Origin of the sequence: Novosphingobium sp. 1529 (assembly GCF_040544855.1) — a bacterium.
Taxonomy (GTDB): Bacteria; Pseudomonadota; Alphaproteobacteria; order Sphingomonadales; family Sphingomonadaceae; genus Novosphingobium; species Novosphingobium capsulatum.
Genome location: NZ_JBEPKW010000011.1, coordinates 1 through 112,708 on the forward strand (window position 1 = coordinate 1; position 112,708 = coordinate 112,708).

Here is a 112,708-nt window from a genome sequence, read left to right on the forward strand (position 1 = left end):
CAGCGACAACCTAAACAGGCACTGATCGACGCGCCGCGACAATCACATTCTCATCCTGATTGACGCGCAATCATCATCCAGTTTGTCGCGCTACAGCGAGATCCGCTACAGCCACAACGAGAAGGCCGGCCGCACCTACTACAACACCGAAATTGTCGCCGACGAGATCGCGTTTCTCTGACCAAGCCGGGGCGGCTTACCAGGCCGCCCCGGTCCCGATCGGCAAGGCTCAGCCACACAATTCTTTCTCGTACGTGACGACGTTGCCTGCTCGCGCACGGGCAAGACCGTGAACAATTCCGCGAAAGTATAATACGCGAGCGGCGCGGCCAGCGTCCTGCCGCCGATCTGTTGCTTCTGCCTCTCGCGGCGTAGCGCTGCGTGCGCTGCCTGCGACCTTGGTCAGGTCAAACATCGCCATGCGCCCAATGCTGCGGCTTGTCGCGCCGCTGACCCCGGCGGTGTGACAAAAGCAGCCGGGGCATTTTTGTCACTCCGCCAAGGCACCAAAACCACGCCAGACTTGGGCTCTCTCGACTGCGCTACGCCGCAGCACGTCGGAACATGACGGAGCCTGACAATGAACTCCATTCCTGCCCCGATCTATCCCCGCTATTTGCGCACGCCTGATGCGGCCGTCCATCTCGGGTTGTCGCCGCGCACGCTCGAAAAGCATCGCTGCTATGGCACCGGCCCGGTCTATCACAAGCTTGGCGGTCGGATTGTCTACGCGCTCGCCGACCTCGATGCCTGGGTCTACCCGGGGCAGCGACGCTCGACGCGTGACCCAGGGCGCGGCGTAGTCCATCCGGCTCGCCGCCAGCCCGGCACCGGGCCGGTGCGGCGGTGAGCGCCCTGTCCGCCGCGTCGGCGCGCACCAAGCCGTCAACGCGCGACGAGCCTGACCTGTTCGTGCCCCGGCGTGGCCCGATCGCGCCGCGCGACGCGCAGGATCTCATGGTCTGGCCGTTCTTCAGTCTCGCCAAGAACCACCGCACACGACCGATTGATTTCCGCATGGGTGACGTCGCGATCCGGGTGGAGGCTACCCACGAACACGGCATGGCCACGATCTGGGATGCCGACGTGCTGATCTGGGCAGCGAGCCAGATCGTCGAGGCCCGCGATGCGGGCCACCCGACATCGCGGATGATTGCAGCGCGCCCGCACGACATTCTCACCTTCACGCGGCGGGGCACCGGCAAGGCTAGTTATGCGCGCTTGAAAGCCGCACTCGACCGCCTGCAGTCGACCACGATCGCTACAACCCTGCGCCAGCCAGAGCGCGGCCGCTGCCAATGCTTTTCCTGGATCAACGCGTGGCGCGAATGCAGCGATGCGCGTGGCCGCGCTTGCGGCATCGAACTGATCGTGTCCGACTGGTTCTATCAGGCCATACTCCAGCCGCAGTGGGTGCTGACGATCGATCGCGCCTATTTCGGTCTCACCGGCGGACTCGAGCGCTGGCTCTACCGTCTCGTGCGCAAGCATGGTGGGCGCCAGGTGGGCGGCTGGACGTTCGATCTGCCCCATCTCCACATGCGCTCGGGTCTGCTCTGGCCGCTCAAGCGCTTCGCCTTTGCGCTGCGCGATAACGTCAGCCGCCAGGCCCTGCCGGGCTATACGCTCACGCTGTTTGCCGAACATGGGCGGCACTGGCTGCGCTTCGTGCGCTCACCCGAAGATTGTTACGCCGTGGCCCTGCGGCGGGTCGGGCTGGCGCCTGTGGATAAGTCGTCATGACACACGGACGATCAGGAACCCCGACATTCAGACCATCGGGAACCGCTTTCTCGGACGATCGGGAACCGATTGGCGCGGATCGCCCCGTTATTTCAGAGGCTTATTGGTCACCTAACCGACCTAACCAGGAATCCTCCGGATTCCTGCTAACGCCGTCATGCTGTGGACAATCCGCTGCTGAATGCGGCCGATTGGGTACAACGGCGTGCGCAGGGGCGGCGACCAGCAACCCCTCGGCTAGCGGTGCGACCGATGATCCGCTGACCCATGTCACGCTGTTCTGGCCGCACGGCCACTGCGAGCACTGGCTGCGTTTCGGCAAGCCGGTCGCCACCCGCCGCGGCGAGAGGGGGCGCCGCGTCGAGAGCTATGCGCCAGGCCAGATCTTCGCGCTGGTGCGCTGGGCCGGCCATGACCATGGCACTGCGCTCTCGCACCTTGCCATCGTCCGCGCTCTGCCACGCGGCACTGCCGTTTCGCGCCTCGCATCGGTCGATCCGGGCGGCGAAATCCTCCTTGCCGTCCAAGGCTGGCGCCGCGTAGCCCGCGTCTTTGCCGTAATCGCTGCGATCGAGGCGCTGGGCGTTGCGCCCGAGGAGGTCGCTGCGGATCACTGGCGGCTCATCCACCACCGCCTTGCCGCGCGCCGGACAGCGCGGATCAACGACCCCCGGTGCCAGGCCGCCTGGCTCGCACGGCGGGAGAGACAAGCATGAACCGGCGCACCCTGCTTGCGATGGAACTGGCCGTGGCCGCTCTGGTTGTGCCGACCCTGCTGCCTTCCCGGCCGCGCCTGGTATGGAACGCGTCGTCCAGCGTGCCAACCGGGCTTTACTGGATCGAGCCGGCCACGCAGCTGCTGCCAGGCGAGCGGCTCGCGGTGCGCCTGCCGGCGCCGTGGTCCACGCTGATGGCGCGGCGCGGCTACTTGCCGGCCGGCGTGCCGCTGATCAAGCCCTTGGCAGCGGCAGCAGGCACGCGCGTCTGCCGATTTGGGCCAGAGGTCACGATTGCCGGCCGCCCGGTGGCAGTGGCGCGCGCGCGCGATCGCATTGGCCGCCCGCTGCCGGTTTGGTCAGGTTGCGTCTCCCTCGCTCGTGATCAGTTGTTCCTGCTCGCGCCAGCGCGCGGGGACAGTGTCGACAGCCGCTATTTCGGGCCAGTGCCGCGCAGCGCGGTGTTTGGCGTTGCCCACCCCGTGTGGACCGACGAGCGTGGCACCGGCCAACGTGTGTGGTTCGCTGCTGGCGCATCCCCGCCTCCGCTTTCCCCTTTACCAAGGATGCGGCCATGAGCCCGAGCGATCCACTTCGCATGATGACTGTTGGCGCTTGCCGCCCGGGGCCGAGGTTGCTCTGGTCAGGCGCGCTGCTGTCGGGTTTGCGGGCGGGCGGAGATGGCAAGTGGGCTGGTGAATACCGGCTAGAGGCCATTGTGTCCGGGTTCGCGGCGCAGTGCAGACGGCTATTGCGCGCCAGCGACAGGCCTTATTGTCCGGCACGTTCTGGGCCGGCGTGGCCATTGCTGTGGCGCTGCGCCATGCGACATGTCGCGGCTGTCACGGCAGCAATCTGGGCCTGTGGTCTGGGACTGCCTGCCGTGCCGGCTTGCGCTAAGCCGGTGCCGCGTGTCGCAGCGCCAGACCCCGCCAGCCGATCGCCGTGGGCACCGTTCGTCGCCGAAGCGGCAGCGCGGTTCGCCTTGCCTGAAGCCTGGCTGATGGCGATCCTGGCCGCCGAAAGCGGCGGCAATGCCGCCGCTGTCTCGCCGGTCGGCGCGATGGGCTTGATGCAACTCATGCCGGCTACCTGGCGCGCGCTGTCCCGCGCGCATGGCTTGGGTGACGATCCCTTCGCCCCTCGCGCCAATATTCTTGCTGGCGCGGCCTATCTGCGCAGTTTGCATGATCGCTACGGCAGTCCAGGTTTTCTTGCCGCCTACAATGCCGGACCGGGGCGCTACGAAGCCTATCTCCGCAGCGGGCGCCCCTTGCCCGCCGAGACGATGCGTTATGTGGCACGCCTCGCCCCCAGGTTAGCGTTGCCGGGGAATGTCGCTGCCGCTGACCCCACGATGCCAGAGCCGCATCCGGCATTACCGGACTGGCGTGCTGCCCCGTTGTTTTCCTCACCGCACCAGCCTGCGGCAGCAGCCGCGGCGATGAGCCCGGTCACGGTGGACGCGGATGTCGGGCTGCCCAGCGCGGGGCTGTTTCCTCGGGAACGGGGGAGCCGCCAGCCATGACTGCGCAGCGTGCACCGTTGCGGCCTATTTGGCGGCCAGAGGCATTGCTGCCTGCGGATACCGGCCTGTCGGCATGGAGGCCAGGAGGCGGCGGAAAAGACGCGGCGCTCTCGCCGCGGAGCGCAGCGATTGCCCGTGTTGTGGCTGTGCCGCCGGCATGCGGTTCCTGTCATAGTCAGGCCTGGGACGGGATTAGCATGGTCAGCGGTAGCCGCGGCGCGGCCTCGCATGGGCCTGCCTTGGTCACTGCAGATCGGGCGGCAGGTTCGGGGCTGACCTGCTGCCTGCATCAGGCAGCGCAGCCCGATCCCCATTTGCTCCGCATTTGCCGGCAGGACGTGACCGCCATGGCGATGTTCTCTTGGCGCCTGGGCCACCTTCGCTTCGTCTGTCTTTGGCCAACGGCACACGGTGATCGCCAAGCTGCGCGCCATGGTCGCAAGGCGCTGATCCCGGTGTGGACCGCCGTACAGGAACCAGACTTGTCAACCAATGCGGGGGGAGCGTTTGCGGCCGCGTCGGGTCGCCACGCGGTATCCCGTCCACGCCGTTCATCCCTTACCACAAAGGATGCAAAGATGCCCGATCGTTCCGCGATGCTCGCCGGTGCGAGGGGCTGCGATGCTTCGCATCGAGCCCATGATATTTCGCCACACCTCACGCACGTGCGCATCCTGGTTAGGCGCCAGTTTTCCCGAGCGTTCAGCGGTTTTGCCGACTGGGCTGATGCTCCGAGCAGCGCATTGCGCGATGTTTGCAAGAGTGCTGCAGGCACTCTTGAGGAGGCGGTACGATGAGGCCGGTGCAGTACACCGTGCGCGTGCCAATCAAGGTCGACAAGGCCATTCGGGCTCTGGCCAAGCGCGAAGAGATCAGCGTCTACGCGCTCGTCCAACGCTGTGTGCAGGTTGGTGCGGAGACCCTTGCCGTGCCACCTGGATCTGACACGTCGGTGCAGGAGATCATCACGGAACTGGCATTGGCCAGTACGCGGTTGAGTGATGCCGAGCGGATGCTCGAGCGGGTGCTGTTCACGGCCTGCGCAGCGTATGGTTATGCGCGCGCCGCCGCCTTGGGGCTGGCAGAAAGCGATGAGACAATCACCGCAGAGATTAACGCGGCCCACCGTCGGCAAATGCTGCTGGCGCAGGAGCGCAAGCAATGATCGGCTCGTCGGATCGCCGCATCCATGCTGATGCGCTGTACAAGCAGCACCAGGGGCGAAGTCTGACATACTTCAAGCGGCAAGCGATCGCCTTGCTGGTTTGCGTTGCCCTGGGTGCGATGGCCTTGCCGAGCGTTTTCATAGAACGGAACGTGGTTGGCGCGGCCGAGACCTATCATTGGGCGCGTGTAAAACTCTGGGCCGTCTCGGCCTGGACCGAAGATACCGGGGTCGATGTCAGACGGGGTAACCAGATCGATAAAGACCGGTCGGCGCGCGCGATTATCGCGCATCCCTATTTTGCGCGCAGCGCCCGGCAGGTTCGGACCTACGCCGTGTGGGGGAGTGTGCTGGGCTGCTTAGCCTGGCTCGGTATCCTGCTGGCCAGGCGCGACATGGCGCTGCGCCGCTATGGCCGCTTGCTTGCTGACAGATGGATGGCCGGAACGGCGATTACCACAGAAACGCGTCTCGCGCGGCGGACGGCCAAGGAGGCGGTACGCTTGCCCTTGTCGATCGGCACCGTGCCGATCCCGACGGAGCTGGAAACCCGCCACATGGCAATGATCGGCACGACCGGTTCGGGCAAGACGACTGCCCTGCGCCAGTTGCTCGACGCCATCGAGGCGCGCGGCGAGGCTGCCTTGGTCTACGACACCAGCGGGGAATTCATCGCCCACTATTACTGCCCCGAGCGGGGCGATATCGTCCTCAATCCTTTCGACGCCCGCTGCGCGTTCTGGTCGCCCTTTGCCGAGATCGCCCATCCTGCCGACGCAGACCGCATCGCCCGCCAGCTCATCACCGAGACTGGTACGCATGACAGCGATGTGTGGCTCGAAACCAGCCGTATCCTGGTTGCCAACATGCTTCGCGCCCTCTGGCGCGAGAAGAAATGGACATTGGCCGACTTGCTGGATGCCCTCCAAAACAGGAGCAAAGCCGATCTAAAAGCATGGCTTGCCGCCACCTCGTCAGCGCGGACTTTCGCTGACGATGCCGACCGGGCGACTGGCAGCGTGCTCTTCATGCTCGCCAAAGCCGCCGACCTGATCCAGTTCCTGCGTGTCGAGGACAGCGGGGGCGTGCCCTTTGCTTTCCGCGATTTCATCCATGGGCTCGACAAGCGCGAGGGGGCCCGTCCCTGGATCTTCGTCCCGCGCAAGGAGGATTACTTCGAGGCCTCGAAGCCTTTGCTGGCCTGCTGGTTGGAGTGCGCAGCCAGCGCGGTGCTCGGCCTGGCGCCATCACCGGAGCGGCGCATCTGGTTTGTGTTAGATGAGCTTGCCGATCTGCCCCGGGTCGACAATCTGGCGCGACTGCTGCCCGAGGGCCGCAAGTTCGGCGCTGCCGTCATCCTCACCTTCCAGGCGCTCGGACAGATGCAGCATCGCTATGGGGCGCAGCTCGCCGAATCCATACTGGGGTGCTGCAACACCAAGCTGTTCCTGCAAACCATCGACGGAGAAACCCAGCAATGGGCGAGCCGCACCATAGGCGAGTGCGAGGTCGAGATCCGAACCATGACCGATGCCATGGCTAAGCGCGAGGCAGGTTCGCGTACCACGTTGGGCAGCGTGCGCAAGGTCAACCCTCGCGTCTTGCCGAGTGAACTGCGCCTTCCCAAGTCCGAGGGTTACCTGCTTTTCCCCAATGGCCTGCCGCTGGCCCGAATCAAGCTGACCGCCGATCATATCTCCCAGCGTGGACCTGCCCGCGTGCCGGGCTTCCTGCCCGGTGACCCCAGCCATACGCTATGGGAAAAAGCGACCGCCGCCACTCCACCGACATTGTCTGCACCTGCGCCTGCGCCTGAGTCGTTGCCTGCGCCGACAGCCGCGGCAGCTTCCAGTGCGCCACGACAGCCACCCAAGCGTCAGCAACCCAAAAGCCAGGGCCCTGTGTAATGGTCGCGTCCGTCTTTGCGCTAACCAATCCCGGGCAGGTCGCTAGCTATTACGAGGCTGATGATTTCCGCTCGGAGGGCGAAGTTTCGCCCTCGTATTGGCAAGGCCAGGGGGCTGCGGCACTGAGCCTTTCGGGTGAAGTGGACCGTGAGCAGTTCCGAGCAATGCTCGAAGGCAACGTCGCTGGGCAGCAATTGGGTACCATGCGGGATGGCAACCGCGAACATCGTGCTGGATGGGACATCACATTGAGCGCGCCCAAGTCAGTGTCGATCATGGCCGAGGTCGCAGGCGACCAACGGCTGATTGCCGCGCATCGGGAAGCTGTGCACATTGCCATGACCCACGTCGAGCAGCACATGGCCGCAACGCGTGTCCGGGAGGGCGGCCAAACCGTTCGCGAGACAACCGGCAATCTGGTAATCGCTAGCTTCCAGCATGGTACCAGCCGGGCCCAGGATCCGCAGCTTCATACCCACAATGTGGTGATGAACGCGACACACGACGAAGATGGCAGGTGGCGCAGCCTGGAGCCTCGCGCCATTTATCAACTGCAGAAGCAGATCGGCGCCATCTACGGGCAGGAGCTGGCGCTCAAAGTCCGCGAGCTCGGCTATGAGATCGAAGCAGGCAAGAATTCCCAGTTTGAGATCAAAGGTGTCTCCAGTGAGATCATTGCAACCTTCAGCACCCGCAGTGCTGCCATTGAGGCCAAGCTGGCGGAGCGCGGCACTTCCCGCATCGAGGCCAGCGCGGCCGAAAAGCAGATAGCCACATTGGCCACGCGTCCCGCCAAGGTGGCTGCTGACCCTGCTGCTCTGGTCGAGGAATGGCGCGAGAAGGCGAGCAGGGCCGGATTCGACTCGGCGGCGCGATTAGGCCTGATCGAGCAGGCGCAGAAGAGGGCTGCAAGTTCGGCTTACCAAGGGGAACTGGCGATAGATGCGACCGTGGCCAATCGCGCTGTCGCCCAGGCTGCCGAGAAGCTGGGTGAGCGGCAATCGGTGTTCGCCAGTGCCGCCTTGCATGAGGAAGCGGGACGGATCGGACTGGGCAAGATCGGGTATGCCGAAATCAGTGCAGCCGTGAAAGCGGCCACCAGCGCTGGCAACCTGATCGAGCGGACATTCGTAGATCGTCGCGGCGCGGCGTTTTCCGGTTTCACCACCCGCGAGAACGTTGAGATCGAGACCAGCATGCTCAAGATCGAAGCCAAGGGGCGCGGGGCATTGGCGCCGATCGCCTCTCCACTCTCCGCTGCCAAGGCGGTTGCCAACGCTGCCATGCGGGCCGAGCGGGCAGGAATGGCCTGGAATGCAGAGCAGCGTGCTGCGACGCAGCAGTTACTCACCAGCCGTTGCCGGATTACGGCTTTGCAAGGATATGCCGGCACCGCCAAGACGACTACTGTCTTGGCGACGTTTGCGCGTGAGGCCGAAGCGCAAGGCGCATCGGTCAAGGCACTGGCACCAACGGCAGCGGCGGCTATGGTGCTGGGCGAAGCACTTGGCGCCAGGGGCGAAACGGTCGCTCGCCATTTGCTAACTCCGCAACGCACCAACTCGGGCCAGCCGGCAGTGTGGATCGTTGATGAGGCATCCTTGCTCTCTGCCCGCGACACGGCACGTTTGTTCGCGCAAGCAGAAAAGGACAACGCGCGCGTCATCCTTGTCGGCGACGTCCAGCAGTTGGGATCGGTTGAAGCAGGTGCAGCCTTCGCCCAGTTGCAAGGCGCCGGCATGAACACGGCAAGGCTGCATGACATCGTCCGGCAGACCAACTTGGCGACCAAGGAAGCGGTCCTGGCTTCCATCGAAGGCGATGCAAGACGGGCACTTGCCGCGCTGGACCGGGGTGGCGGGCGCATCGTTGAAAGCGCTGACCGGGCCGAACGCTTTGCCGCCATGGCCACGCACTATGCCGGGCTGGACAAGGCAGTACGCGCGCGCACGCTGGTGATCGAGCCATCACGCGAGGGCCGTGACGCGCTCACTGTCGAGATCCGTGATGCCTTGACCCGAGCAGGCGCATTGTCCGGCCCGGCGGTCAGGATGCGCAGCCTGGCGAACAAAGGACTAACCCGTGTCGATGCGCGTGACCCTTTGGCCTACGACAAGGGTGATATTGTGCGCTTCACGCGCGACTATGTCGACAAAGGCGTGGTCCGGGGTGAAGCCTATCGGGTCGAGTCGATCGACCCTGACAAGGCGGCCATCACGCTCAAATCCGAGGACGGGCGGGAGGTGGATTGGCGTCTGCGGCAATGGGGGGCAACCAACAGCCAGGCGTTCGTGCCGCAGAAGTTGGACTTGAAGGTTGGCGACCGTATCCAGTTCACCCGCAATGACCGTGAGGCAGGGCGCATCAACGGCGACCGCGGCGAGGTGATCGCCGTGGACGAGCAATCACGCAGCGCGACTATCCGAACGGCGCGGGGTAAGAAGGAGACGCTGCAGCTTGATTCAGCACGCGATCAGCACATCCGGCATGCCTATGTGGACACGGCCTTTGCAGCCCAGGGCCGCACCGCCGACCATGTCCTGATCCATGCCGATAGCAAGGCAACCAACCTGGTCGATCAAAAGAGCTTCTACGTCGGGTTATCCCGGGCCAGGGCAACTGCGACGGTCTTCACCAATGATCGTGACCGCCTGATTGCGGCAATCAGCGAGCGGGCTGGGCAGGTGCAGACGGCTGTGGCGCACGTTGCCAGCGCGATGCCGGCGCCCTCTGCGGCCAAGACGCTAGGCGCTGGGTTGGGCTGAAAGACAAAGAGGGTAGATACCTACCGTTGCCCGGAAATCTGCCATGAGATTTTGGTAGTCTTCCGAGTGTTCAGGTCGCGCCATCTGCGTAGACATCCGCTGAGCGGCGCCTTGCCGGTTGGATGATATGTCGGTTTTGAGGTTGCATTCATTTGCGAACTTACCGCCCGGGTCAACGACGCCAATCCGCTCACCTGGTTCACCAACGTCCTCGCCAGAATTGCGGACATCCGCCAGACCCGACTTCACGAACTCCTTCCATGGCACTGCAGGGTTGCTCAGCAGCGACACATACAAGGAAATTGCTGCCTGAATTCCGCCGGCTCCGCGCCAGCTAGCCGATGGGCATTCATCAAATCACGCCGGATCCCTACAAGGCCCTAGCCGATTAGCGCAAGCACTGCGCGGCACCGCGCTGCTTTCGCCCGCGCGGTGAGTGTGTCGCCGTCCGGATCCCGGAGATAGGCAGCGAAAGCACCGTTGGGACGTTCACACGGTGGAGTTTCGATGGAGGTGCCGCCATGCGCAGACATGGTCCGCGCTACGGGCGGCAATGCCGATAGTTCCGCCATTGGCCGCGGTCGCCGGGTGGCCGTCAATCGGTCGGGTGATCATCAATCTCCTCTTATCGTGATCGTAGATGAGCCGGCCGCTCGCGTCCGTCTCGCCCGGCTTGCCGCCACGCGCGTCAGACCATCGACCTGTTTTCCCAAGCAATGGCAGCAATCTCGGCGGGCACCTTAACCACAACATGGAAGTACCCAACAGCGGACCTTCGCCGCGTGCCGCCACCATATTCGCGGTGGAACCCGCGGCTTCTTCTAGATTTTGCGTTCTGTGGGATTGGGCAGGAAGACGGCCAATAACCCGATCGCGGGAAGGAATGCGCAAACCGCGTAGACCATGTCGATGCCCGATCGGTCAGCGACTTCGCCCAGGACTGCCGCACCTATGCCGCCCATTCCGAATGAGAAACCGAAGAACAATCCCGAAATCATCCCTATTTTCCCCGGCACCAGTTCCTGTGCGAAGACGACGATCGCGGGAAAGGCTGATGCCAGGATAAGGCCGATCATGACCGTCAGCGGCCCCGTCCAGAACAGGCTGGCATGTGGCAACAGCAGCGTGAACGGCAGCGCGCCCAGGATCGAGAACCAGATCACATGTTTCCGACCGAACCTGTCTCCCAGCGGTCCACCTGCGATGGTTCCGACCGCGACCGCTCCCAGAAAGACAAACAGGTGCAACTGGGCCACCTGCACGCTCACCGCGAAACGATGGATCAGGTAGAACGTGAAGTAGCTGGTGAGGCTGGCCAGATAGACATATTTCGAGAAGATCAGGGCAAGCAGGATCGCAATCCCGCCGAGAGCCTTTTTCCTAGGCAGAGGTGGCGCAGCCCGCTTGCCGGCGACACTGAGCGAGAGACGTGCCAGGCCTTGATGCCTGTACCATTGGCCGACGTTCCACAAGATTGCACAGGACAGTAGCGCAAGCATTGCGAAGAACGCGAGGCTCGACTGGCCCCAGTGCATCACCACGATCGCGGCAGCCAGCGGGCCCAGCGCAGAGCCAGCATTTCCGCCCACCTGGAACATGGACTGGGCCAGACCATGGCGGCCACCTGCGGCCATTCGCGCGACGCGAGACGACTCAGGATGAAATACCGAGGAGCCCATGCCCAGCAGGGCCGCGCCGACCAACAAGAGCCCGTAGCTGTGCGCAGCGGAAAGCAAGAGAAGCCCGGCCAATGAGAACAAGGTACCGCCGGGCAAAGCATTGGGGGTCGGGTGCTTGTCCGCGTAGAGTCCCACCAGGGGCTGCAGAATCGATGCCGTCATTTGGTAAACGAGGGTGACAAGGCCGATCTGGCTGAACGATAGGCCGAGCTCCGTCTTGAGATTGGGATAGATAGCCGGGAGCAGCGACTGCATCATGTCGTTGAGCAAATGACAGAAGCTGATCGCCACGATCACGCCATACACGGTAGTATCGGCTGATTGCGCGGCGGCTTTCGTAGCGTTCATGGCTGGCTCTCGTTGGTGGTGGTCGCGCCATTCCTTAGAGCGTTACAAGCTGTCCCGCATTCCGGTATGGGCCATTCACTTCTTCATGTGGGACATCCAAATGCCTTGGTCCGATCCAGCTTTGGTTGAGCATATCGACCGCCCCATTGTCGCTATCAGCAACGAATACCCTCCTGCATTCGAGCTCGATTGGCATCAGCATCGCCGCGGCCAGTTGCTTTATGCGGCTCGAGGTGTGGTAGTCGTCAGCACGCCACACGGCGCTTGGGTCGCTCCGCCCGAACGCGCCATCTGGACGCCTGGCGGTGTCAGCCATGCTGTGCGGATGGTCGGTGAAGTGAGCACGCGCAGCGTTCTAATCGAACCGGATGTGCCCGGCTCGCTGGGAAATGCCAACAAGGTCATCCCAGTCTCGCCGCTACTCCGCCACCTGCTGGAAGCCGCATGCGACATACCTCCCGAATATGATGTCGACGGGCGCGATGGTTTGGTCATGTCGCTTCTGCTCGCTGAACTTGCCCGAGCACCGACAATGCCGTTGGCCGTCCCCTTTCCCCAGCATGTCGAAATCGCGCGAAAATGCCGAACTTTCCTGGAAGCGCCCAGTGCCCACGATACGATCGACCAGTGGAGTTCCGATTTGGGGATGGGACGCCGCGCATTCACGCGTGCATTTCGACGTGAAACCGGGCTTAGCTTCGGTGCCTGGCGACAGCAAGCCTGCCTGCTCATCGCGCTGCCGCGCTTGGCTGCTGGAGATGCCGTGACAACCATTGCTTTTGACCTGGGCTATGAAAGCCCGGCTGCCTTTACGACAATGTTCAAACGCCTGATCGGGGTGGCGCCGAGTCATTACCGATCGAATAGCTAACGCCACCCCGGGCCGCGACTGGTCAGGCTTGCGGTGAACCAAGGACAGCTTTTGGCCGGTGGCAAAAGCAGCTGAACGGCAGAAATTTTGGATGGATTATGCTCCTCCTGTCATTCTGGCAAAGCGGGCCAGTGGGATGCGGAAGGCGTTTGCGGAAAGCGCTATCGAACGCGTCTGCTGTTTCATAACCGATATCGTCGGCGATCCGGTCCAGCGATTCGCCGCCGCGCTCAGCGCATCCTTGGCGATCGCCCTGCACCAACAGGTGAGACAGTTCATCGGCGCGCGGTCAACGGCTAGGCCGAACCGCGCCGAAAAGGCTGGCGTTCAAGCGTGATGCGCGGTTCCAGCAGCGCGCGCATTGGATGATCAGGCTGGCTGGCAGGCACCAGCCTGAATCTGGGCACATGGTCCGGGGCGTTCGCAAGGCCCCCGGACCATGGTGCATCTGCAGGCCTCTTCTGCCCGGCAGTTCGCCCGGGATGGCCATGGGCGGTGATGGCTATTGTACGCGGCCCCATCTCATTCAGAATCGACCTTCGAACGACAGGCCGATGATGCGGGGGTCGTTCACGACACCGCGGAGGTGACCGTCGAGATCAACGAAGCTCTGGGTCGGCTTCTGGACGTTGAAGATATTGCTGACAACGACGAACGCCCCGAAATGGTCGCCCTGCCAGCCCAGCTTGGTGTTTACCAGCGTGCGGCCGCGGATATCCTGCTCGGGCGGGATCGCAGGCTGATTGACGATGTCCTGGAAATAGCCGCTGCGATAGTTTGCGTTGACGTTGGCGAAGAGCCCCGTGGGATGCTGCCAGGTTGCGCTGCCTGATACCGTCCAGTGGGGTGCCCTGCTGAACTGGTTGCCAGGCACGAACTGGAAGAGTGTCCCGGTCGAGGATGCGGCATTCTCGAAGCGGGTATTGCTGTAACCCGCGCCCAGGAAGAGATTGAGTTCCGGTGTGGGCCGCCCGCTGATTTCGAGTTCGGCACCATAGAGACGTGACTTGCCGGCGTTGACGACCTGCGTATCGAACACCGACCCCGGCGTCAGTTGCACAGAGACCTGCTGGTCCTTCCAGTCGATATAATAGACGTTGGCGTTGACCGTCAGCTTGCGGTCGAACCATTGCGAGCGCACGGCGAACTCATAGTTCCATGTGTATTCCGGGTTGTATTCATAATACTGCCCGCGCTGCTGGTTGAGGCCGGACCCGCCCGCGCGATAGCCGCGCTGCGCCGTCAGGCTAAGCGACACGTCGCGGGTCAGGTCATAGGTGATGCCCGCTTTGGGGAGCCAGGCCTGGTAAGTGACTGTGCGCTGGGGAAGAATGCTGGTGGCGTTCGCGGCGGTCGCCTGCAACAGGGCGTTCAACTGGGTGACGATCGGCGCCAGTGCGGGAGATAATGCCGTCGGATCTGGCAATGCGCCGGTGATGGCAACGGTCTGGACAGAGCCGCGATTCTGGCTTTCGTGATCGTAGCGCAGCCCGGCGATCAGGCGCAGCTTGTTGGTGAGGGGGAACGTCAGGTCGGCAAAGGCGGCCCGGTTCTTGGTGAGGCGTGGCTGGGTAAGTGTGTTGGCGATCGGCACCGTGCCGCCATACAGATTGATGACCGTATCGACCGTTGCCTGCGGCATCCCCATCCCCAGCAATGTCCGGTCGATGCCAAGGCGGCGTAATCCCAGATTTTGCGTGGCGCGGAAGAGATAATCGCGATTGTCGTCGCGCAGGTAATAGGCACCGACCAGGCCCTGGACCCAGCTTTTCTGGACGTTCAGGCGCAGTTCCTGCTGAAACGTCTTGCTCGGATCACGGATCATGCCGACCTGGCCCGGTGTGGCGCTGCGATCCTGATCGTAGGTATTGAGGCTGCGAATATTGCTGTAATTGGTGACCGAAGTGAGCTTGAAGCCCCCGCCAAGGTCATAGTCGGCCTCAAGTGTCGCGATGTCGCTCTTGACGGTGAGGATGTCGGGCACGTCTTCGGTCGCAACGCGCTGCGTGAGCGTATAGGGTGCATCAAATTGCGTCCAATCTGTGCCGCGTTGGTGGCGGTCATGCAGATAGGTCGCGACAATGCGCAGTCCGGGCAATGCCGCGGGGGTGAGCAGCAGCTTGCCGCGGATGGTCTCGGATTCGCGTCGGTCGCCATCGGTGTGCAATGTGACGTTTTGGACGAGGCCATCGGCGCGGGCAATCTCGCCAGCAATCCGGAACGCGAGTTGCCCATCGATAAGCGGACCGCCGATCGCTGCGCCCGCACGGCGTTGGCCGTCCTTGTCGGTCATGAGCAGCCGCGCCTTGCCGCTCCATTCATAGGTCGGATCGGTCGTCCGAATGATGACGGCCCCGGCTAACGCGTTACGCCCCTGCACGGTCGATTGCGGCCCACGGAACACCTCGACCTGCGCGATATCATAAAGATCGAGTGGCCCGACACTGAGCGCGACCTGCGGGAGAACGGCGCCATCCAGATATACGCTTGCCAGTGCGCCGTCGCCGCTGCCCGATACGTTGGACGCGTCAATGCCGCGGATCGAAAAGGTGGTGCGATTGCCGCTGATCGACAGGTTGGGGGTGCGCTCGAGGACGTCATAGACGCTCAGCAAATTCTGGCTGGCGATCGCCTGATTGGTCGTCACCGCGACGCTCGCCGGTGTGTCCTGCAGCGTCCGGTTCGATTTCTGCCCGGTAACGATGATTTCTGCCGCGCCTTGCTGACCAGCAGACTGATCTGCCGGGCTATTCGCTGGAACCATCTCCGGTGTGGCACCATGGGCCGTTCCCGCGGCTGTCAGAAGCAATGCAAGCGCGCCGAAGCGCGTGCCGATATTGGACATGGCTATTCCCCCGAGTTGGCTGCGCATCGACTATTAACGTTGCTCTTGAGAGTCAATTGCATTAATTGACTCTCGAAAAGATCGAGATGGGGCGACAATGAGCTTGTTTGGAGATACATTCGCGCCGGTTGGCGGCACTGGCATCAACCAGGCATACGCTGGGTGGCGAGGGGCCTGGTGATTCCGTTTTTGACGTCCGCCCTGTTCGTGGGTGCAGGTATTGGCGGAAGCTGGTTCCTGCGATGCGCTTGGACAGACCGGGAGCGGGAGCGCCCTGACTTCAGGCTTACCGGCTGGGGCATATTGGTCGGTGCTCTGCTCGCATCAGCGGTCTGGATCGGGCCGATGCTCGGTCTCGCCTACGCCCTGACGCTGTTGCCTGTGGGCAGTCTGCTGGTTGTGGTGCACGGCGCAACCAGACGCGCGGCGCGCGAGTCCCGGCGAGCACGGCTTGCCCCTGCGCCGCTGGACGGCAAGTCGCGCGCATGGCGTGGCTGGCTCAAGGCCCTTCTGGCCGGGCCCCTCGGGATGCTCGCGGCGATGGCACTAGCATTCTGCTATGCTGCCTGGGCGCCCGGTGCGATTCAAACCCGCCTGTTAATCGCCGCCCTGCTAGTCCCGGCGCTCTGGGGGCTGGCCATGACTTGGACTCTCGCTGACCAGCGGATTATCCGGGCGACGGCCGTGCTGGGGGGCACAACCATCCTCGGTTTTGGCCTCGCCTTTCTGGGAGGCATCGCATGAGCCGTCCTGCCGAACGCCCACGTGGCGGCCTTTGGCGTAGCGAGATCGTGCGCGCCGTGCTGAACGGCCATTCTGTGCTGGGCATCGCCTTTGCCGCCGTGATCTACATCGTCTGCCTGAGTGGCACGCTCAGCGTCTTCGTGCGTGATTTTCAGCGGTGGGAGCAACCGGCCGCCCCGACCTTCCCGGTCGCCAGCGATGCGGCGATCGGACGCGCTGTCGTCGAGATGGGAAGCGGGGTAGGGACCGACAAGAATTTCTACGTTCTGCTGCCAAGTGACGACTTCCCGCGTCTTCTGCTCTCGTCGGGCAATGACGCGGATGACGAGGCTTGGTACGCCGATGCCAATGGCCATCTCGCCATGCGCGCGAAATCGCCCTGGACTGACTTTCTGGTCGATCTGCACACGCGGTTGCACCTGCCGCAGACCTTGGGTCGCTTTCTGGTCGGCCTGACGGGAGTTGCGCTCCTTTCGTCGCTGATTTCCGGTATTCTTGCCCATCCCCGTATCTTCCGGGACGCCTTTCACTTGCGGCTTGGCGGGTCGCTGCGGCTGGAGCAGGCGGATTTGCACAACCGTCTCGGTGTCTGGCCGCTGCCTTTTCATATCATCGTCTCACTCACCGGCGCACTCTTGGGACTGAGCACCGTGATCGTCGGCATTCTTGCGCTCCTGTTGTTTCGTGGCGACAGTCAGCAGATCTATGCGTTGCTGGCACCGCCGCAGGCGAAGGAAGACGCCCGGCCAGCACCCATGCCCGATGTAGCGACGCTGATTGCCGTAGCGCGCGACCGTGCGCCCGGTGCGCAACTGCGCCAGATCGAGGTCAGCCACTGGAGCCGCCGCGATATGCGGCTGGAACTGTCGGCATCGCGGCGCCGGTTGATCGCGCAGCAGGACAACATCACCTTTGATGCCACCGGCAGGATAGTTGCCGAAAAGCATCCCGCGGGCCTGACCGTCGGTGAACGGATACTTGGCGCGCTGGGCCCGCTGCATTTTGGCTGGTTCGGTGGGATGGCCGTTCGCATCGCCTATGGGTTGTTGGGTCTGGCGCTCTGCGTCGTCACTGCATCGGGGATCACCATTTGGCTGGCGCGGCGGCGTGACAAAGGGCGAGCGGCACCAGGATGGGAGCGGCAGTGGGCGGCGATCAGTTGGGGACAACCGGTCGCAATAGCCACGACGGTGCTGCTTGCGCTGCTGCTCCATGGCCGGATGCCGGACGGGACCTTGGTAGCGGTCTGGGCAACGGTCACGCTTCTCTCAGCGATCATCGCGTCGGCGCTAACGGCGAGCTCCGCAGCCGACCTGGCCAGTGCGGGACGCATTGCCACCGGTGTGCTGCTGCTGGCCTCAGCGGGAATACATGCGACGCAGTTCATGCACGGTGCGACAGACTTCGCGGGTTTTGTTGTAGATGGCGTCATCGTCATCACTGCAATTGGGCTGCTGCGATCAAGCTGGCCGCGTGGGCTGCCCTGAGGGTCAAATCATTGGAATGGGTCGCGGCAGCCTTTGCGCCCAATTGCAGGAAAGAATTCTGGTGCGCCGGAGGGTCAAGCATACACCTTCGGCGCAGTCCAACCGGTCATTCGCTGGACTACGGCGCCATAACAACCATCCTCCTGCATCAAATGAGCAGGGTCTTGCAGGTAAAAACCTACTCACTTCATGCTGTGGGCGGTACTATTATCGGCGGTTATACGCTGTTCCTGCTGTTGGCGGCTATCCTGTGCCCGAATGCGTGACCGGTGCTTTGGCTTCAGGCGATGGTGCAAAAAACATTGCGGAATTTGCAGCATCTGCCGCGTTCGTCACTTCGGAAACGTTGCCGCCAGATGGTCGATCAGCGCGCGCACCGCAGGGGTCACCGGTGGCACCTCGGGCATCGGCCTTGCCACCGCGCGGTCGTTCGCCGCAGCGGGAGCCTCGGTGTTCATCACCGGACGCCGCCAGGACGCACTGGATGCGGCGGTGAAAGTGATCGGCGGCCGGTTAACCGCCGTGCGTAGCGATATGTCGAAGCTTGCCGATATCGACTGCCTCTACGATGCGGTTCAGCAGCGCCATAGCCAGATCGATGTGATCTTCGCCAATGCGGGTGGTGGCGGCTTTGCCCCGTTGGGCGCCATCAGCGAGGAACACTATCAGCAGACGTTCGACACCAATGTGAAGGGCGTTCTGTTCACCGTGCAAAAGGCTTTGCCACTGCTGCGCGATGGCGCCTCGGTGGTGCTCACCAGCTCGGTCACCGCGATCACCGGCGCGGCGGCCTTCAGCGTCTATTCGGCCACCAAGGCGGCGGTGCGCAATTTCGCCCGCAGCTGAATCCTTGACCTCAAGGACCACAAAATCCGCGTCAACACGGTCAGCCCGGGGCCGATCGAGACGGCGGGCCTGGTTGAACTGGCGGGCCCTGACGCCGCAGCCCAGCAGGGCCTACTCGATTTCATGGCTGGGCAGGTGCCGCTCGGCCGCGTGGGCCAGCCCGAAGAAGTCGCCAAGGCAGTGCTGTTTCTGGCCTCCGACCAGTCGAGCTATGTCAATGGCATCGAACTGTTCGCTGATGGGGGCATGGCCCAGATCTGATCCGGACAGGACGGCGCCGCCCAGCTTAGCCGGAAGCGCCGCCCCTCCTTGTCGCTGGACCATCATGATACAGGCGCCCGGTTGCGTCGGGTGGGGCAGCGCAAGGTGCGCGCGCAAACTTGGGCAAGTCTTCGGCTATGGTGACGATACGCGCCTTCGCAGGGCCGTTGCCGGACCTTAAGCGAAATTAGCGTGCTTGAGACATCGCCCGGCATTGCCGGGCCAGCGCCGTAAGCACATTTGGTGCGGATCGCAGCCTGACCGATCAAAGCTAGGCGTGCTCCCCTGATTTGACCCCAATCGTCTCTCTGTGTGGCGAAATCGGCCAACTCAGCGTCATCTGCTCCGTTGCTGCAGCTTGGTCAGCGCCTCATCAAGCGCGGAGAGAAAGCGTGAGCGATCGGCCTTGCTGAACGGGGCGGGGCCGCCCAACTGCTCGCCACCGGCGCGCAGATCGGACATGATTGCCCGCATGGCGATGGCGCTACCGATTGAGGCGCTCGTGAAGGGTTTGCCAGTTGGTGCGATGACCGTGGCGCCCAATTTCAGGCAACGATCGGCCAGCAGAATGTCGGCGGTGACTACCAACGTGTCGGCGAGGGTGTTCTCGACGATCCAATCGTCGGCCGCGTCGAATGCGTCGCTCACGACCTTGCGCGATATGAGCGCGTCGTGCGGCACCCGAATCGGGCTGTTGCTGACGACAACCACAGGAACCTTGTAGCGGAGCGCTACCTTGTAGGTTTCCTCTTTCACCGGGCAGGCATCGGCGTCGATCAGTATCTGCATCATGACCTACCGTAGAGCATCGCACGAAAGAGGGGGAACCGGTTTTTTGCCAAAAATGCTGCGACACCATCATCCTGGGCCCTGCGGTATGGTTGCCAAGCGCGCTGCTAACGCTGCCGCGCAATGGCCGCCGGCGCTCGCCAGCAGTGGCGCAGCGATCGCAGGGCGGTGCCGCGGCAAGCCCCCGACATTGCCGCATCAGACCGCGCACCGCGCCGTTGAGGTCGGTCTCAAAGCGCCGGTTCGAACACCGCATTGAGATAGGCCGCGATCCGCACCCCGGCGCGCTTGAGGCGGTCCTCGATCTCGGGACGGTGCTGGTAGGCGTAGCTCCACGACAGTGCCGGGTCGGTGGGGTAGATGGTCTTGCGCAGGGCCACGCTCTCGCGGATCCAGACGTGCGGATCGCGCTGGTTCCAGGCCACCACCTGGGCCGGGGTGATCGCGCGGGCGAGCCAGCCGGCATATTCGGAATAGGACAGGCCCTGCTGCTCGATCAGGGCCGAGTCCCACACGCTGTGGAGGTTTGTCGGCTTGCCGAACCAGGTGACCTGGACGGTATTGCCGCCGCGATCGGTGCCGGCGCCGGCGTGCAGCGGCTGGTGCAGATCGCCGATAATATGGACGATGAAGCGCAGGGCCATGCGCCGCTGTTCGATCGGCGCTGACGGGTCGCGCAAGGTTGCGGTAAACCGGGCGAGGGCTGTCATCGCATCGCCTTCGGGCGGGGCGTCACTGGCGACATAGTCGTCTCCCTTGACCGTGACATAGTGCCACGGGCTGGCCTGCTTCTGCCAGAACGGGTCGGGATCGGATTTCATCTCGTCGGGCCAGGTTGCCGCCTGGGCCAGGTCTTCCGAGCCGAGCAGGAGGTGGACTTGCGCGCGCGCTAGGCCACTGAGGTTGGCATCGGCGATCGCGCCGGTGATGCGATGGCCTTCGGGACCCCAGGCGTGAGCGGGCGAAGCCAGCGCCAGCGAGAGAACAACCATCAAGGATCGGCGCATGCGTCTGTTCTCCAAGGAGATTGCGATCGGGCGTCGTTAGCGGGGCGCCGCGATGCGGACAACGGCGCTGCGACAGGACGCAGCGCAACGGGCTTGGTCGCTCGTCGCATGGACCGCAGTGAGGCGACTCATGCGACTGCTGCTGGGTAGGTCAACCTCGTCGTCACAGAAGAGCGTGCGGCAGAGAATCTGCGCTAGACTGGCCGATTGTACGCCAGCCTGCGAGAGCGGCAAGTAGCTGTTGCCTTTGGTGAATTTGCTGCCCTCTTAAGAGGCCTTGCCGCGCTGGCATCGGGCCGCGCGGATTGAGCAAGGCGCGTGATGTCCAGTCCCTCTTCCCTTTCCCGCAGCGCGTCGCCCGAGCATGCTCCTGGTGCATCGCGTGGTACGCGCATGCTGCGCACTGCATTCGGGCCGCGCATTTGCGCCTGGCTCGATGACCCCGCGGTGGTTGAAGTCATGCTTAACCCTGATGGCCGGCTGTGGCTCGACCAGCTTGGTGAGGGACTGGTGGCAACGACCGAAACCCTTTCAGGCGAGGATGCCGAGCGCATCGTCCGGCTTGTGGCGCACCATGTCGGTGCTGAAGTTCATGGCCGGGCTCCGCGTATCTCGGCGGAGTTGCCGGAAAGCGGAGCCCGTTTCGAAGGCCTGCTGCCGCCGGTGGTGGCCGCGCCGAGCTTTGCCATTCGCAAGCCCGCCAGCGCGGTCTTTACGCTGGGCGATTATGTCGCGGCCGGCATTTGTCGCCCCGACCAGGCCGAGGCGCTGCGCAACGCGGTGGCATCACGTGCCAACATTCTCGTGGCGGGTGGGACTTCGAGCGGCAAGACCACGCTGGTCAATGCCCTGCTCGCCGAAGTGGCGCGCTTGCCCGACCGGGTCGTGTTGATCGAGGACACCCGCGAGCTGCAATGCACCGCGCCCAATCTCGTCGCCCTGCGCACGGGCGATGGTATCGCCACGCTGTCCGAATTGGTCCGTTCGGCGCTACGGCTGCGGCCAGATCGCATTCCCATCGGCGAAGTCCGCGGCGGCGAAGCGCTCGATCTCGTCAAGGCCTGGGGCACCGGTCATCCCGGTGGCATCAGCACGATCCATGCCGGATCCGCGCTCGCGGCTTTGCGCCGCCTCGAACAGCTCATCCAGGAACGCGTCGTGACGGTGCCGCGCGCCCTGATTGCCGAAACCATCGATGTCATCGCGGTGCTGGTTCGCGACGGGCCGGCCCGCCGCCTTGCCGACCTCGTCGCAGTCACCGGCCTTGCTGCCAACGGCGATTACCAGTTCGCCCCGCTCGCTGCGTCCGCGGGGCATGCCCCTTCCATCCTACCTGAAGGAACCCTGCCATGAATGCGCGTTGCCATCTTTTCCGCCGGCGCTGCCTCGTTCCGCTGCTCCTCCCTGCCGTGTTGACGGTATCGGCGGGCACGGCTCATGCTTCAGGTGCCTCGATGCCTTGGGAGGCGCCGCTGCAGTCGATCCTGGAATCGATCCAAGGGCCGGTTGCCAAGATCATTGCCGTGATCATCATCATCGCTGCCGGGCTCTCGCTGGCGTTCGGCGATACCTCGGGCGGCTTCCGGCGCCTGATCCAGATCGTCTTCGGTCTCTCGATCGCCTTTGCCGCCTCGTCTTTCTTCCTCTCATTCTTCTCATTCGGCGGTGGGGCAGTGCTGTGAGCGAGGATGCTCCCGATCCCGCCATCGTTCCCGGCTTTGCCGTGCCGGTGCACCGCGCCCTGGTCGAGCCGATCCTGCTTGCCGGCGCGCCGCGCAGCTTGGCGATCATCAATGCCACGCTTGCTGGCGCGGTTGGGCTGGGCTTGCGGTTGTGGCTGGTCGGCTTGGCCCTGCTTGCCGTGGGCCATGGGCTTGGCGTCTGGGCCGGGCGCCGCGATCCCCAATTCGTAGAAGTCGCGCGGCGACATCTGCGCTTCCCGGCCTATTTTGCGGTGTGAGGGTGTCATGATGTCGCTGCGCGAATATCGCTCGGGTGCCAGCCGCCTTGCCGACTTCCTGCCTTGGGCAGCGCTGGTTGCGCCGGGTATCGTGCTCAACAAGGACGGCAGTTTCCAGCGCACAGCGCGCTTCCGCGGTCCCGATCTCGATTCTGCCACCCCGGCCGAACTTGTCGCTGTCACGGCCCGGCTCAATGCCGCGCTGCGCCGCCTCGGGTCGGGCTGGGCGATCTTTGTCGAGGCTGCCCGCGATCCGGCGCGTGGCTATCCCGACGATGCCTTTCCCGATCCCGTCTCCGCGCTGGTCGAGCGCGAGCGAGCGGCCCAGTTTGCCGAGCATGGCGCCCATTTTGAAAGCCGCTATTACCTGACGCTCACCTGGCTGCCGCCGGCCGAGGACGCCGCGCGCGCTGAAAGCTGGCTGTTCGAAGGCCGCGTAGGGCAAAGCGGCAATGCCGGTGACTGGCTGCAGGGTTTTGCTGATCGCACTGAGCGCCTGCTGCGTCTGGTCGAGGGGTTCCTCCCCGAAGTCGCCTGGCTCGATGACGCGGCAACGCTGCGCTACCTCCATGCCTGCGTTTCGACTCGTCGCCACGCCGTCCGCGTCCCCGAGATCCCGGTCTATCTCGACGCGCTGCTCGCCGACGAGCCGCTGGTCGGTGGCCTCGCGCCGCGCCTGGGCGCAGCGCACTTGCGTTCATTAAGCGTAATCGGATTTCCGTCGGCGACCTTTCCCGGCATTCTCGACGAGCTCAATCGCCTGGCGTTTGCCTACCGCTGGGTGACCCGCGCGATCATGCTCGACAAGACCGATGCGACGCGCCTGCTCACCCGCATTCGCCGCCAGTGGTTTGCCAAGCGCAAGTCGCTGGGCGCGATCATCAAGGAAGTCATGACCAACGAAGCGGCTGTCCTGGTCGATAACGATGCTGCCAACAAGGCGCTCGATGCCGACCTGGCGCTACAGGAACTCGGAGCCGATCATGCCGGCGCCGCCTATGTCACAGCGACGGTCACGGTGTGGGACGAGGATCCGACCCTAGCCACCGAGAAGCTGCGGCAGGTCGAGAAAGTGCTGCAGGGCCGCGATTTCACGGTGATCAGCGAGACAATGAATGCGCTAGAGGCGTGGCTCGGCACGCTGCCCGGCCAGGTCTATGCCAATGTCCGCCAGCCGCCGGTCTCGACGCTCAATCTCGCCCACATGATCCCGTTGTCGGCGGTCTGGGCCGGGCCCGACGAAGATCCGCACTGGCACGCTCCGCCACTGTTCCATGCCCGGACCGAGGGCACGACGCCATTTCGCTTCGCGCTCCATGTCGGCGATGTCGGCCATTGCCTGGTGATCGGCCCGACCGGTGCGGGCAAGTCGGTGCTGCTGGCGTTTATGGCCCTGCAGTTTCGCCGTTATCCCGAGGCGCGGATCTTTGCGTTCGATTTTGGCGGAGCGATCCGTGCAACCACCCTGGCGTGCGGCGGCACCTGGCAGGACCTGGGCCAGACCATCATGGGCCAAGCCCCAGCCAGCACCAAAAGCATGGAGCCTCCCGAGCGTCTTGGCCTCGCGCTGCAGCCGCTGGCGCGGATCGACGATGCAGCCGAACGGGCCTGGGCGCTCGATTGGCTGCTGGCCATCCTCGGCGGCGAAGGCATTGTCGTCGATCCTGCCATCAAGGCCCATGTCTGGAGCGCGCTGGTCTCGCTGGCCTCGGCCCCGCCGGTGGAACGCACGCTCACCGGGCTGACCATTCTGCTCCAGCGCCAGGACATCAAGCAGGCGCTCGCGCCCTGGTGCCTGGGCGGGGCGTTTGGCTCCCTGCTCGATGGAGAGCACGAAGACCTTGGCGAAGCGACGTTCCAGTCTTTCGAGACCGAGGGGCTCGCCGGTTCGCCGGCAGCACCGGTGGTTCTGGCCTATCTCTTCCACTGCATCGATCGCCGGCTCGACGGTGCGCCGACGCTGATCATCATCGACGAAGGCTGGCTGGCGCTCGACAGTCCGGCCTTTGCCGCCCAGCTGCGCGCCTGGCTCAAGACCTTGCGCAAGAAGAATGCCTGCGTGGTTTTTGCCACGCAGAGCCTTGCCGATATCGCCGGATCGACCATCGCGCCGGCTATTATCGAAAGCTGCCCGACGCGGCTGTTCCTGCCCAATGCCCGGGCCCGCGAGCCCCAGATCCTCGGGCTCTACCGCCGTTTCGGCCTCAACGATCGCCAGATCGCGATCCTCAGCGAAGCTACGCCCAAGCGCGACTACTACTGCCAGTCGCGGAGCGGCAACCGCCTGTTCGAACTCGGGCTGGGCGAGATTGCCCTGGCCTTTGCCGCAGCCGGCGGGCCGCGCGATCAGCAGGCGATCACCGCATTGGCCGAGGCCGGGGCAGGCACGCCTTTTGCGCTCGCCTGGCTGCGCGCCCGCGGCCTCGACTGGGCCGCGGAACTGCTCCCTGAAATTCTGCCACCTGCTGCGGAGAACCTGCTGCGATGAGTGTTCATCTGGGGCGCGCGCCGCGCGCTGTCACCGCATGGCTGGGAGCCAGCCTGCTGGCCGCCTTGCCTGGGCCAGCCCAGGCCCAGTTCAGCGGCATCGTCTATGACCCGTCCAACTACGCGCAGAACGTGCTCACGGCCGCGCGTGCCTTGCAGCAGGTTAACAACCAGTTGCGCCAGATCGAGAACCAGACCCAGTCGCTGCTCAACGAGGCGCGCAATCTCGCCAGCCTGCCGCTCTCGCTGGTCGCGCCGATCCAGCAGCAGCTCGACCAGACCCGGCAACTGCTGCGCCAGGCGCAGCGACTGAGCTACAATGTCGATACGGTTCAGTCGGGCTTTTCCGCCCGCTATCGCGCGATCGACCTGTCGGCGTCCGACCAGGCGCTGGTCACTGGTGCGCAAAGCCGCTGGCAAGACAGTGTTGCGGCATTCGAGGATGCGCTCAAGACCCAGGCTTTGACGGTCGGTCATCTCGATACCACGCGTCAGTCGCTGACCAGTCTCATGCAGGCGAGCCACGATGCGACGGGCGCGCTCCAGGCCATCGAAGCGGGCAACCAGATCCTGGCGGTGCAGTCGCAGCAGCTTGCCGACCTTGCCGCGACCTTGGTCGCCCAGGGGCGCGCCCAGACTCTCGACGCGGCGGCGGCAGCTGCGGCCAAGGCCCAGGCGCGCGAGCAGTTGCGTCGCTTCCTGGCTCCCGGCCGCGGCTATGTCGCTGAGCCGGTCACGCTGTTTCACGAGTAACGGCCATGGTGCACCCCCGTATCCATCGCATCCTGCTGCTCGGCTTGCTTGGCCTCGCCGCGGTGATGGCGCTGACTGCGGCGCTTTTGCCGGCACCGCGCAGCGACGAACCGGGCGCTTTGCCCGATCCGCGACCCGTTGTCGTAGCGCCGCCGTTCGGCGCTCCCTCCGAGCGGCGTTGCACCACGATCGCGCCGAACGACCCGGCCATGGCATCCTGCGCGGCGTTGTGGGACGCAGGCCGTCGCCGCTTTTTTGGTCTGCCCACGCGCCAGTCCGCCGGGGCAGGGTCGGCTGCCGCTCCGTCGCCGGCGAAGGAGGCCTGGTGACATGAACGGCACCGGCATCATCGACCGCTTTCTCGCGGTCTTCTCGCGCTACATCGACAGCGGCTTTGGCCTACTCCATGGCGATGTAGCATTCATTGCCAGCACGCTGGTCGCGATCGACATCACGCTCGCTGCGTTGTTCTGGGCCTGGGGCGAGCACGAAGACATTCTTGCCCGTCTGGTGCGCAAGACATTGTTCGTCGGCATGTTTGCCTGGCTCATCGGCAATTGGAATCATCTTGCCAGCGTGGTCTTCGCCAGCTTTGCCGGACTGGGCCTCAAGGCCAGCGGCACAGCCACGACCACCGCGCAACTGCTCCAGCCCGGCCGCATCGCCCAGGTCGGGCTCGATGCCGGCCGCCCGCTGCTCCAGGCGATTTCCGACCTCATGGGCTATGTCAGCTTCTTCGAGAACTTTGTGCAGATCGTCGTCCTGCTCGGTTGCTGGGTCTTGGTAGTGCTCGCTTTCTTCGTCCTCGCCATCCAGCTGTTCGTGACGCTTGTCGAATTCAAGCTCAGCACACTGGCCGGCTTCGTGCTCGTACCGTTCGGGCTGTTCGGCAAGACTGCATTCCTGGCGGAACGCGTGCTCGGTAACGTCGTGGCTTCCGGGATCAAGGTCCTGGTCATGGCCGTCATCGTCGGGATCGGATCGACGATCTTCGGTGAGTTTACCGCCGCCATCTCGGGCACGCCAACGCTCGAGGACGCGATGACGCTGGTGTTGGCCAGCCTGACGCTCCTGGCGCTCGCGGTCTTCGGCCCAGGCATTGCCAGCGGGCTGGTGTCGGGTGGCCCGCAGCTCGGCGCCGGTGCGGCGGCAGCCACTGTGCTAGGTGCCGGCGGGCTTGCTGCGGGTGGCGCTGCTGCCGTTGGCCTTGCCGGCGGCGCGGCAGCCGCCGCGACCATGGGCACGCTGCGCGGCGTCAGCGCGGCCGGGACCGCCTACCGCGAAGGCGCGGCTGGGCATGCCGGGCTTTCTGGCGTCGCACACGGGCTTGGCCAGATTGGCAGCACGGCTGCGCGCGGGGCCACGGCACCGCTGCGCAAGGCCGGCGTCGGATCAGGCGAGGGTGGGCGGAGTGAACCTGCTCTGGCCAAGGGCGCGGGCGCATCTGCCGAACCGGCCAGTCCACCGGCCTGGGCGCGCGCGCTGCGCCGACGCCAGGCGCTGGGGCAGGGCGCGATGATGGCCGCCCACACGCTGCGCAGCGGCGACAGCCAGGGCGCCGGTGCCAGCATCGACACTTCGCAGAAGGAGGATTGATCCATGTTTCGGCGTTCCTCGATCCGCTATGCCACGACCCCAGAGCCGGTCACGCCCTACCAGCGCGCCGCGCAGGTCTGGGACGAACGGCTCGGCTCGGCCCGCGTGCAGGCGCGCAATTGGCGCTACGCCTGTCTGACCGCGCTTGGCCTGTCCGGTCTGCTTGCCGCAGGCCTTGTCTGGCAGAGTTCCCGTGGCACGATCGTGCCATGGGTTGTCGAAGTGGACCGGCTCGGCGAAATCCGCGCGGTGGCGCCCGCCCAGGCCGGGTACCGGCCGACCGATCCTCAGATTGCCTACCAGCTTGCCCGTTTCATCGAGGATGTGCGCAGCCTCCCGGCCGACCCGGTGGTCGTTCGGCAGAACTGGCTGCGGGCCTATGATTTCGTGAGCGACAGCGGCGGCCAGGCGCTTGGCGCCGATGCGCGCAGTAACGATCCCTTCGCGCGGATCGGCAAGGAGCAGGTCGCCGTCGACGTGACCAGCGTGGTGCGCGCGTCCCCCAACAGCTTTCGCGTCGCCTGGCGTGAGCGCCATTATCGCGATGGCGGCCTTGCCGACACCGAGCAATGGAGCGCGATCCTGACCGTCACGCTCCAGCCGCCGCGTTCGGCCGATGCGCTACGCAAGAACCCGCTCGGGCTGTTCATCACCGCTATCAACTGGTCGAGGGAGCTTACGCCATGACCTGTCTGCATGACTTTGCCTGGTCTGCCCTTTCCGCGCGTCTGCGCCGCTTTATGATCACGCCTCTGGTGTCGCTACTGGCCATCGCGCCGTTTGGCGCCGTGAGCCAGGCAGCGCGTGTTGTCGCAGCCCATCATGGCGTTGCGGCGCGGCCGGCAGCATCCGTGCACGTGGCCGAGGCCACTGGCGCGGCGCGCGTCGAGCCCGACCCGCAGGGTTTTGCCAATGCCATCCAGCGCTATGCATTTGCCACCGGTGCGCTGTACCAGGTCTATGCCAGCCCCGGCCATGTGACCGATATTGCCCTGCAGGATGGTGAGCACCTGGTGGGCAGTGGGCCGGTTGCGGCCGGCGACACGGTGCGCTGGCTCATCGGCGATACCACCAGTGGCGCCGGGGTGGCCCAACGGGTGCACATTCTGGTCAAGCCAACCCGCAACGATATCGCTACCAACCTGGTCATCAATACCGATCGGCGCACCTACTATCTCGAGTTGCGCGCGACACCCTCGACCTGGCTCGCTGCGGTGTCGTGGACTTATCCCGAGGACGAGCTCGTTGCCCTGCGCGCCCGTGCCCAGGCCGCGCAGCAGTCCGCGCCCATTGCAGCGGGTATCGATCCGGGTGCACTCGATTTCCGCTACAGGATCGGCGGGGATAAGCCGCGCTGGCGGCCTGATCGGGTCTTCGACGATGGCCACCGGGTCTACATCGCCTTCCCCGCAGACATTGCCGCGGGCGACATGCCGCCGCTGTTTGTCACCGGGGCTGGGGGCCAGGTCGAACTGGTCAATTACCGCGTGGCTGGTCGTTTTCTGGTGGTCGATCGCCTGTTCGATCGCGCCGAACTGCGGCTGGGGGACCGCAAGTCGGCGCAGCGCGTGACGATCACCGCCCTTGCCAGGAAGGCACGGTCATGACCGCTCGGGAGCGATCGCAACGCGCTGTTGCAGATCATGGCGCCACGGCGCCCGACGGCGAGTCCGCCGGCGAACCCGATGGCGAAAGCCCCGCTGCACAGAACCAGCAGGCGTCCGACGGCGCCGCGCCCCATGATCGGCGCGGTGGTATACAAGCGGCGGCCGCAGCCATGGTCCGCCTGCGTCCCGCTTGGCCTGTCGTCGAGCGCCTGTCGTCCAAGGCGGTCCTCGCTCTGACGGCGACGGGCGCCGCTCTTGTTGCTCTGGCTTTTGCCTTCGGGCTGCAAGGCGGGCGTGCATCGTCAGAGGCGGACGCGCCACCGGTCGCGTCTGCCCAGCCTGGCAATGTGTTGGCCAAGGCACCGCGCGATTACACCGAGGTTCCCCGGCTTGCTTCCGTCCTGCCCGGTGATCAGGCGCAAGCTGGTGACCAGTCGGACCCGCGCAGCGGTTCGACCAGGCCCCATGAGCAGCCCATGGCGGAAAAGCAGGGAAGCGGGCCAGCCGCACCGCCGGCTGGACCGAGCGGTGATAGCCTTGCCGCGGCACGGCAGCGCCGCCAGGCCGAGCGTGATGCCGCGCGCCAGAGCCGCCTGTTTGCCAGCGAAGCGGTCCATCACGGCGACAACTTGGCAGAGACGGGTGGCGTCAGCAGCCAACCCGCTGCCGGTGTGATACTCCCTGCCGCTCAGCCGGGTTCCGCGCCGCCATCGGTGACGGACGCGCGCCAGGCCTTCCTGGATCGCCCGGGCTCGGCGTCGACCATCTCGGCCGCGCGCCTCGTGCCGCCGGGTGGCCAGGCGGTGCTGCAGGCCGGCAGTGTCATTCCGGCTGCGCTGATCACCGGGCTGCGCTCCGACCTGCCCGGCCAGATCACCGCGCAAGTGACTCAGAACGTTTATGACAGCCTGTCCGGCACGCAACTGCTCGTTCCGCAAGGCGCGCGTCTGATCGGCGAATACGACGCCGCCATTGCAGCCGGACAGCGCCGCGCCTTGCTGGTCTGGACGCGCCTGATCCTGCCCGATGGTCGCTCGCTCGACCTTGCCCGGTTGCCCGGCACGGATCCGGCCGGGCAGCCCGGCCTTGAGGATCGCACGGATTTTCACTGGGGTGGCATCATGCGCGCGGCTGCGGTCTCGACGCTCCTCGCAGTCGGGGCAGAATGGGGCAGCGATAGCGATAATGCGCTGGTCCGCGCTCTGCGCCAGGGCGGACAGGACAGCGTCAACCGCGCCGGCACGCAGATCGTGGCGCGGGCGCTCGACGTGCCGCCCACCTTGACGATCCGCCCCGGCTATCCGGTGCGCGTCCTGGTGACGCGTGATCTCGTGTTCGAGGCCAGCGGAGCGACGCCGTGAGGCGCCGGGTCCTGGCTGCCATTGCCAACGGACAATGGTATCATCTGTGCCTGACGCTTGTGCAACGTCAGGCGTACCGGCGGCGGCGCCATGCCCAATTGCCAAAACGGATTGGATCTTTGCCGACGAGTATCGTTGCCCCTGGCAAGCCACTGGAGACATTGCGCCTCAGCCCTTGTTGGATGTGGCATGCAACAGCTGCCGATAGCCGCCGGCAACCAGGGCTTCGGCGGTGCTCAGCAAGCGATGAACCTGACGACGCTCCGCGCTCGTTGTCCAGTCAATCGCGCGATCGAAGCGCCCACCGGGGAATACCACGGCTTCGGCGAGCTCGCGCATGCTGGTGGCGGGCTGCGCCCGGCGGGCATCGAGCAGGCGCAGCAACAGATCGAGGCGATGACGCTGGTACGCGCTAGGCCTGTCAATCGTATCCCAGCCAGCAGTGCGTCCGTCATTGAGTAGGTTGTGGAGGCGTCCCAGTGCGCAGCGGCGCAGTCGCCAATGGCGATCGGGCGTGGCAAAGCATGTCAAGTGCAGCCAATCGTCGCTTTCCGGCAAAAGTAAGCGCAACCAGCCATTGCCGGCGCGTACGGCCATATGATGGGGCCAACTGGTCGGCGCTGGCGATGCTGCATAAAGGCTGGCGCTGAGCGCAGCGCGTGACAGGCCGGGCGTGCCGGGCGGCGCCGCGACCAGGACCAGTGTGGCGGGATGCCATGTCGGTTGCCAGAGTGCCGGCATGGCGTGGACTGTAGCATCGGGATTGAACGGAAAACGCCAGGCCCCATGCTTGGGCCCACCCCCTTCTTCGCGCGCGATTGTGGCGCTGCATGCCCAGCCAGGCCGCGCGATAGGCTTCGTTCCTGCGCAGGAATTCCTGGGCATAGCTGGCAAAGTCACAGGCTGGATCGGGCACGACCATTGTGGCGCTCCTTGTCTCGGAGACGCAGCATGGTCATCGCTATCGTGCGCAGCCATTCCCCGGGCGAGGAGGGGGGCTCCCCTGTTCTTGGTATAGACAGGGCATGCCCACGAGGGTCGCGGATCGGCGAAAAGACAAGCCGTTCAATTCGCACGGCAAAATCGCAAAGGTCTGGTATCGTGCGCGCGGTCGCTTGCCGTATAGTCGATAATCAGCCGGGTGGTCGGCGCGCATGTCCAGGCGTGATGCTAAAGGTGCCGACAAGACGTCCCAAGAACGCTCTTCCACCGCCCGGCTGTCTTGCCGCTTCGTCGTACGGCAGCGAGATTGGAGATGTTGCCGTCTTTTTTGCCAGGCTGATAAGCTCATCCTGATCCGAGCGCGGACCGAAATGACGGCACGAGAAAGCGCTCCTTTCGCGCAACGGCGGGCTGCTGCCTGGATTTGAGGCGAATATCGTGATCGTGGACCTTGAGCGCGAAAACGTGCTGAATTCGACCGATCTGCAATCTAAAGGTAATTCCGCCCTCTTCCAGGGCTGCGTGGCGCAGGGCGCGCCAATCTAAACCTTGGTGCGCGGCCGACTTCGTGTTGCGAGACCAGCAGTTTTGCAGCGACGCCAAGGGTCATGGCCGCAATTTCGGTCGCAGGCATCTGCTGGACGCGGTTTTGACCCTTGTTGACATTTGCAAGCTCGCGGTCCTGCCAAAATCGAGTATCTATCGCATTTGGGGTGCAAACTAGGAGTGTCTTCATGCGCAAGCTTGCAATCGCTTTGACCGCAGCCATGGCTATGGCTGCTACGCCGCTCACTGCCTACGCAGCCCCCTGCAAGGACGCCAAGGGGCGCTTCGTCAAGTGTCCGGCTGCCAAGCCAGCCCCCAAGAAGCCGTGCAGGGATGCCAAGGGCAAATTCACCAAATGCCCGCGTTAACTAACATGGCCCCGGCGCGCTAGGTCGCGCCGGGGTGGCCGACGTGTCGGTTGCGTCATTCATGCTCTGTGAATGGCCAGCTTTCGCGGCGTGCTTCTGACTGAAAATAAACCGATTATAAAATGGTTATCCGAGGTTGGGCCTCGCATCCTGTCCGGGCGACACAAGGAGTCGCACCAACCGGAAAGGACTGAACCATGAATGACCGTGACCAGACCGACACCGCCCTGATCGACCTCGGCGATGTCGCCACCGTGACCCGCGGCCAAGCGGTGGGTCGGCAGGATACCAGCATCGGCCAGCTGAATTTCATGCTCGGTATCGTCGAAGACTGATCCTCCCACTTGGGCGCGGGCCGGAACCTGACCGGCTCGCGCCCTCATGCCCGGAGGATCGTGCAATGGCACCATCACTCTTGCGGCCGGGCCTGCACTTCTGCCTTGTCGGCGACGACCCCATATTTCTCGATCTCGTCAGCGGCCGCTATTTTCGACTTCCCGATCACCAGGCCAAGGCATTCTGTGCGCTTGTCGCGTCAGGAATGGTCGATCGCATCGCGCTGCAGGCTGCGGGCCTTGGCGATCTGGCTGGCGTCGCTGATAAGCCGCTGGCGTTGGAACCCTGCCGCTGGGCCTTGCCCGATCAGGCCTGTGACGCCTTGAACCATGGCGGGTTGCCGTTGGCAGAGACCGCCCGGGCGTTGCGCCAGCAACGGAGCTACGAGCGGGCTCTGGCGCGCCGCGGTCTCGCTCCGCTCTGCGATGAACTCGCGGTCTTGACGGTGAAGGCGACACCACGCCCGATCGGCATCGATGATGCCGCCGGGCGGCTGGTCCGCGGGTTTCAGTTTGCCTGCTTTTTGCGAACGGCGGCCGATCGCTGCCTGCCGCGTTCCCTCGCGCTGGTCGACCTGCTCGCCCGGCGCGGCTGGCGCGCCCATGCCGTGCTGGGTGTCCGGCAGGGCCCTTTTGCCGCCCATTGCTGGGTCCAGGCCGGACGCATGGTGCTCAACGACACGCCTGAGGCCGTGGCATGCTTCACCCCGATTCTGGCGCTGTGAAGCCCCTCGACGCAGCACTGGCCTTACCGCTGCACGGCGGGCTTGGCGAGGGGCTTGTGCCGCTGCGCCAGTTGCGCGACCTGCGCGCGGCACGCAGCGGCCTATGGCTGGGGGAGGGCTGGTCCGTCCGTTCCCTGGGAGCCTGGGGCTGGCTGGTGGGGTGCAGTTTCGATCGGGACGGCAATGTCTTGGTGGATCCCCTGGCCGGCGCTCCGGCCCTGGCCGACCGATTGGCCGTGGCGCACTGGTTGGTGCGCCACACCTGGGGCGCCTGGTTCGCTGTCCTGGTCGATCCGCGAAGTGAGTCGGTGGCGATCCTGCGCGATCCTTCCGGCCTGCTGCCGCTCTATCGGCGTATCGACGCTGGTCGCTGTCTGCTGGCAACGGCCCCAGCATTGTTCGCGCAGGCGGGCATGGCGATGAGTGTCTCCTGGCCTCACGTGCGGCAGTTTCTGCAGGATCCCGAGCGCCGGCAGCGTGCGACATGCTTGGTTGGTGTCGACGAACTGTCGCCCGGCGTGCTTTACCCCCTCGAGCAGGGAGCGCATCAGGTGGCAATCTGGCAACCGGCGCTCCATGTGCCGGCATCGGGCGACGTCACGCTGGCGGTCGCAGCGCAGCGTGTGCGGGACTGTGCGCGCATGGTCATGCGCGCCTGGTCGGGACATTTCGGGCAGGTTGTCGTCGCGGCGTCCGGTGGCGTCGATTCCTCGCTGGTCTGCGCGGCCCTGGCCGTCGAAGGGCGGCCGTTCGCCTGCGCCACTGTTTCCACCCGCGATCCCAGCGGCGACGAAACCGCCTATGTCGCCCCTCTTGCGGCGCGACTGGACGTCTCGTGGCGTGCGGCCCAATACGAAATCGCCGCGATCGATCCGGGTGCGGCAAGTTTTGCGCGCAGTGCGCGGCCCGTGGGCAAGATGTTCGTCGGCGAGTTGCGGCGTCAGCTCGGGGAAGCCTGTGCCGCAGTCGGCGCGGCGCGCGTGTTCGACGGCAATGGCGGTGACAATGTGTTCTGCTTCCTCCACTCGGCAGCGCCGTTTCTTGATGCGTGGCGCGCGCTGGGGCCGTCGCGCCAGTTGGCAGAGGTCTTTGTCGACCTGTGCCGACTGACCGGCGCCGACGCCCCGACCCTGGTGCGCGCCATTCTGCGGCAATGGTGGCGGCGCCAGCTTTCTGCGAGACGCCCACCGAACCTTGCTCTTCTGGCTGGCCCGGGCGAGACTGCCGCCTCGCTGCCGCTGACGGACTGGGAGGCGCAGGTGCCGATGACGGCGACAGGGGCGTGGGCGCACTTGCGCTTGATCGAGGCGGCCCAGCATCACGTCCATGGCCTGGACGATCCCTTGCGCTTTTCGCCCTTGTTCAGCCAGCCGCTGGTCGAGACCTGCCTGGGCATTCCGACCTGGGTTTGGTGTCAGGGCGGCATCAACCGCGCGCCGGCGCGTGCGGCGTTCGCCGCTGAGCTGCCGGCCGCAATCACAGGGCGGGTCGCCAAGGCCGGACCGGACACGGTCATGCGGGCGGTCTTCGCGCGGGACCGCGTCCGGTTGCGGGCGATGCTGCGCGATGGCCTGCTGGCCGGGCAGGGGCTGCTCGACCTTGCTGCCATCGATGCGGCACTGGCGCTCGATCCCCAGGCGGACGACGACCGGATCTATCGCTTGCTCGATCTGGTCGAAGCCGAGGCCTGGGCGCGCTCATGGTCGTGATGGCAGGCAGGTGACCTCGTCTTTGCTGGGCGCGCCAGGCATGGCCAGCCAGCGTTGGTACTGTGTGCCCTTGTTCGGGTCGCAATCGCGCTGGCGCTGCAACCAGAAGCTGAACCAGTCCATCGTGCGTTCGTACATCGCCAGGCGATGCGCCGGTTGCCACTTGAAATGCGGTTCGCCGGGCATGACCCACATTTCGATCGGTTTGCCGTGAAGGCGGAACTGCGCGACGACATCGAGCGCATTGGTATATTCGCTGTCGTCCGACTGGATCAGGATCGGCGCCGTGATCCGCTCGGCGTTGGCGGCAAGGTCCATCGGCTTCCACACCTGTTCCGATTGGGGCTCGAACCAGGCCGTGCCCAGCTGGCGCCCGAGCCGCTCGAACACCGGCCCAGCGACCAGGGGGTAGATGGTCGGGCCTTCGCAGCACACGCCCAGTTCGGCGGCCTTGAACAGCTTGCTGTTGAGCAGCGCCCACTGCGTCATCGACGTGCCTTCGCTCATCCCGGTGATGCCCATGCGCGCGGGATCAATCGCGCCGGTGGCCACGGCCTGGCGGAGCGCTTCTTCCAGCGCGGACTGGACGCTGCGGCGATCGAGCCAGTCGACGTGCTCGCGGCGCATCAGTTCGGTTTCATCGGGCGCGTCGCGCACGCTCGGTACTGCGCCGGGACGGGCAAAACTGAGCACCGCGAAGCCGCGCGCAGCCAGCGGCTGGATCGGATTTTCGTCGCCGGTGCCACCGCGCAGGAAGCCTTCGCTGAGATATTGCACGACGACCAGGGGATGGTGCTCGCCGGGGCGATGGTCGGGCGGCAAGACAAGGTCGGCATGGCTTTCGACGCCGTAGGCATTGCGCACCTTGAGCCGCTGGATCGTGCCGAGCCGGAACTGGGCCCATTGCGGATTGGGATCGAACACGGTGCGCGATGCCCCGCTGCGCCAGTCGATACGCACCAGTACGCGTGGATGCGCGCTGCTTTCCCGGGCGCAGTAGAGCGCATCGGGTCTGGGGACGCACCCGACCAGCACGTCGTCGGTGGTGAGCACGGCTTCCGGGCGCGGCGCGCCGCTGCGCCAGCGCAGCAGTCGGGTCTGGCTGCGGCCCCAGCCGGTGCGCTGCAGGAGGTAGAGCGTGGCGCCGTCGCGCGACCACCAGAGATGCATGGTGCCGTCGCACAGTGCCTCGGGGCACAGCCATCGGCGCGGCGGCCCCCGTCGTGCCGGCGCTTCGATCACCACCTGGCGCGCGCTGACCACCCATGCGGGATGGACCGGCTCGATCCAGGCCCAGCGACCATTGGCACTGCGCGCCGCGCCGCTGGCCTGCGGGGGTTGGCCTGGTGCTGGTGGCGGCACCAGGATTGCCTGTTCGGCCGACGTTGCCGGCTGGATCGTGCCGCTGGCGATGTCGACACGGCTGTAGACCAGGGGCATCGGTGCCGAGGGAATGGGATGGTCGGCCAGTTCGGGCGCAAAGCGATCGTCGTAGAGATAGCCTTCGCCCGCTGTCGCGGCGATTGCTTCGCTCTGCTGACGCAGGGCAGGGCGGGTCGCAATGATCACGGCGCTGCCCTCGGCGTTCCAGGCGAGGTTCTCGACCGCGTCGGGCAGCGCGGTCAGGGCCCGCGCCGGGCCACCGTCGCGGGGCACCAGCCAGGCCTGGGGTGGCCCGGCAGTCTGCTTGATATAGGCAATCGTCCGGCCATCGGGCGACCAGTGCGGCGTGATCACCTGGCCATAGCCGGCCCGCAGCGCCGGAAACGTGCGCAACGGGTAGGTCGCCCGAATGAACGCGCCGCCGCGGTCGATTTCTCTGGGTGCTACCGGCGGTCCACCCGACGGCACGGCGGGGACCAGTACCAGGCGTTGGCAGTAGGCGTTGTGGGCCGGATCGGCTTCGCGCAAGATCACCGCGATGGTCTTGCCATCCGGTGACAGGCCGAACGGCGGCGGCGCATCATAGGGATCGGATCGTCCGATATCGATCAGCCGGGCCAGATCCTGGGCCGTGACCAGACGCGATGCTGGTGGAGCCGAGGCCGGGGGAGCCGGTGGATCGCAGCGATCGGCTACCGGCGCTGGACTAACGGGCCAGGCAATGGTGGCTTCGGCCAAGAGGAGGGCAAGCGCGAGCGCCATTACCAGCGCCTCGCCAGGCCAAGCGCGATGAAGCGACCGATGGCTGAGTAATTGGTCGAATCGAATGGGGTGTCGGTCGGTCCGGTCTGACCGATCGCTGGCGGCTGCGCGTCGAATAGGTTGTTGACCGTCAGCGACACGACCAGGCCCGGATCCTCGCCCGACCGGCGGGCTGGCAGTAGCGTATAACGCAACGCAAGATCGGCCGTGGCCTGCGGCGACAAGCGCGCGGGCGTGGCAAAGCGTTGGTCGCGCAGGGCACCGATGTAATTGACATGCACGGCGCCGCTGAACCGGGTGTCTTCATAGCTGACACCGCCTCGTGCCCGCAGATTGGCGGGCTGGAAAATCACGCCGGCAAGGCGGGTCTGCGGCTGACCGGCCGAAAGGATCTGGTCGCTGTCCAGCCAGGCCCCGGCGAGGTCGAAAGCCAATGTGCGCCGATCGTCCAGCGGCTTTTTCCAGGTCGCGCGCAAGTCGATCCCGCGGATGGCCTGGCGCGCGATATTGACGTAGCGATCGTCGACCAGCACCGCGACGCCCGCGGGATCGAACGCCGCACCGGTGTAGTTGACCAGGGCCGGGCGCGAACCAGCGACCAGCGTGGTCAATGCTGGTGCGGAGGGCGAAAAGGTGACCAGCCCGGCGTTGCCAGGATTGCTCAACGCATTGGCAATGCTGCCGGGAAAAGGTTCGGCGACCCGGTCGCGGTACTGGACATCGAAATAGCTGGCTTCAACGCGCAGGCCCGGCACGGCGGCCGGCTCGACCGTTACCCCGGCCTGCCAGGTCCGTGCCCGCTCGGGGGTGAGGCGGGTATTGCCGCCGCTGACCAGCAGCAGGTTGCCGCTCGGCAAACCATACCAGCTGCCGGGCAGCAGATAGGTCTGGTAGCCCATGTATTGCTGGTAGAGGTTTGGCGCCTTGAACGAGCGCCCCCATGAGGCCTTGATGGTGATGGCGCGAGCCGGCGCATAGATCAGGCCCAGGCGCGGCGTCGTCATGCGCGCCATGCCAGGATAATCCTCGTACCGCAGTGCCGCCGAAAGGTTGAGACGCGTGACACCGGGGACGGCGTTGCCCGGAGCAATGATTGGCAGGTTCAGTTCACCGAAGGCATAGCGGCTCGAGCGGGCGACATTGTAATCCTGCGTTGTCACGCCATTGCTCACGACTGAATAGGCAAAGCCATTGCGCCGCACGCCGCCGCCGAGCGCCAGGCGCGCGGTGCCGCCGGGGGTCCGGAACAGCGGACCCTCGACATTAGTTTCGGCCGACCAGGCGCGGTTGCAGACGCACCCGCTGTTGATCGAGGGATTGCTGCTGGTGATATCGAAGTCCGAGCTGAGCCGGGTACGGTCCTGGCCCCAGGTGCCGAGGATACGTGCGGTCCAGTCGCGGCCCAGCGCCGCGGTCAACTCGGGGGCGAGCGACAGCATCGTCACGCGCGGGCGGAAGAGGATGCGCGAGGCATCGGTGCCGCCGGCGGTCTGCGAGGCGCGCGTACTATAAGACCCGTCGAGGCGCAGCGTCAGCCCTGGCGCGAGATCCTCGTGCAACGTGGCGGTGACGGCGTGGCGCTGTTGTTCGCCGTAGAGCGTGTTGTCTGCTGACAAGGTCCCGGCAAAGTCGCGCTGGCGGGCCACAATCGCCGAATTGTGAGCAAAATCATAGGCGAGCATCATGCCGCCGGAGGCCCACCGCGCACCCGTGACCAGATCGGCCTGCTGCTGGAAATCGCCACCCTGGGTGCTCGTGCCGATCTGGGTCGACGTGGCGAGCCCGACATAGTCGGGGCGCAGCACGACATTGACCACGCCGGCCACGGCATCCGAGCCGTAGAGGGCCGAGGAACCGTCGGCGACGACATCGATCCGCTCGACCGCGGCCACCGGGAACGCGGATATATCTACGCCGCCGTTCGAGGAATCGTAAGGCAGGCGATGGCCGTTGAGCAGGGTCAGCGTGGCATCGGCGCCGAGGCCACGCAAGTTGACGCTGCTCGCCATGTTGACATTCTCATTGGCGCTGCCGGCGCCGGCACCCACGCCCGGGTTCTGGCCGCCGCCGAAGTTCTGCGGCAGCGCGCGCAGCGCCTGGCCCAGATCGGTCTGGCCTGCAGCGACGATATCGGCGCGCGAGACCTGAATCACCGGTGCGGCCACCGCCGCACCGCGAATGCGGGTGCCGGTGACTACGATCGGCGCATCGCTCGTGGCCTGTGTTGCCGCATCGGCTGTGCCCGCGGCCCGGATCGTCACGGTCTGGCCGGAAAAGTGCGCCACCAGACCGCTGCCGGCGAGCAGGGTGTCGACCGCTTCGGGCAGCGACATCGTGCCATGCAGCGGCGGCGCCATACGGCCATTCACCGCTTGCGCGGGCGCATAGATCTGCCAGCCGGCGCGCGCGGCGGCCGCGCGCAGCGCCTCGCCCAGATCCTGCGCTGGCAGATCGAAACTGTAGCGCGGCGCCGGGGCTGCGAGAGCCACGGCAGGCTGGATCAGCAGCAGCGCTGCGCTTGCCAGCAGGAAGGACTGGGGTCCAAGGCGTCTCGACATCGTTGTATTCCCTCATCGTTGGCCACGCTTGATGCGTGTGCGATGCAGGGTTCGACGCCGGCGACAGCGGACACCTTAGGGGGCGAGCAAAATTATTTTCGTGCGGCGAGATGAATGCCGTCTGCGCGTCGCATGATCACGAGATTGAACACGTCGGCCAAGCGCTGTGCCACGGCATCCGGATCGGTCAGGCGGAAGCGGCCGGAGACAAGCGCGCTGGCGACAGCGGGATCGTCGATCCGCAACGGGGTGTTGCCATAGCTGTTGACGACTTCGGCGAGCGTACCGAGCGGCAGCGCACGATATTCGGCCCATCCGCTCGGCCAGTCGCGGCTGCCAACCGCATCACGCGGGGATACCTGGTGTCCGGCGTGGGGGCCAAGGGCGCGTGCGGTTGACGCTCGCAGGGGGGCAGCATCGGACCGCAGTGCCGCGTCATGCCAGAGTGGCCTGGCCTGGGCTGCGCCACGCCACAGCACGGCCTGGCCTGCTTCGCCGCTGGTCTCGACATCGAGCAGCGCTGTGTCCCCGGCAATTTCTTCCTGCGCTGCGGTAACGATGAACGGGCGGCCGTCCTTGACCAGATCGAGACGCGCACGACCGTTGACCAGCGCGAAGCGCCGCTGGCTGCCGCTCAGGTGGACATCCACGCGGCTGGCCGCATCGAGGGTAATGGTCGAGCCGTCAGCCAGATGGATGCTGCGGATCGCGCCGTTGTCGCTGGCGAGCACTTGTGCTGGGGAGGATGGCTGCTCGCTCCCGGACCATGCATGCAGGAGCAAACCGAGGCCTGCAACGGCGACAGCCACCAGCCCGGCAATGAGCAGGCCGTGCCGGTGCCGGGATTGCGCCACGGCGATCGTCGGTTCGTGGCGGTCGGCGCCATAGCGATCCGACGCCTGCAGGATGGCGGCATCGTGATACAGGCGCTCGATGCGCGCGTAGCTTGCGGCATGGGCGGCGCTGCGCGCAATCCAGCCTTCGAATTCTTCCTGCCGGGTGAATCCTTCGGCATCCTGGCGCACCACGAACCAGGCGATCGCCTCTTCCTCGATCAGGTCGATCTCGGGGCCGGTTGGCGGCACAGTGGTCATCGCGCCGGTTCCACGGCCCGGGCAATTGCAGCAAGGGCTTTCATCATGTGATATTCGACCGTTGCCACGGAAATGCCAAGCGCTTCATGGATTTCGCGATACGTCTGGCCATCGACCCGGTGCATCAGGAAAACTTCGCGGGTGCGTGGTGAAAGCGCTTGTACGGCGGCCTCGTACAAGGCGAGCAGTTCGGCAGCTTCGAGCGCCAGTCCCTGCTCTGGTGCAACGGCGGGTTCCTCGGTTTCTGCCAGAGCCAGCGGGGCAGGGTGGCGCGCTGCGCGGCGGGCCCGGTCGATCAGCAGATTGCCCGCAACCTTGCGCAGGAATGCTGCGGGGTTGGCCAGGCGATCCGCGTCGGCGCTACCCAGCGCGCGCACGAAGACATCGTGGAGCAGGTCGGTTGCCAGATCGGGATCGACCTTGCGGCGCAGGAAACGCAGCAATCCGGGCCGCTCCGCGCGATAGGCGCGGCCAAGCAGGGTTTCGGTCGGAGCGGGGCGCCCCGAGGATGAAGACACGGCCGTTTCCGTGCCGGCACACCGAACGACGCGCCGGAAGGCACGTCGCTTGGTTCAGGACTGTGCTGCCAAGGCACCGCAGGGAAGCCGTTCCCGTTGGTGCGGCAGCCGCCGGACCGCTTGGTCAGGCGTGCATGATGTCTGGCGGGAGCCATTCCCAGGTTGCCGCGCCAGCGATCGGCAACCAGTGCCATCATGGCGAAGCATGCCAGGACTGACAAGCGCCTAGCCGGCAAGGCGGACGAGCAGAGCGCTTGCTGCAGCAATGCGTCGCTGCGCAAAGCTGCCCAGCAGCGGAATCAGCGACGCCAGTGGCGCGCCGCCGTCTCGGGCCCGCGACCAGGTCTCCTCCAGGCTGTCCAGTTCGGCTGCTACATCCTCCAGCACCTCTGCTTCGTGATGAAGCACCGGGGCAAGGCAATCGTCGATCTGCTGCGCAAGATCGCCCCAGGCCCGGTTGCGGCAGGCCTGCGCAAGATCGGCGATCAACGCGCGCCGACGCGTTGTCAGTTGCGTGTCGGCCATGTTGTCCGCAGGCGCAACGCTGTGGTCCAGCCCGCCGGGCGTTGCGTCTTCAAGCGCGTGCAGCAGCATATGGTGTTGGCAGGCGAGAAGATCGCGCACATCCTGTTCGAGCAGGCGCGGCACGAGAAACCCCAGACCGGGATGCAGCACGACCAGCCCTTCGCCAAGGAGGCGGTTGAGGCTGTCGCGCACCGGCGTGGCGCTGACCATCAATTGGGCGGCCAGGCGGGCACTCTCCAGCCGCGTGCCCGGTGGCCAGGTGGCCGTCAGCAAGCGCTCGCGCAAGGCGCGATAGGTCGGCTCGAAGACATGGGCCGGGCTCAAGCGTCATGCCTTGCAAATGCAGTCAGCATGCTCGCCTGGTCGGGGCGCAGCGCATCGACGGCGCCGAGCCCTGCCGGAACAGTGTCCTCGAGCAGCAGCGACGGGCATTGCCCTTCGAAATTGCCGAGGTTGGGGCGGTGCTGAACATAGCCGAGGAGTTCGGTCAGTGGACGCGGAAACTGCCGCGCTATGGCCGGCGGGTAGGCGAGGAACGGGTTTTCATAAGGCTTGAGCCAGCCCAGGCTGTAACCGACAACGATACCACGGCGCGGTCTAGTCGTGATGTTGGCGCCGCCACCATGGACGGTAGACCCGAGGAAGCAGATCGCCGCTCCGGGTTGGCAGGCCGCGACCACCGGGGCGGGCAAATCATCGAGCGCTTGTGGCGGACGGCGATGGGTGCCGGGATAGAGCCGCGTCGCACCATTGTTTGCGGTGAACGTGGTGAGCGGCCACATGACATTGAGCAGGAATTCGTGGGTGCCTTTGACGCCGCCCCACATGTCCTGGTCGGCATGGGGAAATTGCGCGCGCTCGCCAGGATGGATCGCGATGGCCTGGGCAACATTGAGCTGGATGCGCTCGCAGGCTGTGCCCAGCACGGCTTCGGCCAATGCCAGGATATGCGGACAGAGCACCAGGTCCTGCACCCGATCGGCGCGGGTCAGCAGCCGCCCGAAGCGCTTGGTCCTGTGGCCGTAGAAGTCACCTCTGGCATAAGGTGTTGCCGCGAAATCATCGGCCAGTTCGCGATCCAGTGCTCGGATCCAGGCGCGCGGCACGGCATCGTGGACGATCACGAAGCCGTCGCGATCCAGCACGGCGAGATCGGCTGCGAGCCGCGTGCTGGTCATGCCAGGTCTCCTGCACGATGCAGGACACGGGCAGCCCGGTCGTAGACGCCGCCAGCGATCAGGCCGGGCAGCGTCTGGTCGTCAATCGTGATGTGCAGCGCGACGAGATCGCTGGCGCGCAGGTTGCCGGCGGGCCCGAGCTTGCGGCAAACCCAACCGAACCGGGCAATCTGCTCGAACCAGGCGTAGGTGGCGATGCCGGTATAGGCGGCAATGCCGTGGGCCAGCGCGTGTTCGGCGAGCGCCGTAACCAGCTGGTTGCGGGTCTTGCGTCGTGCGACGGCGCCCAGAGCGGGATCCAGACAAAAACGCGTAATCTCGCGGATACCCGGCCCGCAGGGAACGCCAGCGGGGCACAGGTGGGCATAGAGGTCACCCAGCAGGTGCGGACCATCGCTGCGCAGCAGCCGCGCCGAGCCACAATGGGTTCCGTCCGTGTCGGCCAGAACCAGGTATTCGGCGCACGGATTGTCGAACTGATCGACTTCGAATCGACCGGCGAGAACCGGCAGATCCCACCCCAGCAGATCGACGAAGACGCGCTTGCGGGCGGCAAACATCGCGCGCAGGGCTTTGGTCTCAACATCCACCGGCGCCGGGGCGCTTGGCTGTGGGCGGGCCCGCGACAGCATCGGGTTGGGTAGCATGGTGGTCATCCCCGTTGTGGCATGACCAGATCCCATCATGTCGCAGCGCAGCCGACCATACCAAGGAATGGGGATGCTGCAGCCGGTTCTTCGGTCAGCCCGATCGTTGACCCGCACGCCACCACCACGGGAAAATGTCCTGGTAGCCGATGAAGCCACAGAGCAGGGCGAAGGTCGTCAGCTCATGGCGCGAATGCAGGGCACTGCGTTCGCGCGCCATCTTGAGATGCTGGATGACCGTTTCCTCGCTGATCCCGAGAATGATGCTGGTTTCGTAGGCTGTCTTGCCGCGCGCTGCCCACAGCACGCACTCGCGCTGGCGATCGGTGAACTGGACCTGCGGCGGCGTGGTTGGTCCGACGGTCAGGCGGCGTGCCGCGGCGAGGGCGATCGCGCCGATCAGTTCGGCAACCATCAGCATGCCCTGTGGCAAGCTTCGTTCGGCACGCATGACGAAACTGCAGGAGCCGCTCGATTCGCCAGGAAGATGCCTGCCAATAGTATAGCCATCGGCAAGACCGACCTCACGGCCAATGTCCAGCATCTGGCGATCGCCTTTGGTCATGGGGATGAGACGGGACAAGTCTCGCCAGGCAAAACCGGTCAGGCTCTTGTCGCACGCCCGCCTGACAGGATCCCGGCCGGCAAGGTCGAACGCCACATAGACCTTCGCCCAGGCGTCGGGATAGTCGTGCAGAAGCACACCATCGGGCGATGCGCCGTGATGATGCAAATCGAAATTGAGCGCAAAATGGTCGAAGCCCATGCGTCTGCTGGCGCGCTGCAGAGCCCTATGCAAGTTCGACAGATCAAACGCTTGGGCGATGTCGTGTGACAATTCCTCGGTGAGATACAAAGGCATGGCAAGGCCGTGCGATGGCACGGATCGGCTACCCAAGCTCCAATCGTGATCGCCTTAAGGTGGGTGTCGTCGGCTAAGTTCCACACTGCCACGGCGCCCAGTTGAGCTATATGTCGTTCCGCCTTCAATTTGGCGTCTTACGGTGGGCGAACACTTTGGCGCAGCACTGGGGTGGTCCTTCGAAATATGCAGACGTGCGCGTATCATTATGTCGTACAAACGAAGGCTTGCAATGGCAGGATATCTTGAAGCGGCTGGTTGTTGTTCGACGACGGCCCTTGCCGCCATTCAATTTTCCTTCTGACTCACCGCCCCACCTTACAGTCAGATTCAGGATGGTACGTTGGGCGCACCGCTTTCGGTAATTTTGACGCTCCAGCTGCCGATCGCAGCTGCGTCGCGCGCGCCCCCGCTCCCGCTATGACTCGCGGGTAAGCCTGAACAGCCCATCGTACAAGGCGTGCAAAAACCTGCCACCCACTGGACACAGAACCACGTCCGCGTTGTTCAGACCGAGAAAGTGCGGCGCCAGCAACCCGTCGCGGAAGCCCTCGTTGAAGCAAGTAGGATGTTGTCTCGATGCCCCGGCGCGTCATCAATTCGCTCGGCTAATCGAGCGTCACAGCGTTGCAAAGGAGGCTCGAACCGCCGACGCTCGGTTAGACTGGAATTTGATAGCCCGGTGGCTCAGTGCACAACGGCAGAGGCGGTCATAACGTCGGGGCTCAGCATTATTGTTGGTCCATCCCACTGACTAAAGCCGGCGCAGGCCATTAAGCTAGCCTGACGGCAAGGCCCCATTTGGTTTCCGGTCAGGTTGCGAGGCTAAAAGGCCCGGTCGTGTACGAGCACGGTGAACGTGGCGAACATGATCTGCACGTCGCGCCAGATAGTCCAGCCGTCCAAGTATTCGAGATCAGCCTGGAGGCGGCCAGACAGGTCCGCCTCTGTATCGGTAGCGCCGCGGAAGCCGCGAACCTGAGCCAGCCCGGTCAGGCCTGGCTTGAGCGAATGGCGCTGATTGTAGCGCGGATCGACTTCCCAGAAGCGCTTGGTCCCAGCAAGCGAACCCAAGGCATGCGGGCGTGGGCCCACAATGCTCATGTCGCCGCGCAATACGTTGAGCAACTGGGGTAATTCATCGATACTGGTGCGGCGGATCAGGCGGCCGATGCGGGTGATACGGTCGTCATCCTTACTGGCTGAGCGGGCACCAGCTGAATCAAGCTGCGCCACGCGCATAGAGCGGAACTTGTAGATCCAGAACAGCCGGTTATTGCGACCCTGGCGCTGTTGCTTGAAGAAGACCGGGCCGCGATCTTCCAGATAGATCAGTAAGGCAATGGTCAGCAGCAGGGGCGTTAAGAACAAGACGGCCGGTCCGGCAATAGCCAGATCCATCGCACGTTTGGCTGCGCGACCGCGCATGCCCAGCGGCCCTGCCGATACTACTAGAGAGCCAGTGTCATCAACGCGGCGTGCACCGAGTACGCCCATGGCCACTACCGTTTCGTCGATTAGCTCACCGGTAATGTTGGCGCCCTTGAGCACCATGGCCCATTCCATCTGCCGTTCTGGCGGGCAGCTCACCAGCACGCGGTCCATATTGGTCATGAACATGGCCAGACGATCGAGCATGTGCGGATCGTTGCGATTAGGAACTAAGCGGTGCTGGCGAGCGTCAACATGCCACGCATGAGGAACGCGGACGGGCAATCCACCATCATCGAGAATGAGGACGTTTTGCGCAGTGGGCCCGCACATCTTGCGAATGAGCGGTTGCATCGCAGTGCGTCCCAGGATGAGCGCGAATGCGCAGGCGAGAAAACTGATGCCGGTGGATACGCGAGAGATCTGATCGGAGACCTTGGCGAAAAAGGCAATGAAGATCAGCATTGTAAACGCTGCAAGCAGCGAGAAAAACGCACGGTGACGGCTGAAGCGCGACGAGGTAAGTGCGGACAGCGAATAAGCGTCGAAAGCCAACCCCGCGATAGCATAGAAAGGCAACAAAAGGCCAAGTTGCCGCACTTCGAAGGCCGGCGTCATGCCATATTTTGCTTCGCTGGCGCCCAGCATCGCGGCCACGATCATCAGCGCGTCGAGCAGGATGAGCATCAAATAGCACTGTAGGCGCCGATGCTCGAGTGAGGCAGCAAGCGGCAGCTTGATGCGTGCCGGATTGGTAGAACGCTGCTCGCTATAACTGGCTTGCGCCGTCTGGGCCGGGAGATCTAGCGTGGTCATTGCCGGTCTCACTGTCCTTTGATGCCGCTGCCGCCATGAAGCAGCCGTCGTTTATGGGCGCAGGTAAGGCCATTACGCCCTAACCGGCCGAATCGTGGCCGACACTGCGTCCGAAAAGGTCTTTGTTGCGCTGCAATATCTACAGGCTTACCCCACAATGGCAAGTATTTATGCTTAGCACGGTTCTCCAGCGGCACCTATAGCGACGATCCGACCAGTTCAGCGCGCTGCAGCCCGCGCAATTTCCGCCAGGGCCTGCCAAAGCGCCAGATCCGCGTTGCGACTGTCAGCTAGAAGGCTGCGATGCAAGGAAATCAGCCGTTCCAGCAGGCGTTCCAGGCGGCGCCCCCGCCAGCGCTTGAGCTGATTTGCCAGATCGGGTTTGTCCCGAAAGAAAACTCGCCGCGCGGCCATTTCCTGTTCCAGGAAACTATTGATATCGCTGCAGCTTCCCATGCGCCCGCAAAGTTGCGCCAGTTGTGCGGCCCGTCGTTCGAACGCAAGCAGCAAACCGACGGGGTTAATTCCCATTTCCCGCGCGCGCGCCAGTTCGGAGCCGACTCGACGGCTGTCGCCAGACAGCACCGCATTGACCACCGGCATCATGCCATCGTCTTCGGTCGATGCGCCGATGGCATCAAGCGCGGCGGCGTCGGCCGTGCGCGGCGATTGCGGGCTGGCATCGAGATAGAGCGCCAGCTTTTCCACCTCGCTGCGCGCCATCCGGGTATCGAGCGCGGTGGCGCGGGCGATGCGCTCGGCGAGGTCTCCGGTCATGCGCAAGCCGGCCGCGCCGGCCATGTCGCGCACGGCATCGACGACCGAACGCAGATCGGGCGGATGGAACATGCCGACCAGGGTATCACCGCGATCGCCCAGCAACTTGGCTACGCGTGACTTGTCGGTGGCCGCGCTGGCAACGATCAGCACCGGCCAGCCGTCTACCGGGCTAGCCAGCAGGGTTTCGACGGCATCGAACACTTCATCGCCGGCGGTGCGCACGTGGATCTGGCGGCGGTCACCAAACAGGGAAACCGAGCGCGCTTCGTCGGCCAGGCGTACAGGATCGCGGCGCAGTTCCGCCCCGGCCAGTTCCACCCGCTCCGCCTCGCCCAGGAGGCCGGCGATGCGAGCGGCGGCATCGGCTGCCCCGGCTTCGTCGGGGCCGCAGAAATAGAAGATCCGGCAATCCTGCGCGGCGCGGGCAGCCGCGCCGGCAAAGGTCTTTTGCGTAACCTTCACGGCGATCGGCCTATTGGCCGGGGGCAGGAGAGGGCGAAGGCGCGGGGGCGGCAGGCACGGCGACAGGCGCAGTGCCCTGGGTCTTTTCGCGCAGCCGGGTGGCGACGCGGGTGATGATCTGGTCGGCAATCTCGCGCGAGAGGTTTTCCTGCGCGGTCTGTTCTGCCGCGATCACGGAATACTCGCTCGATACCACGTCAAGCCCGGCGTCGGCCGATGCCGTGGCATCGAGCACGACTGCCCCGTTGCCCAGATCGACCAGCTGATAGCGCGCACGCATGGTGCGCCGTTCGCGCGTGATGGTGTCGTCCGACAGCTGGCCCAAGCCCTGAAGCTTTTCGTCAAGGCGCACGTCGAGGCGGTACTGCGGCTGCTTGCCCCCGCTGCCCAGCCGGTCGGTGAGGGCGTGGCGCACCAGCCAGCCAGACTTGCCGGCGATCGGTGCCACGTCCACCGCAGACACCGCCCGCGCCACGGCGCCCGATCCGCCGCCGGCATACATCGGCTGCAACCCGCAGCCGGCCAGCGGCAGGCAGAACAAGGCCATACAGAGCGTGATGCGGGACTTAGACAACAAGGTTCACCAATCGATCGGGCACCACGATCACCTTCTTCACAGCTGCCCCGTCGAGTGCACGCTGCACCTTGTCGGATGCCAGCGCAAGGGCTTCCAGTTCCTCGCGCGCGGTGCCCTTGGCGACGGTTAGCGTATCACGCAGCTTGCCCTTGACCTGAACGGCGACGGTCACTTCGTCGTCGACCAGCAGGGCCGGATCGACCGTCGGCCAGGCGGCGTCGGCCACCAGGCCGCTGCCGTGCGTGGCAAAGGCTTCTTCGGCCAGATGCGGCATCATCGGCGCCACGAGCAGCAGCAGCGTGCGGATCGCCTGGGTGCGGCTGGCCGAGGGCGCAGCTTTTTCGGTGGCGCCGGTCAGCTCATAGATGCGCGCAACGGCCTTGTTGAAGCCGAGTGCCTCGATATCCAGCGCGACGGCATGCACCGTCTGGTGGACCTTGCGATCGAGCGCCTTGTCCTCGCCCGTGGCGCTGGCATCGGCCTGGGCAAACAGGCGCCACAACCGCTGCACGAAGCGCGCGCAGCCCTCGATTCCGGCTTCCGACCAAGGCAGGTCACGCTCGGGCGGGCTGTCTGACAGCATGAACCAGCGGATCGCGTCGGCGCCATAGCGGGCCACGATATCGTCGGGGTCCACCACGTTCTTCTTGGACTTCGACATCTTGATGACGCGGCCGATTTCCACCGGCTGGCCATCGGCCTTGAGCGTTGCCCCGTCGCCGGTGCGCTCCACCTCGCCCGGTGCGTGCCAGATCGGCTGGCCATTGGCGGGATCGACGCGCGAATAGGTCTCGTGCGTGACCATGCCCTGGGTGAACAGGCTGCCGAACGGCTCGGTCACTTCGATCTTGCCGATGCGGGCGAGGGCGCGCGTCCAGAACCGGGCATAGAGCAGGTGCAGAATCGCATGCTCGATGCCGCCGATATATTGTTCCACCGGCAGCCACTGCTTGATCACGTCGGGATCGAACGGGCGATCGGCCGGCTGGCTGGCAAAGCGCAGGAAATACCACGAGCTGTCGACGAAGGTGTCGAGCGTGTCGGTCTCGCGCCGCGCCGCGTGGCCGCACTGCGGGCAGGGCACATGCTTCCAGGTGGGATGGCGGTCGAGCGGATTGCCCGGCACCGAGAAATCCACGTCGTCGGGCAGGGTCACCGGCAACTGCTTCTTGGGCACCGGCACCACGCCGCACACTTCGCAGTGCACGAAGGGGATCGGCGTGCCCCAATAGCGCTGGCGGCTCACGCCCCAATCACGCAGGCGCCATACGGTCTGGCCCTGGCCCCAGCCTTCGCCCTGGGCGCGGTCGATCACGGCCTTCTTGGCCTGCGCCACGCTCATCCCGTCGAGGAACTGCGAGTTGACCAGCACGCCATCGCCGGCCTCGGCTTCGGCGCCAAACGGCTTGTCGGCGTCGGCGGGATCGGTGGCGACCACGCGCAGGATCGGCAGGCCATACTTGGTGGCGAAATCGAAGTCGCGCTGGTCGTGTCCGGGCACGGCCATGATCGCGCCGGTGCCATAATCCATCAGCACGAAGTTGGCGATGTAGACCGGCAGCGCCGCCCCGGTGAGCGGATGGCGCGCGGTGATGCCGGTGTCAAAGCCCAGCTTTTCCGCCGTTTCCAGCTCGGCCGCAGTGGTGCCGCCCTGCTTGCACAGGGCGATGAAATCCTGCGCAGCAGGATTGCCGGCGGCCACGCCCTGCGCCACCGGATGATCGGCGGCCACGGCGACGAAGCTGGCGCCAAAGATCGTGTCGGGGCGGGTGGTATAGACCTCCAGGCTGTCCCCGTTCGACAGGTCGAACGCGAATTGCAGGCCCTGGCTCTTGCCGATCCAGTTTTCCTGCATCAGCCGCACCTTTTCCGGCCACTTGTCGAGGGTGGACAGCCCCTCGAGCAGTTCGTCGGCGAAGTCCGTAATCTTCAGGAACCACTGGTTCAGCTTGCGCTTTTCGACCAGCGCGCCGCTGCGCCAGCCGCGCCCGTCGATCACCTGCTCGTTGGCGAGCACGGTGTGGTCGATCGGGTCCCAGTTGACCGCCGATTCCTTGCGATAGACCAGGCCTGCCGCATAGAGATCGAGGAACAGGGCCTGTTCATGCCCGTAATATTCCGGCTCGCACGTGGCGATTTCGCGGCTCCAGTCGAGCGCAAAGCCCAGGCGCTTCAATTGCGCCTTCATGTTGGCGATGTTTTCGCGCGTCCAGCCGCCCGGATGCACGCCCTTTTCCATGGCGGCGTTTTCCGCCGGCATGCCGAACGCGTCCCAGCCCATGGGATGCAAGACTTCGTGCCCGATCATGCGCTTGTAGCGCGCCAGCACGTCACCCATGGTATAGTTGCGCACGTGGCCGATGTGGATGCGCCCCGACGGATAGGGGAACATCTCGAGCACATAGCTGCGCGGCTTCGCGCTCGTATCGTCGGCGCGGAAGGACTGGGCATCGTCCCACGCCTTCTGCCAGCGCAGATCGGCGGTTGCGGAATCGAAACGGGTGGGTTCTGAAGACGGGGCGGAAGTCATGGCGCGCTCTTTAGGAAGCGGCACGCCTTATCGCAAGCGCGTGCCGCTGCCGGGCGTGCCACCGTTTCGGTCGATACGGGTGGGGTCGGTCAGTTGATGCCCGAAGGCAGCGCCTGGCGGCGCAGGTCGCGCGCCTTGGTCAGGATGACGTCTTCCAGCTTCTGGACGGTGGCGGCCTGGACCGGCGCATCGACCCACACACCGTTCTGGGAGACCTGGCGGCTCGCTGCGACGCGCAGAGCGTCGGCGCGCAGATCCTGGTCGAGGATCGACACGGTCACCTTGATGCGTTCGCCCGGGTTGCGCGGGCTGGTGTACCAGTCGGTGACGATCACGCCGCCGTTGCTGTCGGTCTGCAGCAGCGGCATGAACGACAGCGAATCGAGGGTGGCGCGCCACAGGTAGGCATTCACGCCGATCGTGGTCACTTTGCTCGACGCCATGTCAGTGCGCATGCGCTCGAGCTTGCCGAGCTTCTTGTGGCCATGGCTTGCGCAGCCGGCAATCGCCACGGCCAGGATGCCGACGGCAAGCGCGCGGCCGATCGTCCGGCTGGCGCCACGGATCTGGCCGGCGGCATCAGCCGGTGCAGTGTCAGAGGCCGCGGTGGTGTTGTGGCGGGCGATGGCGCTGATCGTCACGTCAATCCTGTCCTGTCTGGCGCAGCGGCGGTCATCCCCGCGGCGATGATAAAACCGTGCTGGCGCACGGCAGAGAAAAATTTTCCGTGGCCTCGCACGGTTGCTTTGGCCACGCCTCTATCACCCTGGTACGCTGCCCGGCAAGCCGCGTTGCCAGGACACGCGCATTGTTTCATCTGAGCTGGCAAATCCCCGGCGTACAAGGGCGTGGAGCACTGACGGTTGAAGCGGTTGCGGCGGTGAACGCGTGGTGAATGACCGGGCAACCAAAACCGATTGCAGCAAGCGTGGGTGGATGCACTTTGGCCCGCAATCCGTGGTGTTTGGGCAGGTGGTCCGGCATTGGTGTCACCACTTGGCCACAGCGCGGGAAATCCTTGGCGGTTCCGACGTTTCCAATCTGGAAATCACCGGGGCGAAGGAGTACATCGAAGTGGAGTGTCATGCCTTCGTCATGTTAGCGTCGTTTTACCGGCCACATCGATCGCATGATGCATAATGTGATTCGCAACGACCAAAGACAGGAAGCAGGCAGGAACATGAGCGGCAGGGGCAGCAAAAAGGCGAACGCGCAGGGCTTGCGCCGTTCCGTGCTGCCGCGCGCGCTGCGGGCGCCGCTGCTCGCCGCCACCTGCATTGCCGCTGGCCTGGTCATCGCCCCCACGGTCAGCAGTGCCGTCACCGGCTCGTTCAAGCCGCTTGCCCAGGTCAGCCTGGCGGCGCGCGGCGGCATCGGTTCGTTCACCCCGGCTTCGGGCGATCCCAAGCTGGCTGCCGCGATCACCGTGCGTGGCCTTGGCAACAGCCATATGTTCCGCTTCACCCCGGCCGGCGCAGATTCGCGTGCGGACCGCGCCATCACCGTGGCGGTGCGGGTCAACCCGGAAGTTGCCCGGGCGATCTCGGTGCGTGGCGTGCTCGGCAACATTGGCGGCGCTGCCGGCAACGGCACCCCGCTGCGCATCGTGCCCAATGCCTTCAACCTGGGCATGGCGCGCGGCTACCAAAGCTTTGCCGTGACCAGCGGTCTTGGCACCGGCGACGGCTTCGACCGTGATACGCAGCGCCTCGACATGCCCGATCTCAATCACTTTGCCGTGGCCACGCCGTCGGCCGCTGCCACCACGGGCAGCACTGGCCGTCTCGCGCCGCGCATCGCGCTGGACGAGAAGGAGCGCGCCGGCCGCGCCCCGCGCACGCTGGAAACCCAGGGCGATTACCAGGTCGATTTCGGCGGCAGCTATCGCCTGACCCGCAATCTCGATGTGACTGCGGGTGTTCGCTACTCCTCGGACCGCGATCGCCTGCATCCGCTGACCGATGCGCGCCAGGACAGCCAAGCGGTTTACCTCGGAACGCAGTTCCGCTTCTGATCGCCGCATTGCCCCCGCGATCTTCTCCATTTCGGTGGAACAACAGGCTCGCTTCGGCGGGCCTTTTTGTTGCAAGCTGGGCCAGCACCATCCTGCGCGTGGCCGCGGTCCGCATGGGGCGAGCAGGCGCATTTGCTGCGTTTGCCGGCCGCAGCATCACTGCCTCAATCCTGCGCCATTGCTTATCGATATTCGTCGAAGAAATTTATCGGTTTGGACGCAAGCCGGCTTGTCGCGCGGGTGTCATCACCCTAGCCTAGCCGCTCTCCAAGCTGGTGAAGTACGGGAGTACAAGAATGACGCGAGTGGCCATCGTAACGGGCGGAACCCGGGGTATCGGCGAAGCGATCTGCCTTGCCTTGCAGGAACAGGGACGAACCGTCGTTGCGAATTATGCGGGCAACGAGGAAAAGGCCAAGGCCTTTACCGAACGGACCGGAATCAAGGCCTACCGTTGGGACGTGGGCGATCACGAAGCGACGATGGAAGGCTGCGCCCGCGTGGCGGCCGAAGTGGGCGCGATCGACATCGTGGTCAACAACGCCGGCATCACCCGCGATGGCGTGCTGCACAAGATGAGCTTCGATGACTGGAACGAGGTCATGCGCATCAACCTGGGCGGTTGCTTCAACATGGCCAAGGCCACGTTCCAGGGCATGCGCGATCGTGGTTGGGGCCGTATCGTCAACATCGGCTCGATCAATGGCCAGGCCGGCCAGTATGGCCAGGTCAACTATGCCGCAGCCAAATCCGGCATTCATGGCTTTACCAAGGCCCTGGCCCAGGAAGGCGCCAAGTATGGTGTGACGGTTAATGCCATCGCGCCGGGCTATATCGATACCGACATGGTCGCGGCGGTGCCGCCCGCTGTGCTGGAAAAGATCGTTGCCCGCATTCCCACCGGCCGCCTTGGCCAGGCCAGCGAAATTGCGCGTGGCGTTGCCTTCCTGACTTCGGAAGAGGGCGGCTTCGTTACCGGATCGACGATGTCGATCAATGGTGGCCAGCACATGTACTGATGTTTGGCGGGCGGCACCGCGCGTGCCGCCCGTCACCTGCGGCATGACCAGTCCCTATCATCCCCCGGTCAAGCGCTCGGTCGAAATCGCCGGGCACAAGACCTCGATCAGCCTGGAACCGCTGTTCTGGGATTGGCTGCGCCGCGCGGCAGAGGCTGAAGGCCTGCCGCTCAATGCGCTGGTCGCGCGAATCGATGCCGAACGCATCGCCAGCCCGACGCCGCCCGGCCTCGCCGGGGCGATTCGCCTGTGGCTGGCGGCGCAAGCCGTGGCAGCTGCGCGCAGCGATTGAGCGCGCGCAGCTTCACTACGTTTCCGGTCAGCCGGCCGAGTTTTCGCCGCGAATCTCGGTCAGCTTGCGTTCCCAGGCAATGGCATGGGCAATGATGGTGTCGAGATCGGCATAACGCGGCACCCAGGGCAGCGTCGCCTTGATGCGGCTGTTGTCGGAAATCAGCGAGTCGGGATCGCCGGCGCGGCGGCCCTGCAGCACGCGGTTGATCTTGCGGTTGGTCACCCGGTCCACCGCGTCGAGCACCTCCAGCACCGAGAAGCCCCGGCCATAGCCGCAGTTCATGGTAAGCGAGCGGGCCGGATCGGCGATCAGCGCATCGAGCGCCAGGACATGCGCATTGGCAAGGTCGGAGACGTGGATGTAATCGCGCACGCCGGTGCCATCGGGCGTGGCAAAGTCGGTGCCGAATACGCCAACGCTCTCACGCTTGCCCAGGGCCGCTTCCACCGCCACCTTGATGAGATGCGTGGCCCCGGCGGTCGACTGGCCGGTGCGCGCCTGCGGATCGGCGCCGGCAACGTTGAAATAGCGCAGCACGCAGAAGTTGAGCGGATGCGCGCGCGCCGTGTCGGCCAGCATGATCTCGCTCATCAGCTTGGACATGCCATAGGGATTGATCGGCTGCTTGGCGCTGTCCTCGGTCACCGGCGACACTTCGGGCACGCCATAGGTGGCGGCGGTGGAGGAGAAGATGAAATGCTTCACGCCGCCGGTCACCGCCGCCTCGATCAGGCTGCGGGTCTTGGCCGTGTTGTTGTGGTAGTACTTGAGCGGATCGCTGACGGATTCCGGCACGATGATCGAGCCGGCAAAGTGCATGATCGCGCCGATGTTCTGTTCGGCGATGATGCGGGCCAGCAGGTCCTGATCGGCAATGTCGCCCTGGTAGAACGCCACGCCATCGGGAATGGCAAAGCGAAATCCGGTTACCAGATTGTCGATCACCGTAACCGGCCAGCCGGCATCCTTGAGGGCCAGCACGGCGTGGCTGCCGATATAGCCTGCACCGCCGGTAACAAGGACTGGAACTTTCGACATGATGCGAACCTTTTCTGGCGCTGCAGCCCCGCTGCCGAGGCCATGAAAGAGGAATATGCAAAAGTTGTGGGCGTGCGGCCGCCCTAATCGATCCGGGCGCCGCCTTTCCACAGCGCCAGCACGCGCCCTTCGACCGGGCGGCGGTCGAACGGGGTGTTGCCAGCACTTGCGGCCATCTTGTCGGAATTGACCACCCAGGGCCGGGTGGGATGGATCACCGCCAGATCGGCCTCTGCGCCCACCGCCAGGCGCCCGGCGTTGACGCCGAGCAGCGCGGCGGGATTGCCGGCCAGCAGGGCAAAGGCGCGGGCCATGTCGATCACGCCGTCGCGCACCAGGGTCAGCGTCAGCGGCAGCAGGGTTTCTGCGCCTGCCATGCCCGGCTCGGCATCGGTAAAGGGCAGGCGCTTGTCTTCCGGCCCGCGCGGGTCGTGGCCCGAGGCGATCACGTCGATCGTGCCATCGCCGATGGCCGCGATCACGGCCTTGCGATCGGCATCGGCACGCAGCGGTGGAGAAAAACGGCAAAACGTGCGGAAATCGACCAGTTCGAGGTCCGACAACATGAAGTGGGCCGGGGTAACGCCCGCCGTCACCTGCACGCCGCGCAGCTTGGCGGCGCGCACCAGATCGAGCGCCTTGGCGGTGGTCACCTGGCGGATGTGCAGGCGCGCGCCGGTCATTTCGGCCAGCGCGATATCGCGCGCCACAGCCAGGCTTTCCGCCTCGGCCGGGGCAGAGGGCAGGCCCAGCCGCGTCGCCACTTCGCCGGCGGTGGCCACGGCATGGCCGGTGATGCCATCGTCCTCGGCATGGGTCACCACGACAAGGTCGAGCATCGCGCAGTAGGACAGGAGCCGCAGCATCACGCCCGAATCGGCGATCCAGCGGCGACCGGTGCTGACCGCGCGCGCCCCGGCATCACGCATCAGCGCCAGTTCGGCAAGTTCGGCACCTTCAAGCCCGCGGGTCGCGGCGGCGAGGGGGTGGACCCAGAAATCGGGCTTGCCCGATTGCGCGGCAAACCGCACCCGCGCCGGGTGATCGAGCGGCGGGCCCTGATCCGGCATCAGCGCGGCGCGGGTAATTCCGCCAAAATGAAACGCCGGCTTGTCGATCGCGAACACGCCCAGATCGACCAGGCCCGGCGCAACCAGCGCGCCGCGCGCATCGAACACGGCATCGCCATCCTGGGCCACGGCCTCGGCACCGAGCGCCACGATGCGCCCGCCCTGGCAGCGCAGGTCGGCGGCCACCGGCTCTCCGGTGGGCAGGACCAGGCGCCCATTGGTGATGACAAGCGATTGCGGCGTCATGCGTTTTCTCCGCCCAGCGGTTCCCAGCCGGGCAATTGCCGGGCGCGCCGTGTGAGCACTTCCAGACAGGCCATGCGGATCGCCACGCCGCTTTCCACCTGGCGGGTGATCAGGCTGCGTTCGACATGATCGGCCACCTGGCTGTCGATTTCGATCCCCCGGTTCATCGGTCCGGGATGCATGACCAGCGCGCCCGCCTCGGCCTGGGCCAGGCGATCGAGCGACAGACCATAGAGGTGGCGATATTCGCGCGGGGAGGGGATGAACTGGCCCTGCATGCGCTCCATCTGCAGGCGCAGCATCATCACCACTTGCGCGCCTTTGAGCGCAGCGTCGAAATCGTGGAATACCTTGACGCCCATCACCTCGATTTCGGCCGGCATCAGCGCGGGCGGGGCGCAAACGCTGACCTCGCAACCCAGCGCGGTCAGCGAGAGGATGTTGGACCGCGCCACCCGGCTGTGCAGGATATCGCCGCAGATCGTCACGCGCAGACCGTTGAGATCGCTGCCTTTGGGCAGGCCCAGCGCATGGCGGATGGTCAGCGCATCGAGCAGCGCCTGTGTAGGATGCTCGTGCTGGCCATCACCCGCATTGAGCACCGGGCAATCGACCTTTTCGGCAATCAGCCGCACCGCGCCCGAGCTGGCATGTCGGATGACGATGGCGTCTGCCCGCATGGCGTTGAGCGTCATCGCCGTGTCGATCAGCGTTTCGCCCTTCTTCACGCTGGACGTGGCCGCGTGCATGTTGACCACGTCGGCGCCCAGCCGCTTGCCGGCGATTTCGAACGACAGCAGCGTGCGCGTGCTGTTTTCGAAAAAGGCGTTGATGATGGTCAGGCCCGAAAGCAGGTCGGCCCGCTTTTGCGACTGCCGGTTGAGTTCCACCCACTGCTCCGCCTCGTCCAGCAGGTAGAGGATCTCGTGCCGGGCAAGCTGGCCGATTCCGGTCAGATCGCGGTGGGGAAAGGCAAGGCCGCCCGCAGGATAGCTGCGCGCCGGGCTGGCTGACGAGGGGGATTGGCTCGATGGGTGCATCGAAGACCACGCCCTAGACCTGCGCGGCCTTCCCGACAAGTGTTTCGACTGGCGCGGGCCGCGCCGGCTGGCTAGATATCCCCCATGAAATTTGCCCGCTCGGTCTGGAAAGTCCTCGTCGCGATCAAGGATGGCCTTGTCCTCCTGTTCCTCCTGCTGTTCTTCTGGGCGCTCTATGCCGCGCTGACGCTGCGGCCCACGCCCGGCCAGGTCCGCGATGGCGCCCTGACCATCACGCTGGACGGCAGCGTGGTGGAAGAACGCAGCGCGCTGGCACCGGCGCAGCTGCTGCTGTCGGGAGAGGCGCCCGCCCACGAATTCCAGGCTCGCGACGTGGCCCGCGCAATCGAGACGGCGGCCGATGACAGCCGCATCAAGGCCGTGGTGATCGATCTGGAGCAGTTCACCGGCGGCCGTCAGGTGCACATGAGCCGAATCGGCGCGGCGATGGACAAGGTGCGCGCCGCGCATAAGCCGGTGCTGGTGCGCGCGCTGCTCTATACCGACGATGCGGTGCAGCTGGCGGCCCACGCCAGCGAGGCATGGGTCGATCCGATCGGCGGGGCAGTGGTCACCGGGCCAGGCGGTTCGCAACTCTATTACAAGGCCTTGATGGACCGCTTCAAGGTCAAGGCGCACATCTTCAAGGTGGGCACCTACAAGTCTGCGGTGGAACCCTATGCCCGCAGCGATGCCTCACCCGAGGCCAAGGAGAACCTCTCCGCGATCTATGGCGCGCTGTGGTCGGCTTGGAAGGCGGAAGTGACCAAGGCGCGGCCCAAGGCCAATATCGACTTGGTCACGCGTGATCCGGCGCAATGGCTGGCGCAGAGCGGTGGCGACATGGCCCAGGCCGCGGTCAAGGCCGGGCTGGTCGACAAGGTGGGTGACAAGATCGCCTTCGGCAAGCGCGTGGGCGACCTGGTCGGCCATGATCCGGCGGCGGGCGAGGGCGGCTACAAGGGCTCTACCCTGGCGCAATATCTCGCCGACAAGCCCGCCCCGACGACTGGCAAGGCGATTGCCGTGGTCACCGTGGCCGGCACGATCGTCGATGGCGATGCCGGGCCGGGCTCGGCTGGCGGCACGCGCATTGCCAACCTGATCGACCAGGCCGTGGCCAGCGGCAACTACGCCGCGCTGGTGGTGCGGGTGGATTCGCCCGGCGGCTCGGTCACGGCAGCAGAGCGCATCCGTGCGGCGATTGCCCGGGCCCGCGCCAAGGGGCTGCCGGTCGCGGTCTCGATGGCCAACCTTGCGGCAAGCGGGGGCTATTGGGTCTCCACCCCGGCGCAGCGGGTGTTTGCCGAACCGGCGACGATCACTGGTTCGATCGGCGTATTTGCCGTTATCCCGAGCTTTGAGGACACGCTGGCGAGCTATGGCGTGACCGCGGACGGTGTGCGCACCACGCCGCTCTCGGGCCAGCCCGATGTGGTTGGCGGCCTCAGCCCGCAGTTCGAGGCGCTCTCGCAGGCTTCGGTAGAAAGCTATTACGCGCGGTTCCTGCGCCTGGTGGCCGATGCCCGGCACAAGAGCCCGCAGGACATCGACAAGATCGCGCAGGGCCGGGTGTGGGATGGTGGCACCGCGCGCCAGATCGGCCTGGTCGATCAATTCGGTGAACTGGAAGATGCCGTGGCCTGGGCGGCCAAGGCCGCCAAGGCGGAAAGCTGGCACGCCGAATTTTTGGGCAGCAATCCCGGGGGCTGGCAAGGCTTCCTGTCGGGCCTGATGGGCGATGATGGCAGCACCGATAGCCGCGCGGCGGGCGATGTCACCGGGCTGCTCGCCCAGCGGCAGCAGGCACTGGGTTGGCGCGTGCTGGCCGATCTGGGCCGGCTCAACAGCACCGCAGGTGCGCAAGTCTATTGCCTGGAATGCGGCGGCACCGCGGCCATGGCGCCGCCGCCCGCAGCCCAGGGCCTGGTGGCGCAGGCGTCATGGCTGGCCTTGCTGGGCAAGCTGCTCTGAACGCCTGCTGGAAAGCCGGTCAGTCGGGCGCGGGGAATTCGTCCGGGCTGATCGGGTCGATCCGGTCGGGTGTTACCGGCGGGGTTTCGCTGGGCGCCGGTTCGGGGGTTTCCTGCGGGGTGATCGCCGGCGGAACGTCGGGCGGCGATTGCGGGTCGATGCGATCGGGCGGGGGTGTGCTGGCCATGGCAGATGCTCCTTGCGACCGGTCTGTTTTGCCGGACCTTTGCCACGCGAAAATCGCGCGGGCATGAACGGGCAACCGCGCGCCAGGGTGCTTGTTCCCCGCGTGGGCGCGCTTGTTCCAGGGGGAAAGCGCGCCGGGCTTGTGCTTTTCACCCGGCTGCGATAGGGGCACCGCTCGCTTTTTGCCGGATGCGGGCGTGGCGGAACTGGTAGACGCGCTGGATTTAGGTTCCAGTATCGCAAGATGTGGGGGTTCGAGTCCCTTCGCCCGCACCAGGGTTCACCCCCCGGCTTTGCACGGATTTTGAGGCGCCTGTCACGGCGTCAGTCGAGAAAGTTGGATCAGGATGCAGATCGTCGAAACCAGCAACGAGGGCCTGAAGCGCGCCTACGTCGTGACCATTCCGGCGGCGGACATTGCCGCGCGCGTGGAAGGTGAAATCAAGAAGATCGCCCCCCAGGTGCGCATGCCGGGCTTCCGCCCGGGCAAGGTGCCGGCCAACCTGGTCAAGAAGATGCACGGCCCGGCCCTGCACCAGGAAGCCCTGCAGACCACGATTCGCGAAGCGATGGACAAGCTGGTGGCCGACCACCAGCTGCGTCCCGCGATGCAGCCGGACGTGTCGCTGGGCGAAGGCTATGAAGAAGGCCAGGACGCAAAGCTGACCGTCAGCCTCGAAGTGCTGCCCAAGGTCGAAGCGCCCGCGCTCGATGGGCTCAAGCTCGACAAGCTGGTCGTGCCCGTGACCGAAGACCAGGTGGACGAAGCGGTGAACCGCATCGCCGCCGGCCAGAAGAAGTTCAGCGACGCTGCCGAAGGCGCGGAAGCCAAGGACGGCGACCAGCTGATCATCGACTTCCTCGGCAAGCTGGACGGCGAACCCTTCGAAGGTGGCGCGGCTGAAGACCAGGCGCTGGAAATCGGCGCTGGCCGCTTCATCCCCGGTTTCGAGGAACAGCTCGTTGGCGCCAAGGCCGGCGACGAAAAGGTCATTACCGTGACCTTCCCCGAGGACTATCCCGCCGCCAACCTGGCCGGCAAGGAAACCACCTTTGACATCACGGTCAAGGCGGTGAAGAATCCGGGTGAATTCGTTGCTGACGACGATTTCGCCAAGGCGCTGGGCCTGGAAAGCCTGGAACAGCTGCGTGGCCTGCTCAAGGGCCAGCTGGAGCAGGAAACTGCCGGCCTGACCCGCACCCAGATGAAGCGCGCCCTGCTCGACCAGCTGGCTGCCGGCCATGACTTCGACGTGCCGCCCTCGATGGTGGAAGCCGAATTCGAGCAGATCTGGCAGCAGCTGACCCAGGAAGCGCAGAACGAGGAAAACCCCGAGGAAGCGCTCAAGGAAATCGAAGCCGAGAAGGACGATTACCGCAAGATCGCCGAGCGTCGCGTGCGTCTGGGCCTGCTCCTGTCGGAAATCGGCCAGGCCAACGGTGTGGTGGTCACTGCGCAGGAAATGGAAATGCTGATCCGCCAGGCGGCCCAGCAGTACCGCGAACAGGATCGTCAGCGCTTCATCGACTATGTGCGCTCCGAGCCCCTGGCCGCTGCCCAGCTGCGCGCCCCGCTCTATGAAGACAAGGTCGTCGACTTCCTGTTCGACAAGGCCGAAGTCAGCGAGCGCGAAGTGACCCGCGAAGAGCTCCAGGCCGCGATTGAAGCCGAGGAAGGCGCCGCTGCCGCTCCGGCCGAAGCCAAGCCCGCCAAGAAGAAGGCGGCCAAGAAGGCCGAAGCCGAAACCGAAGCGGCTGGCGAAGCCGAAGAGGCCAAGCCCGCCAAGAAGGCTCCGGCCAAGAAGAAGGCTGCGGCCGACGCCGAGGCGGAACCCGCCGCTGAAGGCGAAGCCAAGCCCGCCAAGAAGAAGGCCGCCAAGAAGGCGACCGCCGAAGGCGAAGACGCCTGATCCAGCGCCACACGGCCTGATCAAGAAACAAAAATGGGGCGCTGCCGGCAACGGTGGCGCCCCGTTTGCTTTTAGGTGTTTGCCCTCAGGCATCATGCGGATTGGCGCGGTGATTCCTGGCATGAGAGAATCGGTCACATCGGAACCCGGGGGGATCTGCCGATGCATACCGTGCGCAATCGCAAGGGCGCTCGATCCGGCCAGCGTGTGCCGGCCAAGGCGCCAGTTTCATCTGCCGTTCCGCCAACTGCCGGTCCGCCAGCAGTCAGTCCGCCTGCCGCCAAGGCCGCCAGCAAGCGGGCCAAGGCCGATTTTACCCGGCCATTCCTGCTGGCCCAGGCTGCCACGCCGGCCTTTCCGTCCGATCTCATCCTGCCGCCCCATCGTGGCGCGATCATCACCACGGCGGCCTGGCCGGCGGGGATGATTCCGCCCGCACTGCCCGCCACGCCGCCGCTGCGCGCGCCGTTCATCGCGCCGCGCGGGCCGGCCACCATACCGCAAGGGCAGCCCGATCGTGATCGGCCAGGTCACGATTCGCGTCGCCAAGAGCCGCCGCGCAAGGCGCCGCATCGCGATCTGCCGCCCCGTCCGGGCACCCGCACCGCGCGCAAGGCGCAGCGCCGCGCGATGATCGCCGCCGAACACGCGCGCCGTTCCGCGGCTACCACACGTGAAGTCGCGGCCGCTTGTGCGCCGCCGGCCGAGATGCATGCCGCGCCGCCACTGCTGCAGCCTTCGCCGCCTGGCGTGCACTGGGTTGCGCCCGATGATCGCAGCCCCCTGCCGCGCCACCGCGCGCCGGTCGTGCCGCGCCAGGGCCTGCTCGATGCCATGGCCGCCAGTCTGGGCGACGCGGGTCGATTCCTGGCACGGCTGCTGCCAGGTAGCAGGCGCAGCCGCGAGTTGCGCGAGCGGGTGGCCCGAACCGAGGCCCGCCTGCGGGCGATGGAAGCGCAACTGGCTGCACTCGAAGCCCTGCGGGCGCGGGTGCAGGTCTGACCACGCGGCGAAAGGCGCCCGAATCTGGTCCAATATCCACGCATTCCCGCGCATTCGCGGTTAATGCCCTTGAACATCCTTTGCTGGCACGCGACATAGGCCATCGCAACCAGATGAGGATTCCCATGCTCGACGTGTTCGGCAGCAGCTCTGCCCAAGGAAAGTTCCACGCTGATCCGGTGACTGGCGCGCTCGTCCCGGTCGTCGTCGAGCAGACCAGCCGTGGCGAACGCAGCTTCGACATTTTCAGCCGCCTGCTGCGCGAACGCATCGTCTTCGTGACCGGCCAGGTGGAAGACCACATGGCGTCGCTGATCGTCGCCCAGCTTCTGTTCCTCGAGTCGGAAAATCCCTCGAAGGACATCTCGATGTACATCAACTCGCCCGGTGGCGTGGTGACGGCGGGCATGGCGATCCATGATACCATGCAGTACATCCGCCCGCGCGTGTCGACCGTGTGCATCGGCCAGGCCTGCTCGATGGGCAGCTTCCTGCTCGCCGCGGGCGAACCGGGCATGCGCATCGCGCTGCCGCATGCGCGAATCATGATCCACCAGCCTTCGGGCGGGGCGCAGGGCATGGCTTCGGATATCGAGATCCAGGCCCGTGAAATCCTGCGCATCAAGAAGCGCATGAACGACCTCTATGTGAAGTACACCGGCAAGAGCCTGGAAGAGGTCGAGAAGGCGATGGACCGCGATACCTTCCTCGAAGCGGACGAGGCTCTGGCCTTCGGTCTGGTCGACAAGGTGTTCGAATCGCGTCCCCAATCTGAACAGGTCGGCGTCGAAAGCGGCACCGGCGGGGCGCCTTCGGCCTGATTTTCTCTTCTGCCCCGGCTCCTTAAGCGTTGCGAAAGGAGCCGCGTGGCAGATACCATCACCTCGTTTCGTGTCCGGTTGATTAATACCCTTGGGGTAGTAGGATAGCCGGGCCCGCCCCTCGTGGAGGGGCGCCTGGGATTGAAGAATGACAAAGCTTTCCGGATCGGACTCTAAAAGCACGCTCTACTGCAGCTTCTGCGGCAAATCGCAGCATGAGGTGCGCAAGCTCATTGCCGGGCCGACGGTCTTTATCTGCGATGAGTGTGTCGAGCTGTGCAACGACATCATCCGGGAAGAGACCAAGCAGGGCATCGCCGGCAAGAAGGACGGTGGCGTTCCCACGCCGCGCGATATCTTCGAGACGCTCAATGATTATGTGATCGGCCAGGACCGCGCCAAGCGCGTGCTCTCGGTGGCGGTGCACAATCACTACAAGCGCCTGAAGCACAGCGGCAAGGGTGGCGACATCGAGCTGTCGAAGTCCAACATCCTGCTCGTTGGCCCCACCGGCTCGGGCAAGACGCTGCTGGCCCAGACGCTCGCCAAGACGTTCGACGTGCCGTTCACCATGGCCGACGCCACCACGCTGACCGAAGCGGGTTATGTGGGCGAGGACGTGGAGAACATCATCCTCAAGCTGCTGCAGGCCAGCGACTACAATGTCGAGAAGGCCCAGCACGGCATCGTCTACATCGACGAGATCGACAAGATCAGCCGCAAGGCCGAGAACCCGTCGATCACGCGCGACGTGTCGGGCGAAGGCGTGCAGCAGGCGCTGCTCAAGCTGATGGAAGGCACCACGGCTTCGGTGCCGCCGCAGGGTGGGCGCAAGCATCCGCAGCAGGAATTCCTGCAGGTGGACACGACCAACATCCTGTTCATCTGCGGCGGCGCCTTTGCCGGCCTGGAAAAGATCATCGCCGATCGCCTGCAGAAGCGTTCGATCGGTTTCGGCGCCCATGTCGCCGATCCCGACAAGCGCCGCGTGGGCGAACTGCTGCAGAAGGCAGAGCCGGAAGATCTTCAGAAGTTCGGCCTCATCCCCGAATTCATCGGCCGTCTGCCGGTCATCGCCACGCTCAACGATCTTGATGTGGCGGCCCTGGTGCAGATCCTGCGCGAACCCAAGAACGCGCTGGTCAAGCAGTACGCCAAGCTGTTTGAACTCGAAGACGTGACGCTGACCTTCACCGACGAGGCACTGGAAGCGATTGCCAAGAAGGCCATCGAGCGCAAGACCGGCGCGCGTGGCCTGCGCTCGATCGTCGAAGGCCTGCTGCTCGATACCATGTTCGATCTGCCCACGCTCGACGGCGTGACCGAAGTGGTGGTGGACAAGGACGTGGTCGATGGCCGCAAGGAGCCGGTCCAGGTCCTCAAGGGCAAGGAACAGGCTGCCTGAGGCTTTCCGTCTCGGAGCTATGAAAAACCCCCGCTGGCGACAGCGGGGGTTTTTGTTTGGGGCAAGCCTGGCAGGCTTGTTGCGCTTGCGCCCGAACACGCGAGGAAAGGGGAGCCAAACCCAAAACACCTCGCCCGTTCGCCCTGAGCTTGTCGAAGGGCGCCAGCACGACGCGCCCTGCCAGAGGGCTGCGCCAAGCTCAGCCCGAACGGGATCTGATGGACTGAGTTCATCTACGGCTTTGGTTTTAGCCCTCGATGCCCAGTTCGGTCAGCAGGAACGCGAATTCCTCGGCCGCTTCCTTGAGGCTTTCAAAGCGGCCGGATTTGCCGCCGTGGCCCGCGCCCATGTTGGTCTTGAAGATCAGCGGATTGCTGTCGGTCTTCAGCTCGCGCAGGCGCGCGACCCACTTGGCCGGCTCCCAATAGGTCACGCGTGGATCGTTGAGGCCGGCGGTGACCATCAGTGGCGGATAGGCCTGCGGCTTGACCTGGTCATAGGGCGAATAGGACCGGATCAGGTGAAAGGCGGCCGCATCGTCGATAGGGTTGCCCCATTCCGGCCATTCGCCCGGCGTGAGCGGCAGGCTTTCGTCGAGCATCGTGGCGAGCACGTCGACAAACGGCACATCGGCCACGACCGCGCCAAACAGGTCGGGCGCCTGGTTGATCACCGCGCCCATCAGCTCGCCGCCGGCGGAACCGCCCGAGGCCGAAATCCGCCCCGCCGTGGTAAAGTCATGGTCGATCAGGCCGCGCGCCACGTCGATGAAGTCGTTGAACGTGTTGGTGCGCGCGTCCAGCTTGCCGGCCTTGTACCAGCCCCGGCCCAGATCATCGCCGCCGCGAATGTGGGCAATGGCATAGGCCATGCCGCGATCGAGCAGCGAGAGGCGCGTGGTGGAAAAGCCCGGCCCGATGGCAATGCCATAGGCGCCATAGCCATAGAGATGCAGCGGCCCGCCGGCCGGACGGTCCTTGCGCCACACCACCGAGACCGGCACCAGCGTGCCATCGCGGGCAGGGATATCGAGCCGTGCCGTCTCATAGCGGCTGGCGTCATAGCCCGACGGGATTTCCTGGACCTTGAGCCGGGTCAGCGTGCGGCTGGGCACGTCATAGTCAAAGACCGAAGACGGGCTGACCATCGATTCATAGCCCACGCGCAGCGTCTGCGTGGCCCATTCCGGGTTGTCGCCCAGGCTCGCTTCATAGCTCGCCTCGGGAAAGGCGATCGGCTCGATCCGCGCCGGATCGTCGTAATAGCGCACCTCGATGCGATCGAGCCCGCGCACGCGGCCTTCGACGACATAGAAATCGCGGAACAGTTCAAACCCGGTGAGATAGAAATCGTCGCTGCCGGCGATCAGCGTGGTCCAGCTGGCAGGGTCGGCCAGCGGCGCGGTGGCGAGGCGGAAATTCTCGTGGGTGTCGTTGGTGTGGACGAACAGCGTCTCCCCGTGCAGGTCCACATCGTATTCCACGCCCTTTTCGCGCGGACGCACCAGGATCGGCGCCTGGAGCGGATCATCGGCCGGGATAAGGCGCACTTCGTTGGTTTCATGGTCGCCGGTCGATACGATCAGCCACTTCTCGTTGGCGGAAAGCGCGGCGCCGGCGCGAAAGCCTTCGTCATCCTCATGGTAGAGTTCCACGTCCTGGTCGAGCGGTTGGCCCAGCCAGTGCAGGCGCACATTGTCGGTGCGCCAGTTCTCGTTGGCGAGGCTATAGACCAGCCCCGTATCGCCCTTGACCCAGATCAGGCCTGAATTGGTGCCGGGGATTTCGTCGGGCAGGATTTCTCCGCTGGCGATCACCTTGATCCGCGCGGTGAAGCGTTCCGAGCCGCTATCGTCCACCGACCAGGCCAGCAGGCGCCCATCGTTGGACACCGAGATGGCACCCAGGCGGAAATAGTCATGGCCCTGCGCCAGGGCCACTTCGTCGAGAAGCAACTCGTCGGCACTGCCGTCGTCGGCCGCGTCGACCGGCCGGCGCCACCACTTCTTGTATTCCGCGCCCTCCTCGTACTCGATCCAATAGACCCAGTTGCCGTCCTTCTGCGGCACGGACTTGTCCGCTTCCTTGATGCGTCCGCGCATTTCGGCAAAGAGCTGGTCGATCAGCGGCTGGCGCGGGGCCATATGCGCCTGGAACCAGGCGTTCTCAGCCTCGAGGTGCGCGAGGATTTCGGGATCCTTGACCTCGGGATAGCCGGGATCGCGCAACCAGGCGTAATCGTCGGTGATCGTCACGCCATGATGGCTGATGCTGTGCGGCTTTTTTGCGGCAACGGGGGGCTGGGCGGCGATAGGGGTGGCTGCGGTCATCTCCGCCATCTATGGTGCCTGTGCCCGGCCTGCAAGGCGCGCCTCTGGCGTCTGCCGCATCAGGTGGTTACAATGCCAACCAGTTACCTGCCCATTACGCCCAAGGACGCCCCGCCATGTTGATGCAAACCCACGAAGCCCGCCTGGAAGCACTGCGCGCCGAGCTGGGACGACGCGGGCTGGATGGCTTCGTCATCCCGATTTCCGACGAGCACATGAGCGAATATGTCGGCGGCTATGCGCAGCGGCTCGGCTGGCTCACCGGGTTTGGCGGATCGGCCGGCACGGCGGTGGTGCTCAAGGATCGCGCGGCGATCTTCGTCGATGGGCGCTATACCATCCAGGTGCGCGAGCAGGTGGACGGGCGGCTCTATGAATACCAGTCCGTGCCGCAGACCAGCCCGGCAGCCTGGCTGGGCGAGCATGCGGCGCGCGGCGCGCGGATCGGCTATGATGCCTGGCTGCATGCCAAGCCCTGGGCCGATGGCGTGGCCAAGGCGCTGGAAGCCAAGGGCGCCAGCCTGGTGGCCGTGGACAGCAATCCCATCGACGCTGTGTGGCAGGACCGGCCCGCGCCCTCGGCGGCGCTGGCCGTGCCCCATGCCGACGCCCACGCCGGGCAAAGCGTCGCTGAAAAGCGCGCCATGCTGGCACAGTGGCTGACGGACAACGGCGCCGACGCGGCAGTGGTCACCGCGCTCGATGGCGTGGCCTGGTTGCTCAACATGCGCGGCGCCGATGTCGATCGCACGCCGGTGGCGCTCTCGTTCGTGGTGGCCCATGCCGATGGCACAGTCGATCTGTTCATTGCGCCCGAAAAGGTTGATGCCGCGCTCGTGGCGCACCTGGGCAATGCCGTGCGCGTACAGGATCGCGCGGCATTCGTGCCGGCACTGACGGCGCTGGCGGGCAAGACCGTGGCGGTCGACCCGGAACGCGCGGTCGCGGCCGTGTTCCGCGCGCTGGAAGGGGCGGAAGCGCGGGTTCTCACGCTCACCGATCCCACCGTGCTGCCCAAGGCGCGCAAGAACCCGGTGGAACAGGCCGGTCACCGCGCCGCCCAGGCGCGTGATGGCGCGGCGGTAAGCCGGTTCCTGCACTGGCTGTCGGTGACCGCGCCCAAGGGCGGTGAAACCGAACTTTCCGCTGCCGCGCGCCTCCATGCCGAGCGGGAGAAGACCGGCCTGCTCAAGGACCTGTCGTTCGACACCATTTCGGGCGCCGGCCCCAATGCGGCGATCCCGCACTATCACGTGGACGAACAGTCCAACCGCGCGATCGCGCCGGGCAGCGTCTATCTGGTCGATTCGGGCGGGCAGTACCTTGATGGCACTACCGATATCACCCGCACGGTGTGGATCGGGCCGGGCGAGGCGCCGGCCGAGGTCAAGGACCGCTTTACCCGCGTGCTCAAGGGCCATATCGCGCTGGACCAGGCGGTGTTTCCGCAGGGCACGCCTGGTGGCGCGCTCGACAGCTTTGCCCGCCAGTTCCTGTGGGCGGCCGGCCTCGATTATGCCCATGGCACCGGCCATGGCGTGGGCAGCTTCCTGGCGGTGCATGAAGGGCCGCAGCGCATTGCCAAGGCATCGGGCGCGCAGGCCGGCACCGGGCAGGGCCTGCTGCCCGGCATGATCCTGTCCAACGAGCCGGGCTATTACAAGGCGGGCGAATACGGCATCCGCATCGAGAACCTGATCCTGGTGGAAGAGCGCATGATCGCCGGTGCGGAAGGCGCGTTCTGCGGGTTCGAAACGCTTACCTTCGTCCCGATCGACCGCGCACTGGTGGATGTTGCCCTGCTGACCCCGGCCGAGCGGGCGTGGTGGAACGACTATCACGCGCGCACCCAGGCGCTGCTGGCGCCGCTGCTCGAGGGTGAAGACCGCGCCTGGCTGGAGGCTGCCTGCGCGCCCATCTGATCTTGCGATCGGCTGTGTTCATGATACGTTCTAGTGGTGGCGACTCGCTGCAAGGAGAGCGATGATGATCGGTTATGTCACCCTGGGAACCAACGATCTGGAGCGGGCGGCACCGTTCTACGACGCGCTTGCGGCCGAACTGGGCACGGGGCGCATGTTCGAATGGCCCGGGGCGATTGCCTGGGGTACGGCCGGTGGCGCCGCCGGGGTGGCGCTGATGAAGCCGTTCGATGGGCAGCCGGCCACCGTGGGCAATGGCGTCATGGTCGCGTTCGAAGCCAAGGAGCCAGCGCAGGTCGATCGGCTGCACGCCCTGGCCCTGGCAAATGGCGGCAGCTGTGAAGGCGCTCCTGGCCCGCGCGGTGATGGCGGGTTCTATGCTGCCTATTTTCGTGATCCCGATGGCAACAAGCTCAATGCCTTCGTGATGGGCACGTCCTGAGCCGCACAACCCGGCACAGCGGCGCGGGCGGGGAAGGGGGCTTCGCGCCGTTTGCCGTGAATGTATCGGTCTTATTTCACGGCCTGGACAATCACCCGCCACAATTGCCGGAGATGCAGCGGCTTTGGCGGTTTTCACCGAGCATTTAACTATTTCAAGTTATTGGTTTGGATAGATAGTTGGGTCAGGCGGGAAGCGTGGTCCCCTGCCGAAATGATGCGACAATTGGCGACAAAATACCCCCTGTCCCGACATAATCGCGCGACATCCACGGCCTATACAATGAGCCATGGAAGCTGCGGTGCCCGCCACTTCAGTCCCCACGGCCGGAAGGGGTGTCCCTCCCCCTTAGTCCCTAGCCTCTTTCGGCATGGCGGCGCCGCAGCTTCCTCATCCCCCAGGTCTTTTGCGGTGCCGATACCGTCATCAATGGCGATCGGTGCCCTTGTCTGTCCGGAGTTTGCCCAGATGAAGAAAAGCGTCCTTGGCCTTGGTGGGGCCCTTGCCGCCCTCGCGGGGGCTGGCGCGCTCTATGCCGCCGCAGCCTCCGCGCCGGCACAGGCCGATCCCGCTGCGCCTGGCCGCGCTATGGGCGATGGTGGCATCACCTGGGCGCAGGCCCAGGCGCAAGCCGATGCCCTGTGGCAGAGGATGGACGTGAACAAGGACGGCAAGATCGACCAGGCCGACCGCGATGCGCGCCTCGCGCAGCGGTTCGATGCGATCGACACCAACCACGATGGTGTGATCAGCCGCGCCGAATTCATGGCGCAGCATCACATGATGAAGCCGGGCATGCCCCCCATGGCTGGCCGTGATGGCGACATGCCGCCGCCACCACCACCGGGCGGCATGGCCCCCGAAGGCGGGCGCCACGGCTGGCACGGCATGCGCATGGGCGGGTTTGGCGCGGTTTTGCACGCTGCCCTGCGTGACAAGGATGGCGCGGTGACCCGCGCTGCGTATGATGCGGCGGTCAAATCGCAATTCGACAGGGCCGATACCAACCATGATGGCAAGCTTACCCGCGAAGAAATCCGCGCCGCATTTGGCCGTGAGGGCCACCGCTGGGGCGGGAAAGGCGGCCCTGGCGGTCCGCGCTGGCGCGATGGCGAGCGCATGGACGGCCCGCCGCCGCCCCCGCCAGCCGGCAACTGATCACCGGGCAGCGCAGGTATGAGCGAGGCAGCGGTAACCCGCATCCTTCTGGTCGACGACGAAGCAGCCCTGCGCGAAGTGCTGGCGGACTATCTGGTTCGCCAGGGCTTTGCCGTGGTCCAGGCGGGCAACGCGGCGGAAGCCCGCGCGCGGATCGCGGGAGAAACGTTCGACCTCGTGCTGCTCGACATCATGATGCCGGGCGAGGATGGCCTGTCGCTGTGTCGGCACCTGGCCGAAGGCCGGGCGCTTCCAGTGATCTTCATCACCGCCAAGGGTGAATCCACCGACCGCATCGTCGGCCTCGAGATTGGTGCTGACGACTACGTGGTCAAGCCGTTCGACCCGCGCGAACTGGTGGCGCGGATACGCTCGGTCCTGCGGCGCAGCGCGCGCGTGGCCGTCGATGCCCCCGAAGCGCTGGTCTATGAATTCGAAGGCTGGACGCTCGATCCGCTCAAGCGCCGGCTGACCGATCGCGAAGGCGCGGTCGTCGCCATTTCCTCGGCCGAATTTCGCCTGCTCATGGCGTTTCTGGATCATCCTCGCCAGGTGCTCGATCGCGATCGCCTGCTCGACATGGTCCAGGGCCGCGAGGCGCATCTGTTCGATCGCGCGGTGGACAACCAGATCAGCCGCCTGCGCCGCAAGATCGAGGAAGACAGCCGCAATCCGCAACTGATCCAGACCGTGTGGGGCGGCGGCTACATGCTCGCGACCGAAGTGCGCAAGGTGGCAGGCCGCGACTGATGCTGCGCTGGCCTGCCTGGACCATATCGCGCGCACCGCGCAGCCTGCAGGGGCAGATGCTCCTGGCGATCGCGCTGGCGCTGCTGGTGGCGCAGGGGCTTTCGGCCGCGCTGATCTGGCGCGAACAGAACGAGCGGCGCGTGCAACTGACCGTGAACGAGGCGGCATTTCGCCTGATCGGCCAGCCACCACGCGAAAACCGCCCGCCTGACGGCCGCCCGCACGGGCCGCCGCCTGACGATATCTGGCGCCTGCCGCGCCCTTTGCGCGTGCGCGTCGATGCCACTTCGCCAGAGCGGCCGGGCGACCGCCAGCGCAGCGACGTGGCGAGCGCGTTGCATGATGTGCTGGAAACCCAGGGGCTGGTGCATCGCCAGGTCTTGGTGGTGGAGCGCGATCCCGAGGCCGATGCGATTGTCGGCGCGTGGTTTGGCGATGTCAGCAAGCGGCTGGAAAGCTTTGGCGATCATCGGCCGCAGGCCCGCCTGATCATCGCCTCCATCCAGCGGCCTGATGGCACCTGGCTCACCGCGCGTATCCTCGCCCCGGCCAATGAGCGCCAGGTGATCCTCTCGCTGCTGATGCAGACGGTGCTGCTCTATTTCGTGCTGGTGGGAGCGGTGGCGCTGATCCTGCGGCGCATTGCGCGGCCGCTCAAGGCCTTGACCGGGCGGGTGGAAGCTTTTGCCCGCGAACGCAATGCCGATGGGCAGCTCGAACCCGAGGGGCCTGACGATATCCGCCGCCTGATCGTGGCCCACAATGCCATGGAAGCGCGCATTGTTGGCCTGCTCGATGAAAAGGACGTGATGCTGGGCGCGATCGGCCACGATCTGAAAACGCCGCTGGCCGCGCTGCGCGTGCGGATCGAGGCGGTGGAGGACGAGAACGAGCGCGCGCGCATGGCCGCGACGATCGAGGATATCAACCGCTCGCTCGACGACATTCTCTCGCTCGCCCGCGTCGGCCGCCCCTCTGACCCGTTGGAGACGACCGAGCTTTCGGCCCTCGTCACCGACGTGATGGGCGAATACGAGGATATGGGCGAGGATGTGACGCTGGAAGACACCGTGCGCATCGTTCTGCCGCTGCGCGCCACCTGGCTGCGCCGGGCCATGCGCAACCTCGTGTCCAACGCGCTGCGCTATGGCCAGCGTGCCCGTGTCTCGCTGGAACGGGAAGACGGTGAGGCGGTGCTGCGCATCGAGGACGATGGCCCGGGCATTCCCGAAGGCGATATCCTGCGCATGATGGAGCCGTTCACCCGGCTGGAGGCCTCGCGCAATACCGCTACGGGCGGCACGGGGCTGGGCCTGACGTTGGCGCGCGCCATCGCCGACCAGCACGGCGGCTCGCTCGTCCTCGCCAACCGTTGGCACGCCGGCCAGGTGGTGGGCCTGGTGGCCACGCTGCGCCTGCCGCTGGCAGCCTGACCGCTTCGGCGCGGTTTTGCCTCATTCCTCGTCGGGATAGGGGCCCTTGCCACCCTCGGCAATGAAGCGATCGATCCGGGCATGCAGTACGGGCAGCGGCACCGAGCCCAGCTCGAGCACGGCATCGTGGAAGGCGCGGATATTGAATTTGTCGCCCAGCGCCTTTTCCGCGCGGGCGCGTTCCTCCACGATGGCCATTTCGCCCAGATAATAGCTCAGCGCCTGGCCCGGCCAGGCGATATAGCGATCGGTCTCGGTCTCGATCTCGTGATCCGACAGCGCGGTATTGTCGTGCAGGAAGGCCAGCGCCTGCTCGCGCGTCCAGCCCTTGGCGTGAATGCCGGTATCGACCACCAGTCGCGCCGCACGCCACATCTGGTATGACAGCATGCCAAAACGTTCGTAGGGCGTGGTGTAGATGCCCATCTCCACCCCCAGCTTTTCGCAATAGAGCGCCCAGCCTTCGCCATAGGCCGAGATGTAGGTGCGCTGGCGCCAGGCCGGCAGGCCCTTGTTTTCCGATGCCAATGACATCTGGAACGCATGGCCCGGCGCGCTTTCGTGCAGGGTGAGGGCGGGCAGCGAATAGAGCTGACGCGCCGGCAGGTTCCAGGTGTTGACCAGATAGACCCCCGGCCCGCCGCGCCCGGCGGTATAGAACGGGGCAATATCGGCGGGCACCGGGCGAATGGCAAAGCGCTTGCGCGGCAGGCGGCCAAACCAGTCGGCTGCCTTGCCGTCGAACGTCTTGGCGATCCATGCCGCACGGTTGAGCAAATCTTGCGGGCTGCTCGCCACAAACTGCGGATCGCTGCGCAGCTTGGCCAGGAATGCAGGCAGGTCACCGGTAAAGCCGACCTGCGTCATGATCTCCTGCATTTGCGCACGGATCCTGGCCACCTCGGCCAGGCCGATCTGGTGGATCGCATCGGGCGTCAGGTCGGTGGTGGTATATTCGCGGATCTGCGCCTGGTAATAGTCTTTCCCTTGGGGCAGGCCCTGCGCGGCAAGGGCGGTGCGGGCATGGGGCAGATAATCGCTGCGCAGATAGGCGAGCAGGGCGCGGTGTGCCGGCACGACTTCGCTGGTGATCGCCGTGCGCGCCTCGTCGGTCAGGACCTTGGCCGTGGCGGGCGGAATACTGGCGGGCAGGGCCTTGAACGGCTCGAAGAACGGGTTGGCATCGGCGGTCTTGGCGTCCGTTATCGGCAGCAGCGACAGATCGCGGCCCTTGAGCGTGACCTGCGGCGCGGTGAATCCGCGTGCCAGCCCCGCCTTCATGTTGGCCATCTGCTGCGCGAAATAGCGCGGAACGGCATGCAGCATGGCGATATAGGCGCGCGCTTCGCTTTCGTTGCGGAACGGCGTGCGTGCGGTATCGGCCAGGTTGCCCCAGAACGTGGTGTCTGAATTGAGCGGCTTTTCCCACTCGTGAAAGCGCTGCGCCGAAAGCAGCGTTTCGATCTGGTAGCGATAGATCGCATAGTTGACGCGCGCGGCCGGCGAAAGCGCGCCCTGGTCGATGGCGTCGAGTGCTTTCAGCGTTTGCGCCCAGCGCGCCTCGCGCGCGGCCTGGGCGGCAGCGCTCACATCGGGCAGGCGATAGCTGGGGCGATCGTCGTTCTCGTCATCGCCAAACTGCGCCTGGCGCCAGGTCCATTCGGCATCGGCCAGAGCATAGAACGCGGCGTCCGCGGAAGCACTGGCAGCAACCGCGGGGACAGGCGCCTGCGCAAGGGCTGGCTGGGCCACGCCAAGCAGGAGGGCGGCCAGCAGCGGGAGACGATGAACGGTCACGGCGGCACGATACTCCTGTTGCAGATGCAACCGGGTAGCGTGGGAAATGGCCCATGTGCAAGCTGGACCGGGTCGGGCGCGGGCGCTATCCCGATGATCATGAGTGAAAACAGCGGGAGCAGCAGATCGGCCACCGGGCCAGGCTGGTGGCAGGTGGCGCGCCATGGCACGTGCCCGGCTTGCAATACGCCCGGCATGGTCTGGGCCGGCCGGGTGTGGGAGCCGCCCAAGCTCAATGACCACTGCCGCGCCTGTGGCGAGCCGCTGGCCGCGCACGAGGCAAGCGGGCGCGCGCTCTATCCAGTGGTCATCCCGCTGGTGGCGTTGCTGGTGTTTTCCGCGCTGCGGGTCGATGATATCTGGCGCCTGCCCTTATGGGTCTATCCGCTGGTCTGGGGCCCGGCGAGCGCGCTGATCGTGGGCCTTGCGGTGCGTGCGGTGCGTGCCGCGGTGCTGGCCGCGCGCGTGGCACCGCGAGGGCAGGGCTGATGCGGCGCGTTCCCGTGCTGCCCACCTGCATCGTGCTGCTGGCCGTGGCCGTGATGATCGGCCTGGGTTTCTGGCAATTGCAGCGCAAGGTGCAGAAAGAGGCGCTGCTGGCGCGCTTTGCCGCCGCGCTGGTCAATCCTGCGCCTGTTGGGTTCCCCGTGGCAGGCGATGGCAAGGCCGTGCTCTATCGCCGTGCCACGTTCGATTGCCGGGTCCAGCCGGGCCTGTGGGATTCGGTGGGCGGCCGCAATGCTGCCGGTGAAAGCGGCTATGTGCACATTGCCCACTGCCAGGCGCCGGGTGGCATGCCCGCGCTGGTGCAACTGGGCTGGTCGCGCGATCCGCATCCGCCGCAATGGGATGGTGGGCGGGTCACGGGCCGAATCGCCCCGTTCCACAAGATCACCCGCCTGGTTGCCGATCCGCCGCTTGCCGGCCTGGGCGCCAATGGCGCGCCTGATCCGTCAGACATTCCCAACAACCACCTGGCCTATGCGGTGCAGTGGTTCCTGTTCGCCGCGGTAGCGCTGGTGATCTATGCCTTGGCCCTGCGCCGGCGCGCGAAAGGCGCGGCGGTGGTTGTCACGATGCCCCCGGGGCGCTAGGCGCCGCGCTGACGACAACGCGCGCGATGGCGTGCCGGTGATGATTGGGCGCTGCCCTTGCGGTGGGCGCGGCACACGGGGATTGGCGATGAAGTATGTCAGCACGCGGGGCCAGGCCGCCTCGCTCGATTTCGAAGGCGTCACGCTGGCGGGCCTCGCGTCCGACGGTGGCCTCTACGTGCCCGAAGCCTGGCCGCAGTTCAGCCATGATGAGATCGCCGCCATGGCCGGCCTGCCCTATGCCGAACTGGCCGCGCGGATCATGGCGCCTTTCGTGGGCGACAGCCTTTCGCCCGAACGCCTGCGCGAATTGACCGGCCAGGCCTATGGCCGCTTTGCCCATGCCGCCGTCACCCCGCTTAAGCAGCTCGACGAGCGGCAGTGGGTGCTCGAGCTGTTCCACGGCCCGACCCTGGCATTCAAGGACGTGGCCTTGCAGATGCTGGGCCTGCTGTTCGAGGAATTCCTGGCCCGGCGCGAGGATCACCTGACCATCGTGGGCGCCACCTCGGGCGATACCGGCTCTGCCGCGATCGACGCCGTGGCCGGCCGCGCCAAGGTCGATATCTTCATGCTGCACCCCCACGGCCGCGTGTCTGATGTTCAGCGCCGGCAGATGACCACGGTGATCGCGCCCAACGTCTATAACATCGCCATCGACGGCAGCTTTGACGATGCCCAGGCAATGGTGAAGCGCATGTTCAACGATGCCGCGATCACTGGCACTTATGGCATTGCCGCGGTCAATTCGATCAACTGGGCGCGGCTGATGTCGCAGGTGGTCTATTATTTCGCCGCCGCGCTGCAACTGGGCGCGCCGCACCGCAAGGTGGCGTTCTCGGTGCCGACCGGCAATTTCGGCGACGTGTTCGCCGGCTATGTCGCGGCGCAGATGGGCCTGCCGATGGAGCGGCTGATCGTCGCCACCAACATCAACGACATTCTCCACCGCGCGCTGTCGGCCGGGGACTATTCGGCCAGCACGGTTACGCCCACGGCGGCGCCGTCGATGGATATCCAGGTCTCGTCCAATTTCGAACGCCTGCTGTTCGATGCCTGCGGGCGCGATGCTGCGGTCCTCGCTGCGCAGATGCAGCAATTCGATGCCACCAAGGCGCTGCAACTGACCAATGCCCAGCGTGCAGCCATCGGCGGCCTGTTCACCAGCGCGCGCTGCGATCCCGTACAGATGGCCCAGGCCATGCGCTGGGCCTATGAGGCAGCCGGCGAAGTGCTCGATCCGCATACCGCGATCGGCCTGCATGCCGCGCGCGTGGCCGAAGGGCTGCCGGCCGATGTCCCGGTGGTGACCCTGGCCACCGCCCATCCGGCCAAGTTCGTCGATGCGGTGGAACGCGCCACCGGCGTGCGCCCGCCGCTGCCCGCGCGGGTGGGCGATCTGTTCGAACGGCAGGAACGTTGCGACCATCTGCCTGGCACGTACGAGGCCGTGGCAGCCTATGTGACCGAGCGCGCCACACCCAAGATCGGGCCCAAGATCGGCGGGACGGACGCCTGATGGCCGCGCTTACGCTCCAGCCGCAGTTGATGGTGGGATCGCCCTGGGGGGATTTCGCCCTCATCGATTCGGGTCATGGCCGCAAGCTTGAGCGCTATGGCCCGCATCGCTTCATCCGCCCTGAACCCCAGGCGATGTGGGCGCCGGCGCTTGATGACTGGCAGGCAGACGGCGAATTCGTGCCGGGCTCCGACGAGGATGGCGGCGGGCGCTGGCTGTTGGACGGCCCGGTGCCGCGCGAAGGCTGGCCGCTGGCGTGGAACGCGGTGCAGTTCACCGCCAGCTGCACGCCGTTCCGTCACCTGGGCTTTTTCCCCGACATGGCGCCGGTGTGGGACTGGATGGGCGAACGCCTGGCCGGGCGCGACGATGCCGCCACGCTCAACCTGTTCGGCTATACCGGTGTCGGCACGCTGTCGCTGTCGCGCTTTGGCCCGGTTACCCATGTCGACGCCTCGAAAAAGTCGGTCGCCCAGGCCCGCGCCAATGCGGCGCTTTCGGGCATGGATGGCCGCCCGGTGCGCTGGATTGTCGACGATGCGGCCAAGTTCACCGCGCGCGAAGTGCGCCGGGGCAAGCGCTATGATGGCATCATCCTCGATCCGCCCAAGTTCGGTCGTGGCCCGGAAGGCGAAGTGTGGCGCCTGGAAGAAAGCCTGCCCGGCCTGATCGCCGATTGTGCGCGCCTGCTCGATGCCAACAGCAGCTTCCTGTTCCTGACGGTCTATGCCGTGCGCATGTCCTCGCTCGCCATTGGCGGCTTGCTGGCCGAGGCTTTGGCGCACTTGCCCGGCACGATCGAACATGGCGATCTGGCCCTGGCCGAGGAAGGACCGGGCGGGCGAATCCTGCCCACGGCGATTTTCGCACGGTGGAACCGCGCGGCATAAGCGCGGCTGATGCTGGACATTCGCGCGGCCAAGTGCCAATGGCGCGCGCGTGTCTGACAGCCTGATCCTCGAAGTCGCCAATGTCGAAACCGATGTCCTGACCGGGATCTATTCGGAAGAGACCGGCCGTCCGCAGCCCCTGCGGATTTCCATCCGTGCCTGGCTGCGTCCCCAGGACCGCTACACGGCCGATTGCCCGCTGACCGCGAGCAAGAACTACATGGACCTCAAGCACGCCGCGAGCGACGGATTGCCCAAAGATGTGCATTTCCAACTGATCGAATCGGTTGCAGACCACATCTGTGAGACGTTGTTCGTACAGGATGCGCGGGTGACCCAGGTGGAAGTGAAAATCGTGAAGCTCGCCATCAGCGAGGCTGGAGAAGATATCGGCATGACGCTTACCCGCGCCCGCCGCGGATGAGCGTGCCCCGCCCGCTGGCGCTGGTCACTGGCGGATGGCGCCGAATCGGGGCCGCGATTGCCCGCAAGCTGGCGCAGGAGGGTTGGGACCTGGCGCTGCACGCGCACCACGCGCACACCTTCGATCCCGAATTCACCGCCCAGCTGCAGTGGCTGGGCGCGACAGTGCATCCCCTGGCAGGCGATCTGGGCGATAGCGCCTTTCCGGCCGCGATGCTGGCCGATGTCATCGCCCGCGCTGGCCAGGCACCGCGCCTTCTGGTCAACTGCGCGTCGCTGTTTCAGGACGACACGATCGCCAGCCTCGCACCCGAGGCGCTGGATCAGCATTTCGGCGTCAATCTGTTTGCGCCACTGCTGCTGACCCGTGCCTTTGCCGAGGCGCTGGGTGAGGACGAAGGCGCTGTGGTCAATATCCTCGACCAGCGCGTGCAGAACCCGGTGCCCGACCAGTTGAGCTACACCCTGTCCAAGCAGGCGCTGCATGCCGCGGTGCGCACCCTGGCGCGCGCGCTGGCGCCGCGGGTGCGGGTCAACGGCGTGGCGCCCGGCCTGATCCTGCCGACGCAGGATTATGACGCCGACCAGTGGCACCGCCTGGAAGAGATCATGCCCTTGAAGCGCCTGCCTGGGGCCGATGAAATCGCCGATGCCGTGCACTATCTGGCGACGGCGCGCGCGGTGACCGGACAAACTCTTTTCGTCGATGCCGGCGCAAGCCTTGAATCCTACCCTCGGGACTTCGTATATCTCGAGCGATGACAGCGCCCGCGCCTCTGGTTGACCGCTTTGCGCGGGCCATAACCTATCTTCGCCTGTCGGTGACAGACCGCTGCGACCTGCGCTGCACCTATTGCATGCCCGAACGCATGACGTTCCTGCCGCGTGCCGAGGTGTTGAGCCTGGAAGAGCTGTACAAGGTGTCGCGTGCGTTCATCGATCGCGGTGTCACCAAGTTGCGGCTGACGGGTGGTGAGCCACTGGTGCGGCGCGACATGGTCGATCTGGTCCGCGCGCTGGGCCGCCACTTGGGTGATGGTGGGCTCCAGGAACTGACGCTGACGACCAATGGCACCCGGCTGGCCGAATTTGCCGACGATTTGGTGGCAGCCGGCGTGCGCCGCATCAACGTGTCGCTTGATACGCTCGACCGCAGCCGCTTTGCCGCGCTGGCTCGGCGCGATAGCCTGCCCCAGGTGCTAGAAGGCCTGGCGGCCGCGCGGGCGGCTGGCCTCAAGGTCAAGCTCAACGCCGTGGCGCTCAAGGGCGTGAACCAGGACGAATTGCCCGATCTGATCGCCTGGGCCCATGGCCAGGGTCATGACGTGACGCTGATTGAAGTGATGCCGCTGGGCGATGTCGAGGAAGATCGCCTCGATCATTACCTCCCGCTCGATGCCGTGCGCCGCGATCTGGAACAGCGCTGGACGCTGGTGCCCAACGCAGTGAGCACGGGTGGGCCGGCGCGCTATGTCGATATTGCCGAAACCGGCGGTCGGCTGGGTTTCATCACGCCTTTGACGGGCAATTTCTGTGCCACCTGCAACCGCGTACGGGTTACGGCCACGGGCCAGCTCTACATGTGCCTGGGCGGGGAAGGGCGTGTCGACCTGCGCGCCGCGCTGCGCTCTGACGATCCCGATGCCGCGCTGACCGATGCCTTTGCCCGCGCCATGGGCGAAAAGCAGGAACGCCACGCCTTTGCCATCGACCGCGCTGGTGCTGCCCCAGCGGTTTCGCGCCATATGTCGACGACCGGGGGCTGATCGCCATGGCCAAGCTCGTGTTTCTCGGCCGCCTGGAAGACCGCGCCGGCTGTGCGGAAATGGCTGTCACGCCTGGCCCGCTTGCCGATATCCTCGCCGGGCTCGACCCTGCGCTGGCGCTCGACTTGTTGGGCGAGCGGGTGCGCTGGGCGCTCAATGGCAAGCTGGTGGGCGAAAGCGAAGCGATGGTGCTGGGCGAGGATGACGAAATTGCGTTCCTGCCACCGGTGAGCGGCGGCTGAGGCGGCGGGGGCTTTGGGGGCTTCGACAAGCTCAGCCCGAACGGACTTCCGGCTGGTTGGCTTACCCCCCGTTCGCCCTGAGCCTGTCGAAGGGCGCCAAGCGCAACGCCACCCACTTTAGACCCTGAAAGCTATTTTCGCAGGGCAGGTTTTTGACAGCGCGCCCCGGCATCCGTATGGGAACGGCGCTTGCCGGGCCAGCTTGCCCGGCCCCATGGCCTGATCCCATCGCGGGTGCGGGGCCGATTGCCAAGGAAAGCCATTTCGATGTCTCAGCCCCAGGTGGAAGTCGCCACGCTCGAACCCACGGCCGCAGCCACGGTGGAAACCGTGCTCACGGTCAAGCACTGGGACGAGCGTCTGTTCAGCTTCACCGTGACCCGTCCGGCCTCGTTCCGCTTCCGCTCGGGCGAATTCGTGATGATCGGCCTGCAGGGCGACAACGGCCGCCCCCTGCTGCGCGCCTATTCGGTGGCCAGCCCGGCCTGGGCCGAGGAACTGGAATTCCTCTCGATCAAGGTGCCCGATGGTCCGCTGACCTCGCGCCTGCAGAAGATTCAGCCGGGCGACCAGATCTATCTTGGCAAGAAGCCGACCGGCACCCTGGTGACCGATGCTCTGCTGCCGGGCAAGCGCCTGTTCATGCTGTCGACCGGCACCGGCCTGGCGCCGTTCCTGTCGCTGGCGCGCGATCCCGATGTCTATGAATACTATGAACAGGTCGTCGTGGTGCATTCGGTGCGCAAGGTCAGCGAGCTGGCGTTCAACGAAGAGCTGTCGAGCGGCTTTGCGGAAGACCCGCTGGTGGGCGAACAGGCCGCGCAGCAGCTGCACTATGTGCCCACCGTCACACGCGAGCCGTTCAAGAACAACGTGCGCATCGACAAGCTGATCGAAAGCGGCGCGCTGTTCGAGGGCATTCCCGGCGAGGCGCGCCTCGATCCCGCCACCGACCGCGTCATGCTGTGCGGCTCGATGGACATGATCAAGGACTTCGCCGCGCTGCTCGAAGGCATGGGCTTTGTCGAAGGTTCCAACGCCAAGCCGGGCGATTTCGTGATCGAACGCGCGTTCGTCGGCTGATCGGCATGACGGCAGACGTCCGTCTCACCGATGCGGCGTTTGACCCCGCCGCGCTGCTTGCTGCCTTTACCGGGCGGTTTGGCGGCGCTGGCGGGGTTGTCAGTTTTCTGGGCCAGGTGCGCGATGGCGATGGGGATGGTGTGGAGGCGCTGGAGTTGCGCCACTATGCCCCGCTTACCCTGCCGGGGATGGAAGCGCTGGCGGCCACGGTCCTGGCGCGCTGGAGCCTGGAAGGGTTGCTGGTGATCCACCGCCATGGCGTGATGCTGCCGGGCGATCCGATCGTAATGGTTGCCGCCGCCGCCCGCCACCGGCGCGAGGCGTTTGCCGCCACCGATTTCGTGATGGACCACCTCAAGAGCGACAGCTGGTTCTGGAAGCGGGAAAAGACCGCGTCCGGCTGGCGCTGGATCGAACCGCGCACCCAGGATTTGGCCGACCGCGCGCGCTGGTAGGGCGTCAGCCCTTCAACTGCGCCAGCACGCTATCCTGCTGCGCCACGCGCGCGGCAACCGAATCGCGGGTATTGATCACATGCGCCGCATCGGGGCCGGGATGGTCGACAGCGGCGATTTCAGCTTCCGTCGCCATCTGATCGAGATCAGCCAGAGCGATCGCGGTGTCGCTACGCGCCGATTCGAGGCGGGCCAGCGCCACTTGGGCCAGGTTCCAGGTCTCACTGCCATTGGCGGCATTGTGCGCACGCGCGGCAGCGCGGGTGGCTTCGGGCACCAGGGCGATGAATCGGGCATCCGCCTCGCGTGCACGCTCTTCCAGTGCGGCCAGGCGCTGGGGCAGCGTGGCATCGGCGGGAATCGGTGCCGGCGCTGCTGCCGCCGCATCGGCTGGCGCGGCCTTGGCCTGGCCAAACGCGCGTTCCGCAGGGCGAATCGCCAGCGAGGGAAAACGCCCGCGATCGGGCGAGCAGCCGCCCAGGACCAGGGCAGGGGCGGCGATCAGGCCAACAAGGCAAAGCCGTTGCAGGGCGAGGAAGCGAGTGGACAGGCAAGCCATGGCGGTGCCATAGCACGTGGGCGGCCAATGGCCAGCGGTAGGGGCCCTGCTTCGCGCATTTCCCACTTCCCCGGCGTTGACATGCCGGCCCGCTTGGACTATCCGCGCCGCTCTTTCCGGGGCTTCGCATGATTGCGGGGAACCGGCACATTGCCCGCTGTCCGCGATTCGGAATTGGCCGATCGGGGTGCTTGGTGGGTCAGGCATTTGAAACGGATAGCAGAACCATGTTCGCAATTGTGCGCACGGGCGGCAAGCAGTATCGGGTGGCCGCCGGAGATAAGATCGCGGTGGAAAAGCTGGCTGGCGAAGCCGGTGAAACCATCACCCTCGGTGACGTCCTGCTGGCTGGCAAGGATGGCGAACTGGCCGACGCTTCGGCCATTACCGTTTCGGCGGAAATCATCGCCCAGGCCAAGTCGGAAAAGGTCGTGGTGTTCAAGAAGCGCCGCCGTCACAACTATCGCCGCAAGAACGGCCACCGCCAGCAGATGACTCTGCTGCGCATCGTGTCGGTCGCCTGAGCGCCAGTTCGGAGTAAGCAGAGATGGCACATAAGAAAGCAGGCGGCTCGTCGCGCAACGGTCGCGACTCGCAGTCCAAGCGCCTTGGCGTGAAGAAGTTCGGCGGCCAGGACGTGGTCGGCGGCAACATCATCATCCGTCAGCGCGGCACCCGCGTGTACCCCGGCGCTAATGTTGGCCTCGGCAAGGACCACACCCTGTTTGCGCTTGCCAACGGCCGCGTGCGTTTCCACGCCGGCAAGCTTGGCCGCAAGTACGTGTCGGTCGACGTTATGGCCGAAGCCGCCGAATAAGCGGATGGTCATGCCAAGGGCCATCCTGATGGGATGGCCCCGTCGGTTTCGCGCCGGCTGAACGAGGGAGAGGGGCCTTGCCCCATCTCCCTTTTTCTTTGTCTCCCTCATCCGCAACGGCGCCATTTGCCTCGAAAACCGAAGCACTTGGCGCAGCACGCAATATCCCTGTCATCGGAAAGTGCATAAGCATCCGGCGAAAGGGAGCGGTTGACTGGAGATTACCGATGTTCATTCGCAGCGAGCGGCTGTTCCTGCGGCCGGGTTGGCCCGAGGATTGGGCCGAACTCTATGCCCTGATTGATGACGAGGCGGTGGTGCGCCATCTGGCGCGGGCGCCCTGGCCCTATCGTGCCGATGATGCGCGGGCCTTTGCTGCCCTGGCGCAGGACGGCCGCTATCCGCATTTCTTCGTTACCCTGCCAGGCCCCGAAGGCGCGCAACTGATTGGCAGCGTGGGCCTGATGCCCGATGAGCACGGCCCGCCCGGCGCGGCGCCGCTGCTCGGTTATTGGGTGGCCCGTGCCCATTGGGGGCGTGGCTTTGCCACCGAGGCGGCGCGGGCAGTGCTGACGCTGGCGGCCACGCTGGGCCATCGCCGTGTGGCGGCGCGTCACTTCCTCGACAATCCCGCCTCGGGCCGGGTCCTGGCCAAGCTGGGCTTCCGCTCCACCGGCGAGATTCGCCCTGGCGCCAGCCGGGCCCGCGACGGTGTGGCGCCCACGCTCGGCTATGCCCTGGATCTCGATCCGCCTGGCAATAGTGATGGGGATCGTCGCCTGGCCGCCTGACGAAAAAGGAAAAGCCCCTTCTGCCATGGGCCGAAGGGGCTTTTTCGTTGCAGCGCATGCCACCAGCCGCGTGAGAGTGATCAGCCAGGCGGAGCAGCCTCTGGCTCGGGAGTCTTTTCCGCCGCGCGGGCCTGTTCAAACTTGAGGCAATCGAGAATCTTTGCCCCGGCCATGAACACCGCGCAGGTCGTGGCCAGGAACAGCAGCTTACCACCAAAGCCGGGAAAGCGCGTGAGATAAGCCTGCCCCCGTTCTACCGCGCCCAGGGCCAACGCATAAATCACCGCAAACGCCTCGAAGCGATTCTTGATCAGGAAGAGGCGGCCAATCTTGCGGAGCATGCGTTGTCCCTTGTCTCCATGCTGGGTTGGCGATCCGCCGGACTTCTCGCCACCCCGATCAGCAACCTTCGTGCCAATCCAATGAATACGGGCGCATTAAAGCTTAACGCGCCCTTCATTGTAAAGGGGGGCGACAATTCCATAGGCAGCAGCACAACGCCTGTCGGTTCCGTGAAGTTCCACTCAGTGCAGTTCGGCCAGGTCCAAGGCATCAAGCAGGGCCACGCGGGCGGCGATCACGGTGTTAGTCAAGGCCTGCTGGCCCAGGTCCGTAGCATCGATCTGCTCCGGCCAGTGTGTAGCAACCACCTGTTCCAGCTGGTTGATTCGTCCGTTGTCTAGCAGGAAGCGCGGATCGACCGTGGTGGGATCGGCCACCACGCGCAGCCGCAGGCATGCCGGGCCGCCGCCATTGGCCATGGATTGGCGCACGTCCACCGGCAAGACTTGGCGAATCGGCCCATTGCCGGCCAGCATCGTATCTAGCCAGCCGCGCACTGATGGTGTTTCCCAGGCTTCCAGAGGGATCACCAGCGCCATTTCCCCGCCCGGTAGGGTCAGCAGCTGGGCATTGAACAGGTAGGATTTGATGGCATCGGCAAGGCTTACCGCGCTGGCCGGCACGACGACGATTTCGGCCTCGGGCAGGCGGTGGCGAATCGCGGCATAGGTGCCCTCGGGATCGGCGAAGGCTTGTTCGTGGGTGAACAGCACGCGCTCGTTGGCGACGGCCACGACATCGTTGTGGAAAGCCCCGGCGGCGATCGCCTCTGGCGCTTGTTCCACGAACAGGCAGCGCGCCGGATCGAGCCCATGGACGCGGGCGATCGCGCGGCTGGCCTGTTCATGCTGCCGTGCCGGAAAGGCGCCGCCCGGGCGGCCATAAACAAAGATTTCCAGGCCCGCGGCGCCATGGCTGGTGGCCATGCGCATGTGGTTGGCTGCGCCTTCATCGCCAAAGCAGGGCGGCACGGCATCGTGCACGGCAAAGTGCGCGGCATCGCCAAAGGCCAGGCGCAACTGGCGCACCGTGTCGGGCCATTCCTGCGCGCGGTGGGGCATGGTCACCAGGTTGGCCGCAGACAGATGGCAGCGCCCGTCGGCGGTATCGGGCGCGGGGCTGACAGTGGCGGCATTGGCCGTCCACATCGCGCTGGCCGACCAGGCCGCCGCGCGCAGGCGGCGTTCGGCCTCGTCCGCCGGCTCTTGTCCGGCAAGACCCAGCGCCGCCAGGAGCCCCGGATTGGGGCGCGGCAACGGCGCAAACAGGCCCTGGACCAAGCCAAGATCAAGGTTGTGGCGCATCTTGGCCAGCCCCTGCAGCGCAGCAGCGCGGGGATAGGACACCTGGCCAGCATGGTTGGCCGATGCCAGGTTGCCCAGGCTGAGCCCGGCGTAGTTGTGGCTGGGGCCGACCAGCCCGTCGAAGTTGATTTCCAGCAGTGCCATCTTGTTCGTTCCGTTCTTCAGCGGTCCACATGCCACACAGTGTCACCCGGCCGCACGTCCAGCGCGGCGGCGGCGACAGGATCGATCACCAGGCCATCGGCGCCTTGCGTCACTTCGCCCAGCGTGCAGCGGAACGTAGCGAGGCGCCCGGTGGCGGCCAGCACGCGGCGCACCGGGCCATGGCCTTCGGGCGCGGCGATGTGGGCCACGGTCTGCGCCGTGGCGCCGGCGATGGAGCGCACCTGATCGGTGCGGGCCGTCATCGTCGGGCCGCCGTCGAAAATGTCGACATAACCTTCATAGGCGAATCCTTCGGACTCCAGCATCCGCATGGCCGGCCGGCCGTTGAGATGCGGCATGCCGATGGCCGTGCGCGCGCTTTCCGGCAGCATCGCCACATAAACCGGATGCTTGGGCATCAGGTCGGCGATGAACTGGTTACCGTTCAACGCATTGAAATGATCGGCTTCCTGAAAGCCCATGCCAAAGAACTTGCCGCCCACCGCGTCCCAGAACGCCGAACCGCCGCGCTCGTCGATCACGCCGCGCAGTTCGGCCAGGATACGCGGGGCAAAGCGAGCACGGTGCATGGCGATGAACAGATAGCGGCTGCGCGCCAGCAGCATGCCCAGCCCGCCCGCGCGCTCTGCCGGATGGAGGAACAGCCCACCCACTTCGCTCGATCCTTCGAGGTCGGTGGCAAGATGCAGCATCTCGGCGCGGAACGTGCGGTTCAGTTCCTTCGAGTGCTGGGTCAGCGTGGTGAGGCGATAGGAATAGAATGGCCCACTGCGCCCGACGCAGGCAAAGATCTGCGCCGTGCCGCGCAATTCACCGGTCGCCACGTTTTCCAGCACCACCACGAACAGTTCATCGCCCGGCCCGTCGGGCAGGCTTTCGCGCGGGTCGGCCAGGCAGGCGGCGGCGCGATCGAGCTTGGCGCGCAAGGTGGCGCGATCGGCTGGCAGGTTGGTAAAGCCACTGCCGCCGAGCTTGGCCATCTCGTACATGGCTTCCACATCGGTGGGGCGGGCGGCGCGGATACGAAATGTCATGGCGCGCTATTCTCCCCCGGAAAGCCGATGCAGTACCAGTGCCGACAGCGCCGCGCGCTCCGCCAGCGAGGGCACGATCAGGAATTCTTGCGGCGAATGGATCGATCCGCCACGCACCCCCATCGTATCCACCACCGGCACGCCCAGTGCGGCGATGTTGTTGCCATCGCAGACGCCGCCGGTGTCCTTCCAGGCGATCGGCTGCCCCAGCGCCGCGCCGCAGTCGCGCACCAGGGTGAACAGCGCCAGCGCCGGTTCTGTCAATTGCTTGGGTGGGCGGCTGATCCCGCCGTGCACGTGGATCGTCACATCGTGTGTGCGCTCCACCTCTGTCACTGCCGCGCCCAGCGCCACGGCAAAGCCTTGTGCATCGGCCTCGGCCGCAGGGCGGATGTTCCAGCGCAGCACGGCCTTGTCGGGCACCACGTTGTTGGCGCTGCCGCCATCGATCCGCGCCGGGTTCACCGACAGGCCGGGGCGGTGCAGGGCCTTGAGCCGCAGCGCCAGGTCTGCCGCCGCGACGATGGCGTTGCGCCCGTCATCGGGGTTGCGCCCGGCATGGGCGGATCGGCCGGTGATTACCGCGGCATAGTTGCCGCTGCCTGCCCGCGCGCCCGCCAGCGTGCCATCGGGCAGGGCCGATGGTTCATAGGTCAGTGCCGCCGCCTTGCCGGCGGCAACCTGGGCGATCAGCGGCGCGGATGACAGGCTGCCGGTTTCCTCGTCGGAATTGATCAGCACGTCATAGCCGACCTGGTTCGCCACCGCACTGCGCTCGAACGCGGTCAGGGCGGCGAGCAGCACGGCGATGCCGCCTTTCATGTCGGCCACGCCCGGTCCGCCCAGCGTGGTGTCGTCGAGCCAAGTCGTGGTCTGGAACGGATCGCCTGGCGGGAACACGGTGTCCATGTGCCCGGTCAGCAGATAGCGCCGGGGCGCATCGGGCCGTACCCGCACCAGCAGGTGGGCGCCGTGGTCAAGCTGGCCCACGGTGCCATCGGCGGCCACGGTTTCCACGGGGGCCGGCGCCACCAGTTCGACCGTGCCGGGCAGCGCGGCAAAGGCATCGGCCAGGAGCGCGGCCTGGCGGGCAAGGCCGGCAAGATGGCGCGTGCCGGTGTTGATCGCGCTCCATGCCAGAACCTGGTCGAGCAGGGGGGCGCCGTCGATCGGGGCGAGCAGGGCCTGCTCGGTGGCGGAAAGCTGTTGCATCGGAAACCACACCTAGCCGTTCGCGCAGGCGGGGTGAACCCCTGTTGCCAAGCTGGCGCGAATCGGGCAGAACAAGGGGGTTCCTCCCCAGGTTCAATAGGCAGGTCGGCACAGATCCGGTATCCGATAGGGATGCGGTTCGATGGCCGGCATTGCCATGCCCGTTTTGATGACAAAGGCAGATGACCATGGGTGAGTTTACCGAAATTGCCGACCTGCGCCCCCGCACCACGCGGGACGGGTTGCAGGTGGATGCCGCGCTGGCCGCATTCCTGGAAAACGACGTGCTGGCGCCGCTGGGGCTGGATGCCTCGGCGTTCTGGGCGGGTTTTGCCGGGTTGGTGGCGCGTTTCACCCCGGTAAACCGCGCGCTTCTGGAAACGCGTGACACGATCCAGGCCGCGATTGACGCTTGGCACGTGGCGCGCCGGGGCCAGCCGCATGATCCCGCTGCCTATCGCGCCTTTCTGGAAGAGATCGGCTATATCGTGCCCGAACCTGCGCCCTTTGCCGTGGGCACGCAGGACGTCGATCCTGAGATCGCCGCCATGGCTGGGCCGCAACTCGTCGTTCCCGTGCTCAACGATCGCTTCCTGCTCAACGCCGCCAACGCGCGCTGGGGCAGCCTGTATGATGCCTGGTATGGCACGGACGCATTGGATGCCGCGCCCGCCCGGCCGGGTGGCTATGACGCGGCGCGCGGCGCGGCGGTGATCGCGGCGGGGCGCGCTTTTCTGGACGCCACCCTGCCGCTGGCGCAGGGGTCGTGGGCCGATTGGGATGGGCAGGGCGTGCCCGCCTTGGCTGATCCGGCGCAATGGGTCGGGCACAAGCCGGGCGGCCTGCTGTTCCGCCACAACGGCCTGCACATCGAACTGGTGCTCAACCGCGCCCATCCGGTCGGCGCCAGCGATGCGGCGGGCCTTGCCGATATCGTGCTGGAAGCGGCGCTGACCACGATTGTCGATCTGGAGGATTCGATCGCGGCGGTCGACGCGGAAGACAAGCTGGTGGCCTATCGCCATTGGCTCGGCCTGATGCGCGGCGATCTGACCGCGCGATTCGCCAAGGGCGGCCAGACCATGCACCGCGCGCTGGAACCCGATCGCGATTGGACTGCGCCGGATGGCACCGCCTTTGCCCTGCCGGGGCGCAGTCTTTTGTTCGTGCGCAACGTTGGCCATCTGATGACCAACCCTGCCATCCTGCTGCCCGATGGATCGGAAATTCCCGAGGGCATCATGGATGCGGTGATCACCAGCGCCATTGCCATGCACGATGTGATGCGCCTGGGCCAGCACCGCAACAGCCGCCAGGGCGCGATCTATATCGTCAAGCCCAAGATGCACGGGCCTGACGAAGTGGCCTTTGCCAATGACCTGTTTGATGCCGTGGAAGATCTGCTCAGCCTGCCGCGCCATACCGTGAAAGTTGGCGTGATGGACGAGGAGCGCCGCACCAGCGCCAACCTGGCGGCCTGCATCGCCGCCGTGAAGGATCGCGTGGTGTTCATCAACACCGGCTTCCTCGATCGCACGGGGGATGAAATCCACACCGCGATGCAGGCCGGCCCGATGATCCGCAAGGGCGCGATGAAGCAGGCCGGCTGGATCGCCGCCTATGAAGCGCGCAACGTTGGCATTGGGCTTGCCTGCGGCCTGTCTGGTAAGGCGCAGATCGGCAAGGGCATGTGGGCTGCGCCCGATCGCATGCGCGCCATGGTTGTCGAAAAAATCGCCCATCCGCGCACCGGTGCCAACACCGCCTGGGTACCTTCGCCCACGGCCGCCACGCTGCACGCCACGCATTACCACCAGGTGGACGTGTTCGGCCTGCGCCCCGAGATCGCCGCGCGGCCCATTCCGGCGCTCGATGCCTTGCTGGCGATCCCACTGGCCGATGGCGCCAACTGGTCGGAAGACGAAATCCGCGCCGAGCTGGACAACAACGCGCAAGGGTTGCTCGGCTATGTCGTGCGCTGGATCGACCAGGGCGTGGGCTGTTCCAAGGTGCCCGACATCGACGATGTCGGCCTGATGGAAGACCGCGCCACTTTGCGCATTTCCAGCCAGCACCTGGCCAACTGGCTGCTGCACGGGGTCTGCACGCAAGAGCAGGTGATGGATGCGCTGCAGCGCATGGCGGCCAAGGTCGATGCCCAGAACGCCGGGGATCCGGCCTATGAGCCGATGGCGGGCAACTGGGACACGAGCTTTGCCTTCCGCGCCGCATGCGACCTGGTGTTCCAGGGCGTGGTCCAGCCCAGCGGCTATACCGAGCCGCTGCTCCACGCCTGGCGCCGTCGCAAGAAGGCGGCGGTTCTGGTGGCCGAGCCGGCCTGAACCGGACGGGCGGGGGGCAGCATGACGCACACTGCCCCCGCTTGCTCCCCGGCGCGCTTGTTGCCATGGCGGTTCCATTCGCTTTGCTGACATGGAACTTTAGACGATGCTGCAACTGATCGAGGCCAACTGGCAACTGGTGGCAGGCGCGGTAGCGCTGCTGCTAGTGGTGGCGTTCCTCCTGCTGCGCCGGGGTGGCAAGGCACCCGAACGCCGCGAATTCAACGATGTCCTGTCCGAAGGCGCGGCGCCTGCGCAGCGCAATACGGCGCTGATCGATACGCCGCCCGCCGCCGCCATCCCCGTGCCGCCGCCATCCACAGCGCCGCCGGCCGAAGCTGTGGCGGCTGCCGGTGGCGATGACCTCACTCGCATCAAGGGCCTGGGGCCCAAGCTCAAGACGCTGCTGGCCAGCCTGGGTGTGACGCAGTTTGCGCAGATTGCCGCCTGGACCGACGAGGACGTGGCCCGCATCGATGCGCAGCTTGGCGCTTTTGCCGGCCGCCCCACGCGCGACAATTGGGTGGAGCAGGCCAAGCTGCTGAGCAGCGGCGATACCGCTGCCTATGAGGACAAGTTCGGGAAGCTCTAAAGCTTCATTCCTGGGCCTGGGGCGCGGCCGGTGTCGCCCCCGTGGCCGGGCGCGCGCCGCAGCGGCGGATCAGCGCGCGCACCAGATCGCTGCCCGGCACGCTGATCTTGCCGGCATCGGGCAGGGTGCCGGTAAACGGTCCATCGAAAACCTCGGCCGCCGGATCGCCTGCAGGCAGGCTCCCTTGCCACAGATAGCCCGGCAAACCTGGCACCGAGGTGGCATCCACTGCCAGGCGCACGATGCGCTTGCGTCCCTGCAGGGCAAACAGCGCCTGCGCGCCCACTTCAGCCGGGACATGCCGGGTTACCACCAGAACCCCCTGGCGGCACGATAGCGAAAGATCTGGCCCCGCGCCCGGCGCGCCGAAACGCACGCTGTCCCCACCCGGGGCCCCGGCCCAGACCGGCTTGTCGTTACCCGCCGGGGCCGCCGGCAAAGGCTGGCTTTCCGGCAAAGGTACACGCACGGCGTTGAGCGGGGTGCCGCTGTCCTGCGAGGCTGGGGCTTGCTGCGAGCAGGCGGCGAGGATGGACAGGGCGAGCGGGCAAACGGTTTTACGCGATATCATGGCGCAGTTGCTATCGTGGACAAGCGTGGCAGGCAACCATCCCCCCCTCCGACGGCCTGCGGCCGCCACCTCCCCCCGCTGTGCGGAGGGAGGATTTAGCCCCTCCCGCTTGCGGGAGGGGTTGGGGAGGGCGTGTTAGCAGCCGCTCACTTGCCCCATTTCTTCTGCGTCTTGCCGTAACGCATCTTGCGGGTGCCGGGCTTGCCTTCGTTGCTGCGGCCCACCACGGGTGCTTTGCGATCGCCTTCGGGCAGGCCAAGTTCGGTCGATTCCAGGCGGCGGATTTCGTCGCGCAGGCGGCCGGCTTCTTCGAATTCCAGGTCGGCGGCGGCATTGCGCATGCGCTTTTCCAGGTCTTCGATGTGGCTGCGCAGGTTGTGGCCCACGAGGTTGTTGGTGCTGTCGTCGTCCAGGTCCACCAGCACGCCGTCGCGGCTGGCAGTATCGGCGATGATATCGGCGATCTGGCGCTTGATCGTGGCCGGGGTGATCCCGTGCAACTCGTTATAGGCGTTCTGCTTTTCGCGGCGACGATCGGTTTCAGCGATCGCGCGCTCCATGCTCCCGGTCATGCGGTCGGCATAGAGGATCACGCGCCCATCGACGTTGCGCGCGGCCCGGCCGATAGTCTGGATCAGCGAGGTTTCCGAACGCAGGAAGCCTTCCTTGTCAGCATCGAGAATGCACACCAGCCCGCATTCGGGAATATCGAGCCCTTCGCGCAGCAGGTTGATGCCCACCAGCACGTCATAAACGCCCAGACGCAGGTCGCGGATCAGCTCAATGCGCTCCAGCGTCTCGACGTCGGAATGCATGTAGCGCACGCGCAGGCCGGCCTCGTGCATGAACTCGGTCAGGTCTTCGGCCATGCGCTTGGTCAGCGTGGTCACCAGCGTGCGATAGCCGTTCTGCGCTGTGAGGCGGCATTCGTTGATGCAATCCTGCACCTGGTCTTCCACCGGGCGGATGAGCACCGGCGGATCGATCAGCCCGGTCGGGCGGATGACCTGCTCGGCAAACACGCCGCCGGCCTGTTCCATCTCCCAATTGCCGGGCGTTGCCGAAACGGCGAAGGTCTGCGGGCGCATCGCCTCCCATTCGTTGAAGCGCAGGGGGCGGTTGTCGATGCAACTGGGCAGGCGAAAGCCGTATTCGGCCAGAGTCATCTTGCGGCGATGGTCCCCGCGCGCCATCGCGCCGATCTGCGGCACGGTCTGGTGGCTTTCGTCCACGAACAGCAGCGCGTTGTCGGGCAGGTATTCGAACAGGGTTGGCGGCGGCTCGCCCGGCAGGCGGCCGGTGAGGAAGCGGGAATAGTTCTCGATCCCCGCGCACGAACCGGTGGCGGCCATCATTTCCAGGTCGAAATGGGTGCGCTGTTCCAGACGCTGTGCTTCGAGCAGCTTGCCTTCGGCATGAAGCTCCTTGAGCCGTTCGGCCAGTTCGAACTTGATCGCCTCGCGCGCCTGCATCAGCGTGGGGCCGGGCGTGACGTGGTGCGAATTGGCATAGACCCGCACCTGGGAAAGACGCGTGTCGGCCTTGCCGGTAAGGGGGTCGAACTCGGCAATCTCCTCGATCTCGTCGCCAAAGAACGTCACGCGCCAGGCGGTGTCTTCGTAGTGCGAGGGGAAGATTTCGAGGTTGTCACCGCGCACGCGGAACGTGCCGCGCTGAAACGCATGGTCGTTGCGCTTGTATTGCAGGGCGACCAGCTTGCGCACGATCTCGCCCTGGTCGACGCTTTCGCCCTTCTTGAGGTCGAACACCATGGCCGAATAGGTTTCGACCGAGCCGATGCCATAGAGGCACGAGACCGAGGCGACGATGATCACGTCGTCGCGTTCGAGCAAGGCGCGCGTGGCCGAGTGGCGCATGCGATCGATCGCCTCGTTCACCGAGCTTTCCTTCTCGATGTAGGTGTCGGAGCGCGGCACATAGGCTTCGGGCTGATAATAATCGTAGTACGAGACGAAATATTCCACCGCGTTTTCGGGGAAAAAGCTCTTCATCTCGCCATAAAGCTGCGCCGCCAAAATCTTGTTGGGCGCCAGGATCAGGGCGGGGCGCTGCAATTCCTCAATCACCTTGGCCATGGTGAACGTCTTGCCCGAGCCGGTCACGCCCAGCAGCACCTGCGTGCGCTCGCCCTCGCGCGCGCTGGCGACCAGGTCGGCAATCGCGGTGGGCTGGTCGCCAGCCGGCTGATACTCCGACACCACCTTGAATGGGCGGCCCGGCTCCAGCTTTGCAGGCCGCTGCGGCTTGTGCGGGACAAAGTTGCCAGACGTATCGGGCTCTTCCAGCCCCCTGCGGATGATGATTTCGGCCATGGGCAACATATGGGGAACACCAGGCCCAGATGCAATCGGCCCCAAAGCGCCCGATCGCGCCATGGCCATGGCCCGGTGAGCGTGATAGCGTCATGTCCCCAAACGGGAGAGTGACGATGATTGCCAAGACCCCATCCGCCTTGCTCGGACCTGTCCTGCTGACCCTGGCTGTTCTGCTGCCGGGCTGCAAGAAAGAGCCGGCCGTAGTAGCCAAGGATGCCGATGCCGGTGAAGTGGCGGCCAAAGTGGCGGGCGCGGGAGTGAAGTTTCAGCCTGGCGCCTGGAGCACCCAGGTCAAGGCGATCGATATCGACATGCCCGGCATGCCGCCGGAAATGGTGGCGGGAATGAAGGACGCGATGGGCCACGCCCGCGCCGAGCGGTCATGCCTGACCAAGGAAAAGGCCGCACGCCCCGATGGCGATTTCTTCGGCCAGGCCGACAAGTCGTGCCGCTACAAGACCTTCACCATGGCCGATGGCAAGATCGACGGTGTGCTCAACTGCGGCCACAACGGCAGCACGCAGACGATCACGCTCAAAGGCACCTATGGCAGCGATCACTTCACCATGGACATGGACATGACCGGCAGCGGCCCGGGCGGCAAGCAGATGCGCATGCACGTGGCCACCCAGTCCAACCGCGTGGGTGAATGCACCCCGCAGGAAAAAACCCAGGCCGACGCCGATGAAAAGGCGGCGGCGATCTAGGGAAGGGGGATTTCGGGTGTAACCCGCCTCCTGTCGTAATCGCGTTCCAACCAAGCCTTGCTGGTTCGCACACGAAGCCACGAAGCCCAGGCACTTACTTCTTCGTGTCTTCGTGGCTTCGTGTGCATTTCAGGCGAAACACGGCCGGCCGCATTCAATCGTAGGCGTAAGGCCCGCCCACTTCGATCGCGCGGCGATAGGCGGGGAGGGCCTGGATCTTGTCCAGCCAGGCGATCGTGTGGGGCCGCGTTTGGTCAAGGCCGGCACGGGCGCGGGCGGCCTCGATCGGGAAGCTCATCATGACGTCGGCCGCGGTCATGGCGGGACCGGCAAACCAGGGGCGGCTGGCCAGTTCGCGCTCGACGAAATCGAGATGCACATCGATCATCGGCTGGATGCGCTTCAAGGCGATCTTGCCCATGATCGGCACGTGCGACAGCACCAGCTTGAGCAGGAGCGGCGGCATCAACGACCCTTCGGCATAGTGCAGGAACATGCGATAGCGCAGCGCATCCTGCTCATCGGTAGGGGCGCCCAGCTGCCCGCCGGCCTTGTCCACCAGGTATTCCACGATCGCGCCGCTTTCGGCCAGGATGCGGCCCTCGTCTTCGATCACCGGGGACTTGCCGAGCGGGTGGACCGCGCGCAGTTCGGGCGGCGCCAGCATCGTCTTGGCGTCGCGCTCATAGCGCTTCACCGTGTAGGGAAAGCCCAGTTTCCTCCAGCAGCCAAAGCACACGTTGCGAGCGCGAATTGTTGAGGTGGTGGACGGTGATCATGGGGCCTCCTTGAACGGCGCGCGCCGGGCTGGCGAAGCTGGCTGCCACTTTAGCCTATCGGGCGAATGTGACATGAATTTGAAACAATTCCGTCTTTCTGGCGTTCCTTCCCGGCGTCCGATAGCTGTTTGCCGGTGATTCCCATGGCCACGCAACCTTCCTCTCCGCCACGCAGCGCGTGGGCACACCTCGAAACGCTGGGTGCTGCCCTGGCGCGGCGGCGTGCGTTGGCATTTGCGCCCCGGCCCGAGGGCGTGCGCGGCCCAGCCTGGCCGCAGCTGATCGGCGAACTGGCCACCCCGATTGACCATTGGCAGGCCGCGCGCGGCGCGCCGCTGCCCTCCTATCCACCCGCGCGCCATGCCCGGCCGGTGATGCTGCTGCCCGGGTTCGGCACCCATCCAGTGCGCATGAAGCCGCTGGCCACGGCACTGGAAAGCGCGGGCCATCGCGTGAGCGACTGGGGCCTGGGCTTCAATTTCGGATCGAGCGAGGACCGCTTTGAACGACTGGCCGAGCGGGTGGAGACAATGGCCCGGCGCGAGGGCGAGCCATTGGTTCTAATAGGCTGGAGCCTGGGCGGACTGTTCGCGCGCCAACTGGCCAAGACCTGTCCGGACCATGTCGGCCTGGTGATCACCATGGGCACACCCTTTTCGGGTGACCGCCGCGCCAACAATGCCTGGCGCGCCTATCAGGTCGTCGCCGGCCACAGCGTGGACGACGCGCCAATGGCCCAGGATCTGGCCACCAAACCGCCGGTGCCGACGATCGCACTGTGGAGCCCGCGCGACGGGATCATCGCACCGCGCAGCGCGGCCGGCTGGCCAGGTGAGCGCGATTTGGCCGTGCCGCTGCGCGTAACGCATTTGGGCTTTGCCGCCCATCCGCAGGTGGCCCGCACGCTCGTCGATCTTGTCGCGCGCTACTGAGTCTGTAGGGGCAGATTTCGCCGTTCCGGGCGGTCTGATCGATTTTCCTGCCAGTAAACGCACGAAAACTGGCGCGAACCGACGCGGCGCGGATGCTGCCACGCCACATCGCCCTGTGCAAGGGCCCGCGCCACGATGGATTCAATTGTTTCGCACGCGCAGCATCGGCGCTTGCGGCGGGCCGAATCGTGTGCAAGCAATGGGCCAGACGGGAGGTTCTGCATGACCAAATCCTCGCTCTCGTCCTATGACGAGATGCTTGAAGCCGATGGCTCCACACGCCCTGCCTACAGCGGGTATTGCGAGTGGCTGAAAGAGCAGCCACCAGAATTGCTGCGGCGAAAATCGGGCGAAGCCGAAGCCTTTTTCCGCAAGACTGGGATTACCTTCAACGTTTACGGCAACGAGGACGCCGAAGAGCGCCTCATCCCCTTCGACATGGTCCCCCGGATCATCAACGCCGCGCAGTGGCGCCGCCTGTCGAAGGGCATCGAGCAGCGGGTGCGCGCGCTGAACGCTTTCCTCCACGATCTCTATCATCGCCAGGAAATCGTCCGATCCGGGCGCCTGCCCGAACGCGTTCTCAAGGGTAACAAGGCCTTTCTGCCGCAGATGGCCGGCTTTACCCCGCCGGGCGGCGTCTATACTCACATCGTCGGCATCGACCTTGTCCGCACCGGCGAGGACGATTTCATGGTGCTGGAAGACAATGCCCGCACACCATCGGGCGTGTCCTACATGCTCGAAAACCGCGAAACCATGATGGCCATGTTCCCCGAACTGTTCACCAAGGTGCGGGTGCGCGAGGTTTCCGATTATCCCCGCCGCCTGGCGCGCAGCCTGGCTGCCTGCGCCCCGCCGGCGGCAAGCGGGCACAAGCCGGTGGTGGCGGTGCTGACGCCGGGCACGTTCAACAGCGCCTATTACGAGCACGCCTTCCTGGCGGACCAGATGGGTGCCGAACTGGTCGAAGGCAGCGACCTCAAGGTGGAGAACGGCCGCGTTGCCATGCGCACCACGCGCGGCTGGCAGGCGATCGACGTGCTCTATCGCCGGGTCGACGACGATTACCTCGATCCGCTGTCGTTCAAGCCTGAAAGCGTGCTGGGCGTTTCGGGGATCATGGATGTCTATCGCGCTGGCGGCATCACCATCGCCAATGCGCCGGGCACCGGGATCGCCGATGACAAGGCGATCTACAGCTTCATGCCCGACATCGTCGAATTCTATACCGGGGAAAAGCCGATCCTGGCCAACGTGCCGACCTGGCGCTGTGCAGAGGCCGATTCGCTGGCCTATGTGCTCGACAACCTGGAAGACCTGGTGGTCAAGGAAGTGCATGGCTCGGGCGGCTATGGCATGCTGATCGGGCCGACCTCGTCGCGCCGGGAAATCGCGATGTTTGCCGAAAAGCTGCGCGCCAATCCCGATAATTACATCGCCCAGCCAACGCTTTCGCTCTCTACTGTGCCGATCTTCACCAAGGCCGGCCTGGCGCCGCGCCATGTCGACCTGCGCCCGTTCGTGCTGGTCTCGCCGCAGGGGATCGACATCACGCCTGGTGGCTTGACGCGGGTGGCGCTCAAGAAAGGATCGCTGGTGGTCAATTCGTCGCAAGGGGGCGGCACCAAGGACAGCTGGGTGCTGGACGATTGAGGCGGAAGGGAAAACGATAAAATGCTTGGACGTTCCGCTAACGGCATCTTCTGGCTGTTCCGCTATCTCGAACGCGCGGAAAACACCGCGCGGCTGGTAGAGGCCGGCTTTCGCATGGCGCTGACCCGCGACGCCGCCGATGCCAGCGACGAATGGCGCTCGGTCATCGTCACGCTGGGATTGCAGGGGGCCTATCAGGCCAAGTTCGGCAGCGACTATGCTGGCAGCAACGTGTTCAACTTCATCCTGCGCGATCGCGACAACCCCGGCAACGTGCTGAGCATGGTCGAGCAGGCGCGCCACAACGCGCGCATGGTTCGCACCGGCATCACGCGCGAGGTGTGGGAGGCGGTCAATGAAAGCTGGATGATCCTCAAGCAGGAGCTGGCCCGCACTGTCACCGAAACGCGCCTGGGCGGCGTGCTCGATCTGATTCGCCGCCAGTCCACCCTGGTGCGCGGGGCGATGGAAGGCACGATGCTGCGCAACGACATCTATTACTTCGCCCGCGCCGGCAGCTTTATCGAGCGGGCAGACAACACCGCGCGCCTGCTCGATGTGAAGTATTATGTGCTGCTGCCTTCGGTGTCCTATGTCGGCTCCAGTCTGGACAACGTGCAGTGGGACAACGTGCTGCGCGCCGTGGCCGGGGACCGTGCCTATCGCTGGCTCAACGCCGGGCGGATGGAGGCACGCGGCATTGCCGAGTTCCTCATGCTCGACGGGCGTTTTCCGCGCAGCCTGGCGTTCTGCTATGCCCAGTTGCGCGACTATCTCGATCGGCTGGCGGCCGAGTATGGCGATCGGCTGGAAACGCACGAGATTGCCGCGCGCACGCACGAGCAGCTCAAGAGCCAGACCATCGATGGCGTGTTCGAGCACGGGCTCCACCAGGTGATCGGCCAGTTCATCGCCGCCAACAACCACCTCGCGCAGCAGATCCAGCGCGACTATCGCTTTACCGAATAAGGAAAGGGGAAGGCCGCCCATGCGCCTCGCGATCAGCCACACCACGCGCTACACCTTTTCCACGCCGGTGGCCCACGGGCTGCAACGCCTGCGCCTCACCCCGCTGGCCTGCCGCGGGCAAAGCGCGGAGTTCTGGGAGATCGAGCTGGAGGGCGCGCGGCCCGAGGTGTCCTATGACGACGAAAACGGCAACCGCGTCACGCTGATCTCGTTCGTGCCCGGCGCGCGCGAGGTGGTGATTCGCAGCCAGGGCGTGGTACAGACAGCCGACAATGCCGGGGTGATGGGCAAGCAGCCCGGCCATCTGCCGCTGTGGCATTTTACCGAGCAGACCGCATTGACGAGGGGCGGCGCGCGCGTGCGCGCGCTGGTCGATGCCCTGCCCCAAGAGGCGGAAGACGTGCTGGCCCGGCTCCATGCGCTCAGTGCCTTGGTGCGCGAGGCGGTGGCCTATGAAAGCGGGCACACCGATGTTGCCACCTCGGCCGAGCAGGTGCTCGCCGCCGGGCGCGGGGTGTGCCAGGACCAGGCCCACGTGTTCATCGCCGCCGCGCGCCTGCTGGGTGTTCCCGCGCGCTATGCCAGCGGCTACCTGATGATGGACGATCGGGTGGAACAGGATGCCGGCCATGCCTGGGCACAGGCCCATGTGCCGGGGCTGGGCTGGGTCGGCTTCGATATCGCCAACGCGATCTGCCCCGATGCGCGCTATGTCCACCTGGCGACTGGCTGTGATTACACGGCCTGCGCGCCGATCACCGGCATCCGCTATGGCGCGCGTGACGAAGCGATGCATGTCAGCCTGGCCGTTGAACAACAGCGCATGGAACAATAAGACCCTGCGTGAAGGCCACGGTGCCGCCAAGGGCATTGCGGCAGGCATCGCAGGTGTAGGATAGTGGGGAACCGGCCGGCGCGCGCCGGCCGGACGGGGACGGACAATGACCTATTGCGTGGGGATGATGCTCGACAAGGGGCTCGTCCTGATGAGCGACACCCGCACCAATTCGGGCGTCGACAACATTTCGGTATTCCGCAAGAGCTTTACCTGGTCGGTGCCGGGCGAGCGGGTCATCACGATCATGACGGCGGGCAACCTCGCGACGACTCAGGCAGTGATCAGCCAGCTTGAGGAGCGCAACAAGGCGCCCAGCGAGCGGCGCCCGTCGATCCTCGAAGAACCCACCATGTTCCAGGTTGCAACCCATGTCGGCAACCTGTTGCGCGGCGTGATCGAGGGGCGCCAATCCGGCCCGGTGCAGGGCGAGGGCGCGCGCTTTACCGCGACGATGATCGTGGCAGGCCAGATCAGGGACATGGAGCCGCGCCTGTTCATGATCTATCCCGAAGGCAACTTCATCGAGGCGAGCTTCGATACGCCGTTTTTCCAGATCGGTGAAACCAAGTATGGCCGGCCGATCCTGCTGCGCGGCTATGACAAGGGCATGGATTTCGAACAGGCGGTCAAGCTGCTGATGGTCTCGTTCGATTCGACCGTTGCGGCCAATCTCTCGGTGGGCTTGCCGTTCGATCTGACGGTCATCGCGCGCGACCAGTTCGAGCCATTGCACCAGCGCCGCATCCGCGCCGACGATCCCTATTTCAACGCGATTTCGTCCAGCTGGAGCGAGGCGCTGCGCAACGCGTTCCATCAGCTGCCAGACTATAGGTTCGATTAATCGGATAATGTGCCACTCTGGATCATTACCACCGCGTTAATGACGAAAATTCACGTTTCGAAACGCAATATGTCATTAACAAACCTCGGGAAACGCCACAGCTTGGGGTGCGGCGGACACTTAGGGGCAGGTCAACAAAGTTGTCATATCTCGGCGATCTTCAGCCAAATAGTTGGCTCCGCTTCGGAGCCGAATTCCCTAAGGAATATGGGCAGCTAACCGGTCTTGAGTCCGACGGAAGCGTTCAGTTCGAAGCATTCATGCGTGGCGTGGAAGCAGCCCGTAGTGGTTACTTCGGAACCATGGTCGAACGTGTCACACTCCACATCCTCGATAGCGACTCTGCCCGCCGGGCACAGCTTGCTCGTCTCGCCTTTGCCGCCGGACATCATGCCGAAATTTACGGCAGTACGGACGAGTTGCTGGCGCACGCACCTAGTACCGGGCTGCTCTTGGCGCATGACGATCCGCCCGGAGAGGCAGTGCCGGCGCTGATAGCGGCGATGATGCGTGCCGGGCACTGGCTGCCAGTTATCGCCATTGGCAATGCCCCGGAAACCTGGGCGGTGGTGCGCACGATCAAGGCGGGGGCCCTCGATTACCTGGCGATTCCCAACCAGATTGGTCCGCTCAACGAGGCGATCAGCCGCGCCGCGCACGAAGCCGAATCGCACCGCGTGCAACGCGCCCGCGCCGCGGAGGCACGCCAGCGCATCGCCCGCCTCTCGCTGCGCGAACGCGAGGTGCTCGACCGTCTGGCGGAAGGCTGCAGCAACAAGGCCATCGCGCGTGACCTGGATATCAGCCCGCGCACCGTAGAAATCCATCGCATGAAGATGATGGGCAAACTCGGCGCCCGCCACGCCGCCGAGGCGGTGCGCCTGCGGATCGAAGCGACCGGCCTGGGCGACGCAGCCTGAAGCCAGAAAGCACACGCGACATCGGCCTTGAGGGGGGGGGGGCTTCAGGAAGGCGGGAAGCGTGATCTCCCGCCTTTCTCGATTCTGGCAGGCCATCAAGATCCCCCCACACCGTGGGGGAGGTGACAGCCCGCCGGGATGTCGGAGGGGGCATGTTCGCCCAAACGCGTCACGAAAATGCCGTGCCGGGCGCTGCGACGTCACGCGCCGTCAGGCAATGAAGAGAATACAACAAAAGCTTTGACGCGCAGAGGCGCGGAGATCAGTGAGTCTCTGCGCCTCTCCACGAAATCAATCATACTGTCCCAACGACTGGAACGAGGTTTGCTGCGTGCGCCTTGGAAGGTAAAGGCGGGTACAGGTCCAGTGCTGGCCATGGCCGAGATTGGTGGAAAGCTGCCGTTTGCGATGCCAAGTTCTGCTGATGACAGACCGGGTATTTTTCCAACTCAATGATTCGTGGAACGCCGAGCCTAATGATCCCGCACCAGAGGTTCGGGAAGACGGTTCAAAAGTGACATTGCGGTTCCGCTTGAATCCTTGGGCTTATGAGGCGGCAACGGGCGAGCAAGGACTGTTGTCTTTCGGTGGATGTTCGGAATGGAGGCTTGGTCCCACTAACGATGAAGGCTGGTATCGCGGGCAGTGCCGCTATAGCGCCATCGCTCCAGCGTGGGGGGAGTTCTACGAAATTGTCGGCCTTGATGCGCTCGCGCATGCACCGAACGATTGGAAAACGACCAACCACGGGAATGCGGGAAAGCGCCACTTTCTATTCTATTTGCGTGACGAAACGTTTGAGTGCTTTGCGGATGTGTGGGCCTTTTCCCGCTCAAGCTAATGTCCGCAACGGGGCGCTTTCTGCCATACCGGGCGCTCAGCTTTGGCACCTTGCCCGAAGCGGCAGTGATTTTCTAACAATGCCCAAAGGCCGTTTCGTCACGCCGCGTCAGGCCCAATCCACCATCTCACCCACACAGCGGCCGCCCACTCCCCACTTCCAGATGCAGGTGATCGCGGTGCGCCGCGTTGTAATCGGGGCTGAGCACGGTGTTGAAGCGCTTGCACGCGCTGGTGTGGATGGCGCGCAGGAAGGCGCGGATCTGGGGGTCTTCGTCGCGCCAGTCGCGCAGTACGGTGACGCGGCGGCCATCGGCGAGGAGGAAGCCGGAAATGTCGATGGCATTGGCCGTGGCGTGGGCGGAACGGCGCGCGGTGCCAGCCACGTTGCGGCAGTTGTAGCTGCCCATCGTCTCGATCTTGACCAGCGGGCTGCCCAGAATCTGTTGTGCGGCGCGGTCCACGCCAAAGCGCGCCCAGCCTTGCAGCGCATTGGCCAATTGGCACGTCACCGGCCCGGCATTGGCCAGGCCCAGTTGCGTGCTGTCGCTGCGCAAATAGGCCAGGCGCACGCTGCCGAGTGTGCTGCATCCGGCGCCATAATACTGATCGGGCACCGGCACATAGCCGATCGCGTTCTGGCGCAGCGAAACCATGCAGGCGCGCGTGGCGACCGAGCTTGGCACGGGCTGGACGACCGGGTGCGAGACCATGCGCGCCGAAACCGAGCGGGCGGGCCGGCGCGGGCCGCGTGGGGCATCGACACAGCCGGCAAGGGTGATCACCGGCAGCATGGCCCAGCCAAGAAGAACGCGTCGTGCCATAAGGTTAAGCCTGACGCAGTCTTGGTTACTGCAGGGTAAATGGAAAGCCCGCAGATGCGCGTTGCCGCAGTTTTTGCGACGAACCGCGCAGCAGCATGCCGGCGCAGCATTTTTTGCAGGGTCGATTGACAACCCGGCTGGCGTCCTTAGAAGCGGCGCCGGGCCACGCGGTCCCAACGCCGCGCGTGCTCTCTGTGAGGAGAGTCTACATGACTGTTGGTATTCCCGCCGCAAAGCCGGCGCGTCCTTTCTTTTCCTCGGGTCCGTGCGCCAAGCCGCCGGGGTATTCTCTGGACAAACTCGCCACCGAATCGCTGGGTCGTTCGCACCGTGCCAAGATCGGCAAGGCGCGCCTCCAACTCGCCATCGACCTGATGCGCGACGTGCTGCAATTGCCTGCCACCCACCGCATCGGTATCGTGCCCGGTTCCGATACCGGCGCGTTCGAAATGGCGATGTGGACCATGCTGGGCGCCCGCGGCGTGACCACGCTGGCCTGGGAAAGCTTTGGCGAAGGCTGGGTTACCGACGCGGTCAAGCAATTGAAGCTGGAGCCCACCGTGCTCCGCGCCGATTACGGCCAGCTGCCCGATCTGTCCAAGGTCGATTTCGCCGATGACGTGCTGTTCACCTGGAACGGCACCACCAGCGGCGTGCGCGTGCCCGATGGCGAATGGATCCCTGACAATCGCGAAGGCTTGACCTTTGCGGATGCGACCAGCGCGGTCTTTGCCTATGACATTCCGTGGGACAAGATCGACGTGGCGACCTTCTCGTGGCAGAAGGTGCTGGGCGGTGAAGGCGCGCACGGCGTGCTGATCCTCGGCCCCCGCGCGGTCGAACGCCTGGAAACCTATACGCCGGCCTGGCCGCTGCCCAAGGTGTTCCGCCTGGTTTCCAAGGGCAAGCTTGCCGAAGGCGTGTTCAAGGGCGAAACCATCAACACGCCCTCGATGCTGGCGGTGGAAGACGCGATCTTCGCGCTGGAATGGGCCAAGTCGGTCGGTGGTCTCGACGGCCTCAAGGCGCGCTGCACGGCCAACGCCCATGCGCTCGACAAGATCGTTGCCGAACGCAGCTGGCTCGGCCATCTCGCGGTCGACAGCGGCATTCGCTCGCGCACCTCGGTGTGCCTTACCGTCGAAGGCGCTGACGCTGACTTCATCAAGAAGTTTGCCGGCCTGCTCGAAAAGGAAGGCGCCGCCTTTGACATCGCGGGCTATCGCGATGCCCCCGCTGGCCTGCGTATCTGGTGCGGCGCCACGGTGGACACCGCCGATGTTGAGGCGCTCGGCCCCTGGCTCGACTGGGCCTATGCCCAGCTGACGGCCACCGCTGAAGCCTGATTTTCCAGCGGATCAACATTCTCGCGTCACCCCGGACTTGATCCGGGGTCCCGCTGTCCTTTTGCGGCAGTACTACGCTCAAGAAGCGGGATGCCGGATCAAGTCCGGCATGACGGAAGAATGAAACAGCCAATCCCCATTCCTGCCGGCATTCCCGGCATGCGCCGCATCATCCGGCGTTCCCATGGAGCAAAGACCATGACCAAGCCCAAGGTTCTGATTTCCGACAAGATGGACCCCAACGCTGCCCGCATCTTTGAAGAGCGCGGCTGCGACGTTGACGTGATCACCGGCAAGACGCCCGAAGAATTGAAGGCGATCATCGGCCAGTACGATGGCCTGGCGATCCGTTCGTCGACCAAGGTGACCAAGGAAATCCTGGAAGCTGCGACCAACCTCAAGGTTGTTGGCCGCGCCGGCATTGGCGTCGACAACGTCGATATTCCGGCTGCGTCGGCCAAGGGCGTGGTGGTGATGAACACCCCGTTCGGCAACTCGATCACCACGGCCGAACACGCCATCGCCCTGATGTTCGCGCTGGCCCGCCAACTGCCCGAGGCTGACCTTTCGACCCAGGCCGGCAAGTGGGAAAAGAACCGCTTCATGGGCGTGGAAGTGACCGGCAAGACGCTCGGCTTGATCGGCGCGGGCAACATCGGCTCGATCGTTGCCAGCCGTGCGCTCGGCCTCAAGATGAAGGTCGTCGCTTTCGATCCCTTCCTCACGCCCGAGCGTGCGGTGGAAATGGGCGTGGAAAAGGCTGACCTCGATACTCTGCTGGCCAAGGCAGATTTCATCACGCTGCACACCCCGCTGACCGACCAGACGCGCAATATCCTCTCGGCCGAAAACCTGGCCAAGACCAAGAAGGGCGTGCGCATCGTCAACTGCGCGCGCGGTGGCCTGGTCGATGAAAAGGCGCTGAAGGAACTGCTCGATTCCGGCCACATCGCCGGTGCCGCGCTCGACGTGTTCGAAACCGAGCCTGCCAAGGACAGCCCGCTGTTCGGCACGCCCAACTTCATCTGCACCCCGCACCTGGGCGCTTCGACCACCGAAGCTCAGGTCAACGTGGCGCTGCAGGTGGCCGAACAGATGGCCGATTTCCTGGTCACCGGCGGCGTCACCAACGCGCTCAACATGCCTTCGCTTTCTGCCGAGGAAGCGCCCAAGCTCAAGCCCTACATGGCGCTGGCCGAAAAGCTCGGCACCCTGGTGGGCCAGCTGGCGCACGACAACCTCGCTAAGATCGCAATCGAGGTGGAAGGCGCCGCTGCCCAGCTCAACCAGAAGCCGATCACCGCAGCCGTGCTCACCGGCGTGATGAAGCAGTATTCCGACACCGTGAACATGGTCAACGCGCCGTTCCTGGCCAAGGAACGTGGGCTCGACGTGCGCGAAGTGCGCCATGATCGCGAAGGCGAATACCGCACCCTGGTGCGCGTCACCGTCTCGACCAGCCAGGGCGACCGCTCGGTGGCCGGCACGCTGTTCGGCAACGGCCAGCCGCGCCTGGTGGAAATCTTTGGCATCGGCATCGAGGCCGATCTCGATGGCGACATGCTCTACATCGTCAACACCGACGCGCCGGGCTTCATCGGCTCGATCGGGACGCTGCTCGGCACCGCCGGCATCAACATCGGTACGTTCCACCTCGGCCGCCGCGAAGCCGGTGGCGAAGCGGTGCTGCTGCTCTCGGTCGATAGCCCGGTCAGCGAAGCCGTGCTCGCCCAGGCGCGCGAAATCCAGGGCGTGCGCCTGATCAAGGCGCTCAAGTTCTAATTGCTTTGGGCGGCCCGCCGCGCGCGGGCCAAGGCCTGAAAGGCAGGAAAGGGCGGTGCCTTGCGGCGCCGCCCTTTTTGCGTCAGGTCCGCAGCCATGCGTACGCTCGACAACATCGTCTCCGATCGCGGTTCGAAATATGCCGTTTCCGGCGCGCCCTGTGATTCGGCGGAAGAGGCGCGCGCCTTGGTGGAGCAGCTCAAGACCATCAAGAAGTTCGCGAAGGCCACACACAATAGCTGGGGCCTGCTGTGTGCGGCCGGGCCGATCAAGCAAGATGATGGCGAAAGCGGGGCGGGCATGGTGATCCTGCGCATGCTGGAGCGCGAGGGGCTGCGCGATCATCTGGTGATCGTCACGCGCTGGTATGGCGGCAAGCATCTGGGCGGTGATCGTTTCCGCCATGTGCAGACGGCAGTGCGCGCCTATCTGGACAGCCTTTGAGCGCCGGGGAATAACAGGCGCAGGACCTTTGCCCGCGGCCAGTCGTTTACCGGCCACACGCCGATCAAGGACACTGCATGACCAGCACCACCACCACCATTCCCTCGCCGGCCGCCTGGCTGGCCCCGATGATCCCGTTGTGGAACCAGCAGATGATGCTGGGCAGCGAGGCGGCCCTGGTCATTGCGCGGCGGATGTGGCTGCTGGCGCTGGCCGATCCGCGCGCAGCGTCTGAAAGCCAGCGCATGGTGACCGAAAAGGTGGAAACGCTGGGCCAGGTATGGTGGGATCTGGCGCTGGCCCCTTCGCGCGCGCTGCTGGCCGGCAAGGCCATGCCCACGCCGCACGGCCAGGCGCGGCGCGTGGTGCAGACCTACCGGCGCAAGGTACGCGCCAACCTGCGTCGGCTGGGCTGAACCCTCATCGCCGGTGCGCTGCCTTGATCAGGGCCCAGCTCATCGCGCCGCTGATCGCCAGGGCCAGGGCAAAGCCAATCGCCGCGCCCCATTCCGCGCCGCTGCGCCCGGCATAAAGTCCCCCGGCGATCAGGCCGAGAATGGGGAAGATCAACAGTGCAAGGCAACCGATCGCAACCATGGCCTGGCCTGTGCGCGGGCGGCGATGAACCCGGCCTGAGCCGCTTAGCGCCGCGCAACTCGGGCCCAGGTAGGGTCAGGCCACCATGGCGCGCAGGGCTTCAAAGCACGGGCCATCGATCGCCTTGCCCACTTCGGCTTCCATGACCGCCAGGGCGCGGTCCACTGGCATGGCGGCGCGATAGGGGCGATCGGCGGTCAGTGCGTCATAGAAATCGGCAACGCTGATGATGCGCGCCTCGGTGGCGATCAGGCTGTGATTGAGCCCCAGCGGGTAGCCCATGCCGTCCAGCCGCTCGTGATGCGCGCCGGCCACGGCGGCCATGTCGCGCAAGGGGCCGATGCGCGAGAGGATTGCGGTGGTGTGGCTGGCGTGGCTGCGCATTTCCACCCATTCGCCGTCGTCAAGCTTGCCCGGCTTTTCCAGCACCCTGCTCGACACGGCCAGTTTGCCAACGTCATGCAACACGGCAGCCCGGCGCAGCGCGCCCAACTCGGTGTCAGCCAAGCCCACCGCACGCCCAAGCGCCGTGGCATAGCGGCCCACCCGGCAGGAATGGCCGCCGGTATAGGGGCTCTTGGCGTCGATCACCGCGCCAAAGGCATCGGCGATATCGTCGAGATAGGCCTCGTCCACCGTGACACGGGCTTCGACCGGCTCCATCGCCTGGACATGCAGTTCCAGGGCGGGGTCGTTGCAATCGCTCCAGAATTCGGGACGGGCGCTGATCGCCACGAACGCATCGACCAGTTCGGGATCGAGCCAGGTGCCGCGCCGCGCGCGCACTTCGGCCATCGCCGCTTCGGGCCCGGCGGCCATCTGGAACACATCGGCGATCTGCGCCAGCAGGGCGAGCCGCGCGGGCAGGGGAATGGCATGTCCGGCAAGACCCAGCGGCTTGCCACCGCCGTCCCAATGTTCGTCCAGCGCGGCAATGGCGCCAGCAACGCTTTCGGGAAAGCGCAGTTGCCGCGCGATCATGGCGCCGCGGGTGCAGCGGGTCTGGATCAGGTCGGTGGCGATGCGGCTGCCATCGCGCAGGATCGTGGCAATCGCGCGCATGCGCGCTGGCAAGGGCTCGCCCGCGCCCGTGCGGCGAAAGACAAAGCCCAGCGTCGGGCCCAGGCCCTGGCCGATCAGCTTGAACGCCTGCTTGAACGCGCGATCGTCAGCCAGATAGAGCTCGGCAATGCGCGCGGCATTGCTGGAGCAGCCCAGATCCTTGAGCAGCGTGGCATAATAGACCGTGCGCCGCTCTGCCGGCGACAGGCCCAGCGCCATGGCGATCTGGCTGGCGATCCAGCACGCGCGCAGCGAATGGCCGGCCGGCTGCCCCTCGGTCAGATCGAGGGCATAGGAGAATGCGCCGAGAATCTCGCTCAGCGATGTCGTGGCCATGGCTGGTGTGGCGCACGCGAATTCTTGCGCGAAAGCATGGCGCATCGGACGACCCCTGTTTTTTGTCTCCAAATTGGTGACATGATTCGCGTTAAGGTCGCGTTGCCATGCGCCTGCCCTTTTGGGCCATGCCGCCACGGCAAAAAGGGCGGCCGTTTCCAGCCGCCCCTCAGGTTCCAATGGTATTCGCCTGGATTTACCAGTTCACGCCGAGACGGGCATAGAGAAAGCGCCCGTTGAACCCGAATGGCGAAAAGAACGGAAATGCCACGCCGCCGTTGGTGGCCAGCAGGCTGACCGGCACCTTGTCGGGATAGAAATCAAGCAGGTTGTTGGCGCCCAGCTGGCCCAGGGTCCAGTCGAGCGTGCCCACCACCTTTCCGCTGGGGTTGGGCGCGGGACAGGCGCGGGGCGTGGCTTTTTCCCTACCCGGCGCCGGCCAATGCCGCTAAAGGCGCGGGCCATGGACACCCGCGATCCCGATCTCCTGCCCGCCGATCTGCTTCCCGAAGGCCTGGAAGACCGCCTGCCGCGCGCGGCGGCCGCCGCCACGCGCGTGATGCGCACGATCCATGGCGTGATGGAAGGCCATGGCTATGACCGTGTGCTGCCGCCGATGATCGAGTTCGAACGCTCGCTTGCCAGCCGCATGGCCGGGATCAGTTCGCGCCGCATGTTCCGCTTCGTCGATCCGCAATCGCTGCGGATGATGGCGCTGCGCAGCGATATCACCCCGCAGATCGGCCGCATCGCTGGCACCCGCCTGGCCGCCGCGCCGCGCCCGCTGCGCCTGTGCTATGCCGGGCAGGTCGTCACCATCAAGGGCGACGGGCTCGATCCCGCGCGCGAAAAGCTGCAGTGCGGCGCTGAAGTGATCGGGGCCGATAATGTCGCTGCTGCCGCCGAAGTGGTCGCCGTGGCGATCGAGGCGCTTCAGGCCGCCGGGGCAACCGGCGTCAGCGTCGATTTCACTTTGCCCGATCTCGTCGATACCCTGGCGGACAAGGCCTTGCCGCTCGCCCCCGGGCAGATTGACGCCGTGCGGCGCGAACTGGATACCAAGGATGCCGGCGGGCTCGTCGATGCCGGTGGGCAGGCCTATGTGCCGCTGCTCTATGCCACTGGCGATTTTGACACCGCGATCGAAAAGCTGGCGGCGATCGATGCCGGCGGCGCGCTCGCCGGGCGTATCGCTGCCCTGCGCGAGATCGCCGCGCGGCTCGATGGCCGTGCCCGCCTGACGCTCGATCCGTCCGAACGCCATGGCTTTGAATACCAGTCATGGTTCGGCTTCGTGCTCTATGCCGATGGCGTGCGCGGCGCGCTGGGGCGGGGCGGCACCTATCGCATCGCCGCGCCCGATGGCGGCGCGGGCGAAGTGGCGACCGGCTTTTCGCTCTATCCCGATGCGCTGATCGATTTGATCGCCAGTGCCGAGGCGCCGGCCGAAAAGCTGTTCCTGCCGCCGGGCCACGATCGCGCCGCGGCCGGGCGGCTGCGTGCGATCGGCTGGCGCACCGTCGCCGCGCTCGACGCCGGGGACGAACCCGCGGCCTTGGGCTGCACCCACGTTCTGGGGGCAGATGGCCCGGTCGCCCTTCCGGCGGCATGACAGGCTCTTGACTCTGGCGGGGCGGTGCCACTAGGGCGCCCCCCGCACACATCCTGCGCGTCGTCGCGCCCAACCCACCCGCTGCGCCGAGTCCTGTCGAAGGGCGCTGTTCGGGTCCACCTGGCAGGTGGAGGAGTGTATCTGTGGCAAATGTAACCGTGATCGGCGCCCAGTGGGGTGATGAAGGCAAGGGCAAGATCGTCGACTGGCTGGCCAGCCGCGCCGATGCAGTCGTGCGGTTCCAGGGTGGCCACAACGCCGGCCACACCCTGGTGGTGGGCGATCAGGTCTACAAGCTCTCGCTGCTGCCCTCGGGCATCGTCACCGGCACACTGTCGATCATCGGCAACGGCGTGGTGCTCGATCCATGGGCGCTCAAGGCCGAGATCGCAAAGCTCACCGCCCAAGGCGTGGAAATCAACGCCGACAACTTTGCCATTGCCGACAATTGCCCGCTGATCCTGCCGCTGCACCGCGATCTTGATGGCCTGCGCGAAACGGCCGCCGGCGCTGGCAAGATCGGCACCACCGGGCGCGGCATTGGCCCGGCCTATGAAGACAAGGTCGGCCGCCGCGCCATCCGCGTGTGCGATCTCGCGCATCTCGACGCGCTCGATGCGCAACTCGATCGCCTCTGCGCCCACCACGATGCGCTGCGCGCCGGGTTCGGCCAGCCGCCGGTCGATCGCGCGGCGTTGCTGGCAGAGCTGAAGGACATCGCGCCTTACGTGCTGCAGTTCGCGCAGCCGGTGTGGAAGCGCCTCAACGCCGTGCGCAAGGCCGGCGCGCGCATCCTGTTCGAAGGCGCGCAGGGCGTGCTGCTCGATGTGGACCACGGCACGTATCCGTTCGTCACCTCGTCCAACACCGTGTCGGGCACGGCGGCTTCGGGTTCGGGCCTGGGCCCATCATCCACCGGCTTCGTGCTGGGCATCGTCAAGGCCTATACCACCCGCGTCGGCTCTGGCCCGTTCCCCACCGAGCTGGCTGATGACGTGGGCCAGCGGCTGGGCGAACGCGGCCATGAATTTGGCACGGTGACCGGGCGCAAGCGCCGCTGCGGCTGGTTTGATGCCGTGCTCACGCGCCAGTCCTGCGCCATTTCGGGCGTTACCGGTATTGCGCTGACCAAGCTCGACGTGCTCGACGGGTTCGACAAGGTGAAGATCTGCATCGGCTATCGCCTGGGTGGCAAGGTGCTGGACTATTTCCCCAGCCACGCTGCCGACCAGGCCAATGTCGAGCCGATCTACGAGGAAATGGACGGCTGGCAGGAAACCACCGCCGGCGCCCGTTCGTGGGCCGATCTGCCGGCCCAGGCGATCAAGTATATCCAGCGCGTGCAGGAACTGATCGAAACGCCGGTGGCGCTGGTCAGCACCTCGCCCGAGCGTGAGGATACCATTCTCGTGCGCGATCCCTTCGTGGATTGATCGCGCCGGCCAGGGCGATAGGATGGCGCCATGCGCCGCACCATCGCTCTTCTGGCATTGGCATGTGCGGCGGCGGGCTTCTGGGTCTTGCCGCCGCTCTTGCATGAAACGCCCGCGCGGGCGCAGACGGTTGCTGCCGAGGTGGGCGATAGCGGAGCAGAGGTGGCGCGGGTGCGCGTGGAAAAGGCC

The 112,708-nt window shown here is 65.5% G+C and carries 104 protein-coding genes, 1 tRNA gene and 4 pseudogenes (1 of these 109 cut by a window edge); 71 read left to right on the top strand and 38 right to left on the bottom strand.

Annotated elements, in window-relative coordinates:
- The first annotated feature begins 580 nt into the window (after positions 1–580).
- The 9 genes and pseudogenes from ABIC78_RS17230 to ABIC78_RS17270 all read left to right on the top strand — a co-directional run.
- Positions 581–850 carry a helix-turn-helix transcriptional regulator gene (locus ABIC78_RS17230; RefSeq protein WP_022678177.1) on the top strand — a complete coding sequence of 90 codons (270 nt, stop codon included), beginning with the start codon at positions 581–583 and terminating at the stop codon, positions 848–850.
- A 5-nt stretch (positions 851–855) separates the two neighbouring features.
- On the top strand, positions 856–1,743 hold the full coding sequence (locus tag ABIC78_RS17235) for a replication initiator protein A (RefSeq protein ID WP_502915693.1): 888 nt from the start codon (positions 856–858) through the stop codon (positions 1,741–1,743).
- 191 nt (positions 1,744–1,934) lie between these two features.
- Complete coding sequence (locus ABIC78_RS17240) at positions 1,935–2,459, top strand: DUF2840 domain-containing protein (protein ID WP_354490998.1); 525 nt, start codon at positions 1,935–1,937, stop codon at positions 2,457–2,459.
- A complete protein-coding gene (locus ABIC78_RS17245) occupies positions 2,456–3,037 on the top strand; it encodes a S26 family signal peptidase (protein ID WP_354491000.1) in 582 nt (193 codons plus the stop codon). Before ABIC78_RS17240 ends, ABIC78_RS17245 begins: the two co-directional genes overlap by 4 nt.
- A 245-nt stretch (positions 3,038–3,282) precedes the next feature.
- On the top strand, positions 3,283–3,987 hold the full coding sequence (locus tag ABIC78_RS17250; protein ID WP_354491118.1) for a lytic transglycosylase domain-containing protein: 705 nt from the start codon (positions 3,283–3,285) through the stop codon (positions 3,985–3,987).
- A 793-nt stretch (positions 3,988–4,780) separates the two neighbouring features.
- The gene (locus ABIC78_RS17255) at positions 4,781–5,152 is read left to right on the top strand and encodes a hypothetical protein (RefSeq protein WP_022678182.1); all 372 of its coding nucleotides are present in this window, start codon (positions 4,781–4,783) and stop codon (positions 5,150–5,152) included.
- Positions 5,149–7,059 carry a type IV secretion system DNA-binding domain-containing protein gene (locus ABIC78_RS17260; RefSeq protein ID WP_354491002.1) on the top strand — a complete coding sequence of 637 codons (1,911 nt, stop codon included), beginning with the start codon at positions 5,149–5,151 and terminating at the stop codon, positions 7,057–7,059. Before ABIC78_RS17255 ends, ABIC78_RS17260 begins: the two co-directional genes overlap by 4 nt.
- Positions 7,059–9,824, top strand: a complete 2,766-nt coding sequence (gene mobF / locus ABIC78_RS17265) for a MobF family relaxase (RefSeq protein ID WP_354491004.1) — start codon at positions 7,059–7,061, stop codon at positions 9,822–9,824. The genes ABIC78_RS17260 and mobF overlap by 1 nt, the downstream gene beginning before the upstream one ends.
- Before the next feature lie 159 nt (positions 9,825–9,983).
- A pseudogene (locus ABIC78_RS17270) lies at positions 9,984–10,088 on the top strand (transposase domain-containing protein); the annotation flags it as partial.
- 557 nt (positions 10,089–10,645) lie between these two features.
- Here ABIC78_RS17270 and ABIC78_RS17275 read toward each other — a convergent pair.
- Positions 10,646–11,851 carry an MFS transporter gene (locus ABIC78_RS17275; protein WP_354491006.1) on the bottom strand — a complete coding sequence of 402 codons (1,206 nt, stop codon included), beginning with the start codon at positions 11,849–11,851 and terminating at the stop codon, positions 10,646–10,648.
- Between ABIC78_RS17275 and ABIC78_RS17280 the strand changes: the two genes are divergently transcribed.
- Both ABIC78_RS17280 and ABIC78_RS17285 read left to right on the top strand, forming a co-directional pair.
- Positions 11,850–12,722 (top strand): AraC family transcriptional regulator, encoded by an 873-nt coding sequence (locus tag ABIC78_RS17280; protein ID WP_354491008.1) that lies wholly within the window; start codon positions 11,850–11,852, stop codon positions 12,720–12,722. The two genes, ABIC78_RS17275 and ABIC78_RS17280, sit on opposite strands and share 2 nt — an antisense overlap.
- Before the next feature lie 58 nt (positions 12,723–12,780).
- Positions 12,781–13,059 carry a hypothetical protein gene (locus ABIC78_RS17285; RefSeq protein WP_354491010.1) on the top strand — a complete coding sequence of 93 codons (279 nt, stop codon included), beginning with the start codon at positions 12,781–12,783 and terminating at the stop codon, positions 13,057–13,059.
- A gap of 189 nt (positions 13,060–13,248) precedes the next feature.
- Here the strand turns inward: ABIC78_RS17285 and ABIC78_RS17290 are convergent, their stop codons facing one another.
- On the bottom strand, positions 13,249–15,567 hold the full coding sequence (locus ABIC78_RS17290) for a TonB-dependent receptor (protein WP_354491011.1): 2,319 nt from the start codon (positions 15,565–15,567) through the stop codon (positions 13,249–13,251).
- A 345-nt stretch (positions 15,568–15,912) separates the two neighbouring features.
- Here ABIC78_RS17290 and ABIC78_RS17295 point away from each other — a divergent pair, with 345 nt between their 5' ends.
- Both ABIC78_RS17295 and ABIC78_RS17300 read left to right on the top strand, forming a co-directional pair.
- On the top strand, positions 15,913–16,311 hold the full coding sequence (locus tag ABIC78_RS17295) for a hypothetical protein (RefSeq protein ID WP_354491013.1): 399 nt from the start codon (positions 15,913–15,915) through the stop codon (positions 16,309–16,311).
- Positions 16,308–17,798 (top strand): PepSY-associated TM helix domain-containing protein, encoded by a 1,491-nt coding sequence (locus tag ABIC78_RS17300; protein ID WP_354491015.1) that lies wholly within the window; start codon positions 16,308–16,310, stop codon positions 17,796–17,798. The genes ABIC78_RS17295 and ABIC78_RS17300 overlap by 4 nt, the downstream gene beginning before the upstream one ends.
- A gap of 332 nt (positions 17,799–18,130) precedes the next feature.
- Here ABIC78_RS17300 and ABIC78_RS17305 read toward each other — a convergent pair whose 3' ends face one another.
- Entirely contained in the window at positions 18,131–18,256 is a 126-nt protein-coding gene (locus ABIC78_RS17305) for a hypothetical protein (protein WP_354491126.1), read from the bottom strand.
- Between ABIC78_RS17305 and ABIC78_RS17310 the strand changes: the two are divergent.
- Positions 18,204–18,905 (top strand): annotated as a pseudogene (locus tag ABIC78_RS17310) (SDR family oxidoreductase). The gene ABIC78_RS17305 and the pseudogene ABIC78_RS17310 sit on opposite strands and share 53 nt — an antisense overlap.
- 336 nt (positions 18,906–19,241) lie before the next feature.
- Here ABIC78_RS17310 and ABIC78_RS17315 read toward each other — a convergent pair.
- Both ABIC78_RS17315 and ABIC78_RS17320 read right to left on the bottom strand, forming a co-directional pair.
- Complete coding sequence (locus ABIC78_RS17315; RefSeq protein WP_028657620.1) at positions 19,242–19,694, bottom strand: YaiI/YqxD family protein; 453 nt, start codon at positions 19,692–19,694, stop codon at positions 19,242–19,244.
- A gap of 230 nt (positions 19,695–19,924) precedes the next feature.
- Positions 19,925–20,701, bottom strand: a complete 777-nt coding sequence (locus ABIC78_RS17320; RefSeq protein ID WP_354491017.1) for a S1/P1 nuclease — start codon at positions 20,699–20,701, stop codon at positions 19,925–19,927.
- A gap of 393 nt (positions 20,702–21,094) precedes the next feature.
- Here ABIC78_RS17320 and trbB point away from each other — a divergent pair, with 393 nt between their 5' ends.
- From trbB to ABIC78_RS17370, 10 genes are read left to right on the top strand one after another with little or no spacing between them, the layout of a single operon-like run.
- Positions 21,095–22,054 (top strand): P-type conjugative transfer ATPase TrbB, encoded by a 960-nt coding sequence (gene trbB, locus ABIC78_RS17325; RefSeq protein WP_354491019.1) that lies wholly within the window; start codon positions 21,095–21,097, stop codon positions 22,052–22,054.
- Entirely contained in the window at positions 22,051–22,383 is a 333-nt protein-coding gene (locus tag ABIC78_RS17330; RefSeq protein ID WP_022675391.1) for a TrbC/VirB2 family type IV secretion system protein, read from the top strand. The genes trbB and ABIC78_RS17330 overlap by 4 nt, the downstream gene beginning before the upstream one ends.
- Positions 22,380–22,661, top strand: coding sequence for a VirB3 family type IV secretion system protein (locus ABIC78_RS17335; protein WP_171795484.1), 282 nt, complete (start codon positions 22,380–22,382; stop codon positions 22,659–22,661). Before ABIC78_RS17330 ends, ABIC78_RS17335 begins: the two co-directional genes overlap by 4 nt.
- A gap of 7 nt (positions 22,662–22,668) precedes the next feature.
- Entirely contained in the window at positions 22,669–25,149 is a 2,481-nt protein-coding gene (gene trbE / locus ABIC78_RS17340; protein ID WP_354491022.1) for a conjugal transfer protein TrbE, read from the top strand.
- Complete coding sequence (gene trbJ / locus ABIC78_RS17345; protein ID WP_171795486.1) at positions 25,146–25,901, top strand: P-type conjugative transfer protein TrbJ; 756 nt, start codon at positions 25,146–25,148, stop codon at positions 25,899–25,901. The genes trbE and trbJ overlap by 4 nt, the downstream gene beginning before the upstream one ends.
- Before the next feature lie 5 nt (positions 25,902–25,906).
- Positions 25,907–26,230: a putative entry exclusion protein TrbK-alt gene (trbK-alt, locus tag ABIC78_RS17350; RefSeq protein ID WP_354491024.1), complete on the top strand. Its 324-nt coding sequence runs from the start codon at positions 25,907–25,909 to the stop codon at positions 26,228–26,230.
- Between the two features lies 1 nt (position 26,231).
- The gene (gene trbL, locus ABIC78_RS17355) at positions 26,232–27,497 is read left to right on the top strand and encodes a P-type conjugative transfer protein TrbL (protein ID WP_354491026.1); all 1,266 of its coding nucleotides are present in this window, start codon (positions 26,232–26,234) and stop codon (positions 27,495–27,497) included.
- A 3-nt stretch (positions 27,498–27,500) separates the two neighbouring features.
- Positions 27,501–28,184: a conjugal transfer protein TrbF gene (gene trbF, locus ABIC78_RS17360; RefSeq protein ID WP_354491028.1), complete on the top strand. Its 684-nt coding sequence runs from the start codon at positions 27,501–27,503 to the stop codon at positions 28,182–28,184.
- A complete protein-coding gene (gene trbG, locus ABIC78_RS17365) occupies positions 28,181–29,104 on the top strand; it encodes a P-type conjugative transfer protein TrbG (RefSeq protein ID WP_354491030.1) in 924 nt (307 codons plus the stop codon). The genes trbF and trbG overlap by 4 nt, the downstream gene beginning before the upstream one ends.
- Positions 29,101–30,465 carry a TrbI/VirB10 family protein gene (locus ABIC78_RS17370; protein WP_354491031.1) on the top strand — a complete coding sequence of 455 codons (1,365 nt, stop codon included), beginning with the start codon at positions 29,101–29,103 and terminating at the stop codon, positions 30,463–30,465. The genes trbG and ABIC78_RS17370 overlap by 4 nt, the downstream gene beginning before the upstream one ends.
- A gap of 168 nt (positions 30,466–30,633) precedes the next feature.
- On the opposite strand, the gene ABIC78_RS17375 is transcribed toward ABIC78_RS17370, so the two are convergent.
- Positions 30,634–31,206, bottom strand: a complete 573-nt coding sequence (locus ABIC78_RS17375) for a DNA -binding domain-containing protein (protein WP_022676513.1) — start codon at positions 31,204–31,206, stop codon at positions 30,634–30,636.
- A gap of 43 nt (positions 31,207–31,249) precedes the next feature.
- A pseudogene (locus tag ABIC78_RS17380) lies at positions 31,250–31,387 on the bottom strand (hypothetical protein); the annotation flags it as partial.
- A gap of 1,131 nt (positions 31,388–32,518) precedes the next feature.
- On the opposite strand from ABIC78_RS17380, the gene ABIC78_RS17385 reads away from it, so the two are divergent.
- From ABIC78_RS17385 to ABIC78_RS17395, 3 genes are all read left to right on the top strand, one after another.
- Complete coding sequence (locus ABIC78_RS17385) at positions 32,519–32,656, top strand: hypothetical protein (protein WP_022676514.1); 138 nt, start codon at positions 32,519–32,521, stop codon at positions 32,654–32,656.
- A gap of 80 nt (positions 32,657–32,736) precedes the next feature.
- Positions 32,737–33,381, top strand: a complete 645-nt coding sequence (locus tag ABIC78_RS17390; RefSeq protein ID WP_169042025.1) for a lasso peptide biosynthesis B2 protein — start codon at positions 32,737–32,739, stop codon at positions 33,379–33,381.
- Positions 33,354–35,090, top strand: coding sequence for an asparagine synthase-related protein (locus ABIC78_RS17395; protein WP_354491034.1), 1,737 nt, complete (start codon positions 33,354–33,356; stop codon positions 35,088–35,090). Before ABIC78_RS17390 ends, ABIC78_RS17395 begins: the two co-directional genes overlap by 28 nt.
- Here the strand turns inward: ABIC78_RS17395 and ABIC78_RS17400 are convergent.
- From ABIC78_RS17400 to ABIC78_RS17460, 13 genes are all read right to left on the bottom strand, one after another.
- Positions 35,079–37,235, bottom strand: a complete 2,157-nt coding sequence (locus ABIC78_RS17400; protein ID WP_169042027.1) for an Atxe2 family lasso peptide isopeptidase — start codon at positions 37,233–37,235, stop codon at positions 35,079–35,081. The genes ABIC78_RS17395 and ABIC78_RS17400 overlap by 12 nt on opposite strands.
- Positions 37,235–39,793 carry a TonB-dependent receptor domain-containing protein gene (locus ABIC78_RS17405; protein ID WP_354491037.1) on the bottom strand — a complete coding sequence of 853 codons (2,559 nt, stop codon included), beginning with the start codon at positions 39,791–39,793 and terminating at the stop codon, positions 37,235–37,237. The genes ABIC78_RS17400 and ABIC78_RS17405 overlap by 1 nt, the downstream gene beginning before the upstream one ends.
- Positions 39,794–39,885: 92 nt before the next feature.
- The gene (locus ABIC78_RS17410; protein ID WP_022676520.1) at positions 39,886–40,887 is read right to left on the bottom strand and encodes a FecR family protein; all 1,002 of its coding nucleotides are present in this window, start codon (positions 40,885–40,887) and stop codon (positions 39,886–39,888) included.
- Positions 40,884–41,405: an RNA polymerase sigma factor gene (locus ABIC78_RS17415; RefSeq protein WP_174544788.1), complete on the bottom strand. Its 522-nt coding sequence runs from the start codon at positions 41,403–41,405 to the stop codon at positions 40,884–40,886. Before ABIC78_RS17415 ends, ABIC78_RS17410 begins: the two co-directional genes overlap by 4 nt.
- A gap of 225 nt (positions 41,406–41,630) precedes the next feature.
- Positions 41,631–42,254 (bottom strand): GntR family transcriptional regulator, encoded by a 624-nt coding sequence (locus tag ABIC78_RS17420; RefSeq protein ID WP_022676522.1) that lies wholly within the window; start codon positions 42,252–42,254, stop codon positions 41,631–41,633.
- Positions 42,251–43,108, bottom strand: a complete 858-nt coding sequence (locus ABIC78_RS17425; RefSeq protein WP_022676523.1) for a phytanoyl-CoA dioxygenase family protein — start codon at positions 43,106–43,108, stop codon at positions 42,251–42,253. The genes ABIC78_RS17420 and ABIC78_RS17425 overlap by 4 nt, the downstream gene beginning before the upstream one ends.
- A complete protein-coding gene (locus tag ABIC78_RS17430; protein ID WP_022676524.1) occupies positions 43,105–43,764 on the bottom strand; it encodes an acyl-homoserine-lactone synthase in 660 nt (219 codons plus the stop codon). The genes ABIC78_RS17425 and ABIC78_RS17430 overlap by 4 nt, the downstream gene beginning before the upstream one ends.
- 85 nt (positions 43,765–43,849) lie before the next feature.
- On the bottom strand, positions 43,850–44,617 hold the full coding sequence (locus tag ABIC78_RS17435; RefSeq protein ID WP_028657915.1) for a helix-turn-helix transcriptional regulator: 768 nt from the start codon (positions 44,615–44,617) through the stop codon (positions 43,850–43,852).
- Positions 44,618–45,442: 825 nt separating this feature from the next.
- Positions 45,443–46,864: an exopolysaccharide biosynthesis polyprenyl glycosylphosphotransferase gene (locus tag ABIC78_RS17440; protein ID WP_022676526.1), complete on the bottom strand. Its 1,422-nt coding sequence runs from the start codon at positions 46,862–46,864 to the stop codon at positions 45,443–45,445.
- Positions 46,865–47,083: 219 nt separating this feature from the next.
- Positions 47,084–48,106 carry a DNA polymerase III subunit delta gene (gene holA / locus ABIC78_RS17445; protein ID WP_171795496.1) on the bottom strand — a complete coding sequence of 341 codons (1,023 nt, stop codon included), beginning with the start codon at positions 48,104–48,106 and terminating at the stop codon, positions 47,084–47,086.
- Positions 48,107–48,116: 10 nt separating this feature from the next.
- Positions 48,117–48,653 (bottom strand): LPS assembly lipoprotein LptE, encoded by a 537-nt coding sequence (gene lptE / locus ABIC78_RS17450; protein ID WP_354491042.1) that lies wholly within the window; start codon positions 48,651–48,653, stop codon positions 48,117–48,119.
- A gap of 19 nt (positions 48,654–48,672) precedes the next feature.
- Complete coding sequence (leuS, locus tag ABIC78_RS17455) at positions 48,673–51,213, bottom strand: leucine--tRNA ligase (protein ID WP_171795497.1); 2,541 nt, start codon at positions 51,211–51,213, stop codon at positions 48,673–48,675.
- Between the two features lie 89 nt (positions 51,214–51,302).
- Entirely contained in the window at positions 51,303–51,719 is a 417-nt protein-coding gene (locus ABIC78_RS17460; RefSeq protein WP_369801301.1) for a DUF3576 domain-containing protein, read from the bottom strand.
- 713 nt (positions 51,720–52,432) lie between these two features.
- On the opposite strand from ABIC78_RS17460, the gene ABIC78_RS17465 reads away from it, so the two are divergent.
- The 3 genes from ABIC78_RS17465 (at position 52,433) to ABIC78_RS17475 (ending at position 54,538) form a co-directional block, all read left to right on the top strand.
- Complete coding sequence (locus tag ABIC78_RS17465) at positions 52,433–53,227, top strand: hypothetical protein (RefSeq protein ID WP_231627743.1); 795 nt, start codon at positions 52,433–52,435, stop codon at positions 53,225–53,227.
- Between the two features lie 296 nt (positions 53,228–53,523).
- Positions 53,524–54,246 (top strand): acetoacetyl-CoA reductase, encoded by a 723-nt coding sequence (phbB, locus tag ABIC78_RS17470; protein WP_022676532.1) that lies wholly within the window; start codon positions 53,524–53,526, stop codon positions 54,244–54,246.
- A 43-nt stretch (positions 54,247–54,289) separates the two neighbouring features.
- A complete protein-coding gene (locus ABIC78_RS17475; RefSeq protein ID WP_028657920.1) occupies positions 54,290–54,538 on the top strand; it encodes a ribbon-helix-helix domain-containing protein in 249 nt (82 codons plus the stop codon).
- Between the two features lie 27 nt (positions 54,539–54,565).
- Here ABIC78_RS17475 and galE read toward each other — a convergent pair whose 3' ends face one another.
- The 3 genes from galE to ABIC78_RS17490 form a co-directional block, all read right to left on the bottom strand.
- A complete protein-coding gene (gene galE / locus ABIC78_RS17480) occupies positions 54,566–55,579 on the bottom strand; it encodes a UDP-glucose 4-epimerase GalE (RefSeq protein WP_054132278.1) in 1,014 nt (337 codons plus the stop codon).
- Between the two features lie 83 nt (positions 55,580–55,662).
- Positions 55,663–56,895 (bottom strand): dihydroorotase, encoded by a 1,233-nt coding sequence (locus ABIC78_RS17485; RefSeq protein WP_168352602.1) that lies wholly within the window; start codon positions 56,893–56,895, stop codon positions 55,663–55,665.
- Positions 56,892–57,935 (bottom strand): aspartate carbamoyltransferase catalytic subunit, encoded by a 1,044-nt coding sequence (locus ABIC78_RS17490; RefSeq protein ID WP_022676536.1) that lies wholly within the window; start codon positions 57,933–57,935, stop codon positions 56,892–56,894. The genes ABIC78_RS17485 and ABIC78_RS17490 overlap by 4 nt, the downstream gene beginning before the upstream one ends.
- A gap of 84 nt (positions 57,936–58,019) precedes the next feature.
- Between ABIC78_RS17490 and sppA the strand changes: the two genes are divergently transcribed.
- Complete coding sequence (gene sppA / locus ABIC78_RS17495) at positions 58,020–59,909, top strand: signal peptide peptidase SppA (RefSeq protein ID WP_022676537.1); 1,890 nt, start codon at positions 58,020–58,022, stop codon at positions 59,907–59,909.
- 19 nt (positions 59,910–59,928) lie between these two features.
- Here the strand turns inward: sppA and ABIC78_RS17500 are convergent, their stop codons facing one another.
- On the bottom strand, positions 59,929–60,096 hold the full coding sequence (locus tag ABIC78_RS17500; RefSeq protein ID WP_022676538.1) for a hypothetical protein: 168 nt from the start codon (positions 60,094–60,096) through the stop codon (positions 59,929–59,931).
- Positions 60,097–60,286: 190 nt separating this feature from the next.
- Between ABIC78_RS17500 and ABIC78_RS17505 the strand changes: the two genes are divergently transcribed.
- The 5 genes from ABIC78_RS17505 to clpX all read left to right on the top strand — a co-directional run bounded on the left by ABIC78_RS17505 (position 60,287) and on the right by clpX (position 65,233).
- Positions 60,287–60,371, top strand: a tRNA-Leu gene (locus ABIC78_RS17505).
- Between the two features lie 71 nt (positions 60,372–60,442).
- Positions 60,443–62,005 carry a trigger factor gene (gene tig, locus ABIC78_RS17510; protein WP_171795498.1) on the top strand — a complete coding sequence of 521 codons (1,563 nt, stop codon included), beginning with the start codon at positions 60,443–60,445 and terminating at the stop codon, positions 62,003–62,005.
- 162 nt (positions 62,006–62,167) lie between these two features.
- The gene (locus ABIC78_RS17515; protein WP_062786990.1) at positions 62,168–63,007 is read left to right on the top strand and encodes a hypothetical protein; all 840 of its coding nucleotides are present in this window, start codon (positions 62,168–62,170) and stop codon (positions 63,005–63,007) included.
- A gap of 125 nt (positions 63,008–63,132) precedes the next feature.
- Complete coding sequence (clpP, locus tag ABIC78_RS17520) at positions 63,133–63,828, top strand: ATP-dependent Clp endopeptidase proteolytic subunit ClpP (RefSeq protein ID WP_022678078.1); 696 nt, start codon at positions 63,133–63,135, stop codon at positions 63,826–63,828.
- Between the two features lie 148 nt (positions 63,829–63,976).
- Positions 63,977–65,233 (top strand): ATP-dependent Clp protease ATP-binding subunit ClpX, encoded by a 1,257-nt coding sequence (gene clpX / locus ABIC78_RS17525; RefSeq protein WP_022678079.1) that lies wholly within the window; start codon positions 63,977–63,979, stop codon positions 65,231–65,233.
- Positions 65,234–65,480: 247 nt separating this feature from the next.
- Here the strand turns inward: clpX and ABIC78_RS17530 are convergent, their stop codons facing one another.
- Positions 65,481–67,571 (bottom strand): S9 family peptidase, encoded by a 2,091-nt coding sequence (locus ABIC78_RS17530; RefSeq protein ID WP_171795499.1) that lies wholly within the window; start codon positions 67,569–67,571, stop codon positions 65,481–65,483.
- 113 nt (positions 67,572–67,684) lie between these two features.
- Here ABIC78_RS17530 and ABIC78_RS17535 point away from each other — a divergent pair, with 113 nt between their 5' ends.
- The 5 genes from ABIC78_RS17535 to ABIC78_RS17555 all read left to right on the top strand — a co-directional run bounded on the left by ABIC78_RS17535 (position 67,685) and on the right by ABIC78_RS17555 (position 73,267).
- Positions 67,685–69,484 carry an aminopeptidase P family protein gene (locus tag ABIC78_RS17535; RefSeq protein WP_054132315.1) on the top strand — a complete coding sequence of 600 codons (1,800 nt, stop codon included), beginning with the start codon at positions 67,685–67,687 and terminating at the stop codon, positions 69,482–69,484.
- 64 nt (positions 69,485–69,548) lie between these two features.
- Positions 69,549–69,926 carry a VOC family protein gene (locus tag ABIC78_RS17540; protein WP_028658330.1) on the top strand — a complete coding sequence of 126 codons (378 nt, stop codon included), beginning with the start codon at positions 69,549–69,551 and terminating at the stop codon, positions 69,924–69,926.
- 468 nt (positions 69,927–70,394) lie between these two features.
- Entirely contained in the window at positions 70,395–71,084 is a 690-nt protein-coding gene (locus tag ABIC78_RS17545; RefSeq protein ID WP_158271907.1) for an EF-hand domain-containing protein, read from the top strand.
- Positions 71,085–71,102: 18 nt separating this feature from the next.
- Positions 71,103–71,834, top strand: a complete 732-nt coding sequence (locus tag ABIC78_RS17550) for a response regulator (RefSeq protein ID WP_171795500.1) — start codon at positions 71,103–71,105, stop codon at positions 71,832–71,834.
- Positions 71,834–73,267, top strand: coding sequence for a sensor histidine kinase (locus tag ABIC78_RS17555; RefSeq protein ID WP_354491049.1), 1,434 nt, complete (start codon positions 71,834–71,836; stop codon positions 73,265–73,267). The genes ABIC78_RS17550 and ABIC78_RS17555 overlap by 1 nt, the downstream gene beginning before the upstream one ends.
- 21 nt (positions 73,268–73,288) lie before the next feature.
- Here ABIC78_RS17555 and ABIC78_RS17560 read toward each other — a convergent pair whose 3' ends face one another.
- On the bottom strand, positions 73,289–75,064 hold the full coding sequence (locus ABIC78_RS17560) for a DUF885 domain-containing protein (RefSeq protein WP_354491051.1): 1,776 nt from the start codon (positions 75,062–75,064) through the stop codon (positions 73,289–73,291).
- Between the two features lie 93 nt (positions 75,065–75,157).
- On the opposite strand from ABIC78_RS17560, the gene ABIC78_RS17565 reads away from it, so the two are divergent.
- The 10 genes from ABIC78_RS17565 (at position 75,158) to ABIC78_RS17610 (ending at position 82,536) form a co-directional block, all read left to right on the top strand.
- Positions 75,158–75,553: a DUF983 domain-containing protein gene (locus tag ABIC78_RS17565; RefSeq protein ID WP_354491053.1), complete on the top strand. Its 396-nt coding sequence runs from the start codon at positions 75,158–75,160 to the stop codon at positions 75,551–75,553.
- Entirely contained in the window at positions 75,553–76,158 is a 606-nt protein-coding gene (locus ABIC78_RS17570; RefSeq protein ID WP_171795503.1) for an SURF1 family protein, read from the top strand. The genes ABIC78_RS17565 and ABIC78_RS17570 overlap by 1 nt, the downstream gene beginning before the upstream one ends.
- Before the next feature lie 88 nt (positions 76,159–76,246).
- Complete coding sequence (gene thrC / locus ABIC78_RS17575; protein WP_171795504.1) at positions 76,247–77,677, top strand: threonine synthase; 1,431 nt, start codon at positions 76,247–76,249, stop codon at positions 77,675–77,677.
- Positions 77,677–78,567: a class I SAM-dependent methyltransferase gene (locus ABIC78_RS17580; RefSeq protein WP_171795505.1), complete on the top strand. Its 891-nt coding sequence runs from the start codon at positions 77,677–77,679 to the stop codon at positions 78,565–78,567. The genes thrC and ABIC78_RS17580 overlap by 1 nt, the downstream gene beginning before the upstream one ends.
- A gap of 49 nt (positions 78,568–78,616) precedes the next feature.
- On the top strand, positions 78,617–78,991 hold the full coding sequence (locus ABIC78_RS17585; RefSeq protein ID WP_022678091.1) for a dihydroneopterin aldolase: 375 nt from the start codon (positions 78,617–78,619) through the stop codon (positions 78,989–78,991).
- Positions 78,988–79,752: an SDR family oxidoreductase gene (locus ABIC78_RS17590; protein ID WP_022678092.1), complete on the top strand. Its 765-nt coding sequence runs from the start codon at positions 78,988–78,990 to the stop codon at positions 79,750–79,752. Before ABIC78_RS17585 ends, ABIC78_RS17590 begins: the two co-directional genes overlap by 4 nt.
- The gene (moaA, locus tag ABIC78_RS17595) at positions 79,749–80,756 is read left to right on the top strand and encodes a GTP 3',8-cyclase MoaA (RefSeq protein ID WP_171795506.1); all 1,008 of its coding nucleotides are present in this window, start codon (positions 79,749–79,751) and stop codon (positions 80,754–80,756) included. Before ABIC78_RS17590 ends, moaA begins: the two co-directional genes overlap by 4 nt.
- A 5-nt stretch (positions 80,757–80,761) precedes the next feature.
- Positions 80,762–80,998 carry a MoaD/ThiS family protein gene (locus ABIC78_RS17600; protein ID WP_022678094.1) on the top strand — a complete coding sequence of 79 codons (237 nt, stop codon included), beginning with the start codon at positions 80,762–80,764 and terminating at the stop codon, positions 80,996–80,998.
- Positions 80,999–81,265: 267 nt separating this feature from the next.
- Entirely contained in the window at positions 81,266–82,081 is an 816-nt protein-coding gene (locus ABIC78_RS17605; RefSeq protein ID WP_028658335.1) for a ferredoxin--NADP reductase, read from the top strand.
- A 5-nt stretch (positions 82,082–82,086) separates the two neighbouring features.
- Complete coding sequence (locus ABIC78_RS17610; protein ID WP_171795507.1) at positions 82,087–82,536, top strand: molybdenum cofactor biosynthesis protein MoaE; 450 nt, start codon at positions 82,087–82,089, stop codon at positions 82,534–82,536.
- A 4-nt stretch (positions 82,537–82,540) separates the two neighbouring features.
- Here the strand turns inward: ABIC78_RS17610 and ABIC78_RS17615 are convergent, their stop codons facing one another.
- Positions 82,541–83,095: a hypothetical protein gene (locus ABIC78_RS17615; RefSeq protein ID WP_022678097.1), complete on the bottom strand. Its 555-nt coding sequence runs from the start codon at positions 83,093–83,095 to the stop codon at positions 82,541–82,543.
- Between the two features lie 227 nt (positions 83,096–83,322).
- On the opposite strand from ABIC78_RS17615, the gene rplU reads away from it, so the two are divergent.
- The 3 genes from rplU (at position 83,323) to ABIC78_RS17630 (ending at position 84,703) form a co-directional block, all read left to right on the top strand.
- Entirely contained in the window at positions 83,323–83,619 is a 297-nt protein-coding gene (gene rplU / locus ABIC78_RS17620) for a 50S ribosomal protein L21 (RefSeq protein ID WP_022678098.1), read from the top strand.
- A gap of 23 nt (positions 83,620–83,642) precedes the next feature.
- The gene (rpmA, locus tag ABIC78_RS17625; protein WP_171795508.1) at positions 83,643–83,912 is read left to right on the top strand and encodes a 50S ribosomal protein L27; all 270 of its coding nucleotides are present in this window, start codon (positions 83,643–83,645) and stop codon (positions 83,910–83,912) included.
- A gap of 227 nt (positions 83,913–84,139) precedes the next feature.
- A complete protein-coding gene (locus tag ABIC78_RS17630; protein ID WP_171795509.1) occupies positions 84,140–84,703 on the top strand; it encodes a GNAT family N-acetyltransferase in 564 nt (187 codons plus the stop codon).
- An 80-nt stretch (positions 84,704–84,783) separates the two neighbouring features.
- On the opposite strand, the gene ABIC78_RS17635 is transcribed toward ABIC78_RS17630, so the two are convergent.
- The 4 genes from ABIC78_RS17635 to ABIC78_RS17650 all read right to left on the bottom strand — a co-directional run bounded on the left by ABIC78_RS17635 (position 84,784) and on the right by ABIC78_RS17650 (position 88,760).
- Positions 84,784–85,044, bottom strand: coding sequence for a hypothetical protein (locus ABIC78_RS17635; RefSeq protein ID WP_022678100.1), 261 nt, complete (start codon positions 85,042–85,044; stop codon positions 84,784–84,786).
- 183 nt (positions 85,045–85,227) lie between these two features.
- Complete coding sequence (locus ABIC78_RS17640; RefSeq protein WP_171795510.1) at positions 85,228–86,493, bottom strand: N-succinylarginine dihydrolase; 1,266 nt, start codon at positions 86,491–86,493, stop codon at positions 85,228–85,230.
- Between the two features lie 17 nt (positions 86,494–86,510).
- Positions 86,511–87,548 (bottom strand): arginine N-succinyltransferase, encoded by a 1,038-nt coding sequence (locus ABIC78_RS17645; RefSeq protein WP_171795511.1) that lies wholly within the window; start codon positions 87,546–87,548, stop codon positions 86,511–86,513.
- A gap of 6 nt (positions 87,549–87,554) precedes the next feature.
- Complete coding sequence (locus tag ABIC78_RS17650; protein WP_171795512.1) at positions 87,555–88,760, bottom strand: hydrolase; 1,206 nt, start codon at positions 88,758–88,760, stop codon at positions 87,555–87,557.
- Positions 88,761–88,948: 188 nt separating this feature from the next.
- Between ABIC78_RS17650 and ABIC78_RS17655 the strand changes: the two genes are divergently transcribed.
- Both ABIC78_RS17655 and ABIC78_RS17660 read left to right on the top strand, forming a co-directional pair.
- Positions 88,949–91,102, top strand: coding sequence for a malate synthase G (locus tag ABIC78_RS17655; protein ID WP_171795513.1), 2,154 nt, complete (start codon positions 88,949–88,951; stop codon positions 91,100–91,102).
- Positions 91,103–91,208: 106 nt separating this feature from the next.
- The gene (locus tag ABIC78_RS17660; RefSeq protein ID WP_171795514.1) at positions 91,209–91,694 is read left to right on the top strand and encodes a helix-hairpin-helix domain-containing protein; all 486 of its coding nucleotides are present in this window, start codon (positions 91,209–91,211) and stop codon (positions 91,692–91,694) included.
- Between the two features lie 4 nt (positions 91,695–91,698).
- Here ABIC78_RS17660 and ABIC78_RS17665 read toward each other — a convergent pair whose 3' ends face one another.
- Together ABIC78_RS17665 and uvrB are read right to left on the bottom strand one after the other, a co-directional pair.
- Positions 91,699–92,265, bottom strand: coding sequence for a hypothetical protein (locus ABIC78_RS17665; protein WP_171795515.1), 567 nt, complete (start codon positions 92,263–92,265; stop codon positions 91,699–91,701).
- 146 nt (positions 92,266–92,411) lie between these two features.
- Positions 92,412–94,598 carry an excinuclease ABC subunit UvrB gene (uvrB, locus tag ABIC78_RS17670; protein ID WP_171795516.1) on the bottom strand — a complete coding sequence of 729 codons (2,187 nt, stop codon included), beginning with the start codon at positions 94,596–94,598 and terminating at the stop codon, positions 92,412–92,414.
- A gap of 116 nt (positions 94,599–94,714) precedes the next feature.
- Here uvrB and ABIC78_RS17675 point away from each other — a divergent pair, with 116 nt between their 5' ends.
- Positions 94,715–95,308 carry a DUF3617 domain-containing protein gene (locus ABIC78_RS17675; RefSeq protein ID WP_062786940.1) on the top strand — a complete coding sequence of 198 codons (594 nt, stop codon included), beginning with the start codon at positions 94,715–94,717 and terminating at the stop codon, positions 95,306–95,308.
- Between the two features lie 154 nt (positions 95,309–95,462).
- Here ABIC78_RS17675 and ABIC78_RS17680 read toward each other — a convergent pair.
- Positions 95,463–96,087 (bottom strand): annotated as a pseudogene (locus ABIC78_RS17680) (glutathione S-transferase family protein).
- Between the two features lie 143 nt (positions 96,088–96,230).
- Here ABIC78_RS17680 and ABIC78_RS17685 point away from each other — a divergent pair.
- The 7 genes from ABIC78_RS17685 (at position 96,231) to ABIC78_RS17715 (ending at position 103,084) form a co-directional block, all read left to right on the top strand.
- Positions 96,231–97,019, top strand: a complete 789-nt coding sequence (locus ABIC78_RS17685; RefSeq protein WP_354491062.1) for an esterase/lipase family protein — start codon at positions 96,231–96,233, stop codon at positions 97,017–97,019.
- 222 nt (positions 97,020–97,241) lie between these two features.
- Entirely contained in the window at positions 97,242–98,675 is a 1,434-nt protein-coding gene (locus ABIC78_RS17690; RefSeq protein WP_171795226.1) for a circularly permuted type 2 ATP-grasp protein, read from the top strand.
- A gap of 21 nt (positions 98,676–98,696) precedes the next feature.
- Positions 98,697–99,644: an alpha-E domain-containing protein gene (locus tag ABIC78_RS17695; RefSeq protein WP_171795519.1), complete on the top strand. Its 948-nt coding sequence runs from the start codon at positions 98,697–98,699 to the stop codon at positions 99,642–99,644.
- A 19-nt stretch (positions 99,645–99,663) separates the two neighbouring features.
- On the top strand, positions 99,664–100,479 hold the full coding sequence (locus ABIC78_RS17700; protein WP_171795520.1) for a transglutaminase family protein: 816 nt from the start codon (positions 99,664–99,666) through the stop codon (positions 100,477–100,479).
- A 106-nt stretch (positions 100,480–100,585) separates the two neighbouring features.
- The gene (locus ABIC78_RS17705; RefSeq protein ID WP_022678113.1) at positions 100,586–101,323 is read left to right on the top strand and encodes a proteasome-type protease; all 738 of its coding nucleotides are present in this window, start codon (positions 100,586–100,588) and stop codon (positions 101,321–101,323) included.
- A gap of 140 nt (positions 101,324–101,463) precedes the next feature.
- Positions 101,464–102,243 carry a response regulator transcription factor gene (locus ABIC78_RS17710; protein WP_354491065.1) on the top strand — a complete coding sequence of 260 codons (780 nt, stop codon included), beginning with the start codon at positions 101,464–101,466 and terminating at the stop codon, positions 102,241–102,243.
- A gap of 424 nt (positions 102,244–102,667) precedes the next feature.
- Positions 102,668–103,084: a hypothetical protein gene (locus tag ABIC78_RS17715; protein ID WP_171795521.1), complete on the top strand. Its 417-nt coding sequence runs from the start codon at positions 102,668–102,670 to the stop codon at positions 103,082–103,084.
- A gap of 127 nt (positions 103,085–103,211) precedes the next feature.
- On the opposite strand, the gene ABIC78_RS17720 is transcribed toward ABIC78_RS17715, so the two are convergent.
- Positions 103,212–103,907 (bottom strand): extensin-like domain-containing protein, encoded by a 696-nt coding sequence (locus tag ABIC78_RS17720; RefSeq protein WP_354491067.1) that lies wholly within the window; start codon positions 103,905–103,907, stop codon positions 103,212–103,214.
- A gap of 209 nt (positions 103,908–104,116) precedes the next feature.
- On the opposite strand from ABIC78_RS17720, the gene ABIC78_RS17725 reads away from it, so the two are divergent.
- The 4 genes from ABIC78_RS17725 (at position 104,117) to ABIC78_RS17740 (ending at position 107,895) form a co-directional block, all read left to right on the top strand.
- On the top strand, positions 104,117–105,253 hold the full coding sequence (locus tag ABIC78_RS17725; RefSeq protein ID WP_054132684.1) for a phosphoserine transaminase: 1,137 nt from the start codon (positions 104,117–104,119) through the stop codon (positions 105,251–105,253).
- A gap of 198 nt (positions 105,254–105,451) precedes the next feature.
- Positions 105,452–107,035 carry a phosphoglycerate dehydrogenase gene (gene serA / locus ABIC78_RS17730; RefSeq protein ID WP_171795522.1) on the top strand — a complete coding sequence of 528 codons (1,584 nt, stop codon included), beginning with the start codon at positions 105,452–105,454 and terminating at the stop codon, positions 107,033–107,035.
- A 96-nt stretch (positions 107,036–107,131) separates the two neighbouring features.
- Positions 107,132–107,479 carry a YigZ family protein gene (locus ABIC78_RS17735; RefSeq protein WP_171795523.1) on the top strand — a complete coding sequence of 116 codons (348 nt, stop codon included), beginning with the start codon at positions 107,132–107,134 and terminating at the stop codon, positions 107,477–107,479.
- A 77-nt stretch (positions 107,480–107,556) separates the two neighbouring features.
- Complete coding sequence (locus ABIC78_RS17740; RefSeq protein WP_354491070.1) at positions 107,557–107,895, top strand: hypothetical protein; 339 nt, start codon at positions 107,557–107,559, stop codon at positions 107,893–107,895.
- A 4-nt stretch (positions 107,896–107,899) separates the two neighbouring features.
- Here ABIC78_RS17740 and ABIC78_RS17745 read toward each other — a convergent pair whose 3' ends face one another.
- The 3 genes from ABIC78_RS17745 to ABIC78_RS17755 form a co-directional block, all read right to left on the bottom strand.
- Positions 107,900–108,076, bottom strand: a complete 177-nt coding sequence (locus tag ABIC78_RS17745; protein ID WP_171795524.1) for a hypothetical protein — start codon at positions 108,074–108,076, stop codon at positions 107,900–107,902.
- 75 nt (positions 108,077–108,151) lie between these two features.
- Entirely contained in the window at positions 108,152–109,474 is a 1,323-nt protein-coding gene (locus tag ABIC78_RS17750; protein WP_171795525.1) for an HD-GYP domain-containing protein, read from the bottom strand.
- Between the two features lie 196 nt (positions 109,475–109,670).
- Positions 109,671–109,847, bottom strand: a complete 177-nt coding sequence (locus ABIC78_RS17755; RefSeq protein ID WP_171795526.1) for a hypothetical protein — start codon at positions 109,845–109,847, stop codon at positions 109,671–109,673.
- A 90-nt stretch (positions 109,848–109,937) separates the two neighbouring features.
- On the opposite strand from ABIC78_RS17755, the gene ABIC78_RS17760 reads away from it, so the two are divergent.
- The 3 genes from ABIC78_RS17760 to ABIC78_RS17770 form a co-directional block, all read left to right on the top strand.
- Positions 109,938–111,086: an ATP phosphoribosyltransferase regulatory subunit gene (locus tag ABIC78_RS17760; protein ID WP_171795527.1), complete on the top strand. Its 1,149-nt coding sequence runs from the start codon at positions 109,938–109,940 to the stop codon at positions 111,084–111,086.
- A 143-nt stretch (positions 111,087–111,229) separates the two neighbouring features.
- Positions 111,230–112,519 carry an adenylosuccinate synthase gene (locus ABIC78_RS17765; protein WP_171795528.1) on the top strand — a complete coding sequence of 430 codons (1,290 nt, stop codon included), beginning with the start codon at positions 111,230–111,232 and terminating at the stop codon, positions 112,517–112,519.
- Between the two features lie 30 nt (positions 112,520–112,549).
- Positions 112,550–112,708: the 5' portion of a L,D-transpeptidase family protein gene (locus tag ABIC78_RS17770; protein ID WP_171795529.1), read on the top strand. It continues 390 nt past the right edge of the window; only the first 159 of its 549 coding nucleotides appear in the window; the start codon lies at positions 112,550–112,552; its stop codon lies off the right edge, out of view.

Bases quoted from the DNA above. Each gene is read 5' to 3' on its own strand.
- ABIC78_RS17230 (WP_022678177.1), top strand. From the start codon at position 581: ATGAACTCCATTCCTGCCCCGATCTATCCCCGCTATTTGCGCACGCCT.
- ABIC78_RS17245 (WP_354491000.1), top strand. From the start codon at position 2,456: ATGAACCGGCGCACCCTGCTTGCGATGGAACTGGCCGTGGCCGCTCTG.
- ABIC78_RS17250 (WP_354491118.1), top strand. From the start codon at position 3,283: ATGCGACATGTCGCGGCTGTCACGGCAGCAATCTGGGCCTGTGGTCTG.
- ABIC78_RS17255 (WP_022678182.1), top strand. From the start codon at position 4,781: ATGAGGCCGGTGCAGTACACCGTGCGCGTGCCAATCAAGGTCGACAAG.
- ABIC78_RS17260 (WP_354491002.1), top strand. From the start codon at position 5,149: ATGATCGGCTCGTCGGATCGCCGCATCCATGCTGATGCGCTGTACAAG.
- mobF (WP_354491004.1), top strand. From the start codon at position 7,059: ATGGTCGCGTCCGTCTTTGCGCTAACCAATCCCGGGCAGGTCGCTAGC.
- ABIC78_RS17280 (WP_354491008.1), top strand. From the start codon at position 11,850: ATGGCTGGCTCTCGTTGGTGGTGGTCGCGCCATTCCTTAGAGCGTTAC.
- ABIC78_RS17275 (WP_354491006.1), bottom strand. From the start codon at position 11,851: ATGAACGCTACGAAAGCCGCCGCGCAATCAGCCGATACTACCGTGTAT.
- ABIC78_RS17290 (WP_354491011.1), bottom strand. From the start codon at position 15,567: ATGTCCAATATCGGCACGCGCTTCGGCGCGCTTGCATTGCTTCTGACA.
- ABIC78_RS17295 (WP_354491013.1), top strand. From the start codon at position 15,913: ATGCTCGGTCTCGCCTACGCCCTGACGCTGTTGCCTGTGGGCAGTCTG.
- ABIC78_RS17300 (WP_354491015.1), top strand. From the start codon at position 16,308: ATGAGCCGTCCTGCCGAACGCCCACGTGGCGGCCTTTGGCGTAGCGAG.
- ABIC78_RS17305 (WP_354491126.1), bottom strand. From the start codon at position 18,256: ATGAACACCGAGGCTCCCGCTGCGGCGAACGACCGCGCGGTGGCAAGG.
- ABIC78_RS17315 (WP_028657620.1), bottom strand. From the start codon at position 19,694: ATGCAGATACTGATCGACGCCGATGCCTGCCCGGTGAAAGAGGAAACC.
- ABIC78_RS17320 (WP_354491017.1), bottom strand. From the start codon at position 20,701: ATGCGCCGATCCTTGATGGTTGTTCTCTCGCTGGCGCTGGCTTCGCCC.
- trbB (WP_354491019.1), top strand. From the start codon at position 21,095: ATGCTGCGCACTGCATTCGGGCCGCGCATTTGCGCCTGGCTCGATGAC.
- ABIC78_RS17330 (WP_022675391.1), top strand. From the start codon at position 22,051: ATGAATGCGCGTTGCCATCTTTTCCGCCGGCGCTGCCTCGTTCCGCTG.
- trbE (WP_354491022.1), top strand. From the start codon at position 22,669: ATGATGTCGCTGCGCGAATATCGCTCGGGTGCCAGCCGCCTTGCCGAC.
- trbJ (WP_171795486.1), top strand. From the start codon at position 25,146: ATGAGTGTTCATCTGGGGCGCGCGCCGCGCGCTGTCACCGCATGGCTG.
- trbK-alt (WP_354491024.1), top strand. From the start codon at position 25,907: ATGGTGCACCCCCGTATCCATCGCATCCTGCTGCTCGGCTTGCTTGGC.
- trbL (WP_354491026.1), top strand. From the start codon at position 26,232: ATGAACGGCACCGGCATCATCGACCGCTTTCTCGCGGTCTTCTCGCGC.
- trbF (WP_354491028.1), top strand. From the start codon at position 27,501: ATGTTTCGGCGTTCCTCGATCCGCTATGCCACGACCCCAGAGCCGGTC.
- trbG (WP_354491030.1), top strand. From the start codon at position 28,181: ATGACCTGTCTGCATGACTTTGCCTGGTCTGCCCTTTCCGCGCGTCTG.
- ABIC78_RS17370 (WP_354491031.1), top strand. From the start codon at position 29,101: ATGACCGCTCGGGAGCGATCGCAACGCGCTGTTGCAGATCATGGCGCC.
- ABIC78_RS17375 (WP_022676513.1), bottom strand. From the start codon at position 31,206: ATGCCGGCACTCTGGCAACCGACATGGCATCCCGCCACACTGGTCCTG.
- ABIC78_RS17385 (WP_022676514.1), top strand. From the start codon at position 32,519: ATGAATGACCGTGACCAGACCGACACCGCCCTGATCGACCTCGGCGAT.
- ABIC78_RS17395 (WP_354491034.1), top strand. From the start codon at position 33,354: ATGCTTCACCCCGATTCTGGCGCTGTGAAGCCCCTCGACGCAGCACTG.
- ABIC78_RS17400 (WP_169042027.1), bottom strand. From the start codon at position 37,235: ATGGCGCTCGCGCTTGCCCTCCTCTTGGCCGAAGCCACCATTGCCTGG.
- ABIC78_RS17405 (WP_354491037.1), bottom strand. From the start codon at position 39,793: ATGTCGAGACGCCTTGGACCCCAGTCCTTCCTGCTGGCAAGCGCAGCG.
- ABIC78_RS17410 (WP_022676520.1), bottom strand. From the start codon at position 40,887: ATGACCACTGTGCCGCCAACCGGCCCCGAGATCGACCTGATCGAGGAA.
- ABIC78_RS17425 (WP_022676523.1), bottom strand. From the start codon at position 43,108: ATGACCAGCACGCGGCTCGCAGCCGATCTCGCCGTGCTGGATCGCGAC.
- ABIC78_RS17430 (WP_022676524.1), bottom strand. From the start codon at position 43,764: ATGACCACCATGCTACCCAACCCGATGCTGTCGCGGGCCCGCCCACAG.
- ABIC78_RS17435 (WP_028657915.1), bottom strand. From the start codon at position 44,617: ATGCCTTTGTATCTCACCGAGGAATTGTCACACGACATCGCCCAAGCG.
- ABIC78_RS17440 (WP_022676526.1), bottom strand. From the start codon at position 46,864: ATGACCACGCTAGATCTCCCGGCCCAGACGGCGCAAGCCAGTTATAGC.
- lptE (WP_354491042.1), bottom strand. From the start codon at position 48,653: ATGGCCTTGTTCTGCCTGCCGCTGGCCGGCTGCGGGTTGCAGCCGATG.
- leuS (WP_171795497.1), bottom strand. From the start codon at position 51,213: ATGACTTCCGCCCCGTCTTCAGAACCCACCCGTTTCGATTCCGCAACC.
- phbB (WP_022676532.1), top strand. From the start codon at position 53,524: ATGACGCGAGTGGCCATCGTAACGGGCGGAACCCGGGGTATCGGCGAA.
- ABIC78_RS17475 (WP_028657920.1), top strand. From the start codon at position 54,290: ATGACCAGTCCCTATCATCCCCCGGTCAAGCGCTCGGTCGAAATCGCC.
- galE (WP_054132278.1), bottom strand. From the start codon at position 55,579: ATGTCGAAAGTTCCAGTCCTTGTTACCGGCGGTGCAGGCTATATCGGC.
- ABIC78_RS17485 (WP_168352602.1), bottom strand. From the start codon at position 56,895: ATGACGCCGCAATCGCTTGTCATCACCAATGGGCGCCTGGTCCTGCCC.
- ABIC78_RS17490 (WP_022676536.1), bottom strand. From the start codon at position 57,935: ATGCACCCATCGAGCCAATCCCCCTCGTCAGCCAGCCCGGCGCGCAGC.
- sppA (WP_022676537.1), top strand. From the start codon at position 58,020: ATGAAATTTGCCCGCTCGGTCTGGAAAGTCCTCGTCGCGATCAAGGAT.
- ABIC78_RS17500 (WP_022676538.1), bottom strand. From the start codon at position 60,096: ATGGCCAGCACACCCCCGCCCGATCGCATCGACCCGCAATCGCCGCCC.
- tig (WP_171795498.1), top strand. From the start codon at position 60,443: ATGCAGATCGTCGAAACCAGCAACGAGGGCCTGAAGCGCGCCTACGTC.
- ABIC78_RS17515 (WP_062786990.1), top strand. From the start codon at position 62,168: ATGCATACCGTGCGCAATCGCAAGGGCGCTCGATCCGGCCAGCGTGTG.
- clpP (WP_022678078.1), top strand. From the start codon at position 63,133: ATGCTCGACGTGTTCGGCAGCAGCTCTGCCCAAGGAAAGTTCCACGCT.
- clpX (WP_022678079.1), top strand. From the start codon at position 63,977: ATGACAAAGCTTTCCGGATCGGACTCTAAAAGCACGCTCTACTGCAGC.
- ABIC78_RS17530 (WP_171795499.1), bottom strand. From the start codon at position 67,571: ATGGCGGAGATGACCGCAGCCACCCCTATCGCCGCCCAGCCCCCCGTT.
- ABIC78_RS17535 (WP_054132315.1), top strand. From the start codon at position 67,685: ATGCAAACCCACGAAGCCCGCCTGGAAGCACTGCGCGCCGAGCTGGGA.
- ABIC78_RS17540 (WP_028658330.1), top strand. From the start codon at position 69,549: ATGATCGGTTATGTCACCCTGGGAACCAACGATCTGGAGCGGGCGGCA.
- ABIC78_RS17545 (WP_158271907.1), top strand. From the start codon at position 70,395: ATGAAGAAAAGCGTCCTTGGCCTTGGTGGGGCCCTTGCCGCCCTCGCG.
- ABIC78_RS17550 (WP_171795500.1), top strand. From the start codon at position 71,103: ATGAGCGAGGCAGCGGTAACCCGCATCCTTCTGGTCGACGACGAAGCA.
- ABIC78_RS17555 (WP_354491049.1), top strand. From the start codon at position 71,834: ATGCTGCGCTGGCCTGCCTGGACCATATCGCGCGCACCGCGCAGCCTG.
- ABIC78_RS17565 (WP_354491053.1), top strand. From the start codon at position 75,158: ATGATCATGAGTGAAAACAGCGGGAGCAGCAGATCGGCCACCGGGCCA.
- ABIC78_RS17570 (WP_171795503.1), top strand. From the start codon at position 75,553: ATGCGGCGCGTTCCCGTGCTGCCCACCTGCATCGTGCTGCTGGCCGTG.
- thrC (WP_171795504.1), top strand. From the start codon at position 76,247: ATGAAGTATGTCAGCACGCGGGGCCAGGCCGCCTCGCTCGATTTCGAA.
- ABIC78_RS17580 (WP_171795505.1), top strand. From the start codon at position 77,677: ATGGCCGCGCTTACGCTCCAGCCGCAGTTGATGGTGGGATCGCCCTGG.
- ABIC78_RS17590 (WP_022678092.1), top strand. From the start codon at position 78,988: ATGAGCGTGCCCCGCCCGCTGGCGCTGGTCACTGGCGGATGGCGCCGA.
- moaA (WP_171795506.1), top strand. From the start codon at position 79,749: ATGACAGCGCCCGCGCCTCTGGTTGACCGCTTTGCGCGGGCCATAACC.
- ABIC78_RS17600 (WP_022678094.1), top strand. From the start codon at position 80,762: ATGGCCAAGCTCGTGTTTCTCGGCCGCCTGGAAGACCGCGCCGGCTGT.
- ABIC78_RS17605 (WP_028658335.1), top strand. From the start codon at position 81,266: ATGTCTCAGCCCCAGGTGGAAGTCGCCACGCTCGAACCCACGGCCGCA.
- ABIC78_RS17610 (WP_171795507.1), top strand. From the start codon at position 82,087: ATGACGGCAGACGTCCGTCTCACCGATGCGGCGTTTGACCCCGCCGCG.
- ABIC78_RS17615 (WP_022678097.1), bottom strand. From the start codon at position 83,095: ATGGCTTGCCTGTCCACTCGCTTCCTCGCCCTGCAACGGCTTTGCCTT.
- rplU (WP_022678098.1), top strand. From the start codon at position 83,323: ATGTTCGCAATTGTGCGCACGGGCGGCAAGCAGTATCGGGTGGCCGCC.
- rpmA (WP_171795508.1), top strand. From the start codon at position 83,643: ATGGCACATAAGAAAGCAGGCGGCTCGTCGCGCAACGGTCGCGACTCG.
- ABIC78_RS17630 (WP_171795509.1), top strand. From the start codon at position 84,140: ATGTTCATTCGCAGCGAGCGGCTGTTCCTGCGGCCGGGTTGGCCCGAG.
- ABIC78_RS17635 (WP_022678100.1), bottom strand. From the start codon at position 85,044: ATGCTCCGCAAGATTGGCCGCCTCTTCCTGATCAAGAATCGCTTCGAG.
- ABIC78_RS17640 (WP_171795510.1), bottom strand. From the start codon at position 86,493: ATGGCACTGCTGGAAATCAACTTCGACGGGCTGGTCGGCCCCAGCCAC.
- ABIC78_RS17645 (WP_171795511.1), bottom strand. From the start codon at position 87,548: ATGACATTTCGTATCCGCGCCGCCCGCCCCACCGATGTGGAAGCCATG.
- ABIC78_RS17650 (WP_171795512.1), bottom strand. From the start codon at position 88,760: ATGCAACAGCTTTCCGCCACCGAGCAGGCCCTGCTCGCCCCGATCGAC.
- ABIC78_RS17655 (WP_171795513.1), top strand. From the start codon at position 88,949: ATGGGTGAGTTTACCGAAATTGCCGACCTGCGCCCCCGCACCACGCGG.
- ABIC78_RS17660 (WP_171795514.1), top strand. From the start codon at position 91,209: ATGCTGCAACTGATCGAGGCCAACTGGCAACTGGTGGCAGGCGCGGTA.
- ABIC78_RS17665 (WP_171795515.1), bottom strand. From the start codon at position 92,265: ATGATATCGCGTAAAACCGTTTGCCCGCTCGCCCTGTCCATCCTCGCC.
- uvrB (WP_171795516.1), bottom strand. From the start codon at position 94,598: ATGGCCGAAATCATCATCCGCAGGGGGCTGGAAGAGCCCGATACGTCT.
- ABIC78_RS17675 (WP_062786940.1), top strand. From the start codon at position 94,715: ATGATTGCCAAGACCCCATCCGCCTTGCTCGGACCTGTCCTGCTGACC.
- ABIC78_RS17685 (WP_354491062.1), top strand. From the start codon at position 96,231: ATGGCCACGCAACCTTCCTCTCCGCCACGCAGCGCGTGGGCACACCTC.
- ABIC78_RS17690 (WP_171795226.1), top strand. From the start codon at position 97,242: ATGACCAAATCCTCGCTCTCGTCCTATGACGAGATGCTTGAAGCCGAT.
- ABIC78_RS17695 (WP_171795519.1), top strand. From the start codon at position 98,697: ATGCTTGGACGTTCCGCTAACGGCATCTTCTGGCTGTTCCGCTATCTC.
- ABIC78_RS17700 (WP_171795520.1), top strand. From the start codon at position 99,664: ATGCGCCTCGCGATCAGCCACACCACGCGCTACACCTTTTCCACGCCG.
- ABIC78_RS17705 (WP_022678113.1), top strand. From the start codon at position 100,586: ATGACCTATTGCGTGGGGATGATGCTCGACAAGGGGCTCGTCCTGATG.
- ABIC78_RS17715 (WP_171795521.1), top strand. From the start codon at position 102,668: ATGACAGACCGGGTATTTTTCCAACTCAATGATTCGTGGAACGCCGAG.
- ABIC78_RS17720 (WP_354491067.1), bottom strand. From the start codon at position 103,907: ATGGCACGACGCGTTCTTCTTGGCTGGGCCATGCTGCCGGTGATCACC.
- ABIC78_RS17725 (WP_054132684.1), top strand. From the start codon at position 104,117: ATGACTGTTGGTATTCCCGCCGCAAAGCCGGCGCGTCCTTTCTTTTCC.
- serA (WP_171795522.1), top strand. From the start codon at position 105,452: ATGACCAAGCCCAAGGTTCTGATTTCCGACAAGATGGACCCCAACGCT.
- ABIC78_RS17735 (WP_171795523.1), top strand. From the start codon at position 107,132: ATGCGTACGCTCGACAACATCGTCTCCGATCGCGGTTCGAAATATGCC.
- ABIC78_RS17740 (WP_354491070.1), top strand. From the start codon at position 107,557: ATGACCAGCACCACCACCACCATTCCCTCGCCGGCCGCCTGGCTGGCC.
- ABIC78_RS17745 (WP_171795524.1), bottom strand. From the start codon at position 108,076: ATGGTTGCGATCGGTTGCCTTGCACTGTTGATCTTCCCCATTCTCGGC.
- ABIC78_RS17750 (WP_171795525.1), bottom strand. From the start codon at position 109,474: ATGGCCACGACATCGCTGAGCGAGATTCTCGGCGCATTCTCCTATGCC.
- ABIC78_RS17760 (WP_171795527.1), top strand. From the start codon at position 109,938: ATGGACACCCGCGATCCCGATCTCCTGCCCGCCGATCTGCTTCCCGAA.